This window comes from Cupriavidus sp. 22TCCZM01-5 (assembly GCF_057798915.1).
This window is the reverse complement of sequence record NZ_JBYOJR010000031.1, coordinates 1-91235: the sequence shown is the minus strand read 5'-3', so window position 1 is coordinate 91235 and position 91235 is coordinate 1. Positions and strand designations below refer to the sequence as shown.

Annotated in this window: 102 protein-coding genes and 16 pseudogenes; 70 read left to right on the top strand and 48 right to left on the bottom strand. The window is 64.2% G+C overall.

The features are described 5' to 3' along the window. The 3 genes from AC3FNH_RS24785 to AC3FNH_RS24775 form a co-directional block, all read left to right on the top strand. Nucleotides 1-328, top strand: a 328-nt coding sequence (locus AC3FNH_RS24785) for a hypothetical protein (protein WP_488721929.1), incomplete at its 5' end; no start/stop codon positions are given. Nucleotides 329-649: 321 nt separating this feature from the next. After that, complete coding sequence (locus AC3FNH_RS24780) at nucleotides 650-1147, top strand: hypothetical protein (RefSeq protein WP_488721928.1); 498 nt, start codon at nucleotides 650-652, stop codon at nucleotides 1145-1147. A 19-nt stretch (nucleotides 1148-1166) separates the two neighbouring features. Continuing rightward, on the top strand, nucleotides 1167-1601 hold the full coding sequence (locus AC3FNH_RS24775) for a hypothetical protein (RefSeq protein WP_488721936.1): 435 nt from the start codon (nucleotides 1167-1169) through the stop codon (nucleotides 1599-1601). 159 nt (nucleotides 1602-1760) lie between these two features. Here the strand turns inward: AC3FNH_RS24775 and AC3FNH_RS24770 are convergent. Then, nucleotides 1761-1868 (bottom strand): annotated as a pseudogene (locus AC3FNH_RS24770) (IS6 family transposase); the annotation flags it as partial. Between the two features lie 420 nt (nucleotides 1869-2288). On the opposite strand from AC3FNH_RS24770, the gene AC3FNH_RS24765 reads away from it, so the two are divergent. Both AC3FNH_RS24765 and AC3FNH_RS24760 read left to right on the top strand, forming a co-directional pair. Further along, nucleotides 2289-2750, top strand: a complete 462-nt coding sequence (locus AC3FNH_RS24765; protein WP_488721927.1) for a tripartite tricarboxylate transporter TctB family protein — start codon at nucleotides 2289-2291, stop codon at nucleotides 2748-2750. Between the two features lie 12 nt (nucleotides 2751-2762). Continuing rightward, entirely contained in the window at nucleotides 2763-4265 is a 1503-nt protein-coding gene (locus AC3FNH_RS24760; protein WP_488721926.1) for a tripartite tricarboxylate transporter permease, read from the top strand. A 34-nt stretch (nucleotides 4266-4299) separates the two neighbouring features. Here AC3FNH_RS24760 and AC3FNH_RS24755 read toward each other — a convergent pair. The 5 genes and pseudogenes from AC3FNH_RS24755 to AC3FNH_RS24735 all read right to left on the bottom strand — a co-directional run. After that, a pseudogene (locus tag AC3FNH_RS24755) lies at nucleotides 4300-4565 on the bottom strand (DDE-type integrase/transposase/recombinase); the annotation flags it as partial. A 91-nt stretch (nucleotides 4566-4656) separates the two neighbouring features. After that, on the bottom strand, nucleotides 4657-4917 hold the full coding sequence (locus AC3FNH_RS24750) for a transcriptional regulator (protein WP_488721925.1): 261 nt from the start codon (nucleotides 4915-4917) through the stop codon (nucleotides 4657-4659). 122 nt (nucleotides 4918-5039) lie between these two features. Further along, nucleotides 5040-5420: an Hsp20/alpha crystallin family protein gene (locus tag AC3FNH_RS24745; protein ID WP_488721924.1), complete on the bottom strand. Its 381-nt coding sequence runs from the start codon at nucleotides 5418-5420 to the stop codon at nucleotides 5040-5042. Between the two features lie 17 nt (nucleotides 5421-5437). Continuing rightward, nucleotides 5438-5872: an Hsp20/alpha crystallin family protein gene (locus AC3FNH_RS24740; RefSeq protein ID WP_276104113.1), complete on the bottom strand. Its 435-nt coding sequence runs from the start codon at nucleotides 5870-5872 to the stop codon at nucleotides 5438-5440. Between the two features lie 211 nt (nucleotides 5873-6083). Next, nucleotides 6084-7289 (bottom strand): IS110 family RNA-guided transposase, encoded by a 1206-nt coding sequence (locus AC3FNH_RS24735; protein ID WP_488721923.1) that lies wholly within the window; start codon nucleotides 7287-7289, stop codon nucleotides 6084-6086. Between the two features lie 202 nt (nucleotides 7290-7491). Between AC3FNH_RS24735 and AC3FNH_RS24730 the strand changes: the two are divergent. The 7 genes and pseudogenes from AC3FNH_RS24730 (at nucleotide 7492) to rplI (ending at nucleotide 11859) form a co-directional block, all read left to right on the top strand. Then, a pseudogene (locus AC3FNH_RS24730) lies at nucleotides 7492-8436 on the top strand (DnaJ C-terminal domain-containing protein). 186 nt (nucleotides 8437-8622) lie between these two features. After that, nucleotides 8623-8862 (top strand): H-NS family nucleoid-associated regulatory protein, encoded by a 240-nt coding sequence (locus AC3FNH_RS24725; protein WP_488721922.1) that lies wholly within the window; start codon nucleotides 8623-8625, stop codon nucleotides 8860-8862. A 478-nt stretch (nucleotides 8863-9340) separates the two neighbouring features. Continuing rightward, on the top strand, nucleotides 9341-9589 hold the full coding sequence (locus AC3FNH_RS24720; protein ID WP_488721921.1) for a hypothetical protein: 249 nt from the start codon (nucleotides 9341-9343) through the stop codon (nucleotides 9587-9589). A 429-nt stretch (nucleotides 9590-10018) separates the two neighbouring features. Further along, nucleotides 10019-10213 carry an H-NS family nucleoid-associated regulatory protein gene (locus tag AC3FNH_RS24715; protein ID WP_488721920.1) on the top strand — a complete coding sequence of 65 codons (195 nt, stop codon included), beginning with the start codon at nucleotides 10019-10021 and terminating at the stop codon, nucleotides 10211-10213. 578 nt (nucleotides 10214-10791) lie between these two features. Beyond that, nucleotides 10792-10923: pseudogene (locus AC3FNH_RS24710) on the top strand (30S ribosomal protein S6); the annotation flags it as partial. A gap of 206 nt (nucleotides 10924-11129) precedes the next feature. Next, a complete protein-coding gene (rpsR, locus tag AC3FNH_RS24705) occupies nucleotides 11130-11408 on the top strand; it encodes a 30S ribosomal protein S18 (RefSeq protein WP_039015607.1) in 279 nt (92 codons plus the stop codon). 21 nt (nucleotides 11409-11429) lie between these two features. Further along, nucleotides 11430-11859: pseudogene (rplI, locus tag AC3FNH_RS24700) on the top strand (50S ribosomal protein L9). Nucleotides 11860-12171: 312 nt separating this feature from the next. Here the strand turns inward: rplI and AC3FNH_RS24695 are convergent. Beyond that, nucleotides 12172-12548: pseudogene (locus tag AC3FNH_RS24695) on the bottom strand (hypothetical protein); the annotation flags it as partial. A gap of 79 nt (nucleotides 12549-12627) precedes the next feature. Between AC3FNH_RS24695 and AC3FNH_RS24690 the strand changes: the two are divergent. Continuing rightward, nucleotides 12628-12753, top strand: a complete 126-nt coding sequence (locus AC3FNH_RS24690) for a hypothetical protein (protein ID WP_276104147.1) — start codon at nucleotides 12628-12630, stop codon at nucleotides 12751-12753. 78 nt (nucleotides 12754-12831) lie between these two features. Here AC3FNH_RS24690 and AC3FNH_RS24685 read toward each other — a convergent pair whose 3' ends face one another. The 4 genes and pseudogenes from AC3FNH_RS24685 to AC3FNH_RS24670 all read right to left on the bottom strand — a co-directional run. Continuing rightward, on the bottom strand, nucleotides 12832-13023 hold the full coding sequence (locus tag AC3FNH_RS24685) for a hypothetical protein (protein WP_276103614.1): 192 nt from the start codon (nucleotides 13021-13023) through the stop codon (nucleotides 12832-12834). Between the two features lie 88 nt (nucleotides 13024-13111). After that, nucleotides 13112-13243 (bottom strand): annotated as a pseudogene (locus AC3FNH_RS24680) (lysine transporter LysE); the annotation flags it as partial. 48 nt (nucleotides 13244-13291) lie between these two features. After that, nucleotides 13292-13384, bottom strand: a pseudogene (locus AC3FNH_RS24675) (hypothetical protein); the annotation flags it as partial. Nucleotides 13385-13434: 50 nt separating this feature from the next. Continuing rightward, nucleotides 13435-13974, bottom strand: a pseudogene (locus AC3FNH_RS24670) (Tn3 family transposase); the annotation flags it as partial. Nucleotides 13975-13977: 3 nt separating this feature from the next. Here AC3FNH_RS24670 and AC3FNH_RS24665 point away from each other — a divergent pair. Beyond that, a pseudogene (locus AC3FNH_RS24665) lies at nucleotides 13978-14114 on the top strand (IS6 family transposase); the annotation flags it as partial. Between the two features lie 149 nt (nucleotides 14115-14263). Here AC3FNH_RS24665 and AC3FNH_RS24660 read toward each other — a convergent pair. Next, nucleotides 14264-14695 (bottom strand): host attachment protein, encoded by a 432-nt coding sequence (locus AC3FNH_RS24660; RefSeq protein ID WP_488721919.1) that lies wholly within the window; start codon nucleotides 14693-14695, stop codon nucleotides 14264-14266. A 517-nt stretch (nucleotides 14696-15212) separates the two neighbouring features. Here AC3FNH_RS24660 and AC3FNH_RS24655 point away from each other — a divergent pair. Together AC3FNH_RS24655 and AC3FNH_RS24650 are read left to right on the top strand one after the other, a co-directional pair. Beyond that, the gene (locus AC3FNH_RS24655; protein WP_276103617.1) at nucleotides 15213-15449 is read left to right on the top strand and encodes a hypothetical protein; all 237 of its coding nucleotides are present in this window, start codon (nucleotides 15213-15215) and stop codon (nucleotides 15447-15449) included. Nucleotides 15450-15541: 92 nt separating this feature from the next. Next, a complete protein-coding gene (locus AC3FNH_RS24650) occupies nucleotides 15542-16096 on the top strand; it encodes a thioredoxin family protein (RefSeq protein WP_488721918.1) in 555 nt (184 codons plus the stop codon). A gap of 140 nt (nucleotides 16097-16236) precedes the next feature. On the opposite strand, the gene AC3FNH_RS24645 is transcribed toward AC3FNH_RS24650, so the two are convergent. The 3 genes and pseudogenes from AC3FNH_RS24645 to AC3FNH_RS24635 form a co-directional block, all read right to left on the bottom strand. Next, nucleotides 16237-16584, bottom strand: coding sequence for an MTH938/NDUFAF3 family protein (locus AC3FNH_RS24645; protein ID WP_488721917.1), 348 nt, complete (start codon nucleotides 16582-16584; stop codon nucleotides 16237-16239). A gap of 520 nt (nucleotides 16585-17104) precedes the next feature. Then, nucleotides 17105-17850, bottom strand: a pseudogene (locus tag AC3FNH_RS24640) (IS6 family transposase). 142 nt (nucleotides 17851-17992) lie between these two features. Next, a complete protein-coding gene (locus AC3FNH_RS24635) occupies nucleotides 17993-18205 on the bottom strand; it encodes a hypothetical protein (protein ID WP_276103622.1) in 213 nt (70 codons plus the stop codon). Between the two features lie 745 nt (nucleotides 18206-18950). On the opposite strand from AC3FNH_RS24635, the gene AC3FNH_RS24630 reads away from it, so the two are divergent. The 5 genes from AC3FNH_RS24630 to AC3FNH_RS24610 all read left to right on the top strand — a co-directional run bounded on the left by AC3FNH_RS24630 (nucleotide 18951) and on the right by AC3FNH_RS24610 (nucleotide 26588). Next, entirely contained in the window at nucleotides 18951-19334 is a 384-nt protein-coding gene (locus AC3FNH_RS24630; protein WP_488721916.1) for a nuclear transport factor 2 family protein, read from the top strand. Nucleotides 19335-19795: 461 nt separating this feature from the next. Continuing rightward, nucleotides 19796-20491, top strand: a complete 696-nt coding sequence (locus AC3FNH_RS24625) for an ABC transporter ATP-binding protein (protein ID WP_488721915.1) — start codon at nucleotides 19796-19798, stop codon at nucleotides 20489-20491. Between the two features lie 3 nt (nucleotides 20492-20494). Then, nucleotides 20495-23020: an FtsX-like permease family protein gene (locus AC3FNH_RS24620; RefSeq protein WP_488721914.1), complete on the top strand. Its 2526-nt coding sequence runs from the start codon at nucleotides 20495-20497 to the stop codon at nucleotides 23018-23020. Then, nucleotides 23017-24093 (top strand): lipocalin-like domain-containing protein, encoded by a 1077-nt coding sequence (locus AC3FNH_RS24615; protein ID WP_488721913.1) that lies wholly within the window; start codon nucleotides 23017-23019, stop codon nucleotides 24091-24093. Before AC3FNH_RS24620 ends, AC3FNH_RS24615 begins: the two co-directional genes overlap by 4 nt. A gap of 1118 nt (nucleotides 24094-25211) precedes the next feature. Continuing rightward, nucleotides 25212-26588, top strand: coding sequence for a Fic family protein (locus AC3FNH_RS24610; protein WP_488721912.1), 1377 nt, complete (start codon nucleotides 25212-25214; stop codon nucleotides 26586-26588). Between the two features lie 648 nt (nucleotides 26589-27236). Here AC3FNH_RS24610 and AC3FNH_RS24605 read toward each other — a convergent pair. Further along, nucleotides 27237-27500 carry a hypothetical protein gene (locus AC3FNH_RS24605; RefSeq protein WP_488721935.1) on the bottom strand — a complete coding sequence of 88 codons (264 nt, stop codon included), beginning with the start codon at nucleotides 27498-27500 and terminating at the stop codon, nucleotides 27237-27239. Nucleotides 27501-27882: 382 nt separating this feature from the next. On the opposite strand from AC3FNH_RS24605, the pseudogene AC3FNH_RS24600 reads away from it, so the two are divergent. Further along, nucleotides 27883-28534, top strand: a pseudogene (locus AC3FNH_RS24600) (IS1634 family transposase); the annotation flags it as partial. Nucleotides 28535-28629: 95 nt separating this feature from the next. On the opposite strand, the gene AC3FNH_RS24595 reads toward AC3FNH_RS24600, so the two are convergent. From AC3FNH_RS24595 to AC3FNH_RS24585, 3 genes and pseudogenes are all read right to left on the bottom strand, one after another. Continuing rightward, entirely contained in the window at nucleotides 28630-29400 is a 771-nt protein-coding gene (locus tag AC3FNH_RS24595) for an IclR family transcriptional regulator (RefSeq protein ID WP_488721911.1), read from the bottom strand. Nucleotides 29401-29455: 55 nt separating this feature from the next. Continuing rightward, nucleotides 29456-30232 (bottom strand): annotated as a pseudogene (locus AC3FNH_RS24590) (homocitrate synthase/isopropylmalate synthase family protein); the annotation flags it as partial. Nucleotides 30233-30565: 333 nt separating this feature from the next. Then, nucleotides 30566-30616 (bottom strand): annotated as a pseudogene (locus AC3FNH_RS24585) (hypothetical protein); the annotation flags it as partial. A gap of 19 nt (nucleotides 30617-30635) precedes the next feature. Here AC3FNH_RS24585 and AC3FNH_RS24580 point away from each other — a divergent pair. Both AC3FNH_RS24580 and clpP read left to right on the top strand, forming a co-directional pair. Beyond that, a pseudogene (locus AC3FNH_RS24580) lies at nucleotides 30636-30881 on the top strand (trigger factor); the annotation flags it as partial. Between the two features lie 36 nt (nucleotides 30882-30917). Further along, the gene (clpP, locus tag AC3FNH_RS24575; protein WP_488721910.1) at nucleotides 30918-31571 is read left to right on the top strand and encodes an ATP-dependent Clp endopeptidase proteolytic subunit ClpP; all 654 of its coding nucleotides are present in this window, start codon (nucleotides 30918-30920) and stop codon (nucleotides 31569-31571) included. Nucleotides 31572-31875: 304 nt separating this feature from the next. On the opposite strand, the gene rpoD is transcribed toward clpP, so the two are convergent. From rpoD to AC3FNH_RS24480, 19 genes are all read right to left on the bottom strand, one after another. Further along, the gene (gene rpoD, locus AC3FNH_RS24570) at nucleotides 31876-33840 is read right to left on the bottom strand and encodes an RNA polymerase sigma factor RpoD (protein ID WP_488721909.1); all 1965 of its coding nucleotides are present in this window, start codon (nucleotides 33838-33840) and stop codon (nucleotides 31876-31878) included. A gap of 187 nt (nucleotides 33841-34027) precedes the next feature. Next, a complete protein-coding gene (locus AC3FNH_RS24565; protein WP_488721908.1) occupies nucleotides 34028-35485 on the bottom strand; it encodes a protein adenylyltransferase SelO in 1458 nt (485 codons plus the stop codon). Further along, nucleotides 35482-36882: a (Fe-S)-binding protein gene (locus AC3FNH_RS24560; protein ID WP_488721907.1), complete on the bottom strand. Its 1401-nt coding sequence runs from the start codon at nucleotides 36880-36882 to the stop codon at nucleotides 35482-35484. Before AC3FNH_RS24560 ends, AC3FNH_RS24565 begins: the two co-directional genes overlap by 4 nt. Before the next feature lie 21 nt (nucleotides 36883-36903). Then, complete coding sequence (locus tag AC3FNH_RS24555; protein WP_488721906.1) at nucleotides 36904-37401, bottom strand: hypothetical protein; 498 nt, start codon at nucleotides 37399-37401, stop codon at nucleotides 36904-36906. Further along, the gene (locus tag AC3FNH_RS24550; protein WP_488721905.1) at nucleotides 37398-37721 is read right to left on the bottom strand and encodes a (2Fe-2S) ferredoxin domain-containing protein; all 324 of its coding nucleotides are present in this window, start codon (nucleotides 37719-37721) and stop codon (nucleotides 37398-37400) included. The genes AC3FNH_RS24555 and AC3FNH_RS24550 overlap by 4 nt, the downstream gene beginning before the upstream one ends. Before the next feature lie 24 nt (nucleotides 37722-37745). After that, a complete protein-coding gene (locus AC3FNH_RS24545; RefSeq protein ID WP_488721904.1) occupies nucleotides 37746-38048 on the bottom strand; it encodes a ferredoxin family protein in 303 nt (100 codons plus the stop codon). Continuing rightward, nucleotides 38045-39355: an FAD-dependent monooxygenase gene (locus AC3FNH_RS24540; RefSeq protein ID WP_488721903.1), complete on the bottom strand. Its 1311-nt coding sequence runs from the start codon at nucleotides 39353-39355 to the stop codon at nucleotides 38045-38047. Before AC3FNH_RS24540 ends, AC3FNH_RS24545 begins: the two co-directional genes overlap by 4 nt. Before the next feature lie 11 nt (nucleotides 39356-39366). Continuing rightward, a complete protein-coding gene (locus tag AC3FNH_RS24535) occupies nucleotides 39367-40473 on the bottom strand; it encodes an electron transfer flavoprotein subunit alpha/FixB family protein (RefSeq protein WP_488721902.1) in 1107 nt (368 codons plus the stop codon). Next, a complete protein-coding gene (locus tag AC3FNH_RS24530; protein ID WP_488721901.1) occupies nucleotides 40470-41318 on the bottom strand; it encodes an electron transfer flavoprotein subunit beta/FixA family protein in 849 nt (282 codons plus the stop codon). The genes AC3FNH_RS24535 and AC3FNH_RS24530 overlap by 4 nt, the downstream gene beginning before the upstream one ends. 13 nt (nucleotides 41319-41331) lie before the next feature. Beyond that, nucleotides 41332-41670 carry a nitrogenase stabilizing/protective protein NifW gene (gene nifW / locus AC3FNH_RS24525; RefSeq protein WP_488721900.1) on the bottom strand — a complete coding sequence of 113 codons (339 nt, stop codon included), beginning with the start codon at nucleotides 41668-41670 and terminating at the stop codon, nucleotides 41332-41334. A 6-nt stretch (nucleotides 41671-41676) separates the two neighbouring features. Beyond that, nucleotides 41677-42474 carry a serine O-acetyltransferase gene (cysE, locus tag AC3FNH_RS24520; protein WP_488721899.1) on the bottom strand — a complete coding sequence of 266 codons (798 nt, stop codon included), beginning with the start codon at nucleotides 42472-42474 and terminating at the stop codon, nucleotides 41677-41679. Beyond that, complete coding sequence (gene nifV / locus AC3FNH_RS24515) at nucleotides 42471-43607, bottom strand: homocitrate synthase (RefSeq protein ID WP_488721898.1); 1137 nt, start codon at nucleotides 43605-43607, stop codon at nucleotides 42471-42473. Before nifV ends, cysE begins: the two co-directional genes overlap by 4 nt. A 449-nt stretch (nucleotides 43608-44056) precedes the next feature. Then, entirely contained in the window at nucleotides 44057-44311 is a 255-nt protein-coding gene (locus AC3FNH_RS24510; protein WP_488721897.1) for a hypothetical protein, read from the bottom strand. Then, nucleotides 44301-44636 carry a 2Fe-2S iron-sulfur cluster-binding protein gene (locus AC3FNH_RS24505; protein WP_488721896.1) on the bottom strand — a complete coding sequence of 112 codons (336 nt, stop codon included), beginning with the start codon at nucleotides 44634-44636 and terminating at the stop codon, nucleotides 44301-44303. The genes AC3FNH_RS24510 and AC3FNH_RS24505 overlap by 11 nt, the downstream gene beginning before the upstream one ends. Before the next feature lie 35 nt (nucleotides 44637-44671). Continuing rightward, nucleotides 44672-46546 carry a Fe-S protein assembly chaperone HscA gene (gene hscA / locus AC3FNH_RS24500; protein WP_488721895.1) on the bottom strand — a complete coding sequence of 625 codons (1875 nt, stop codon included), beginning with the start codon at nucleotides 46544-46546 and terminating at the stop codon, nucleotides 44672-44674. 46 nt (nucleotides 46547-46592) lie between these two features. Further along, nucleotides 46593-46916, bottom strand: coding sequence for an iron-sulfur cluster assembly protein IscA (iscA, locus tag AC3FNH_RS24495; RefSeq protein ID WP_488721894.1), 324 nt, complete (start codon nucleotides 46914-46916; stop codon nucleotides 46593-46595). Between the two features lie 7 nt (nucleotides 46917-46923). Beyond that, nucleotides 46924-47298: an iron-sulfur cluster insertion protein ErpA gene (gene erpA / locus AC3FNH_RS24490; RefSeq protein WP_488721893.1), complete on the bottom strand. Its 375-nt coding sequence runs from the start codon at nucleotides 47296-47298 to the stop codon at nucleotides 46924-46926. A gap of 64 nt (nucleotides 47299-47362) precedes the next feature. After that, complete coding sequence (gene iscU, locus AC3FNH_RS24485; RefSeq protein ID WP_488721892.1) at nucleotides 47363-47797, bottom strand: Fe-S cluster assembly scaffold IscU; 435 nt, start codon at nucleotides 47795-47797, stop codon at nucleotides 47363-47365. 40 nt (nucleotides 47798-47837) lie between these two features. Then, entirely contained in the window at nucleotides 47838-49067 is a 1230-nt protein-coding gene (locus AC3FNH_RS24480; protein ID WP_488721891.1) for an IscS subfamily cysteine desulfurase, read from the bottom strand. A 281-nt stretch (nucleotides 49068-49348) separates the two neighbouring features. Between AC3FNH_RS24480 and nifA the strand changes: the two genes are divergently transcribed. The 17 genes from nifA to AC3FNH_RS24395 all read left to right on the top strand — a co-directional run bounded on the left by nifA (nucleotide 49349) and on the right by AC3FNH_RS24395 (nucleotide 62154). Next, nucleotides 49349-51046, top strand: coding sequence for a nif-specific transcriptional activator NifA (gene nifA / locus AC3FNH_RS24475; RefSeq protein ID WP_488721890.1), 1698 nt, complete (start codon nucleotides 49349-49351; stop codon nucleotides 51044-51046). A gap of 284 nt (nucleotides 51047-51330) precedes the next feature. Beyond that, nucleotides 51331-52926, top strand: a complete 1596-nt coding sequence (gene nifB, locus AC3FNH_RS24470; protein WP_488721889.1) for a nitrogenase cofactor biosynthesis protein NifB — start codon at nucleotides 51331-51333, stop codon at nucleotides 52924-52926. Nucleotides 52927-53005: 79 nt separating this feature from the next. Then, nucleotides 53006-53200 (top strand): 4Fe-4S dicluster domain-containing protein, encoded by a 195-nt coding sequence (locus tag AC3FNH_RS24465; protein WP_488721888.1) that lies wholly within the window; start codon nucleotides 53006-53008, stop codon nucleotides 53198-53200. Nucleotides 53201-53267: 67 nt separating this feature from the next. Then, complete coding sequence (locus AC3FNH_RS24460) at nucleotides 53268-53672, top strand: HesB/IscA family protein (RefSeq protein ID WP_488721887.1); 405 nt, start codon at nucleotides 53268-53270, stop codon at nucleotides 53670-53672. Nucleotides 53673-53688: 16 nt separating this feature from the next. Then, nucleotides 53689-54270, top strand: a complete 582-nt coding sequence (locus tag AC3FNH_RS24455; protein ID WP_488721886.1) for a hypothetical protein — start codon at nucleotides 53689-53691, stop codon at nucleotides 54268-54270. Beyond that, nucleotides 54267-55091, top strand: a complete 825-nt coding sequence (locus AC3FNH_RS24450) for a 4Fe4S-binding leucine-rich repeat protein (RefSeq protein ID WP_488721885.1) — start codon at nucleotides 54267-54269, stop codon at nucleotides 55089-55091. Before AC3FNH_RS24455 ends, AC3FNH_RS24450 begins: the two co-directional genes overlap by 4 nt. Further along, nucleotides 55084-55464, top strand: coding sequence for a nitrogen fixation protein NifZ (locus tag AC3FNH_RS24445; protein ID WP_488721884.1), 381 nt, complete (start codon nucleotides 55084-55086; stop codon nucleotides 55462-55464). Before AC3FNH_RS24450 ends, AC3FNH_RS24445 begins: the two co-directional genes overlap by 8 nt. 5 nt (nucleotides 55465-55469) lie before the next feature. Further along, nucleotides 55470-55748, top strand: coding sequence for a nitrogen fixation protein NifZ (locus AC3FNH_RS24440; protein WP_488721934.1), 279 nt, complete (start codon nucleotides 55470-55472; stop codon nucleotides 55746-55748). Between the two features lie 53 nt (nucleotides 55749-55801). Then, nucleotides 55802-56098, top strand: coding sequence for a DUF3024 domain-containing protein (locus AC3FNH_RS24435; protein ID WP_488721933.1), 297 nt, complete (start codon nucleotides 55802-55804; stop codon nucleotides 56096-56098). A gap of 35 nt (nucleotides 56099-56133) precedes the next feature. After that, a complete protein-coding gene (locus tag AC3FNH_RS24430) occupies nucleotides 56134-57288 on the top strand; it encodes a cysteine desulfurase family protein (RefSeq protein WP_488721883.1) in 1155 nt (384 codons plus the stop codon). 24 nt (nucleotides 57289-57312) lie between these two features. Continuing rightward, nucleotides 57313-57531: a putative nitrogen fixation protein NifT gene (nifT, locus tag AC3FNH_RS24425; protein WP_488721882.1), complete on the top strand. Its 219-nt coding sequence runs from the start codon at nucleotides 57313-57315 to the stop codon at nucleotides 57529-57531. Between the two features lies 1 nt (nucleotide 57532). Next, entirely contained in the window at nucleotides 57533-57811 is a 279-nt protein-coding gene (locus AC3FNH_RS24420; protein ID WP_488721881.1) for a DUF6129 family protein, read from the top strand. Beyond that, complete coding sequence (locus AC3FNH_RS24415) at nucleotides 57801-58964, top strand: DegT/DnrJ/EryC1/StrS family aminotransferase (RefSeq protein WP_488721880.1); 1164 nt, start codon at nucleotides 57801-57803, stop codon at nucleotides 58962-58964. Before AC3FNH_RS24420 ends, AC3FNH_RS24415 begins: the two co-directional genes overlap by 11 nt. Nucleotides 58965-58975: 11 nt before the next feature. Next, entirely contained in the window at nucleotides 58976-59821 is an 846-nt protein-coding gene (locus AC3FNH_RS24410; protein ID WP_488721879.1) for an SIR2 family NAD-dependent protein deacylase, read from the top strand. 38 nt (nucleotides 59822-59859) lie between these two features. Beyond that, on the top strand, nucleotides 59860-60156 hold the full coding sequence (locus AC3FNH_RS24405; RefSeq protein ID WP_488721878.1) for a 2Fe-2S iron-sulfur cluster-binding protein: 297 nt from the start codon (nucleotides 59860-59862) through the stop codon (nucleotides 60154-60156). Between the two features lie 7 nt (nucleotides 60157-60163). Then, on the top strand, nucleotides 60164-61783 hold the full coding sequence (locus tag AC3FNH_RS24400; RefSeq protein WP_488721877.1) for a flavin monoamine oxidase family protein: 1620 nt from the start codon (nucleotides 60164-60166) through the stop codon (nucleotides 61781-61783). After that, nucleotides 61780-62154: a hypothetical protein gene (locus AC3FNH_RS24395; RefSeq protein ID WP_488721876.1), complete on the top strand. Its 375-nt coding sequence runs from the start codon at nucleotides 61780-61782 to the stop codon at nucleotides 62152-62154. Before AC3FNH_RS24400 ends, AC3FNH_RS24395 begins: the two co-directional genes overlap by 4 nt. A gap of 77 nt (nucleotides 62155-62231) precedes the next feature. On the opposite strand, the gene AC3FNH_RS24390 is transcribed toward AC3FNH_RS24395, so the two are convergent. From AC3FNH_RS24390 to AC3FNH_RS24350, 9 genes are read right to left on the bottom strand one after another with little or no spacing between them, the layout of a single operon-like run. Beyond that, on the bottom strand, nucleotides 62232-62483 hold the full coding sequence (locus AC3FNH_RS24390) for a hypothetical protein (protein ID WP_488721875.1): 252 nt from the start codon (nucleotides 62481-62483) through the stop codon (nucleotides 62232-62234). Further along, the gene (locus tag AC3FNH_RS24385) at nucleotides 62480-62917 is read right to left on the bottom strand and encodes an Ohr family peroxiredoxin (protein ID WP_488721874.1); all 438 of its coding nucleotides are present in this window, start codon (nucleotides 62915-62917) and stop codon (nucleotides 62480-62482) included. The genes AC3FNH_RS24390 and AC3FNH_RS24385 overlap by 4 nt, the downstream gene beginning before the upstream one ends. 18 nt (nucleotides 62918-62935) lie before the next feature. Next, nucleotides 62936-63172 (bottom strand): FmdB family zinc ribbon protein, encoded by a 237-nt coding sequence (locus tag AC3FNH_RS24380; RefSeq protein WP_488721873.1) that lies wholly within the window; start codon nucleotides 63170-63172, stop codon nucleotides 62936-62938. A 15-nt stretch (nucleotides 63173-63187) separates the two neighbouring features. After that, complete coding sequence (locus AC3FNH_RS24375; RefSeq protein ID WP_488721872.1) at nucleotides 63188-63619, bottom strand: ArsC/Spx/MgsR family protein; 432 nt, start codon at nucleotides 63617-63619, stop codon at nucleotides 63188-63190. Then, the gene (locus tag AC3FNH_RS24370; protein ID WP_488721871.1) at nucleotides 63616-64401 is read right to left on the bottom strand and encodes an ankyrin repeat domain-containing protein; all 786 of its coding nucleotides are present in this window, start codon (nucleotides 64399-64401) and stop codon (nucleotides 63616-63618) included. The genes AC3FNH_RS24375 and AC3FNH_RS24370 overlap by 4 nt, the downstream gene beginning before the upstream one ends. Then, nucleotides 64398-66092 (bottom strand): nitroreductase family protein, encoded by a 1695-nt coding sequence (locus tag AC3FNH_RS24365; RefSeq protein WP_488721870.1) that lies wholly within the window; start codon nucleotides 66090-66092, stop codon nucleotides 64398-64400. Before AC3FNH_RS24365 ends, AC3FNH_RS24370 begins: the two co-directional genes overlap by 4 nt. Next, nucleotides 66089-66709, bottom strand: a complete 621-nt coding sequence (locus tag AC3FNH_RS24360; protein ID WP_488721869.1) for an ankyrin repeat domain-containing protein — start codon at nucleotides 66707-66709, stop codon at nucleotides 66089-66091. Before AC3FNH_RS24360 ends, AC3FNH_RS24365 begins: the two co-directional genes overlap by 4 nt. A 45-nt stretch (nucleotides 66710-66754) precedes the next feature. Beyond that, nucleotides 66755-67363 carry a hypothetical protein gene (locus AC3FNH_RS24355; protein ID WP_488721868.1) on the bottom strand — a complete coding sequence of 203 codons (609 nt, stop codon included), beginning with the start codon at nucleotides 67361-67363 and terminating at the stop codon, nucleotides 66755-66757. A 48-nt stretch (nucleotides 67364-67411) separates the two neighbouring features. Then, complete coding sequence (locus AC3FNH_RS24350) at nucleotides 67412-67831, bottom strand: group II truncated hemoglobin (protein WP_488721867.1); 420 nt, start codon at nucleotides 67829-67831, stop codon at nucleotides 67412-67414. Between the two features lie 402 nt (nucleotides 67832-68233). Here AC3FNH_RS24350 and nifH point away from each other — a divergent pair, with 402 nt between their 5' ends. The 28 genes and pseudogenes from nifH to AC3FNH_RS24210 form a co-directional block, all read left to right on the top strand. After that, the gene (gene nifH / locus AC3FNH_RS24345; RefSeq protein WP_488721866.1) at nucleotides 68234-69115 is read left to right on the top strand and encodes a nitrogenase iron protein; all 882 of its coding nucleotides are present in this window, start codon (nucleotides 68234-68236) and stop codon (nucleotides 69113-69115) included. Nucleotides 69116-69200: 85 nt separating this feature from the next. Continuing rightward, entirely contained in the window at nucleotides 69201-70664 is a 1464-nt protein-coding gene (gene nifD / locus AC3FNH_RS24340; protein ID WP_488721865.1) for a nitrogenase molybdenum-iron protein alpha chain, read from the top strand. Nucleotides 70665-70748: 84 nt separating this feature from the next. Continuing rightward, entirely contained in the window at nucleotides 70749-72308 is a 1560-nt protein-coding gene (gene nifK, locus AC3FNH_RS24335; protein ID WP_488721864.1) for a nitrogenase molybdenum-iron protein subunit beta, read from the top strand. Between the two features lie 15 nt (nucleotides 72309-72323). Continuing rightward, the gene (locus tag AC3FNH_RS24330; protein WP_488721863.1) at nucleotides 72324-72644 is read left to right on the top strand and encodes a hypothetical protein; all 321 of its coding nucleotides are present in this window, start codon (nucleotides 72324-72326) and stop codon (nucleotides 72642-72644) included. A gap of 207 nt (nucleotides 72645-72851) precedes the next feature. Continuing rightward, nucleotides 72852-73091, top strand: coding sequence for a hypothetical protein (locus AC3FNH_RS24325; protein ID WP_488721862.1), 240 nt, complete (start codon nucleotides 72852-72854; stop codon nucleotides 73089-73091). Between the two features lie 44 nt (nucleotides 73092-73135). After that, a complete protein-coding gene (locus AC3FNH_RS24320) occupies nucleotides 73136-73615 on the top strand; it encodes a hypothetical protein (protein WP_488721861.1) in 480 nt (159 codons plus the stop codon). A 37-nt stretch (nucleotides 73616-73652) separates the two neighbouring features. Beyond that, entirely contained in the window at nucleotides 73653-73970 is a 318-nt protein-coding gene (locus AC3FNH_RS24315) for a hypothetical protein (RefSeq protein ID WP_488721860.1), read from the top strand. 6 nt (nucleotides 73971-73976) lie between these two features. Further along, a complete protein-coding gene (locus tag AC3FNH_RS24310; protein ID WP_488721859.1) occupies nucleotides 73977-74336 on the top strand; it encodes a hypothetical protein in 360 nt (119 codons plus the stop codon). Between the two features lie 23 nt (nucleotides 74337-74359). Next, complete coding sequence (locus tag AC3FNH_RS24305; protein WP_488721858.1) at nucleotides 74360-75271, top strand: LLM class flavin-dependent oxidoreductase; 912 nt, start codon at nucleotides 74360-74362, stop codon at nucleotides 75269-75271. A 33-nt stretch (nucleotides 75272-75304) separates the two neighbouring features. After that, nucleotides 75305-76114 (top strand): hypothetical protein, encoded by an 810-nt coding sequence (locus tag AC3FNH_RS24300; protein ID WP_488721857.1) that lies wholly within the window; start codon nucleotides 75305-75307, stop codon nucleotides 76112-76114. A gap of 244 nt (nucleotides 76115-76358) precedes the next feature. Further along, nucleotides 76359-77852 (top strand): nitrogenase iron-molybdenum cofactor biosynthesis protein NifE, encoded by a 1494-nt coding sequence (gene nifE, locus AC3FNH_RS24295; RefSeq protein ID WP_488721856.1) that lies wholly within the window; start codon nucleotides 76359-76361, stop codon nucleotides 77850-77852. 18 nt (nucleotides 77853-77870) lie between these two features. After that, a complete protein-coding gene (gene nifN / locus AC3FNH_RS24290; protein ID WP_488721855.1) occupies nucleotides 77871-79259 on the top strand; it encodes a nitrogenase iron-molybdenum cofactor biosynthesis protein NifN in 1389 nt (462 codons plus the stop codon). A 19-nt stretch (nucleotides 79260-79278) separates the two neighbouring features. After that, nucleotides 79279-79692 (top strand): nitrogen fixation protein NifX, encoded by a 414-nt coding sequence (gene nifX, locus AC3FNH_RS24285; protein WP_488721854.1) that lies wholly within the window; start codon nucleotides 79279-79281, stop codon nucleotides 79690-79692. Further along, entirely contained in the window at nucleotides 79685-80176 is a 492-nt protein-coding gene (locus AC3FNH_RS24280) for a NifX-associated nitrogen fixation protein (RefSeq protein ID WP_488721853.1), read from the top strand. Before nifX ends, AC3FNH_RS24280 begins: the two co-directional genes overlap by 8 nt. A 47-nt stretch (nucleotides 80177-80223) precedes the next feature. After that, nucleotides 80224-80421 (top strand): CCE_0567 family metalloprotein, encoded by a 198-nt coding sequence (locus tag AC3FNH_RS24275; RefSeq protein ID WP_488721852.1) that lies wholly within the window; start codon nucleotides 80224-80226, stop codon nucleotides 80419-80421. A 15-nt stretch (nucleotides 80422-80436) separates the two neighbouring features. Continuing rightward, nucleotides 80437-80745 (top strand): ferredoxin III, nif-specific, encoded by a 309-nt coding sequence (fdxB, locus tag AC3FNH_RS24270; RefSeq protein WP_488721851.1) that lies wholly within the window; start codon nucleotides 80437-80439, stop codon nucleotides 80743-80745. An 11-nt stretch (nucleotides 80746-80756) separates the two neighbouring features. Further along, complete coding sequence (locus AC3FNH_RS24265; protein ID WP_488721850.1) at nucleotides 80757-81332, top strand: nitrogen fixation protein NifQ; 576 nt, start codon at nucleotides 80757-80759, stop codon at nucleotides 81330-81332. 306 nt (nucleotides 81333-81638) lie between these two features. Further along, entirely contained in the window at nucleotides 81639-82070 is a 432-nt protein-coding gene (locus AC3FNH_RS24260) for a globin family protein (RefSeq protein ID WP_488721849.1), read from the top strand. A gap of 17 nt (nucleotides 82071-82087) precedes the next feature. Further along, nucleotides 82088-82627, top strand: coding sequence for a hypothetical protein (locus tag AC3FNH_RS24255; protein WP_488721848.1), 540 nt, complete (start codon nucleotides 82088-82090; stop codon nucleotides 82625-82627). A gap of 49 nt (nucleotides 82628-82676) precedes the next feature. Continuing rightward, a complete protein-coding gene (locus tag AC3FNH_RS24250; protein ID WP_488721847.1) occupies nucleotides 82677-83669 on the top strand; it encodes an LLM class flavin-dependent oxidoreductase in 993 nt (330 codons plus the stop codon). Between the two features lie 76 nt (nucleotides 83670-83745). Beyond that, complete coding sequence (gene modB / locus AC3FNH_RS24245; RefSeq protein ID WP_488721846.1) at nucleotides 83746-84429, top strand: molybdate ABC transporter permease subunit; 684 nt, start codon at nucleotides 83746-83748, stop codon at nucleotides 84427-84429. Between the two features lie 20 nt (nucleotides 84430-84449). Beyond that, nucleotides 84450-85202, top strand: coding sequence for a molybdate ABC transporter substrate-binding protein (gene modA, locus AC3FNH_RS24240; RefSeq protein ID WP_488721845.1), 753 nt, complete (start codon nucleotides 84450-84452; stop codon nucleotides 85200-85202). Between the two features lie 34 nt (nucleotides 85203-85236). Beyond that, complete coding sequence (locus AC3FNH_RS24235) at nucleotides 85237-86016, top strand: ABC transporter ATP-binding protein (RefSeq protein ID WP_488721932.1); 780 nt, start codon at nucleotides 85237-85239, stop codon at nucleotides 86014-86016. 26 nt (nucleotides 86017-86042) lie between these two features. Then, nucleotides 86043-86849, top strand: coding sequence for a TOBE domain-containing protein (locus AC3FNH_RS24230; protein ID WP_488721931.1), 807 nt, complete (start codon nucleotides 86043-86045; stop codon nucleotides 86847-86849). Between the two features lie 92 nt (nucleotides 86850-86941). After that, the gene (cysM, locus tag AC3FNH_RS24225; protein ID WP_488721844.1) at nucleotides 86942-87829 is read left to right on the top strand and encodes a cysteine synthase CysM; all 888 of its coding nucleotides are present in this window, start codon (nucleotides 86942-86944) and stop codon (nucleotides 87827-87829) included. Between the two features lie 284 nt (nucleotides 87830-88113). Further along, nucleotides 88114-88515: a diguanylate cyclase domain-containing protein gene (locus tag AC3FNH_RS24220; RefSeq protein ID WP_488721930.1), complete on the top strand. Its 402-nt coding sequence runs from the start codon at nucleotides 88114-88116 to the stop codon at nucleotides 88513-88515. 714 nt (nucleotides 88516-89229) lie between these two features. Continuing rightward, nucleotides 89230-89661, top strand: a complete 432-nt coding sequence (locus AC3FNH_RS24215; protein WP_488721843.1) for a host attachment protein — start codon at nucleotides 89230-89232, stop codon at nucleotides 89659-89661. A 456-nt stretch (nucleotides 89662-90117) separates the two neighbouring features. Continuing rightward, nucleotides 90118-90276 (top strand): annotated as a pseudogene (locus AC3FNH_RS24210) (IS630 family transposase); the annotation flags it as partial. Nucleotides 90277-90289: 13 nt separating this feature from the next. On the opposite strand, the gene AC3FNH_RS24205 reads toward AC3FNH_RS24210, so the two are convergent. Next, a complete protein-coding gene (locus tag AC3FNH_RS24205) occupies nucleotides 90290-90574 on the bottom strand; it encodes an HPP family protein (RefSeq protein ID WP_488721842.1) in 285 nt (94 codons plus the stop codon). A 4-nt stretch (nucleotides 90575-90578) separates the two neighbouring features. On the opposite strand from AC3FNH_RS24205, the gene AC3FNH_RS24200 reads away from it, so the two are divergent. Then, nucleotides 90579-91022 (top strand): fumarate hydratase, encoded by a 444-nt coding sequence (locus AC3FNH_RS24200; protein WP_488721841.1) that lies wholly within the window; start codon nucleotides 90579-90581, stop codon nucleotides 91020-91022. Nucleotides 91023-91235: the final 213 nt, after the last annotated feature.

The window sequence follows — 91235 nt, the reverse complement described above, 5'->3', positions numbered from 1 at the left end:
CATGCAAGATGCCGCGCGGCGACCGCCGTTCGCCCAGTCCCCCAGTAGTCAAGTCAGTCAGTCTTTCGCCGGGATCGATGCAACCGATCTCTGGCGAGGGAGACGCTTCTCCGCAAGACCGGTTGCAAAGCTGGCCTCCACCTTTGCTGCTGCTCTTCCGCGTTTCAGGCTGGCGGAGCCATGCTTTCATCGTGATGACGATGCCGTAACGATTTCCAGCAATGCGATATGGGTGGAAATGATTACCCGTTGGCAATGGAATATCGGTGCCCACAACGGTGACAATTTTTCAACACTGCCGTCGCTAAGCCAGTCTGGCAAGCAATGAAGGAAGATATCGTGCCGAAAGAATATGCAGAGACCACTTACCGGGCCATACATGTCACACGCCTTGTACGCGACCGCCAGGTGGGCAGGCCGCCGAAGGGAAACACCCAGCGATTCGAAGTCATGCGATTGGCAGCGTCCCGGTGGCATCAGTCAATTACGCTGCTGATTGACTGGGATCGTGCTGTCAACGAAGGCTGGCCAGACCTGCGGTCACCGTCCTGCACCCGCACCAGGGCCATCAGGAGCATCGGCCGCAGTCATCAAGCAAGCATCCGCCGGCTCGCCGGAAATTGAAACTGAGATTGCGTGAGGCAACTTCATGCGCACGCTGCTGTATTTCAGTCTGAGAGACACGGCCACCGCGCGACTGGGCGATCTGGCCGGTACCCCGGCACTCGTCGCAGGGCCGTGGTTTGTCCAGCGCGACAATCAGCCCGTCGAGGGATTGCCGACGATTGACGTCGGTCAGACTACGTACCGCGAAGAGGCGGCGATCACAGGAATTTTCATCGGCGCGATCGTCGGCGCGCTTGTCATCTTCAGATACGGCGTTTCCGCCGGTGCCACCGCCGTCGCGTATGTTGGTGCTGTCACGCTTGGCGCGATGATCGGATGGTGGGTCTGCGGATTGGTCGGCGGCAAGATCGGTCGCCTTGAACTGTGGCCGCAGAATGCGCAAATCGCACCGGGCCAATTGCTGATGATCGCCAGTTGCGATTCGCGATCGAAGGAAACTCTGAAGGAGATCATCCACGAACTGGGTGGCGTCGGGGTCGACGAGCATAGTGACCTGATGCCGAATTTCAGATGGCTATGACCGCCGCTTCGGATCGACCGTGCCGGTGCGCTTCCGGGAACGGACGTTACGCGGGCTGAACGAGAAGGGGAAGCCCGAACCGCCTCCAGGAAGTTTGACGGCTAAATCACAAAGTGCCCATGGTTGGATCCTGCTGCTCTGGACTCACATCAACTTCAATTCCTACTGGGTCGAGCATTACGTTGAAAAACTCACTGCTGGAAGATTGAAGACGGCTATGGATCGCGTGACGGCATATCGGGGGTTCGATATCCATGTCGATCTGCATATGGTATCCGGGGACATGTTCGACGTCTGGTTCCAGGTTGAGGGACCCATGAGTCCGCCAGGTGTCGCAGCGATTGGTAAGCGAATCAAAGTCTTTGGCGGGCCGTACTCCAGACGTTGGGCTTACCTCGTGGCAGAGCTGGCTGGGCGGGCCGCCGTAGACGTTATTCTTGGACCGGATGAATGAACGGAGGCCGAGAGCGGAGGTTAGATATGCAAAAGAGATATGGGCGCTGAACCACGTTCGGCGCCCATTCGGCCTTGAACAGGCAGTGACCGCCGGCGCCACGGCGTTGTCAACTTGCCGAACAGGGAACGAGCTGTCGGCAGCAGGCGCCATCGCTCCGAAAGCAGTTGACGAATTTTGGGCCACTTCAGTGAATTCATGCCAGGCAGCGAATCTCGCAGCGAGGTGTTTGCGATAGAGCGAGGCACGCAGCAAATTGACCCGTATGCAGTTCCCCAACGCGCCACGCGGGGAAGGCCACCATGCGCTGCAGAAATCTAACGGTGCGTTCAAGCGACTCGGGATCGGCACCCAAGAACCCCTTGGGCCGTACCGGCGAGCCCCGATGAACTGACTGACTTGGCGAGCTACTCGATCTCCGACAGGGGCGCGTACATCAACGGCGGAATGATTGTCATCGATGGTGGAGCGCATGTGTATCATGACCGGATGTCTTACCGTGGCATCTGCGCTTGGGGTCATATCGGGACATACCCCTAAGCCATGACCGTTGAAAGCCGGCTGAAAGATTGGCTTTCTAACGTTCGATCCATCCCTGCGGGTGTGCGCCTGCATGCCCGGAACACTCTGCGCCTGAGGCTGCGCGCAGTGCGGCGTCGCATTTCATGTTCTTTGAGGAGAATCGTTTTGCGCATACGCAGCCAAAAGGACTTTGCCTCCGGCCTGATGTTTATTCTGGTCGGTCTGGGCTTTTCCTGGGTCGCACGTGGCTATTCCATGGGAACCGCCGCCAAGATGGGCCCGGGGTATTTCCCCTTTCTGCTCGGGCTGGTACTCGCCGTCCTCGGTGCGCTGGTGCTGATCGGCTCGCTGTCGAGCAAGGGTGAGGAAGACCACCTGGCCCGCTGGGACCTGAAAACCCTGATGTGGATCCTGGGATCGGTGGTGCTGTTCGGCCTGCTGCTCAAGCCGCTCGGCATGGTGCTGTCGGTCTTCGTGCTGGTACTGGTCTCCTCGATGGCCAGCCACGAATTTAGCTGGAAGGGCGCGCTTCTCAACGGCGTGGTGCTGGTGCTGATCAGCATGGGCGCCTTCGTGTACGGCATAAATCTGCAGATGCCGGTGTGGCCGGCATTCATTACGGGTTAACGAGACGGCCAAATGGAACTATTTGAACACCTGGCCCTTGGATTCTCCACGGCGCTAACGCTGCAGAACCTTGCCTACTGCTTCCTCGGCTGCGTGCTCGGTACGCTGATCGGCGTGCTGCCTGGCATCGGGCCGCTCGCCACCATCGCGATGCTGCTGCCGGTTACCTACACGCTGCCGCCGGTGGCCGCGCTCATCATGCTGGCCGGCATCTACTACGGCGCACAGTACGGCGGCTCCACGACCGCCATCCTGGTCAACCTGCCGGGTGAATCGTCATCGGTGGTCACAACTATCGACGGCTATCAGATGGCGCGGCGAGGACGAGCGGGGGTGGCGCTGGCCACAGCAGGCCTGGGCTCCTTCTTCGCCGGTTGCGTGTCCACGCTGATCCTGGCCGCGTTCGCCACGCCGCTTTCGGAACTGGCGTTCAAGTTCGGTCCCGCCGAATACTTCTCGCTGATGTGCCTAGGCCTGATCGGCGCCGTGGTGCTGGCCTCGGGCTCACTGCCCAAGGCGGTCGCGATGATCGTGCTGGGGCTGCTGCTGGGGCTGGTCGGTACCGACGTGAACTCGGGGGCCGCGCGCTTCAACTTCGATGTGCCGGAGTTGACTGATGGCGTCGATTTCGTCGCGCTGGCCATGGGCATGTTCGGTTTCGCGGAAATCATCGCTAACCTTGAACAGAAAGAAGACCGCGAGACCTTCACCGATCACGTCACCAACCTGTGGCCCACCAAGGCGGACTTCAGGCGCATGGCGCCAGCAGTGCTGCGCGGTACCGCGCTAGGCTCCATTCTGGGCATCCTGCCCGGCGGTGGCGCGGCGCTCGCTTCGTTCGCAGCGTACTCGCTGGAAAAGAAGACCTCGAAGTACTCGCATGAGTTCGGCAAGGGCGCCATCGAAGGCGTGGCAGGCCCGGAATCGGCCAACAACGCCGCGGCGCAGACCTCTTTCATCCCGTTGCTGACGCTGGGCATCCCGCCCAACGCCGTGATGGCGCTGATGGTGGGCGCGATGACCATCCACAACATCCAGCCAGGCCCGCAGGTCATGACCAGCAACCCGGCGCTGTTCTGGGGCCTGATCGCCTCGATGTGGATCGGCAACCTGATGCTGATCATCCTGAACCTGCCGCTGATCGGGATCTGGGTCAAGCTGCTGCAGGTACCTTACCGCTTCCTGTACCCGGCCATCCTGGTGTTCTGCTGCATCGGCGTCTTCTCCGTCAACAACCAGACCTTCGACGTCTTTACCGCGGCTGGGTTCGGTGTGATCGGCTACCTGTTCATCAAGCTTAAGTGCGAGCCGGCACCGCTGCTGCTGGGCTTCGTGCTCGGACCGATGATGGAGGAGAACTTCCGCCGGGCGCTGTTGCTGTCGCGGGGCAGGTTCACCGTGTTCGTGACCCGTCCGCTGTCGCTCGGCCTGCTGATCGCCGCGGCTATGCTAGTGGCCGTGGTGGCGCTGCCGTCGATCAAGGCCAAGCGCGAGGAAGCGTTCCAGGAAGAGTAGTGCCCAAGCGCTAAGGACCTGCGCCGGCCTGTGGTTCGCGGGTAGGCTGGTGGCTGATCTCGGCGCGGTTGTTCACGCGCGCGCTGGCCTTGACGAACACGTGCTGGACGTTGGCCAGCTCTGGGGGATCGGCCATCGCGGCTGGGTAGCTGCGTACCTGGTCGGTGACAATCTTGCGCGGTGCCGGGCAAGATCGCAGCCCCGCTGGAAGAAGCGTTTGGCGGCGGCCTTGTCGCGCCGCTTCTGCAGCAGGATATCCAGTTCGACGCCATGCTCGTCGAACGCCCGCCACCGCAAGTAGAGGGTCGGCCGGGATATGCCTGCTTCCAGGTGAGTATCCAATCGGGCAGGTAGTCCTGTTTCACCCGCCGCCCCAATAGCACGCAGGATCTCATTCGGACTTATCGAAGATGCCAGCTTCGAGATCTTTCCTGAAATGCTGAACCCAATCGGTTTCATAGCCGATGGGGTATTCCCTTGTAACTTGTGTCGATCGTCTGGTTACCGTGACGTAGCCCTGTAAACCGAAGTTCTCGTCGCCTTTTGGGTCAGTCGTATCCGTTTCCAGGAGTTCGAAATCATCTGCTGCCAGACCATGACGCTGCAAGGTCGCAAGAAAGTCCTGTTGTTCATCCAATTCGATCAGTCGCATCGTCGGCCCCTCACTGGTCAAAGGGGCGAAAACCGAAACTCTCTTCCAACGATTCGAGTTTCATGTCAGCCCTCTTATGTGTGTGCAGCCATGGGTGATGCCTACGACCCGCTCGGCTTACATCACGCCACCTTGACCTCAATGCGGCTCGGTTGCGCGTATTCGGCTTTCGGGATGCGCAGCTTGAGCACGCCGTGGTTGAACTCGGCGACGACCTTTTCGGCATCTAGTTCCTTGGATAGCGTGAACACGCGCCCGTAACGGGGCAGGGAAACCTCCGCGTGACTGGCTTCCATGCCTGCCGGCAGATCCAGGACGACTTCGCCCTTGATGGTAAGGATATCGCCTTGCACCTGCACGACCAGCTTGTCCTTGGGCACACCCGGCAGATCGGCGTACAGGGTGATGCCTGCGGCGTCCTCGTACACATTCACTGGCGGCATCAGGGCCGCTTCAGTGCTGCCAGTGTCGGCTTGCTTGGTGACAGCAGTATTTTCGCTCATGGCCAGATCCTCCTCGCTCACTGGATGCTGATTTGGCGCGGCTGCGCGGCTTCGACGCGCTGGATGCTGATGTGCAGCACGCCGTCGCGGTACTTGGCCTCTACGGCATTGGGATTCACGTCGTTTGGTAGGCTCACCACACGGCGGAAGCGGCCGGCGAAGCGTTCATCGATATGCACGGAGGTTTGCTCGTCCTTGTCGGGGAGATCGGACTTGCGCTCGCCGACAATGGTCAGCACGTTCTTCACTAGCTGCACGTCCATGCTGGCCGGATCGACGCCAGGGGCAAAAGCGTAGATTTCCACCGAGTGGGGTGTGCCGCCTACATTCATGGCCGGAAAACTGACCCGACCGCGAATGCTGGGAGACAGCCCGAATGGCTGCTGCAACTCGCGCTGTAGGCGTTCCAGTTCTGAGAATACGTCACGGGGAAACAACGATCGATACAACATGTTTGCCTCCATTCGCTTTCGCGCGGGCGCCATAGTCTGACGCCCCCGGTTGCAATGGTAAGGCTTCGCCTGGGGATTTCAAGTTCTTGATTTGACTGATTTTCGACATCATTCTTCCGAGGTGAAGAGCAGCGCGAGACCGGAAAATTGGAACACGCATGGAGTTCCAGGACTACTACAAAACGCTGGGGGGGTGCCCCTATGTGTTTCGTCAAGCATTAGGGGCGGACTGCGGCTGATAGAAGGTGCCGTCGCGCAGCATGGCGAACAGCACATCACAGCGTCTTCTGGCAAGGGCGATGAGCGCCTGATTGTGGCGCTTGCTTTGCTGAACCTTGCGAGCGCAGTAGCCCCTTGAGACCGGATCTCGCAAGGCAGCAAAGGCTGAGAGGAACAGCGCTCGCTTGAGTACCTTGTTGCCCCGCCTGGACGGATGTTCGCCGCGGATGGACGAGCCTGAGCGGCGGGTGACCGGCGCGAGACCGGCGTAGGCGGCAAGGTGCGCGGCCGAAGCGAAGGCTTTGTGCGCGACCTCAGTGAGGAGCCTGGCGGCGGTCCTGACGCCGACTCCCGGCATGCTGGTCAGGACCGGCCAAAGAGGGTGTGCATGTACCAACCGTTCGACTTCGCTGGCGACCTCGTCGCGTTGTTTGCGTAAGGCGGCGAGCTGCTGGGCCAGGCGCGGCATGACGATAGTGGCTGCCTGCGTGCCGGGTACGACGACAGCCTGTTCACTGAGCGCCTGAACGATTTCGGCCGCAAGGCTTTTGCCCATACGTGGGGCGAGCTTGGTCAGGCGGTTGGCGAGTGTCTTCTCGCTAGTTGCAGCAAGCTCGGCGGGCGACGGGTAGCGCTCGAGCAGATCGAGCACGGCCGGGTGGTCCAAGCGAGGTCCCAGAACCCGTTCCAGCGCGGGATGGATCTGAGTGAGCAGGCCGCGAATGCGGTTACTGGTTTGGGTGATTTGGGCAGCCAGATCGTCGTCGAAGCCGCACAACATGGTGAGTTCGGCGAGTGGCTCGTCAGCGAGTCGCAGCGAGCGCAGCGTATGCGGCATCGATCGCGCGGCCTCGGCGATGATCGCGGCATCTCGGGCATCGGTTTTGGCTTCGCCCGCGTGCAGATCGGCGATGCGGCGCATGGCCAGACCCGGCAGATAGGCGACCAGGACCCCTTCGTCGCGGGCGACTGCGACCGGCAGCGCGCCAATGGTGGCGGGTTGATCAACGACGAACAGGAGTTGGCCGTGCGCCTTAAGGTCGGTGATGAGGGTACGCAGTTTGGCCTCATCGTTGGGCAGCGCCTTGTTGTACAGGCGTTTCCCGGTCCGATCGAGTGCTACAGCGTGATGCTGGCCTTTGCCTACATCAACGCCGATGAAGACATCGACAGAGTCGTGTTGTTGGTTTTCTTGCATCGAAGGTTATGCGGATTGAGCAGGTTGGCCTACAACAACGGTGGCAAGTCTCGGCATCCACGTTACGGACGGCCTCAAGAACACCTTGGCCGAGCCCCTATTAGCAATCACCAGCCACCCACCAGGCCCGGTGACAACACCCCCCGGATCATGGACGACTGGGGGCAGGAATCATGCCGGGCCTGGCTGGCCAAAGCCCCAATTGTCAGGGCGTGAAGATAGTAACGGGGCACGTGATGCCACGGCGGAGGACATCAAGAAGGCGTTCCGCAAGCTCGCGGGCAAGTTCCATCCGGACGTTTCCAAAGAGTCGGATGCAGAACAGTGCATGAGGTAGCTCAACGAGGCCTACGCCGTGCTCTCCGACCCCGAAAAGCGCGCCGCGTACGATCAACTGGAGCGAGGCTATCAGCCTGGCCAGGAGTTCCGTCCGCCGCCGGACTGGAACACCGGCTTCGAGTTCTCCAGTCGGGGCTTCTCGCCCCAGGAAGAGGCCGATTTCAGTGACTTCTTCGCCGAGCTGTTTGGCCATGTCAGGGGCAGACACCGCGGCTTCCATGCTCACGGCGGCAGCTTCCAGACACGCGGTGTTGATCACCACGCCAAGGTGCTGCTGGACCTGGAAGACGCCTTTACCGGCGCCACCCGTCAACTTTCGCTGCGGGTGCCAAGCATGGACGCCCAGGGCGTGGTGCAGCTCAGGAGTCGGACCCTCAGCGTGAAAATTCCCAAAGGCGTGCGCGAAGGTCAGCTCATCCGTCTGGCCGGACAGGGAGCGGCGGGGATCGGCGGTGCGCCGGCAGGGGATCTTTTTCTGGGCGTGCATTTCAAACAGCATGACCAACTGGAAGTGAAGGGGCGAAATCTACACCTCACTCTGCCGGTGGCGCCATGGGAGGCGGCGCTGGGGGCGGTGGTGCCCATCGATTTACCTGGGGGCGAACTGAAGGTGCGCATTCCCCCCGGCGCCCAGAGCGGCAGCGAGCTACGTGTGCGCGGCAAGGGCATTCCCGCTAATCCACCGGGCGATCTGCTGCTGGACATCCAGGTGGTGTTGCCGCCGGCAAACACCCCCAAAGCGCGGGAGCTTTATGAAACCATGGCGCGGGAATTGATTTTTAATCCGTGCCCGGAAAGGAGAGCCTGACCCATGTCTGATGATGACGTTCTGATCGGCTGCCTGATGGAAGATGCTTGGCTGACTCTGGAGCAAGTGGCGGTAGCCTAGCATGCTAGAACCGCTCAGGCGGCATGTAGATGAGGGCTTGTTCCCCCATGCCGTAAGTGTCGCTGGCGTCTGGCGGTTTTCCAACGCCGGCCTGCTACGGGCGCGATGGCTACTGAACACGCGCGGGCGGACGCGATCCGCTGGATCCAGGCCCAGATGGCCGAGTACGGGCTGACGATGGAAGAATTGGCGGCGGCGGGGTGCTTTGATCCGCCCCCGCCACCACCGCCGGTCTGCTACCGCAACGCCGAGGGACTCACCTGGGACGGGCAAGGCGAGATGCCCCCGTGGCTGCGGCGGGCGGTCAATGCGGGGCAGAGTGTGGAGTTTTACCGGATCGAATAGCCCAGCCGGTTATCCGGGGTACGTCCCCTCCCTGCGTCAGCGGGGTGTAGCCGCGCGCGCTGGCTTCGCTGGCACTCCAGGCGATAGAGGCGGCGGCTGATCCTCTGCTGGCTGTTGCGACATCCTAGGCGGCTCCGGCGCTGGCGGCAAGAGATGATGCGTTTGGCGCGTGGAACAACCTGCCAAGAGCAGCACGACAAGCACGGTCATCAAGGCTGGACCGTTACGCACTTTTTGTTGGGACATGTAGGCGTACCTCCAGAGGCATGCGCTTCATCAAGCCTAGACTACCTCGAATTGGGGTATTTTCCCCATGGTGGGTGATTCCTTTACCGCTAGCCGATGATTGGAAAGGCCCGTCAAACCCGGTGAGGAGGGTGGTGGGCGAATACCATCCGGGCGCATCGGGGTCGTCTCGTGCACGGAATGGGCGGTGGCGATGCGTAGTCTAACTGCTCAAAGGCGCCAGGAAGTGGCGATGAGCACATGTATCAGGAGCCTCACAATCGGTGCGGCCATGTTGCTGGCCGGGTGCGTGGTAGTGCCAGCTTATGATGGCTATGGCTATCCGGCCTACGGCACCTATTCCTACGAGCCTTACTATCCCGCTTACCCCTACGGGCCGTACTACAACTACGGCTGGTGGCCTGGCTTCTATGGAGGCGCAGTCTTCTTCGGTGGCGGTGGCCATGGCGGGACACACCACGGCGGGGGGCACGGTCACTGAGTCGTGTCGCCTCGCTACTTGAGCGCCGCAATCACCCGTTCATTCAGTCCCAACCGGTAGAGTGTCGCGCCCACTTGAGTCAACAAGGCCCATTCCTTCCCCGCGATCGCCGGATCGGCCAACAGCACCGCCAAGCCGGAGCGTCGTCGACCTCCTATTCCGTCGCTTCGTCCAGCGCCAGGCGCTCGAAATCTCGTATCACGTCACCTGGGTCCATCGTGGTTCCATGTGGCTTCCAGCGCCAGTCCAGCCGACGAGGCGGTCGTCAGGCATGATACTGTGCATCCATACAGTATCAATCTGGCCGCACCATACTTCCCGAACCCGCTAAGAACCGGGCGTGTCAGCGGCGCCCCTCAGCCCTGGATGGCAGCAATGATGGCAACGAAAAATGAGCGGGCGGACGCGATCCGCTAGATCCAGGCCCGGATGGCCGAGTATGGGCTGACGATAGAGGAACTGGCGGCGGCGGGGTGCTTTGATCCGCGGCCGCCTCCGCCACCGCCGGCGGTCTGCTACCGCAATGCCGAGGGGCTCACCAGGGACGGGCACGGCGAGATGCCCGCCTGGCTGCAGCGCGCGGTCAATGCGGGGCAGGGCGTGGAGTTTTTCCGGATTGGATAGCTTCGACAGCGGATTGGCCTGGGGCGGTCGTCTGGTGATAGTGGATTTAGCATGGGCCCGAGGCCCACGCCAGGTAGGCGAGGGCGGTGACCAGCAGGCAGGAGCGGCCAGTATCCCGTAGTACCGCGCTCTGTGGCATGGCTGCTCCGGGTGCCCCGGTAGGTGAAACAGCCAGTTCGCGTGGCGGTCAGCGCGTGCACATTCCATACTGGAAGTGATCGCCCCCGCCGGAATGCAGCGATGCTGGTGGGGACGAGTTTTCGTCTCCGCATTCCGAAAGGAGGTATCCCATGTGCTACCGGATTCGTGATCTGGATCGCCCGCGAGAGAAAACGGCCCAGCAGCGGCATACCCCGACGAGCTTGTCGCCTCGCTCTCGCCTCAACGAGCGCTGGGCGGCGTTGATGGCGTGGCTGCGTCCGTCTCCAAAAACAACCAGCCCGGTGACGGCCACATCCTTGGAGCAGGCCGAGCCGGCTGAGGCCGCGGCGAAGCCGGTCCCTCGGCCCATTGACCAGGCTTGCACCGTCGCCAGCACCGCCCGCGAGCGGGAGGCCGAGACGGCGTAGCCCGTCACTGTGTTGCGTCACCCCATCGTCCAGACCAAGAAGGCCAAAACCGCGCCGTCGCCGATGATGAAGGAAGTGCAGCGCGAAAAATCCCACAAGACCGCACTCCAGTCGCCCGCCGAAACCCCAGTAGCGGCCTGAGCATCAAGTAGTGTTGTGGCGCAGGCTTTCATGGCGGCCACGATCGGGCACAATGAGAGTCGTATTACTGTAGTTGGCCTGGGCTTCCCCGCACTGCGCTCACGCTTCGCACCTGGCCTGACCGCCGCGGGCTCGCAGGCGCCGCAACTGCAAGGCTCTCATCTTCCATATCGCTGATATGTAAGGCATCGGTAAGGGATCGAATCATGGCATTCATCAAACGTAGCGATAAAAAGAAGAAGCCTTTCAAAAAGGAAAGCTCGCTGTTCAAGCGCAAGCGCTATTGCCGCTTCACCGTGGCTGGCGTGGAACAGATCGACTACAAGGATCTGGACACCCTGAAGGACTTCATCGGCGACAATGCCAAGATCACGCCCGCTCGCCTGACTGGCACCAAGGCGCACTATCAGCGTCAGCTCGATACGGCCATCAAGCGCGCGCGCTTCCTCGCGCTGCTGCCCTACACGGACCTGCACAAGCACTGACTGCCCAGGCCGTTAAGGAAAATACGATGCAAGGAAAAAATTATCAGGCTGGGCTGCTTGGGTGACATCGTTCGCGTGAAAGACGGCTACGCCCGTAACTTCTGATCCCGAACAAGAAGGCCCGCCGCGCTACGCAAACCGCCATCAGCGAGTTTGAAGTCAAGCGTGTCGAACTGGAAAAGGCTGCCGCCCAGAAGCTGGCCGCCCGTGCAGGCCGAAGGCGAGAAGCTGAACGGCCTGACCGGAAGTCCGGTGTGGGCGTCTACCAGTTCGATTCGGTCACCAACGCAGGCATCGCCGAAGCCCTGGGCACCCAAGGCTCATGGTCAAGAAGGCCGAGGTGCGCCTGCCCAACGGCCCGCTGAAGCTGGTGGGCAACCAGGTCAGCGTTGCGCTGCATACTGACGTGGCGGTCGACGTGACCGCGTCCGTCCTGGGCGAACACGTCTAAGCATTGGCATTGCCGCCGGCAAGGGCTCTCATTCCGGGTTGGTGGAGGGTGTCAGCGAGAGAAGGCAGAAGCGTTCGCTTCTGCCTTTTCTTTGGGTGCGCCCGGCAGGGCACGCCCATGCCTGCGGCCGGGTTGGGGGCACTTGGCAGCGCGACTTCGCGGGATCGGGTGTGCATGACAGCAGCGACGCTCGTGCTTGAGCCGATTTTGCAACTCAATACACCGAGGACGCCAGTAGGGAAGGGAGGGTGACTGCATCGATCGCCCGTGACACACGATGGCGTCCGAAGCGGGCGACTGAGGCCTCGTCCGCTACCGGCTCCTGCGACAGGCTTTCATCGGTAGCTTGTGTGAAACGTAAGGATACCTCTCATGGCAGGTGATTGCCGCGCCCTCAGGCTGCCATCTAGCGGCGTTTATCGTCGGTCCGTCCAGGGTCATGCGGGAATGGTCGTTATGGAACTTGTTGATGATGGGCCGGAGCTCTTCCTTGACATACTCACTGTAGCGATAAAAGAGAGGACCGAACCGACCTCTGCGCAGGTCGCTGTTGCCCAGCAACCAGTCGGTGACGGGAAAGGTGAGGTTCATGTACTTCATCCGGGCATGTTGCGCACGAATCAATTGTCGTGGACGTGACAGCAATAGTGGAAGGTCTCATAGACCAGGTACCGGGCCACCATTGTCAGAGGAGATGCTGGACGGCCCGCCGGGCGAGCCGAGCGCCGAGGTCCGCGTGCTGGCCGCGCCCGAACGGCAACTGGCGCGGTGGGCAAACTCAACGCGGGGCGCGAGATCGACGGCCACTGGCCGGTGGCCGTGGCGTCCGAAGCGGAGGCGCTGCTGTGCGGGGCCATGACAAAGCTGGGTTGGTCCGCCCGTTCGTACTTTTGAGTGCTAAAGATATCGCCCGCATCATTGCGGATCTCGACCGCGCCGCGATCCTGCAGGCCGCCAACGTGGCCGAAGCGATCAATACCGGCGCGCGCTGCGCTCCTCGTAGGATGGCGGCGGTACCGCCACTGGCGGTTCCGCCGGTGGTGGTGGATGCTCGATCGGCGGCAAGTCCGGCGGAATGCCCGGGGGCGGCGGCTCCTCGATCGGCGGCACTGTATGGGCCGGCCGGTGGCGGGACTGGGCAAGCGGCGTCAGGAAGGTGCGCATGGGATGTCTCCGCGATGGCGATCTGCCTTCATTGAAGCAAACCCGCCACCCGAGTGCCACCAGCACGCTCATGCCCCCGCATATAAACTCAGGCGGACTGCCTGCGCACGAAGAAGAGCGCGGCGCCTACCGGCACCAGCACGTTGCCGAAGACGCGGTTCTGCCGGCGCACCGCGCGCGCATTGCGGAATTGCCTCTGCATGCGCGAGGCCAGCACGGCGAGATTGCACGGTGTTCGCACTATGCTTATGCGGCGCGCATAGATGTGCTGGTGTTCGAAGTCCCCGTCGATATCGGGCGGCTCGGCTCGCCGAGTTTCTTTTGAGATGAAGCGCTCGAACAGTAGTGCTTTCCGAGTCGGTCATGGCTTTCGACGCCGCGACGGCCGATGAGCCGGTCAATCCGCGCCAGGCCCGTCATCAGCCACTGGGCGAAGTCATTGAACTGCTCGCTCTTGTTCGTCGGCGCGTGAATCGTGCGACGCAGCTCCGACTCGTTCAGGTACTTCAGCAGGAACAGCGTGCGGACGACGCGGCCGAGTTCGCGGAATGCAAAGTACAGCTTGTTCTTGGCACTCGCTGAGCCCAGCCGCCGCAGGATGGTCGACGGGGTCATTGTTCCGGCTTTGATCGAGACCGCCACCCGCAGCATGTCGGGATAGCGGCGCTGAATCAGATTCCAGTCGATGGGCTGGCGGCAAAGGGACTCGATGTGAGCGCTTTTCCGGCGCTGGTCCGCCTTGAACAGCACCAGTCCCTTGATATTGCGCATGCGCGGCATCAGGTTGATGCCCAGCAGGTAAGACAGACCAAACACCGGCCCGCTTTGCGCCTGGGTGTCGCCATGAATGGTTACGGGTTGGATGTCGGAGCCATGGTGGATCAGCCCGTCCAGGATGTACACGGCCTCATGCACACCGCATGGAATGAAGTTGCTGAAGAGCGCGATGTACATAGCTTCGGTTCGATCCGGCAACACTTCGCGTTGAAACGGCACCTGCTGCGTGCTTTGCTCGCAAGCACCTCGCTGCGAGATTCGCTGCCTGGCACGAATTCACTGAAGTGGCCCAAAATCCATCCACTGCTTTCTGAGCAGTGGTCCGGCCGGCCACAGCCTTGCCTCGCTATCGGCAAGTTGACAACGCCGATGGCCTTGCAGACGTATGCGGGAAGTAGACTAAGCGCCATGCCGGCAGGCCGTCATGGCGCGGTTTGGCAGGCGGGGAGGGCGCCGGCTGGGCTCAGCGGCAGGCGAGGCGGCTCTGCACTTCGCGCGCGCCCAGCCTGGACATATCCTCGTTGATTTCCTCGAACACCACCTTTTGCACTTCCTTGCCAAGGTGCTCGCGCAGCATGCCGAGGAATTTCGGCGAGGCGGCGAGGCGCAGCTTGTCATAGCGCAGCTCCGTGCGTGCCTGTTCAAGATACTGGGTCAGCATGCGGGCGAACTCTTCACGCCCCTTCTCGGCCTGATCGACCCGCGTCGCCATCGAGTGCATGGGCTCACCCTTGCCGGCAAAGCGCCCCTGCGCATCGTCGCGCAGTTCGCTGTCCTTGGCCCGGCCAAGCGGATTGACAAAGTCCTGGATCTCTTCCATATCCCTTTCCATCCCATGCGCCTGGAAGATCCGCGCATGGCTGCCATCTGCGGCTAGCGTCCAGATTGTCGTCATCACTCGCTCCTTTCGTGGCGGCAGTAGCGATGTAACAAGGATAGGTTCGGGCCGGGCGATCGTCCCGGCGGCTTCGCAACGCCAAGGGGGATGGACGGTATCCCGTGCGGCCCCCCCGATGCCGCTATCCGCCGAGGATCGTGCGGGCCGCATTTCGCAGCGCCTGGTCTGAGCCGAGGGGCGCCGCTGGCTCAGTAGTTGTCCATCAGACACGCCCGATGGACAACGAGGGCATCCGTCCATGCCAGCGAAAAAATTCCTCGGTTTGCCACTTAGCCCTCACTTAGCCCCCGGTTTGGCGCGGTCTCCTGCCTGCTCCCTGTCTGGACGGCTTTCTGAGTGGCGTGGATGGCAGGGGGATGACATCGGGGGGAGGGGCGCGTTCATTCCATCTTTCTGAAAGGTAACCAGTTCAGAAGCGCACAATTGATGTCCTTGCGGGGCTTGGCTGACACGCGCACCATAGCGCCAAGAGAAGGGGATGGGGCGTTCTTTGGCCATGCTATGAGGCGAGAAGATGGATCTCCAAGGCTTCACGTACTACAGAGACCACTGGTATGAAGCGTCCGCAACATCTCCAGATGAGTCCGGACCATGGCAAGGCGAGGTGACGATCTGCACGAAAGCGACAGATGGAAAGCCGCTGAAAATCTTCGATCGCTATCCTGTCCCTGGCAGTTTCTTCAGCGAAGGGGAGGCGTGGCGGCACGCTACCGATTGGGCCAGGAAGCTGATTGACGAGCGCTGTGGCTAGCGCGCGCACTTCCGAGAGCTCGCAATGGAATACCGATACAGCGGCCGTGATATGAAAGACACAGCTTTCCTGGCCGCCCGAGGAACACGCAAATGGGTACCGAATCCCCCGCAGGCGATCTGGGCACCGCAGCGCCCAGTTTCTCGCTGCCCGCCACCGACGGCAGGACGCTTACGCTCGACGACGTGCGCGGCGAGCGTGGCGTCGTCGTGGTGTTCATGTGCAACCACTGCCCCTACGTAAAGAGCGCGCTGGCACGGCTGATCCGCGACGCGCGCGATCTCGCGCCGCTCGGCATCGGCATGGTGGGCATCAACGCGAACGACGCGCGCATCTATCCTGAGGACTCGTTCGACCGGATGGTCGCGTTCGCGGCAGACGCCGGCTTGCCGTTTCCCTATCTCTATGATGAGACGCAACAGGCGGCCCGCGCATATGGTGCGGTCTGCACGCCCGAGTGCTTTGGCTTCGATGCGAACCTACGGCTGTGTTACCGGGGTCGCGTGGACGCGTCGCGCAAAGACCCGCTGGCCGGTGCGCCGCGCGACCTCTTCGAAGCGATGCGGCAGGTCGCGCAGACCGGCGAGGGTCCCGCGCAGCAACACCCGGCCTTTGGCTGTTCGATCAAGTGGAAGCTGGAAACCTGACGCCGCAGAAAGTCCAGGTGCGATACGGTCTGGCCGCTCGCGGCATTGGTGGACCGCCCGCGCAACGCATCGGTGCGGCGACGCGCGCATTCGACCTCGTGGCCGCTAAAGCGATGCGATGAACTCATTCCATGGAGTCCCTAGCAGGTGAGGTGCAGGATCGCGTTCGTGCCGCCGGGGTGCTTCTCGAGCGTCGCAATGGCCTTGGCGGTGGGCGCAATAACCAGTTTCACCTGGCGATTCTTGGCCTCCTGCTTCACCTCATCCATGACCGGCAATGCCCCGCTGCCTGTGCCAATCACTAGCCGGCTGCAGTTCCAGGGAATGTCTTCCCTGACCGACAGCGGCGTATGCCCGAAGGCCTCGCGGAATGGCTTGGATGGCCCCTTCTTGCGCTTGCGGACCTTGCCTTGGTCGATGACTACATCATGCTCGTACGTTATGCCATCAATGCAGATGGAGCCGAAGGAGAATGCCTCAAAGCGCATACGCACCTCCACACTGGCCATGCCGCGCGACGGACCGGCACGATGCACGATTATTGTAGGTCGCCAGAACCCGCCGGACTCCGCCACTCTGCCAGATGCCGCCAGCCTGATTTGCACCTGGCATGATCGTCGCCAAGAATCATTAATGTCAGCGTCCCGTTTGCGCTAGGTTTTCGCTTGTTCTGACACTGACAGGATGGGCTGCAGCTCTATATTCGTACATGGACTCCCGCCTATGAGCAAGGGTGGTTTGCACTTTGAAGGTCACTACTGCGTCCGTACATTCGGCTTCTGACGTGTCGCGTGTGGACACGAGCCATCATGGAAATGTGCGCGCTTGTTCCTCATCGGCCTTCTGGCTTCGAAATGCAGCCGTCGGATATATCAGGATCTGCAAGCGCCGGTCCGACCCGTTCGCCATGCTTGCCACGTCTTGCAGAAGTGAAGCGTACTAACAACTAACAATGGCGCTGTCAACTTGGCGGTAGTGAGACAAGGCAGTGCCACGCGGGACCACTGATCAGAAAGGAGTGGATGGATTTTGGGCCACTTCAGTGAAGTCATGCCAGGCAGCGAATCTCGCAGCGAGGTGTTTGCGATAGAGCGAAGCGCGCAGCAGATGGCCGCTTGACGGCGAAGTGCTGGCGGATCGGACCGAAGCTCGAGAGGAAAGCCTGCGTACAATCAGCCAGCCGGAAACCGCGGATGCGCCGTTCGCGTTCGCGTGTTGGCTGGTGACTGTTCTCGGCGCGGTTATTCACGCGAGCGCTGGCTTTGACGAACACATGTTTAACGTTCGCCAGTTCGGGAATCTCGGCTTTGGCTGCTGAGTAGCTGCGCAACTGGTCGGTGACAATCTTGCTCGGTGTCTCGGAACAAGCTGCCAGCACACGCTTGAAGAACCGTTTCGCACCAGCCTTGTCCCGGCGTTTCTGCAGCAAGATGTCGAGTTCGGCGCCATGCTGATCGACGGCACGCCACAGCAGGTAGGGTGCCGCGCAGCGTCACGAACACCTCGTCGAGATGCCAGGTTGAGCCCGGCTTGCGGCGTGCGGATCTGACGCGATGCGCAAAGCCCGCGCCGAATTTGTCACACCAACGCCGGATCGTTTCATAGCTGACGACAACGCCACGCTCAAACAGCAATTCTTCGATATCGCGCAGGCTCAGTTGAAAGCGAAAGTACCAGCGCACCGCTTGGCTGATGACCGCCGCCGGAAATCGATGGCCGTAATAGAGAGAGCGACTTTGTCTGCATCGCTGGATCTTACGCTATGCACTGGCCAACGTGACAAAGCCATTGCAGCCGCAGCCCTTGCTCCGGGGGAGGCAACACGCATTCAGCGTGGCGTGCGCGACAACGTCAAACTCCGTCGGCAGTTGTGGCCGGCGACCTCCGTGCGGCCGGCTATATGGGCAGTGACACCACTGCAGGTGCAATAGCAGTCATTACGCGAGCGGATCTGGTCCACTTCTTGTCGAGCACGGCGACGACCATCAGCCCAAGCGACGGGCTCAGAATCAACGAGAAGATAAACCATACGGCGCCGGAGCGTCCCAGTGCGTTGGCAAAAAGGCCAACCGCGAAGGAGCAGGTGATCCAAGCAACAATTGCAAACATGGCGGTCCATGAGTCAAAGTGATCGCCACGCGAAACGGCGAGCCACCAGTATGGGCACTACTGCAATCAGTAGCACTTGGGGAAAGGCATTAAGGGAAAGCGCTAAATGGAGATTGCGCCAAAGCAGGGGCAGACGACCGGGCTGCTATCGAGAGGCCAATAAGGCACCTAAAAGGACGATGGGCAGGCATTGAACAATCCTCGAGGGAGGAAACCGCGGGTGCAGACTATTCGCTGGAAGCCGTAGCAAGTCGCCAGCCGACACCCAGAGCTGCGAACGAGCCGAAGCTACCGCGCTTCCTCGGTGTCAGTACTTGTCTGTCCTGCGTAACCAAATCGCTTGATGACAGATTTGCACCCGACTTGGGCCGTTAGAACGACTCCATCTAGTGCCCTCCGCTTGGGCCGGCACGCGACTGGCCATTTTCAAGAGCCGAACACCCGTGACCGACCTTGAGCCATATAAATGCGCAGTGCCGAAGGGCTGAGTCGCCGAGATGCGGTCATCCGCTTTGTAAGTGTCGATGGCCGTATTCTGGCGATAAAAAGGGCCGACAGCGCAGACACTTCGCCCCAGGAAGGCGAAAAGAGCCACTTTGCCGCCCGTCAAACCGGGGAGTTACTGCGCAGTCAAATCCCGACGTCAAGCCCGGCACCACGGCCCTTGCATGGGACACCATTGCGCTCTAAGTTGGAGACATCCGCCCTGTGATGGCAGGGCCGCAGTGTGCAACCGGAGACAATAATGACAACCCCGATTTCTGTCGTAAAAACAGCCTATGAAGCGTATGGCCGCGGCGACGTCAATGCCATCCTCGATCTGGTGGCCGACCAGGTCGACTGGAAGATGGTAGGGCCGCCTCAGATTCCCTACACGGGGCAGCGCAACAACAAAGCCGAAGTCGCCAGCTTCTTCGCGCAACTCGCACAGGCGGATGACACGGAAATCTTCGAACCACGCGAGTTTATCGAGTCAGGTGAGCATGTGGTTGTACTCGGCTTCCTACGGGGGACCACACGTCCTGAAGGTAAGCTGGTTGAAACCGAATGGCTGCACATCTTCACGGTCGTCGACGGCAAGATTCGGCGCTGGAAGGGTTTTGCCGATACGTCGCTCCGCTTTTTATAAGGTATGACTGGCAATCTTCCGCCACTCGGCTGCCTACCTGAGATCGCATTTTGCTTTGCCATTTTCCTAGCTTCCGAGGACCCGCAACGAGAAATCGCATGCGGGCTTTCGTGTCTTTCCTCCGAACACACCGGCCGATTCGTTGCGATGTATTTATGTCGCGAAATATGGCGCCAGGTGGTCGTCCGTTTGTCCTCGAAAGTCCGTTAGCTTGGCGGGAGTCGACATTCGAACGCCCGAGTGATCGCGGGACCAACGACCCTTCATGGCCGTAAGGGGTTTTTCTCGGTCGAAGTGAGTCCGGCCGGCCTCATTGGCTCCAAAGCGAACCCATGACAAAGTAAGATGTTTCCCACCCATGATGCTGCGGCCATGCACTTCAATGATGGCAGAATGGCGTGTGTCCGCTCTCCCGGTCACTGGTTTGCCGCGAAGGCACGCCTCGCGAGGTTAATGACATTGTGCTGACCCTTACAGACGTCTCCAAGACATACAACGGTACTCGGCCACGCACCGTTCTCCGTGGAGTCAGTCTTGCGCTGGACGCCGGCGAATATGTCGCCGTCATGGGCGAATCGGGCGTCGGCAAGTCAACGCTGCTACACCTGATTGCCGGCCTGGATCGGCCCGACAGTGGCCACATCCAGTTCGACGGGCATGATCTGGGCACGCTGGGCGACGATGCAGCGACCTTGCTGAGGCGGCAAAAGATGGGATTTGTGTTCCAAGCCTTTCACGTGCTGCCGAATTTGAGCGCTGCGCAAAACGTGGCTCTGCCGCTGTTATTGAATGGAATCGAGCGGGAAAAGGCGGCGGCGCGCGTTGCCGAGATGCTCGCTGCGGTTGGGCTCGAGGGGCGCGAGGACAGTTTGCCGCGCGAGCTTTCCGGTGGGGAACTGCAGCGGGTTGCGATTGCGCGTGCCCTGGTACACCGGCCGATGCTGCTACTGGCAGATGAGCCGACTGGCAATCTTGATCACGATACGGCTGCGCGGGCCCTAAGCCTGCTGCGCGAACTGGTCAACGCAAACGGCACGGCCGCGATTATCGTCACGCACTCGGCACTGGCTGCGGCGACCGCAGATCGCGTCTTGCAATTGACGCCAGGCGGATTGATGCCGCTGGGGGCACAGCCGCCCACGAACGCGGTCGCCTGAGCCATGCGAACGCCGCGCTCACTCGGCCTTGCACTGCTCCTCGGCGAATTGCGCGCCCATCCCGGACGTGCCATCGTAGGCATCCTCGCCGTGGCCATCGGTGTGGCAATGGGCTATGGCGTGCATCTGGTCAACCACGCTGCGCTGGCGGAGTTTTCCCAGGCGGTGCGCTCCTTGATGGGGAATGCTGATCTGGAGATCCGCGGGCCGCGCACGGGCTTCGACGAATCGCTCTATCCGCGTATCGCGCGCCTGCCGGAGGTGGCGGCGGCCAGCCCGGTGGTGGAGGTCGATGCGGGGGTGCCAGGGCGCACCGGTGCGCTAAAGCTGTTTGGCATTGATGTGTTCCGGGCGGCGCCCCTGGCACCCAATCTGATCGGGCGGCCGGTAGAAGAACGCGCGGGCAAACTCGACGTTCTCGATCCCGACACCGTGTTCCTTTCGCCGGCGGCGCTGAGGTGGCTCGATCTTAAGCCCGGGGACCCGCTCAACGTGCAAGTGGGGCTCACCCTGCTTACGCTGCGTATTGCTGGCACGCTGCCGGCGGCGGGCGAGGGCCTGCGACTGGGCGTGATGGATATCGGTGCGGCGCAGTGGCGCCTCAACCGGCTCGGCCTGCTGCAGCGGATCGACGTCAAGCTAAGGCCGGGAGTGGACACCGACAACTTTGCGCAAGCGCTGGCCGCGCTGCTGCCGCCAGGCGTGGTGGCGGGTTCGCCCCAGGACAACGTGCGCCGAACTTCCAGCCTGTCGCGCGCCTATCGGGTGAACCTGAACGTGCTTGCTCTGGTGGCATTGTTCACTGGCGCCTTCCTGGTGTTTACGATGCAGGCCGTATCAATGCTGCGGCGGCGCTCTCAGTTGGCACTGCTGCGCGCCTTGGGGGTGACGCGCGCTGGTCTCCTGCGGCTGCTGCTGGCGGAAAGCGCGGCTCAAGGCGTATTCGGCGCGATACTCGGCCTGGCGCTTGGCTTCGCCCTGGCCGCTGCGGTGCTCGCTTATGCAGGCGGCGATCTGGGCGGTGGCTACTTTGAAGGTGTACGGCCCAAGGTCCGCTTCGATGCGCTGCCAGCACTGATCTTTTTCGTGCTCGGCCTGTCGGCGGCGGTACTCGGCAGTCTCGCGCCGGCATGGGAGGCCGCCCGCGCGCGGCCGGCGCAGGCGCTCAAGGCAGGCGATGAGGAGACACCGCTCAAGCGGCTGCGCTCGCCGTGGGCCGGGCTTGCTGCGATGGCAGCCGGTTTTGCGTTGACCCCACTGCGGCCGGTGGCGGATCTGCCGGTCTTCGGTTATGCCGCGATCGCCCTGCTATTGGTGGGCGCCATCCTGCTGATGCCACGGCTGGCGCATCTCATGTTCGGCTTGCTGCCTTCTTCGCAACGGGCTGTACCGCAGCTTGCCCTGACCCAACTTGCCGGAGCACCGGGTCGCGCGTCGATCGCCCTGGCCGGCATTGTCACCAGTTTTAGCCTGATGGCCTCGATGGCGATGATGGTGACAAGCTTCCGCATCTCGGTGGACGATTGGCTTCAGAATGTCCTTCCGGCCGATCTCTATGTGCGTGCTTCGTCAGGCGGCGATAGCGCGTATTTCTCGCTTGACGACCAAGCGGCCATCGCCAGCGTTCGTGGCGTTGCGCGTGCCGAGTTTCTCCGTTCGAGCCAGATCCTGCTTGATCCCCAGCGTCCCCCCATAACGGTCATCGCCAGGCCAATCGATCCGCGCAATCCGGGCGCCCGGTTGCCGCTGACGGCCGCGCCCGTCGCGGGGCAGCCGGGTGATCCGCCTGCGGTATGGGTCAGCGAGGCGATGGTCGATCTCTATGGCTTTCGCCCGGGGCAACGTATCACGCTGCCGCTGCAGGGGCGGTCCGTCGCCTTCCTCGTAGGTGGCGTGTGGCGCGATTATGCACGCCAGTATGGTACGGTGGTGATCAGCCAGGATGTTTATCGGCTGCTCACGGACGATCGGCGTGTCACTGACGTTGCCTTGTGGCTGGAGCCGGGCACCGGCCCGGCACAGGTCAAGGAGAGGCTGCGCCAGCGCGTCGCCGGCGGTGAACACATTGTCTTCGCCGAGCCCGGCGAGATTCGCACTATCACTCTGAAAATCTTCGACCGCAGTTTTGCGGTGACCTACTTGCTGGAGGCCATCGCGGTTGTGATAGGCCTGTTCGGCATCGGCGCCAGCTTCAGCGCGCAGGGCTTGGCGCGCGCGCGCGAATTTGGCATGCTGCGTCATCTCGGCTTCATGCGTTGGCAGATCGGCGCGATGCTGGCGTTGGAGGGCGCGTTATTGGCTCTGCTTGGCGTGGCCGCCGGTCTTGCGTTGGGATGGGTCATCGCCTTGATCCTGGTTCACGTTGTCAACCCGCAGTCGTTCCACTGGACTATGAACTTGCATGTGCCTTGGGCATTTCTGGGCCAGGTGGCGAGCGCGGTGGTGGTGGTGGCCTCGCTGGCCGCGCTGGCGAGCGGACGGCAGGCGATGTCGCGGAGCGCCGTGCGCGCGGTGCGGGAGGATTGGTGAAGCGGCGCTCATTCCTGCTGCTATTGCCAGGTTTCGGTGTGGCGGGTGTGGCGCCAGGCGCAGCGCCCGCTTATCCGCCCGTCGACGCAGGTCGAACCTTGGCCTTCCCGCGCGATCACGGCGCGCACCCCGACTATCGTACCGAATGGTGGTATGCGACCGGCTGGCTGCAGACGCAGGCAGGAGCGCCGCTCGGCTTCCAGATTACGTTTTTCCGCACACGCCCGCAGTTCGACCAGGCCAACCCAAGCCGCTTCGCACCTAAGCAACTGCTGTTCGCCAATGTCGCACTGAGCGATCCCATAGTCGGCAAGCTCCAACACGACCAACGCGCGGTGCGCAGCGGCTTTGGCCTTGCGCTTGCCGATACATCCGACACCGACGTGTACATCGACGACTGGTCGCTGCGCCGCGATATGGCGGGGCGCTACCGAGCCAGATTTCCCGCGCGGGACTTTGCGCTCGAGCTGTCAATGGAGCCAACCCAGCAGTTGCTGCTACAGGGCGACCAGGGTTACAGCCGCAAGGGCCCTCTGGCGCGCCAGGCGAGCTACTACTACAGCCAGCCGGGACTCAAGGTGAGCGGCAGCTTGAAACAGGGCAGCCGGCAGGAAGCCGTGCGCGGTACTGCCTGGCTGGATCACGAATGGTCGTCGACCTTGCTGGCCGGTGAGGCTGTCGGCTGGGACTGGCTCGGCCTCAACCTGGATGATGGCGGCGCGTTGATGGCCTTTCAGATCCGGGACAAGGCGGGGCGCAAGTTCTGGGGAGGCGGCACGCTGCGCGGCGGTGACGGCCGCGTGCAGGTACTCGCTCCTGAAAAAGTCAACTTCATGCCGGTGCGCCGTTGGCGCTCGCCGCGTACAGGCACCAGCTATCCAGTGGCCATGCGTTTGAAAGCAGGCGATCTCACGCTCGAACTGATACCGCTGATGGATGATCAGGAACTCGATAGCCGCGCCAGCACCGGCGCGGTTTATTGGGAGGGCGCGGTGACTGCGTTGCGGACGGGCAAGGCGGTGGGACGGGGCTATCTCGAATTGACCGGGTATTTCCAGCGCATCAATCTTTGACTTGAGGCACGTCCCCGGGCAAATTGAGCAGCCGGTTGGAGCACCCGCCGGCGGCACCGCCTGCAGTAAACCAGATGGCTCTGACCGACTGAGGCCGTGTGGAAACGTCTCTCGAGCCGCACAACGCGCGTCCCTTTCCTGGCTCTGCTGATCAAGCAAATACTTCGATCGCCATAGTCCAGCACGCCGCATCGGATCACCCCGCGGTTTCCTCCCTCACAGCGTCGGGCCGAGCGCGCTGAAGCCGAAGCGGCATTGGTGTGCTAGTTGCTGGCAGAGTTGCGGGTGGCGTCGCCTGAGCGAGACGGTGGTGCGGGGCGGCGCAAGGCCGGGCCCCGATCGGACATACGCTTGATGTACGAGATCACCTCGTCAGCTGACGAGAGGATTGCGGCAGCCGACATCGCGAAGATTGTCCGGATGCGGTCCTTCCTCGATATCGCCCACGCAGGACGGTACGAGAACCCCATTGGAAGCTGTCGATCGTCGACGCACGGATACAGCCGCTGGTATTGCAACCGGTGATGATTACGGTCTCGACGCCCTCACGGATGAAGTAAGGCACGACCGGCGACTGTTAAAAAAAGGTTGACGGGCCAGACTTGCAGACGACGATGTCTTAGTTCTTGTCGTAGCTTCTCGGACCCAGCTCCGAGCTGGGATGGTCCAGCCGGAATTGCTCTCGCACTGCCGAAATCTTCCAGTGAGGCATGTCGCGCTCGGACTTGTACGCGGTGAAGCAACTGGCGACAGGCATGTTGTGCTGGCGTGCGACGTCGAGCAGCCGTGCCGTGTTCTGCAGGCCCCGCCTAGTTCCGATCCTCGCGGAACACGGGCGTTTCACGGACTCGGGGCTATTGAAACGCCTGGACGACAAGTTGTTCTGGGGCATCGCCGCGGGCGCGAGCGAGCATCGCGACGATTCCTACGCCAAAGCCCTATGGATGTTTTGCGGAGATGGCCGATGACGATGGCTTCCCGGTGGGCGCTATCGGTCCATCAACTCATTTATGATGTTGTAGTCACAAAAGGAAAATATCGCGCCATTTCCGTGGCGCGATTTAGATGATCGCGCCATAATCGCGCCACCCATACCGATAAATCGCGCCACGCAAGATATGCCCGTCCCGGTAGACATAGTCGCCAGCATCCGCACTGCTAAAAGTGGTCTTAGCATCACAGAAATTTTGACGCGACATCCAGAGCTTTCCCGCCGAACGGCGCAGCGCTGGCTCAACGAGATGGTGGCGGATGGCCGAATTATCGCTAATGGCGCTGGACGGGCGCGTCGCTATGTAGCCCCGTCGCTTGGGGCTGCTCCCACGGTCGCCAGCGAGGACGCATTTCCTCGTCATATTCCGCTTTCTGCAGATAGTCGTGACATCCTCGACTATGTCGAGCGACCTTTGGAGGCGCGTAAGCCAGTGGGATATCAGCGTGATTTCTTGGAATCCTACCAGCCGAACCGAACTTGGTATCTACCGGAGCCGTTACGGCGCCAGTTACGCAAGATGGGGGATACCGGGCAGACACAATTGCCGGCTGGAACTTACGGCCGGGCAATTTTGAACCGCCTGTTGATCGATCTGTCCTGGGCCTCCAGCCATCTCGAGGGAAATACCTATAGCCGACTCGATACGAGGGAGCTGATCGAGCATGGCCGGGTTGCCCAAGGCAAGGCCGCTATCGAGACGCAGATGATCTTGAACCACAAGGCAGCTATTGAACTCCTGGTCGACAACGCCGATACAGCCGGGTTCAACCGGTACACGCTGCTCAACCTGCACAGTGCATTGGCCGAAAACCTGTTGCCAAACCCTGCTGACGAAGGTCGCTTGCGTTTGCACGGGGTCGAGATTGGCAAGAGCATCTACCGTCCGCTGGCTGTCCCGACGCAGATCGCTGAAATACTGGATCTGATGCTGGATAAGGTGAACGGCATTGAGGACCCGTTTGAGCAATCGTTCTTTGTCATGGTGCACTTGCCATATCTGCAACCTTTCGCCGACATCAATAAACGGACTTCCCGGCTTGCGGCCAACCTGCCGCTGATTCGCGCCAATCTCTGCCCACTGACCTTTCTTGACGTGCCGGAGCCGGCTTACAGCCGTGCGGTACTTGGTGTTTACGAACTCACACGCATCGAACTGATGCGTGATCTATATATGTGGGCCTACGAACGGTCGACGCAGGAGTACCTGGCAATCAAGCAGGACCTGGCCGAGCCCGACCCGCTGCGTCTGGCTTGGCGCGAGATCATTAAACAAGCAGTTCGGGAAGTGGTGCGACAACCCGAACGCGATCCAGTCGAGGTGATCAGGAGCTGTTTGCCACCAGACCAGCTAGGTCCAGATCGTGACAATGTCGAGGCGCTTGTAATCGAGGAGCTTCGGCGGCTACATGAAGGCGTACTAGCACGGTACGGCCTGCGCCCGTCCGAATTCATTGAATGGCAAGCGCGCCAGCGGCCAGAGTGGGTAGGCAAGCTTCAGTAACTCTACGACGCGTGCATCGAGTGCGATGAAATCTTCTGTCTTTGAGCCACCTTTCGAGATCCGCGCTTCCTATGCTGAAACGGCGGTAGCCATTGAATGCCCGAGGCCGGGCATCGAGTCCGGCATGCAACGCACCATGCGGGACATAGGGATGCCTCATCTCTGATTTCACGATCGCGAAGCTAAGGGCCATACGGCAACGCGTCCTGCTTCCCGAGCATCTACGCCCCGCGCGAGCAGCAGGCTGCTTGCAGTTGACATAACAACCGGACACCGTTTTTTGTTTGTCAGCCCTGTCGTTATGTCAGATGCCGACGGTAACCCAAACGCCGCTCGACACCGAGCGCGCCTCAGCCGTCCGCCGACGTGCCCTCGCTAGGAAGGGGCGCAAATTCGAAATGGGCGCTGCTGCTCGCCCAGACTTCTTCTCCGTTCTTATAGAAGGTGACGCATGTACCGTCGCCAAAGCAGTGGTCGCCCCGGGACATTTCGTCATGGCTGTTCGGATCGGCCAGTGGGAAGGGCGCGTGGGGCGTGGCCCAGTAGTGGCGGGGGAAGTTCGGAAAATAGTTCAAACGGAAGAGCGTCCGTCGTCCGCTCTCTCCGTCGTTGGTTTGCGTAGATCTGTTCCCGAAATGGAGCAACCCTTCAATACTTGATTTCCCGCTTGTCCTGGCGCCCCTCTTGCTTCGTGTTGCGCTTGTCCTGCCTGCACTCTGCGTTGCTCTTCTGGTTTGCAGTCCTGCAGTCGATCTTGCCGGAGCGCGCCTCCTGTTTGGCAGCCTGGTTTGCATCCCGGCCTTGTTGCCGCTGCTGCGATTGTTCGGTGGCGAGGCAAGCGCCGGCCAGCACCAGCAGCCCCATTCCGGCCAGCAACCTGCCTGTCCAACTCCAACGTCCAGATTTGACCATCTTCACGCTCCCTTGCTTGGTGGAAACTGTTTTCAGCTAACGCCCCATTCGCGCGTCCCTGCCAAGTTGCGATATGCCCGCCAGCACAGTGACACTTGGCGAGGCCGGTCGCCGTCACCTCTCCGTCGTCACGACATGGCCAAGGCGGCGGCCCTCCCGAATTGTTCTACATCTACGTAGATCACCGAGGTCTGGTGCGTCGAGGCTGGCAAGCGCCTAAAGTTTGTTGCTGGCGTCGCCGGGGCGAGCAGCATAATGAAGCATCACCAGGCAAACCAAATGGCGACCTGACCCGCTTGGGTGATGCTACTCGAGGGTCGACCGCTATTCGTAAAAAATCCGCCACATCTCCGCTAAGCGGCTGATTTTAAAAGAAAATCTATCGCTGACAGCGCAGATTAGCAAGCTCAAGGAGCGCTTTGGCCTGTCTCAGGTGGTGTGGGTGGGCGATCGCGGCATGATTACCGCCGCTCGAATCGAGCAGGTGCTGCGCCCGGCCGGCATGAGCTGGATCACCGCGCTGCGCTCGCCGCAGATCGCCGGTTAATCGAGGAGCGCGGCCCCTGGCAGCCCTCGCTGTTCAACGAGCGCGGCCTGATCGCATTGGACAGCGCGCGCTATCCGAGCGAGCGGCTGCTGGTCTGCCGCAACCCGGCGTTGGCCGAGGAGCGCGCCAGTAAGCGCGCCGAGCTGCTGGCGGCCACCAAAGTGGAGCTGGCCGCGATCGCGCAGGCCACCGAGCGCACTCGCAATCCCCTGCGCGGCCAGGACAAGATTGGCTTGCGCGTGGGTCGCGTGATCGTATGCGCTATCGGATGGCCAAGCACTTTGAGCTGGTCATCACCGAGACGGGCTTTACGTTCACCCGCAAGCAAGAGCAGATCGATGCCGAGACCGCTCTCGATGGACTCTACGTACTGCGGACCAACGTGCAGAGTGATCGGCTATCCGACACCCAGACGGTCCTCGCCTACAAGAGCGTAGCGCAGGTCGAGCGCGCCTTTCGCGCGATGGAGACGGTCGATCTGCTGGTGGGTGCGAGCCGCGGAATCCCGCTTGCGCAACGCGGCCGAGCGGCTGATATGTACCTGAAAGGGTAGAGACTGGGCCGCCTCCCGGAAGGGCGCGCTTACGGCAATTGGGAGGGAGATTGGGAGCGCGCCTCGTTACCCCTCGGCGCCGGGAACACGCCGCCAAGCCGGTCAGTGAGTGTCCGTGCCGCTTCCTTTACCACTTCTGCCCAGGCGGGCCTTAGCCGATCACACGGCATCGTCAGGGCAATGGCTCCGGCCAGCCGGTTGGTCATGCCGAAGACAGGGGCGGCGATGCCCGCCAACTGTGGCTCGCGGTCGCCCGACAGCAATATGACTTGCCGGTGTCGGATCTGCCGGCCCAGCGCCTCATCCCCCGCATTGCTGTATGCCTGCAGTATGCGCCCGCCAGCACCGCGGTCGAGGGGCAGCAGGTCGCCTGCCTGGATGCCGTCCCTGATGGGCTGGGGGGAGTGGACGTGGTAGAGGCAAAGCCGGCAGTTGCCCTGGAGCACGTGGAAGCCTGCGCTTTCGCCGGTTACGGCTACCAGTTGGCGCAGGATCGGCATGACCAGGGCTTCCTGGGAGAACGACTGCATATAGGCCGAATGCAGCCTTGCCACGCCAGGGCCCAGGACATAAAGGCCGTCGGCTTGGCGCAAGACAAGTTGCGCGTGTTCTAGCGAGGCAAGCAGGCGCAGCACGGTGCTCTTGTAGAGGCGCGCGTGCCGGGCCAGCGCTGTCAGCGTCAGGGCGGGCGCGCCGTCGCTGAAGGCAGCCAGGAGGCACAGCGCGCGGTCGACTGCGGCCACCCCGCCGGGCGCGGCACGCTCGTCGGCCAGCGAGGCAAGGACCGGGCGTCTGGGCATGTGGCCTCGTCTTGCGTCAGGGCGACTGGTGCAGCAGCGCCTCGACAACCCCGGCGCCAAGGTTGTCCGCCGGATCGCGCTCGTAGGTGGCCCCGTGCTTGGCGAGCCCGTCGGTGTGGATGCCTGACTCGTGCGTGAACACTGCGCCGCCGACGATGCTCTTGTTGTCCGCCACCCGTCGGCCCGGGGCCAGCGCGACCAGTTGAGAGTTGCTCATCAACTCGGTGGCGTCCACGCCCGTCTCGCGTCCGTGCAGATGACGCACGCCCATCACGATTTCTTCCAACGCTGCATTGCCGGCGCGCTCGCCCAGGCCGTTGACGGTGGTGTAGGCGTGCGTGGCGCCGGCGCGCAGCGCGGCGAGCGTGTTGGCGGTGGCCAGGCCGAGGTCGTTGTGGGCGTGGATTTCGATCTCCATGTCGACCGCGTCACGCAGCCGGGCAATGGCCTCGTAGGTGCTGAACGGGTCGAGCACGCCCAGTGTGTCGGCAAAGCGCACGCGCCGCGCGCCGCACTGCTGGGCCCGCTTCGCCACGTCGGCCAGAAAGGCGGGATCGGCGCGCGAGGCATCTTCGGCCCCGAGCGAAATCTTGCGGCCGCTCTTGACCGCGACCCCGATTACTCGGGTCACCTGCGACATCACCCGGCTGCGCGGCCGGCGCAGCTTGTGCTGCAAGTGGACGTCGGACACCGGAATCGAGAGGTGCACGATGTCGGCATCGCAGCGCAGCGCGGCGGCCAGATCGCATTCCGTCAACCCCACCGTGAAGGCGACGCCGGCGGTCTGCTCGCCGTCGCGCAGCGTAGTGTCGTTGATGATCGAGTTTGACATGGCAAGCGTCGTGGTTGGCCGTTTGCCATGTTGTTGCAAGGGGTGTGCCATGTCTGCCAACGCACGAAATACGGAGCTGCGCGGCTTTCCGTGAAGTCTTTGGCGCATTCCCGGTGGCAAGGCGGCTGTCGGGATTGTCCTGTTTCGTGCAGATATGGGCGGCATCGATGCGGCGTGCGCACAGGAAAACGAAAAGGCTCCTGCGGAGCCCTTTCGATGACCGTCGCGCGAACCGGCCTGTTCAATGCTCGCGCGCGTGGTTGGGCGTATGACGTAGTCCCCGAGCCGATTGATGTGGTCACGCCGGTATGGTGAGAGCACCTTGAGCACCTCGGCATCGACAGGATGGCCAGCCGCTTGCAGGTCTTTGAGCTTGCGCGACATCCACTGCACGTTGTACAGGATGAAGGCCAACAGCCTGGAAGCCAAGCCGGAGCAGATCAAGGTCGAGATAGAAGAGTTCGCCAAGAGCTACGAAGATCCGAAGGAGGTCATCCGCTGGTACTACGGCGACCAGCAACGCCTAGCCGAAATGGAAGCCTACGTGCTCGAGAACAACGTGGTAAATTTTGTGTGCGACAAGGCCAAGGTGTTTGAGAGGGCCGTGTCGTTCGAAGAGCTGACCGCCGCTTCTGCCGCGCATGGCTGATCCGACAGACCGATTTGACGCACCGGAGAGATCCGCATGATCCGCAATGAACTGATCGACCTACTCGCCCGCACTCAGGCGTCCGCGCTCGAAACGCAGGGGCTCGGCCTGGTGCCGATGGTGGTCGAGCAGTCGGGCCGCGGCGAACGCGCCTCCGATATTTACTCGCGCCTGTTGAAGGAGCGGGTGATCTTCATGGTGGGCGAGGTCAACGACCAGACTGCCAACCTCGTGGTGGCCCAGCTGCTGTTCTTGGAAAGCGAGAATCCCGACAAGAACATCTCGCTGTACATCAACTCGCCGGGTGGTTCGGTGTCGGCTGGCCTGGCGATGTACGACACAATGCAGTTCGTCAAGCCAGATGTCACCACCCTGTGCATGGGCATGGCGGCCAGCATGGGCGCCTTCCTGCTAGCAGCCGGTGCGAAGGGCAAACGATTTGCGCTGCCGAACTCGCGCATCATGATCCACCAGCCGCTGGGCGGTGCGCGCGGCCAAGCGTCGGACATCGAGATCCAGGCGCGCGAGATCCTGTACCTGCGCGAGCGGCTGAACACGGTCCTGTCGGAAGTGACGGGCCAGCCTGTCGACAAGATCGCCCGTGATACGGACCGCGACAACTTCATGAGCGGCGACCAGGCCAAGGAATACGGCCTGATCGACAACGTGCTGACCAAGCGCGGCGCCTGAGGGCACGGCGGGCCGGTGCGCTTGTCGGCACACCGGCTCGGCGCTACCGGGGGAGAGACAGGCGCTAACCGGACAGGCCCAAAACATCGGGTCGGCAGGAACGGGAACGTGGTAAGCCCGATTCCTCGTCACTGATTCAGAGTATCGAGTCGGCGGCAGGCGACCCGCGAGGGAAGCTTTTGGGGACGCGGGTAAAAGAACGCGGAGAAAGCGAGTGGCATGGTGTAAGGATGCGTCCGTGACGTCTAAGTCGGTTGGCTGTTCCATTGCTCCTCGAACCCCGAAACCAAGCATCAAATAACCCTCAGTCGGAAGCAAGAAATTCCCTGAGTCTGTCGGCTTCCTCGGGGGCCTGTAGCTTGCTGATTGCACGGCTTTCGATCTGGCGCATCCGCTCCCGTGACAGCTTGAAGAGCTTGCCGAGGTCTTCGAGCGTACATCCTGACCCGGTATCGATGCCGTATCGTATCCGCAATATCTTGGCCTCCCGGGCCGGCAGTCTGTCGAGCGCCTCGGCAACCGCCGTACGCATGCGGGCGTGGATCGTGACATCGAGCGGAGAGTCTGTATGGATGTCTTCCAGAAAGTCGATCATCGCGTCGTCGGAATCGCCCGTGCCGACTGACGATTCCAGCGAAAGGATGTGGCTGTCGATCTTCAGCAGCGCCTGGACTTTAGCCTCCGTCAGGCCCATGCGGCTTGCAAGGGCATGTGTGGTGGGTTCCCGCCCGGTCTGTTGCCGGAGTTCCCGCTGGATCTGGCGCAGCCTGCGGATGGAATCGATGACATGCACCGGGAGCCGGATCGCATGCGCATATTCGGCAAGCGCCCGCATGACGCCCTGCTGTATCCACCAGGTCGCGTAGGTGGAGAATTTCCAGCCGCGCTGGAATTCGAACTTTTCAACCGCTCTGAGCAAGCCCATATTGCCTTCCTGGACCAGATCAAGGAACGGCAGCCCACGATTGACGTACCGCTTGGCGATCGAGACAACGAGCCTGAGGTTGGCCTCGGTCAGTTCCTGCTTCGCGCGCTGGATGCCGGATTCCGCCGCGCGAACGCGCTGGTGGATGTCTTTCAGCTGCGTCAGCCGCAAGCCCAAATGCGTTTCGATGCTGGCCAGTTCCTGCTGTCCGGCACGGATCCGGGGCAGGTGCAAGCTGACATCGGCCTTACGCATTCGAGGAATCCCTGCAGTCCGGATGGCCCACTCCGGATCGGTTTCGTGGCCGCGGAATGATTGTGCAAATGCGTTCGGCGTCATGCCGCATTGTTCGAGCGCGATTGTGCGGATGGCACGTTCGATGCCCTGGACCCGGGCGGCCCATTCCTGTACCGTGTTGCGCAGGCGGTCGATCGTCTGCCTGCCGAAGCGCATGCGTGCGAGTTCGGCCTGGATCGCCAGGCGGATATCGCCTGACGCAAACTGGCCGGCGCCGTGTTCGGCCGCCAGTTGTTCCGACAGCGTTCGCACGCGTGCAAACAGCGGGAGACAGGCATGGGTTAAGTCCAGCAGGTGCGCGTCGTTGCCGTCCGCCTTTACCGGATCGCGTTCGAATGCGGCGTCCTCTCCATCGATCTCATCATCCGGCTCTGCCTCCATGGGAACGCGCGCGGCCGGTATTCCATGCGGCCCTTCGTCGCCTGACAGGCCGTCGATCAGTGCGTCGATGCGTATCTCTCCGGCCCGGACGCGTTCAGCGTCCTCGAGCAGCATCCGGACCACTACAGGACAGAGGGAGACTGCGTGGACGATTTCGCTGTAGCCATGCTCGATGCGCTTCGCAATCCCGACCTCCTGTTCACGGGTCAATAGCCCGGTAGCCATCATTTCGCGCATGTACATCCGGACAGGGTCGGTCGTGCGGCCGAATTCGGCATCGATCGTCGATAGCGTGTCCTGCGTCTCTTCGATCATTTGTTCGTCGGGCGCCGCTCCGTGCAGCGCACCATTGAGCAGCAGCGTTTCCGCATCGGGTATGTGCTCGTACACGGCGATGCCCATGTCCTGGAACGCGTCAACCACAACATTCAACGCGGGCGATTGCGCGAAATAACCCGGAAAACAATCGTCGAGCTGCGCATGAGTCAAAAACCCTTGCGCCCGGCCAAGCTCGATCAGTGCCTGCATGTGCTGCGGTTCCGAGCGTTCGGCTGCGGCAGGAGAGACGCGTTGCGGCAAAGGTTGACCGCCTTGGTGCCGCGTATGCGACGGGCTGCCGGCGTACCTCTCTTCTGCAAGATTTTCTGGCTCGTAATCGACCAACATTCAGCTCTCCTGAGGGGCGTCCGTCTTCACCACGCGGTGTTCCGTATCGATGCCGCTTTCAAACAATTCGACGATCCGGCGCAATGCCTGCGCCTCTGGGCGGCTCTAGGCGTTGATGGCAGGCCCTAAGCCGCGGCCCGAAACAGCGGCGCCTCAATCCGCCGGGCTGCCTTCGCCCATGCCGGCTTCAGGCAGAGCACCCGACTTCCAATGCCTGTCCATCGGCGCAAGGCGCCGCGTACCGCGCGGCGTCCGGCTGCTCGTCGAAGGGCCGTGCCAGCACGTTCAACAGCCGCTGGAGTTCGGCGGCCGATCCGCGCTGCGCGTCTTCGATCGCGGCTTGCGCCAGGTGATTGCGCAGCACGTAGCGCGGGCTCACCCGCCGCATGGCTGCCGCATGGGCCGCCGTATCGCCGCCCTCGCTGGCGATGCGGGCACGCCAGTCGCGCAGCCACGCCGCACGTTCTGCGTCCGGCTCGCAGCAGTCCGCTTGTAGTGCGTCGGCAAGATCCCGGAATGCGCACGTGAAATCGGCGCGCCGGCGTTGCAGCAGCGTCAGCCAGCGGTTCACCAGCGCAGCATCGCCCTCCCGCGCGTCCCACAGGCCGAGCTTGGCGCACCAGAGGCGCATCACCTTGCGGGCGTACACCTCGTCATAGCTGGCCAGGAGCGCTCGGGCCACTTCGCCAGCCCCCTCGGGATGCTCGTTGAAAAGGCCCGCGCACGCGTCGATCAGACGCGCGCAATTCCAGCGCCCGATGGCGGGCTGGGCCGTGTACGCATAGCGGCCTTCGTGATCGGACGCTTTGCATACGTGGTGGACGCGAAAGCGTTCCATGAATCCATAAGGGCCGAGGTCCAGCGTGAGGCCAAGCACCGACAGATTGTCGGTGTTCAGCACACCGTGGCAGAACCCCAGGCTCTGCCAGTGCGCAAAGAGCGACGCCGTGCGCTCGACCACCTCGGCGAGCCATGCGATGTAGCGATCCGCCCGACCGGACAGATGCGGGAAGTGATGCACGATCACGTGCTCGGCGAGCATGACGAGCTGTGCTCGCGTCCCATGGTGCGCGTGGTACTCGAAGTGGCCGAAGCGCACGAAGCATGGCGCGACGCGGCACAGCACGGCGGCGGTCTCGCGCTCCTCGCGCTGCACCGGAAAGCTGGAGCCGATCAGCGTAAGCACGCGGGCCGTCGGTACGCCGAGCGCATGCAGTGCCTCGCAGGCGAGCAGTTCGCGGATGGATGATCGCAGCACCGCACGCCCGTCGCCCCCACGCGAAAAAGGCGTCGGCCCGGCTCCCTTCAGTTGCAGCTCCACCGAAATACCGGCTTCCGTGCGCCACTCGGCCAGCGTCAGGACACGCCCGTCTCCGAGGTGCGGCACCCATCTGCCGAACTGGTGTCCCGCATAAGCGGATGCATGGGCCGTCTGCCCCGGCCAGCCGCCATTGCCGGCAAACACTTGCCGCGCGGCCGGACTCTTGAACCAGTCGCGCGCCAGACCGATCTCATCGGCCAGTGCGGGATTCGAGTGCAACACCCGTGAGTCCGGCAGCGGCTGCGCGCTGACTGGCTCCACGTACGGCGCGCCAAGCGCTGCGAAACGCGGCGCGGCCGATACCGGCGCGGTGATGCCTGTCACGGCCCTCGCTCCTCGAGTGCGGCACGAAGCAGATGCACGAAGTGCCGCGCCTGCCGCCCGGCGCCGTCTGCGATCTGATGACGGCAGCTTGTGCCGTTGGCTAGCAGCCAAGTCTCTTCTCCCGCGGCCCGCATGGCCGGGAGGAGGCCCAGTTCCGCCATGCGTTGCGAAACGGCGTGGTGCTCGGCCTCGAAACCGAAGCTGCCGGCCATGCCGCAGCAGCCGGCATCGACGAACTCGACCTCGAGCTGTGGCACGAGCTTCAACGCGCGGCGCATCGCCTTCATCGCGCCCACGGCCTTCTGGTGGCAGTGGCCATGCACGAGCGCCCGGGCCGGCATGGGCGCGAGCAGGAGCGTGAGCCGGTGCGCATCGTGCTCGCGCGCCAGGAACTCTTCGAGCAGCAGCGCCGAAGCCGCCAGTGCCCGGGCCGGCTCGGGCGGCAGTCCGAGGCTCAGGTATTCGTCGCGGAACATCAGCAGGCACGAAGGCTCAAGCCCGATCACAGGGCGCCCCGCTGCCAGATGCGGCGCGAGTGCATCGAGCACGCGCATGGCCTCGTCACGCGCCGCCTTGACAAAGCCGCCCGACCAGGCGGTACGGCCGCAGCATAGCGCGCGCGTCCCGGGCGCTGCCCGCGCGACGTGAACGACATAGCCGGCAGCCTCCAGCACTGCCAGGGCCGCTTGCGCATTGTCCGGCTCAAAATGGTTGGTGAACGTGTCGATCCACAGCACCACCTCGGCCCGCCCGGTGCCCTCCGGAACGCGGGCGGCACGCCACCGATCGATGAAGCTGCGCGGGGCCGGCAACGGCAGCGAACGCCCTGCGGCAATCCCCAGCCAGCGTTCCCCCAGCCGCGCCAGCAACCGCGAGCGATTGCGCCAGCGCGCCAAGAGCGCCAGGGCGCGCAGCCAGGCAACCCATCGGGGCAGGCTGGCGAAGAGCCGCGTGCGCAATGCGGGGCGTTGATGACGCCATCGTTGTGCGAGTGTTTCGGTGCGCAGCGCCGCCATGTCGACGCCGTTAGGACATTCGCGCTTGCAGCCCTTGCAGCCGACGCACAAGTCCATGGCCGCGGCCAGCTCGGGCCCGGCGAACGCATCGGCGCCCAGATCGCCGTCCAGCGCCGCGCGCAAGACCGCGGCCCGCTCGCGTGTGCTGTGCGCCGTGTTGCCCGTCGCCCGGTAGCTGGGACACATCACGCTCGCACGGCCCTCGCCATTCACGCGCTGGCACAGGCGGTTGCCGATGCAGAGCGCCGCCGCTTTGCCGAAGCTGCCGCCGTGCGCGGGTACGGCGGCGTAAGCATCGCCCTCGCCGTAGGCGTCGTAGGTGGACCAGTCCAGCAGCGGCGTGACCCATACCGCGCCGGGCGCACCGTGCCGATCATGCATGGCGAGACAGGACGATCACAATCACGATGCAGCCTTCCCGGTGGCCGCCTGCGCGAGCAGCGCCTCCACGACGCCAAATCCGAGGCGGTCGGCCGGATCCAGCGTGCGCAATTTTTCGACCAGCGCCCGCGCAGCATCGTGCTCGCCGCGCCGCACGCTGATGAACGCCAGCGCTTTCAGCGTAAACAGCCAGAAGCGGGCAGGGCTGGGGATCGAGAAATCGGCATCGCCGGCGCGCACCATCCGCCAGTCGCGCGCGAGCGAGGCCTGCTCGGCGGCGACTGTGAGCGCCGTGGTGGCGACCTCATGGGCCTGCACAAGCTCGCCGCCACTCGCATGAAACTTGTAGAGCATGTAATACGCGGGCAGGGCGCGCGGAGCACTCAGCACGGCCGTCCAGAGGGACGCGCCGATTTCGGCGCGCGTTGCCCCGCGCGCCAAGTCGATCAGATGCCGGATCGACTCGGGCACGTCGCCGCCGAACAGTTCGGCGGACTCGTCCCCCGTCATCAGGTTCACCAGATCTCCTTCGGGGCGAGCAGGCGTACGACCGGCTCGCCTTGTTCCAGATGGCTGGTGAAGATCTCCTCCACGTCGGCCGCCGTGACGCCGCTGTAGAGCACGGCGTCCGGATAGACGAGGACGTTGGCGCCGCTATCGCAAGGCCCAAGGCAACCGGAGTAGGTAATCGCAACCGTGTCGGCCTGGCGTTTCTGCTGCTCGGCCCAGAAAGCCTGCAGCAGCGCGGTCGAACCCTTGCCGCCCGCGCAGGAGCCGCGCGGATGCTGCGGCGGGCGGGTCTGCGTGCAGACAAATACGTGTCGGACAGGACGTGGCATCGCGGTATCCCTCCCTCAACCGGATCAACCGAACTTGAACAGGATCCCGTGGCCGCCCCGCGGGTACTCCCATTCGATGTTTTGATGGTCGCTGCACAGAATCCGGCAGCTGCCACATTCGAGGCAGCCGTCGGTGATGAGCGTCACCGAGCCGTTGCCCTCGGCCTTGTAGCACGACGCCGGACAGACGAACGTGCAACTCTTCTGCCCGCATTCGTTCAGGCAGACGTTCGCGTCCTTGATGCGGATGTGAGGCCGGCCCGCGTCGACGCGGTAGCGGTTCTGGAACAGCTTCTCCTCGACATTGACTGTCGTCACGGTGCTCATCGGAATGCCCTCCAAAGTCTGTACGCGTCGCCCACCAGCCCAGTGAACGAACGGCTCTTGCGGAAGCTCGACATGATCGAGCGCTCCTTGCTCTTCTTGTCGACGCCGTCGACAGTGATCATGGTGCGCGCGGCGCTGGCGACCAGATCCGGATAGGTGGTGAAGAACTGCGGATTGCGATGCAGCGTGCTCGGCATGTCGCGGTACTTGTGTAGATCCTTCATCACGAAGCTGTCGTCGAGGGCGGCCTTGTAAGCCTTTAGCTCGCTGGCGCGATAGCCGCGGCCGGCTTCCTTCGCAGCAATGACCGTCTCGGCGGCGAGGCGCCCGGTCGTCATTGCGAGATTCGAGCCTTCGCGGTGCACGGCATTGACGAAGCCGCCTGAGTCGCCGACGATCATCCAGCCGTTGCCATACACCTGCGGTATCGCGTGGAAGCCGCCTTCGGGGATCAGGTGCGCGCAGTATTCCTTCATCTCGCCGCCGGCGATCAGTGGTGCGATCGACGGATGCTGCTTCATCTTCTCGATCAGCACGTATGGGCTGGTGCGGTTGGCGTTCTGCTTGAAATCGGACAGCATGCAGCCCACGCCGATCGTCAGCGATTCCTTGTTGGTGTATAGGAAGCCCGTGCCCATCATGCCGTCGGTGATCCGGCCCACCATTTCGATCACGACGCCTTCGTCTTCACCGATGTTGAAGCGCTGACGAATCGTTTCTTCCGGTATGAACAGGATTTCCTTGACTGCCAGCGCGACGTTGCCCGCTTCGATCTCGCCGTGAAAGCCGGCCTTGCGCGCAAGCGTCGAGTTCACGCCGTCGGCGAGAATCACGACGTCCGCATACACGTCGCCATGTTCGCGGTCGCACTGCACGCCGACCACCTGGTCGCCGTCAAGGATCAGGTGATTGACGGTCGTCTCGCAGATGAGGAGCGCGCCCGCTTCGCGCACCTTCGACGAGAACCACTTGTCGAACTGCGCGCGGATGATCGTGTAGCGGTTGTACGGCGGCTTGTTGTAGTCGTCGCTGCGCACGTGGGTGCCGACGAACGACGTGTCGTCGAGCATCCATAGACGCTGCTCGATGATGTGGCGTTCGAGCGGCGCATCATCGCGGAAGTCGGGGATAATCTCCTCGAGCGCCTTCGCATACAGGATCGCGCCCTGCACGTTCTTGCTGCCCGGATATTCTCCGCGCTCGATCTGAAGCACTTTCAGGCCGGCCTTGGCCATCGTGTAGGCCGCAGCGTTTCCCGATGGCCCCGCGCCCACGATGATCGCATCGAATTGCGACGGCTTTTTCATTTCGTTCCTCCTTACGCGACCTGCTTGCTGCGTGCCGACAGGTGTTCGGCGAATGCCTGCGTAAGCGCAGGCAGCACCTGCATCGCGTTGCCGACGATGCCGACATGCGCGAAGTCAAAGATCGGCGCATTGGGGTCGGTGTTGATCGCAACGATCACATCTGAACTCTCCATCCCGACCCGGTGCTGGATCGCCCCCGAGATGCCCGCCGCGATGTACAGCTTCGGCCGCACCGTCTTGCCAGTCTGGCCGACCTGCCGGTCCGCCTCGACCCAGCCGGCCTGCACGCACGGACGCGTCGCGCCAACCTCGCCGCCGAGCACGCGCGCGAGCTCGAAAACCAGCCGGAAGTTGTCCGGGTTCTTCAGGCCCTTGCCGCCGCTGACGATCACGTCCGCATAAGGCAGGTTGATCTTGTTGCTGTTCGCGTCGGCGACGAAGTCGAGCAGCTTGGTGACGATCTCGGTCTCGATCATGCCGAGCGCTTCCTGCACGATCGCGCCGCTGCGGCCGGCCTCGGCGCGCGGCATCGCCATCACGCGCGGCCGCACGGTCGCCATCTGCGGCCGGTACGCGAGCGTCATGATCGTGCAAAGCAGCGAGCCGCCGAAGGTCGGCCGTGTCGCCGCGAGCGCGCGCGAGGTCGGATCGATGTTGAGCTCGGTGCAGTCGGCGGTGAGACCGGTCAGCAGCGTGGTCGCAACCGAGCCGGCGAGATCGCGACCCATCGACGTCGCGCCGAGCAGCAGGATTTCGGGCTGGTACTTGTTGACCAGATCGGTCAGCGCCTTCGTGAAGGGCTCGTTGCGGTAGCCGAGCAGCACCGGGGCGTGAATCACGTAGGCTTTGTCGGCGCCGTAGGTGAACGCCTCGGCGGCGAACGTTTCAAGCGGCTCATCGGGGCCACCGAGTACGGCGACTGACACGTCGCTGCCGAGCTTGTCGGCAAGCTTGCGCGCCTCGCCGATCAGTTCCCACGACACGCTGTGCACGTGTCCGCGGTCGTGTTCGAGGAAGACCCAGACGCCCTTGTACGCCTTGAGGTGCTCTGGCAGATCCAGAATGCGGCCGCCGGCCTTCTTCACCGGTGCGGCGGGCTTGTGGTCGGCGGTCGTCATGTCGGTTCCTTCATCAGCAGGTCGGTTTCGAGCGTCGAATGACGCGTGAAGATCTTCTGCAACACGTTCAGTGACACGTCGCGCAGCGTCGATGTCTCGACATCGAGCATCTCAGCCTTCTCGGTGCGCGGCGTCGGGCCGAAGACCTTGCTGACGACGGTCGGCGACCCCTTCAGGCCGATCTTGCTCAGATCCTCGATGCCGGCCTGCTCCTTGTTCCATTGACGGACCGGAAAGCCGGCCGCGTGGATCATGGCGGGCAGCGTCGCAAAGCGCAGTTCGTTGGTGTTCTCGAGCATCGTGATGAGGCATGGCAGCTTGGTCTTCAGCACCTGCACGCCGCCTTCCGCGCGGCGCTCGACCACGATCGTGCGTGCGGCCGGTTCGATCTCGACGATGCGCGAAACATAGGTCAACAACTGGAGCCCAAGACGCTTCGCAATGCCGGGGCCGACCTGCGCAGTGTCGCCGTCGATCGTCTGCTTGCCGGTGAACACGATGTCGACCGCCTGTTCGCGCGCGATCTGCCGGATGCCGGCCGCAAGCGCGTAAGACGTCGCTAGCGTGTCGGCGCCCGCAAACGCGCGATCCGTGACGAGAACCGCATCGTCGGCGCCATAGCTCACGCATTTGCGCAGCGCGTCTTCTGCCTGCGGCGGGCCCATGCAGAGCGCGGTGACCTTGCCGCCGAACATGTCCTTCAGCCGCAGCGCCTCTTCGAGCGAGAACAGGTCGTAGGGGTTGGGGATTGCGGGCACGCCCTGGCGCATGATCGTGTTGGTGACCGGATGGACCCGGATCTGGGCCGAATCCGGAACCTGCTTGATGCAGACAACGATGTGCATGGTCAACCCTCCGTCATGCGGCTCCGCGCGCCGGCAGCGACGCGCGGAGGTTGTCGACGGACACGTGCTGCCGGCCATCGACATCCTGGAACACCTTGAAGACCTTTTCCTCGGCGGGCGTCGATTCGACGAAATCGGCGTATGCCCGGGCGAGCAGATCCCTATAGGCGGTGAACAGCGCCACTTCGTCATCACGCGGAAGCGACGCCTCCTGGCGGATGTACTGGAAGAAGCGCTTGAGAATGTGCAGGCGGCACACGTCGACCACCTTCTGGTCGTATGAGACGCCAAGGAACTGCATGAAGTCCTCAGCGGAGGACAGGCTTTTCATTCGTTCGGCAAGGTGCGTCATGACGAATCACTCCGGACGGCAGGAATTGGACAGGGGGCCGGCGGCGGCCATGCAGCCATCGCCGCAGCATGGGTCGCCGGATGCGCCGGCGCGCGGCGGCATTGGGCCACTGTAGATCGTGTGCTCAAGTTGGGCGACACGATCGAGCAGGCATGCCAGCGCCTTGCCGACCGGGTCGGGAATGAGGTGGTGGTTCAGGTCGTAGCCGTGCGCGGTGCGCCGCGCGCGCGGCGCAACGACCCGCCCCGGAATGCCGACGACCGTCGCGCCCTCTGGCACCGGGTCGATGACGACCGAATTTGCCGCGATGCGGGCGCTATGGCCGACGGTGATCGGCCCTAGGATCGTCGCGCCCGCTCCGACGACAACGTCGTCGCCAAGCGTGGGGTGGCGCTTACCGGGATGCCAGGTCGTGCCGCCAAGCGTGACGCCGTGGTACAGCGTAACGTCATTACCGATTTCCGCCGTCTCGCCGATCACGACGCCCGCGCCATGATCGATGAAGAACCGCGCGCCAATCGTGGCGCCCGGATGGATGTCGATGTTCGTGAAGATCCGCGCCCAGAATGACAGGAAACGTGGCAGATAGCGCCAGCCGCGCCCCCATAGCGCGTGCGCAACGCGAAAGGCGGCGACTGCATGCACGCCCGGATAGATGGTCCAGACCTCAATCCGGCTGCGGGCGGCGGGATCGCGCTCAAGCACGCAGCGCGCATCGCCTCGCAGCAGCGTCCACCATGACTGATCGGCAGCGGGACGATCGGCCGGCGCCGAAGCGGATGCCGCCTCCGCAACGGTGCTCATGACAACTCCTCCAGCAGTTCGCGTACCTCGATCAGGAAGCGGTACAGATCGCTCGCCTTCGGCGCTTGCTTGTGTTGAGTCGCATGCTGGCGGATACGCGCGAGCAGCAGGGGCACGAGCCGGTCGTTGACGGGGATCCCGAGCGCGTCATACGCGTGGCGCACGCCTTGCGAACCGGAATGTTTGCCCAGCACCAGCGAGCGCGCTCGACCAAGTTCGGCGGGATCGAAGCCTTCGTAAGTGGCTGGATGCTTGGCGAGCCCATCCGTATGAATACCGGATTCGTGTGTGAAAACGCCGCGCCCGACGATGCTCTTGTTAGCCGGCACCGCACGGCCCGAGGCCCGCTCGACCAGCCGCGAGATATCGACCAGCGCGGTAGTGTCGATGCCGGCGTCGGAGCCGAGCAGATGGCGCGAGCACATCACGACCTCTTCGAGAGGGGCGTTGCCCGCGCGCTCGCCGAGGCCGTTGACGGTGGTGTTCGCGTGGGTTGCGCCGGCGCGCAGCGCGGCGAGCGTGTTCGCCGTGGCAAGCCCGAGATCGTCGTGCGCGTGGACCTCGATCTCGATATCGACGGCGTCGCGCAGGCGCGCAATTGCTTCGTAGGTCGAGAACGGATCGAGCACGCCGAGCGTGTCGGCGAAGCGGATCCGCTGCACGCCGCACTGCTGCGCCAGTTGTGCGACTTCGGCAAGAAACGCAGGGTCGGCGCGCGACGCGTCTTCCATGCCGAGCGAGAGCTTGAGGCCACTGCTGACCGCTTCGCCGATCACCCGCCGGATTTGCGCGAACACCCAGGTGCGCGGCTGCCGCAGCTTGTACTGCAAATGGATGTCGGACACCGGCACCGACAGATGGACGATGTCCGGGTTGCAGCGCAACGCCACGGCAAGGTCGCCCGGCGTCAAGCGGCCCCACACCATCAGCTCGGCGTCCAGATTTAGATCGACGATGGCCTCGATGTCGGCGATCTCTTCCTCACCCATCGACGGGATGCCGATTTCGAGTTCGGGCACGCCGGCGCGCGTGAGCGCTGTTGCGATCGCACATTTCTCTTCGCACGTGAAGGCCACGCCCGCCGTCTGCTCGCCATCGCGCAAGGTCGTGTCGTTGATGATCGGATGAGCCATGAGTGGGGTTCCAGGAGCGTTGCAACATGCGATTGCAATTGCCGTGCCAATTCGAATTGCACGGCTGCACGCGGCCAGCGCCCTGTACGCGCTTCGTATCCGGTGTCCGGATGACGACGCGTTGTCGTGAATGTCCTGTTTCGGACAGCGATGGGCGCGCTCAGATCGCAGCCCCGGTAGCGGGGCTGGATGTCACTTTTCATAGTGCTCCTAACAGGAGGCGGCGAGTCCGGGGGCCTGTGCCGGTGTTTCAGGCCGGAAGGCGAAGCGCAAATGGCCAAGGGTGGCGCTCGCAGCGCGGAAATCGAATGTCTGAGCGCGGAGCCTGCGCCTCACACTGCGGTATTCGGGGATCGGAACGCGACGCGTCGGGTCAGGGACTCGGTGTTTGGCATCAGAACTTGCCGCATGCGGTTCTGAGCGCGGCAAGCTTGAGATGGGATTGCCGATCAATGACGATCAGCGTCTTTACGCGTGTCTGTGCCATCCCATATGGTCAGCGCCTTGAATGCATCCTCGGCAAAGTCCCGGCACGCCCACAGGTATTCGACGTGCCGGGCTTCATCCAGCCCGCGAAAGTGTTCGAGGCCGTTGGAGTGGAAGATGCCCAGAAACGCGCCCGCGCACGTCGCCTGTGGCCCTCTCGGGGCGTCCAGCACGTGGCACACCCAAAGCCGATGCTCAGAATGGTATTCAGCGCTCACGCGCCAGGTTGCGCGTATGCAGGGGGAGCTCGACCGTCAGATCCGCGTCGCGCAGTTTCACGCAGCAGGCCAGCCGTGAGTCGGCGTCGAGTCCCCATGCGTTGTCAAGCTGGTCGCTCTCTTCGTCGTCGGGCAGTGCCAGCGACGCACCGCCTTGACGGACATGAACGTGACACGTCGCGCAGGCGGCAACCATCTCGCAGGCGTGTTCAAGCTCAATGCCGTTGGCCAGCAGGCTTTCACACAGCGACGCACCGCACTTCGCGTCGAATGCGAAGCCATCGGGGCAGAGGGCGGGGTGGGGCAGGATGTGGACGCGCGGCATGCTCGCTCTTCGGGGTCTATTGTGCTGTCAGGCGATCAGGCGAGGCTGTCCACCGCACGGCCGGCCAATGCGCGCCGGATTGATGCGTCCATCCGACGTGCGGCAAAGCCTTCGGTCGCGCGGGACAGCACGTCAGCGGCTTCGCGCACCTGGTCAGTTGACGCGCCGGTGCCGAGCGCATCGGCAACGCGGAAGATCGACAGCCGGACAGCCGACAGTTCGGCGGCCGACAGCAGCGATGCGTCCTCCGACAACGCGGCTTCGGTCGCGTCGAGCAGCCTGCGCGCATCGACCTGCGCTTCGCGCAGCGAGCGCAACTGCATGTCGTCCACCGACATGTCGATCGCTTCGCGCAGCATCGACGCAATCTGGCCGTCGCTCAGCCCGTAAGACGGTTTGACCTCGACATGGGCCTCGACGCCGGTGCGCTGCTCGCGCGCGGTGACGGCGAGCAGTCCGTCCGCGTCGACCTGGAACGTGACGCGAATGCGCGCGGCGCCGGCCACCGCAGGCGGGATTCCGCGCAGATCGAAGCGTGCGAGCGAACGGCAGTCGGAGACGGATTCACGCTCGCCCTGCACGACGTGGATCGACATCACGGTCTGACCGTCCTTGAACGTCGTGAATTCCTGCGCGCGTGCGACCGGAATCGTCGAGTTGCGCGGGATGATTTTCTCGACCAGGCCGCCCATCGTTTCAATGCCGAGCGACAACGGGCACACGTCGAGCAGCAGCCAGCCGTCGCCGCCTGCGTTGCCGGCGAGGATGTCGGCCTGCTTCGCAGCGCCGAGTGCGACGACCTGGTCGGGATCGATATCGGCGAGCGGCTCCCGGCCGAACATTTCGCCCACGGCCTCACGCACGACCGGCATCCGCGTCGAGCCACCGACGAGGATTACGCCGTCGACGTCGCTGATCGCCAGTTGCGCGTCGCGCAATGCGCGCTTGGTCGCCGACAGCGTGCGCGCGAGGAGCGCTTCCGCGAGGTCAGCGAACGCTGCGCGCGACAGCGTCTGGCGCAACGCTGTACCGCTCGACAGCCGGATCGATAAGTCGGCGGTCGGCGCGTGCGACAGCGCTTCCTTCGCGGCGCGCGCGGCGGTCAGCGCGGCACGCTGTTCACCCGGCGCGAGCGCCGCGAGTCCGGCGACGCCGTGCGCACGGCACAGCCATTCGGCGATCGCGTGATCGAAATCATCGCCGCCGAGCGCCGAGTCGCCGCCGGTCGAGAGCACTTCAAACACGCCGTTCGACAGCTTCAGAACCGACACGTCGAAGGTGCCGCCGCCGAGATCGTAGACCACGAACGAACCCTGCGCGCCGCGGTCGAGGCCATACGCGACGGCGGCGGCGGTTGGCTCATTCAGCAGGCGCAGCACGGTGAGGCCGGCAAGCCGCGCGGCGTCTTTCGTAGCCTGCCGCTGCGCGTCGTCGAAATACGCGGGCACGGTGATGACGACGCCGGCCAGCTCGCCGCCGAGTGACGCTTCGGCGCGGACCCGCAGCGTGCGCAGGATTTCGGCAGACACCTCGACGGGCGAACGCTCGCCTGCGGCGGTGTCGAGCGCAACCATGCCGGGCCGGTCGATGAACCGGTACGGCAGCGCGTCGGCACCGGCCACATCCGAGAGGCTGCGGCCCATCAGCCGCTTCACCGAGACGATGGTGTTGCAGGGATCGTCAACCTGATGTGTGCGCGCGTCGCGGCCGACGTCGGTGTCACCGGACGGATGGTAGCGCACGATCGAAGGCAGCAGTGCTTCGCCATCCGCATCCGGCAGCACGCGCGCGAGCGCGCTCTGTACGGTGGCGACGAGAGAGTTCGTCGTGCCAAGATCGATGCCGGCGGCGAGCCGGTGCTGATGCGGCGCAGCGGCCAGGCCGGGTTCGGCGATCTGCAAGAGTGCCATGTCGGTTTCCGGTTCGATCGATTCTGAATCTCGCGCGCGGCCCGGCTCAGACGGCGAAGCTCTCGCCGCAGCCGCAGTTCGCGGTCGCGTTCGGGTTGTGGAACTTGAAGCCTTCGTTCAACCCCTCACGGACGAAGTCGAGCTCGGTGCCATCCAGCATCGGCAGGCTGCGCGGATCGACTACGACCTTGACGCCATGCGCATCGAAGCAATGATCTTCGTCATTCGGCGCATCGACGAATTCGAGCGCATACGCAAAGCCCGAACAGCCGCTCGTCTTGACCGCGAGGCGCAGCCCGATGCCGCTGCCGCGTTTTTTCAGTGCGTTCTCGACATGGCGCGCCGCCGCCAAGGTCAGGGAGATTGCCATCGCGCCCTCACATCGAAAAGGAACTGCCGCAGCCACAGGTGCTCTGCGCGTTCGGGTTCTGGATCACGAAGCGCGAGCCTTCGAACCCGTCCTCGTAATCGACGCGGGCGCCCGCGAGATATTGCTGGCTCATCGAATCGATCACCAGCGTGACGCCATCGGTGACGATCTGCAGATCATCTTCGGCAACCTGATCGTCAAATGCGAAGCCGTACTGGAAGCCGGAGCATCCGCCGCCGGACACGTACAGACGCAGCTTCAGCGCAGGGTTGCCTTCGGATTCGATCAGCGACGCGACCTTCGCCGCCGCGTCCGGGGTGAAATCGACAAACGACGGCGGCAGGGCCGGTGCATCGGCGGGGGCGGATTGCAGGGTTTCCATTGTGCTGTCCTCATAGGGGAAAGAAGATGGACGTCAATTCAAATCAAATTCAGCTTGCGCCGGATTAGGCGGCAGGCTGTGTGACGGTGCGGGGATCGGCGCCGGCCGTTCCATCCACCTCCGAGTGACGCGCACGGAAATCGGCAACGGCCGCCTTGATCGCGTCCTCGGCGAGAATCGAGCAGTGGATCTTCACTGGCGGCAGCGCGAGTTCTTCCGCGATGTCGGTGTTCTTGATCGCCAGCGCTTCATCGAGCGTGCGGCCGCGCACCCATTCCGTAACGAGCGAACTCGACGCAATCGCAGAGCCGCAGCCGTAGGTCTTGAACTTGGCGTCCTCGATCACGCCGGCTTCATTGACGCGGATCTGGAGCTTCATCACGTCGCCGCAGGCGGGTGCGCCGACCATCCCCGTGCCGACACCTTCCATGTCTGCGTCGAACGAGCCGACGTTGCGGGGATTTTCGTAGTGGTCGAGGACCTTGTCACTGTATGCCATTGCATGCTCCGCGTGGTGCGTGGTTTGTGGGGAAGGGCGCTCAGTGCGCGGCCCACTGGATTGCTGCCAGATCAATGCCATCGCGCGCGAGATCCCAGAGTGGGCTCATCGCGCGCAGGCGGGCGACGACGTCGGTGAGCCGCGCGACTGCAAGATCGATTTCGGCTTCAGTCGTGAAGCGGCCGAGCGAGAAGCGGATTGAGCTGTGCGCGAGTTCATCCGGGCGGCCCATCGCGCGCAGCACGTAACTGGGTTCGAGGCTCGCCGACGTGCATGCGGAGCCTGATGACACGGCGATGCCCTTGATGCCCATCAGCAGCGATTCGCCTTCAACGTAATGGAAGCTGACGTTCAGATATTGCGGCGCGCTGTGTTCGAGGTCGGTGTTCAGTTCGACTGCATCGAGCTTCGACAAGCCGGCCCACAGCCGTTCGCGCAGTGCGTGGATACGCTCGTTGTCGAGCAATATGCTTTCGCGCGCGAGCCAGAACGCATGGCCCATGCCGACGATCTGATGGGTCGGCAGCGTGCCCGAGCGCATGCCGCGCTCGTGGCCGCCGCCGTGCATCTGGCTTGCGATCCGCACGCGCGGCTTGCGGCGGACGTAGAGCGCGCCAATCCCTTTCGGGCCATACACCTTGTGAGCGGAGAACGACATCAGATCGACGGGTAGCGTGTCGAGGTCGATCGGCACCTTGCCGGCTGCCTGGGCAGCGTCAACGTGCAGCAGCACGCCGCGCGCACGGCATATCGCGCCGAGCATCGCGACATCCTGTACCACGCCGGTCTCGTTGTTCACGTACATCACCGACGCGAGCACGGTACCGGGCGTCAGTGCGGCCTCGAACTCAGCGGGATCGACCAGGCCGTTTTCGCGGACCGGTAGCACGACGGCCTCGTAGCCCTGACGTTCGAGCTCGCGCACCGTGTCGAGCACCGCCTTGTGCTCGGTCGCCACCGTCACGATGCGCCGCCCACGCACCTGGTTGAACTGCACGGCGCCCTTGATGGCAAGGTTGTTCGATTCCGTTGCGCCGGACGTCCAGACGATTTCGCGCGGATCGGCGTTGACGAGGCTTGCGACCTGCTCGCGCGCCAGTTCGACCGCTTCCTCCGCCGCCCAGCCATACGCGTGCGAGCGGCTCGCGGGGTTGCCGTAGATCTGCGTCATGTACGGCAACATGCGATGCGCGACCCGCGGATCGACCGGCGTGGTGGCCGCGTAGTCCAGATAAACGGGCTGCTCCCGATGGGGGCGGGCGTCCGGCATGATGAACTCCTCGACAGCGATCTTGACGAGGGGCCATCCGCAAACTCCATGCCATGGTTTTTTTGCCTGAGAACGCTGTATTGACGTATATGTGTGTGTCGCGGGGTGTTGTCTTTGTCGGAAGCGGGTGTGTGAGGATCGGGTGGTCTTGTCGGATTTGTCGGCTTTGTCGAAACCCATAGACTGTGTATGTCCGATTTTGTAAGTTACGGGCAAGTTATGGGCGCGAATATTGCTTGCATTGTCGGAAAATGCGGTCAGCCATCGCGGAGCGAAAGCCCATGCCGAATACCCATAGAAGTGAGCGCCATCGTGATCTCGACGTCGTTTATGAAGTTGGCAAGACACTGATCTCTTCGCTGGATGTCAGCCGGACCTTCGACACGACGCTGCGTTATCTTGCCTATGCACTCAACTGGCGTTCCGCATTCATCGTCGTGACCGTCCCGGACGGCAGTCTGAGCGGCCTGTGCAGCATCGGGCTGTCGGCCGACTGGCGGCAGCGCGTGCGGTTCCTCCCCGGCGAAGGCATCGTCGGGCGCATCTTCACAAGCGGGTCGCCGGTGATCGTGCCGGAAGTACGCAACGAGCCGCTGTTCCTCGATCGCACTGGCGGCGCCGGGACGCCGGAAGAAGGGGCGGTCGCGCTGCTCGGCATGCCGATCCGGCACGAACAGCGCACGCTCGGCGTGCTCGTCGCGTTCTGCAAGAATGTGGACGGCAGCCGCGTGTTCGCAAACGACCTGCATCTGCTGAAAATCGTCGCGACGCTGATGGGGCAGGCGCTGCTGCTTCATCGTAGCGTCAGCTCTGCGCACGACCGGCTTCAGAGCGAGGTGCGGCGGATGCAGAAGGCGATCCGGCCCGTGCAACAGCTCGATCAGGTGGTCGGCGTGTCGGCGCCGATGCAGGAGGTATTCTCGCAGGTCCACCAGGTTGCGCCGGCGCGCACGACGGTGCTGTTGCGCGGCGAGAGCGGCACCGGCAAGGAAGTGATCGCACGTGCGATTCACCGGCTGTCGCAGCGCAGGGACGAGGTGTTCATCTCCGTGAACTGCGCGGCACTGACCGAGACCCTGCTCGAAAGCGAACTGTTCGGCCATGAGAAGGGCGCCTTCACCGGTGCACAAGGTTTACGCAAGGGGCGCTTCGAAATGGCGCACGGCGGCACGCTGTTCCTCGACGAGGTCGGCGACATCTCGCCGTCGTTCCAGGCGAAGCTGCTGCGCGTGCTGCAGGAGCGCGAGTTCGAGCGGGTCGGCGGCACGATGCCAGTGAAGGTTAACGTGAGATTGATTCTCGCTACCAATCGCAATCTCGAACGCATGGTGAAGGATGGCGAGTTCCGCGCCGATCTCTATTACCGGATCAATGTCGTCAGCATTCAGCTGCCCCCGCTGCGCGAGCGGCGCGATGACATTCCGGCGATGGCGCAGCATTTTCTCGAGCGATTCAACCGCGACAACAACCGGTCGCTGCGCTTCAGCGAAGAGGCGATGCGCGTGCTGACGAGCTGCTATTGGCCGGGCAACGTGCGGGAGCTGGAGAATTGCGTGGAGCGCACCGCGACGATGACGCACCACGACATGATCGACCGCCTCGCATTCCTCTGCCAGGAGGACCGCTGCCTGACGAAGGTGCTGCATCACATCGAGCGGGAGGACGCGGTGCGTCCTTCGCGGCTCGCGGATATTCCAGTCTACGAAGCGCCGACGCCCCATTCCGGCGGCGCCTGCGCGGACGTGCCGCACGAGCACAAGGTGGATGGGCTGCATGCCGACGACCCGCACGATCCTTATGAATCGTATGGCGGCGTCAGTGGTGATGAGGGTAAGCCGGAAGGCGAGCGCGACCGGCTGATCTGGGCGATGGAACGCTGCGGCTGGGTACAAGCAAAGGCCGCGCGGCTCCTGAATATCACGCCGCGGCAGATCGGCTACGCGCTGCATAAGTACGGGATCGAAGTCCGGCGCTTCTGAGCGACAAAGGAAACGTTGCCATCGCACGCGCGCGCAGCAATGCGCGCGCGTGTTGCGTTTACCGGTTCCAGTTAATTCCGGTTACCCGTGTCTCGCGCGCATTGTGCGCTTTGTCGCAACCTCGACAGGTAACGCCGATGTTGTCGCCTCCACACCCCTGACGTCTGCGACAATTCGCACATGCATTTCCTCCAGAACCCGCCGCTGGCGCGGGTCCGAGCGCGTGGCACGGATCTGGCTTTGCAGGACGCACGCACCCCCGTCGCCTGTTCTGGAGAGAACCGATGCAAAGTCTTGAGAACGCCAGTACCCCCCCATCGTCGGCCTACATCGGCATTGGCCAGATCAAGTCTCTCGGCGAGCCGCTAGACGTGCCGGCCACCGGCGGCGGTTGCGGAACGCACGGCGGCGACGGCAAGGCGAGCTGCGGCTCGTCGGGCGGCCCCGACGACATGCCAGCCGAGATCTGGGACAAGGTCAAGAACCACCCGTGCTACTCGGAAGAAGCGCATCACCACTACGCGCGGATGCACGTCGCGGTCGCGCCGGCCTGTAACATCCAGTGCAACTACTGCAACCGCAAATACGACTGCTCGAACGAATCGCGTCCCGGCGTGGTGTCGCAGAAGCTGACGCCCGAGCAGGCAGTGAAGAAGGTCGTCGCGGTTGCCAGCGAGATTCCGCAGATGACGGTGCTCGGCGTTGCCGGCCCCGGCGATTCGCTCGCCAACCCCAAGAAGACCTTCGACACGTTCCGGATGCTGCAAGAGCAGGCGCCCGACATCAAGCTGTGCCTGTCCACCAACGGGCTCGCGCTGCCGGAGCTGGTCGATGAAATCTGCAAGTACAACATCGACCACGTGACGATCACGATCAATATGGTCGATCCGGCGGTCGGCGAGAAGATCTATCCGTGGATTTTCTGGGATCACAAGCGTGTGACAGGCTATGAGGCCGCGAAGATCCTGCACGAGCAGCAGATGAAGGGTCTTGAGATGCTGACCGCGCGCGGCGTGCTGACCAAGATCAACTCGGTGCTGATCCCGGGCATCAACGACGAGCACCTGATCGAGGTGAACCGCGAGGTGAAGAAGCGCGGCGCGTTCCTGCACAACATCATGCCGCTGATCTCCGAAGCCGAGCACGGCACCTACTTCGGCTTGAACGGCCAGCGCGGCCCGACCGCGCAGGAACTGAAGGCGGTGCAGGACGCATGCATGGGCGGCGCGAACCTGATGCGTCACTGCCGCCAGTGCCGCGCGGACGCGGTCGGCCTGCTCGGTGAGGACCGCAGCGAGGAATTCACGCTCGACAAGATCGAACAGATGGAAGTCGTGTATGACCTCGATCGACGCCGTGAATACCAGAACCGCGTCGAGGAAGAGCGCAACGCGCAGCATGCGGCGAAGCAGGAAGCGCTGGCCGCGTCGAAGGCGATCGACGTCGCGGAGGACCTGAAGGTGCTGGTGGCCGTCGCGACCAAGGGCCGCGGCCGCGTGAACGAGCATTTCGGCCACGTGACCGAGTTCCAGATCTTCGAGGTGTCGGCGGCCGAAGCGCTGTTCGTCGGCCATCGCCGCGTCGATCTGTACTGCCAGGGCGGCTTCGGTGACGACGAGCAGTTGCCGTCGGTGGTGCGCGCGATCAATGACTGCCATGCGGTACTGGTCGCCAAGATCGGTGCGTGCCCGCGCGATGAACTGGCACAGGCCGGCATCGAGCCGGTGGACCAGTTCGCCGGCGAGTTCATCGAGAAGGCGGCGTTGGCCTGGTTCAACGATTACCGCGGCCGCATCGCATCCGGCGCGATCGTGCACGCCGACCGCGGCGACGCGGCGATCCGCCAAGGCGCATTTACCAGCGGTGTGGCAGCGGCCTGAGCATTGCCCGATGGCGCCGCTCCTGAAGGTGAAAGGGGCGGTGCCAATCAGATATCACCCCCACGAGAGGAGCATCAAGATGGCCCTGAAGATTATCGGTTCGACCTGCACCGGCTGTTCCGCGTGCGAGCCGGAGTGTCCGAACGTTGCGATCAGCGAGAAGGGCGGCGTGTTCGTCATCGACCCGAAGAAGTGCACGGAATGCGAAGGGCATTTCGACGCCCCGCAATGCGTGGCGGTATGCCCGGTCGATGGCTGCATCGTACAGGCCTGACGCATCGCATTCACCGCACGACGCAATCGCAATCGTGCGTTTCAACCATAAGGAGTGAATAGGGATCATGCTGCCCAATGTGACCATCACCAGCGCGGCCGACAAGTTCATGCGCCGCATCGTCCGCTTCTCGGGGCTGCCCGCCGGCGCGGGTCTGCGTCTCGCTGTCAGCCCGGGCGGCTGCTCGGGCTACAACTCCGAGTTCAGCGCCGAGGCCGAGCCGGGGCCTGGGGAGCAGGTGCTGGAGATCGACGGCCTGCGCCTGTTCCTGGCGGCGGAGAGCCGCATGCTCCTCGACGGCGTGACGATCGATTTCATCGATACGCCGACGCAGTCGGGCCTCAAGTTCACCAACCCCAGCCAGGCGCCATGCGCGTGCAGCAGTGCCGAGCCGGCCGCCCCCGGCCTTGCCAAGATCGGCATCGATGCGATCGGGCGCGGGCGGCCGCCCGGGCTGTCGCGTCCGTCCTGAGCGACAGGAGCTGGCCATGTTCGCCGAATCCAGCGCACTCGACGACGTCCTGGCCGATTTCGGCAGTTCGGCGCTCGGCGCCGGCTTGCCGGACCACCTTGTCGCATGGATCGACGAGGCTGGCCGGTTGCGGGATCGCCCGGACGACGCACGTGCGCTGCTTGAGCGCGCGCGATCAGCGGCGCCCACGCACCCGGCACCGCTGATCGCGCTGTACCGCTTTCATTTCTACGGCCACCAGCTTGCGCAGGCGCGCACGGTCGGCGAGGCCGCGCTGGCGATTGCGCGCGCAGCGCTTGGGCCCCGCTTCGGCGACGTGCCCCCTGACGGCGAAGCGGTGCGTTATGACGCGGCAGTGCGCTTCTATCTGTTCGTGCTGAAGGGGCTCGCGTATCTGAACCTGCGGCTCGGCGACGCGGATGCGGCGCGCACACAGTTGAACGAACTTCGGCATCTGGATCCAGACGACCGGGTCGGCGGCGCGGTGCTGATGCAAGTGCTGGTGCGCCACGAGCGCAGTGAATTCGCCGACGATGACGAAGCGCTGCGCGCGCATCCGGCGCGCGGCTGGGCGGAGCGGACGGAGGTAGGGCGATGAGCCGGCCCGGCGCGGCCCGTTCTCCTGCGGGCGACATTCCATCGCTGCACTGGCAAGGCGGCCCGGTCGATTGCGCGAGCTGCCCGTATGAGCACCTGCGTGCGAGGCCGGAGCGTGACGGCTGCGAGCCCGGCCACGCGTGCATACAGGACGCATACGCGCGCCGCATCGACCGTTTCTTCCGCTGGCACCCGGCGCTCAGCAACGCGCAGCTCACGCACCCGTATTTCGAGGTGCGCGCGATTTCGGCACGCTATGCGGATGTGTTCCGGCTGCCGGCGCTGATCGACGATCCGGATGAGACCGTGCGTCTGCAAATCGCGCTGCGTTTGCCGCATGCGTATCTGTCACGGCTCATCGGCGATCCGCATCGGGAGGTGCGGATCCGGGTCGCGCAGCGCCTGGAACCAGCCGCGCTGGTTCGCATGCGGGGGGACCCCGACTACGGCGTGCGCGAATGGGTCGCGCGGCGTCTACCGGTGCCGCTGCTGCCGACGATGACGCAGGATGCCGACCGCTGCGTGCGTATGCGCGTCGCCGAACGGATCGACATGCCCGCGCTGCTGCGCATGGTTGGCGACGCTGACGCCGAGGTGCGCCAACTGGTTGCCGAGCGGCTGCCGGCACCGCTGCTCAGCCGCATGCTGGGCGACACGGATTGGCGCGTGCGTTGGGAAATCGCGCGGCGCGCGCCGCCGGGCATCATCGTTCTGCTGCTTGACGACGTTGACGAAGAAGTGCACACGCTCGCCAGACGGCGGCTGCATTCGGACGATCCGTCACAACCGCTGGAACTCGATACAGGAGCCGATCATGGGTGACATTAACCGCGACGACGACGTGATCGAGGTCGCCTTTCCGCCGCGCTTTTCCTTTGGCGAACGGGTGATCGCACGCTCGGTGATCCGCAACGACGGGACGTACAACGGCAAGGACATCGGCGAAGTGCTTGTCAACAAGGGCGACATCGGCTACGTGATGAGCATCAACCAGTTCCTGCAGCAGTTCTACATCTACGCGGTCGATTTCGTGGAAACCGGCCATCGGGTCGGGATGCGAGCGAAGGAACTTTGCACGCTCGACAACCTGCCCGACGACGTGCTCGAGAAGCTCGGCGAGCGTGCGGGCCGGCTCGGCGGGCTCGGCCGCGGCGCAGAGCAGGGCGCAAGCGGCGAACAGGAGACAGCATCGTGAGCATGATGGAACCGATGCGGGAGCCCGAATATGCGTGGGGCATGCGCGTGATCGCGCTGGACGATCTGTTCAACGACGGCACCTATCCGGAGCGCCTGCCTGGCGAACGCCTGGTCGAAGCCGGCGCGCTCGGCGAGATCGTCAACGTCGGGCAGGTCGTCGAGACGGGCGAGCCGGTCTATCTGGTCGAGTTCGGCCGGCAGGTGATCGGCTGCACCGAGGACGAGATCGCACCGGCGCCGGCCGGGCTGCTGCCGGAACACGATGAGGAGGCCGCGTCGTGATCGCCTGCGAGCCGCCGGTCGGGCGCGCGGCCGGCGCGGTGGTCGTCGATCTGATGCTGCACCGCATCGAGCGCGCGTTGCGTGAGCGCGTGCGATACCGCTACGTCAGCCCGCGCGTGCTGCAGGACGGCGACGGCTTCCGCATCGAAAGCCCGTGCTGCTCGCGCAACGTTGATCCGGAAGGCGGTGTGATCGACATCGCACGGATCGCGCCGGGCCCATCCGGGCTCTGGCAACTGTACATGCGCGACCACTGTGCTGCCCGATGGAGCTGGTGGCAGGAGAGCGCCGATCTCGACGCGTTGCTCGACATGCTGTGCGTCGATGCCGATCGCGTGTTCTGGCAATGACGCACGTCTGACCTTGCATGGAAACTGAGCCGACGATGATCTATCTCGACCACAACGCAACGACCCCGCCCGCGCAGGCAGCGATCAATGCGATGCTTGCCGCGCTGACCGACGTGTGGGCGAACGCGTCATCGCAGCATCGGCGTGGCCAGCAGGCGAAACGCGCGCTGGCTGCCGCGCGCGCGACGATCGCGGGCGCGCTCGGCTGCAAGGCGAAGGAACTGATCTTCACCAGCGGCGCGACCGAGGCGAACCATCTCGCTGTGCTCGGCCTGTCCGCGCCGGCGGCGGAGCGGCCACGCCTCGTGTTCGGTGCGCTCGAGCATGCGGCGCATCTGAAACTCGCGCGCACGCTCGCCGCGCAAGGCCATCCGGTCGATTTCATTGGGGCGCGCGCGGATGGCACGCTCGATCTCGACGACGCGGCGCGCGTGATCGGCCCGGACGTCGCAGTCGTGTCGGTGATGGCGGCCAACAACGAGACCGGCGTGCTGATGCCCGTTGCCGAACTGTGCGCGCTTGCGCATGCTGCGGGCGCGCGGTTGCACGTCGATGCGACGCAGTTCGTCGGCAAGCAGCCGTTTGATTTCGCAGCGTTTGGCGCTGACGCGGTGTCGCTGTCCGCGCACAAGCTGCATGGCCCGAAGGGGATCGGCGCGCTGGTGGTGCGCGACGGCGTACCGCTCGCGCCGCTGTTTCTCGGTAGCCAGGAACGGCATCGCCGCGGCGGCACCGAGAACCTGCCTGCAATTGTCGGCTTTGCCGCCGCACTCGAACAGCTGCCCGACGTTGCGGCCGAGGCCGAGCGTCTCGCCGCGCTGCGCGATGCGCTCGAAGATGGTCTGCGCCGTGCGCTGCCCGGCATACGCGTGTACGGCGCGGCCGCGCCGCGCCTGCCGGGCACGAGCTACCTGCGCATCGGCCTGCTGGAAGCCGAAACCGTATTGCAGCGCTGTGAGCAGATTGGCGTTTCCGCGTCGTCCGGCTCGGCGTGCTCGTCCGGCGGCAGCGAGCCGTCGCACGTGCTGACCTCGATGGGCGTGGCGCGCGACGAGGCGTTGTGCGCGGTGCGCTTCTCGCTCGGCGTCGAAACGACGGTGCGCGACATTGAAACCATCGTCGCAGCGCTGCCACCGCTGCTGCTGCCGCTGCTGGCGGAGTCGGCCGCCTCAGCTGCACAAACGATCTGAACCTGGAACTATCGGAGCCAAACCGTGAAAGTCATGATTCGCAAAGACAGCAAGGGAACGCTGAGCGCCTACGTGCCGAAGAAGGATCTGGAGGAGCCGATCGTGTCGATGGCGCGGCCGGAGATGTGGGGCGGGCTGGTCACGCTCGGCAACGGCTGGCAGCTTGAACTGCCCGAGATGGATGCCGCCACGACGTTGCCCGTGACGGTCGAGGCGCGGCGCATCGCTGGCGCGGAGGATTGACATGGCACTTACCGCCGAACAGGTCCAGGCCGCTGCTGACGTGATCGGCTCGGCGGCAACCTTGCGCGACGCGGCGAGCCGGTGGCGCGAGCGCTATCCGGATGTGCGGACGATGCAGTACGACCCGGCCGACATGCGCGGCGAGACACCAGCGCTGCGCGTCGGCGCTCGCGCCATCTACTTTGTGCGGATCGCCGGCATGTGTCTGTCGATCACGTCTGAGGCGGACGAAGCGAACGCACTGATCCTGACCGACGATGGAGGCGGGGATGGAACTTGACGAGATTGCGCTCGCCGAGCCCGCGTGCGGTGAACGAGAAGTCGCGCTGGTGACCGCGGTGCTGGAATCGTCGCGCTGGACCGACGGCCCGATGCGCGAAGCGTTCGAGCGCGCGTTCGCGGGCTGGGCGGGCCGTGCGCATGCGGTCGCGGTTGCCAGCGGTACGCTCGGCGCGTGGATCGCGTTGCGCGCGCTCGGCATCGCCGCCGGCGACGAGGTGGTCTGTGCATCGCACACGTGGCATCAGGTCGCGCACGCCATCACGCTTGCGGGCGCGATGCCGGTGTTCGCAGACATCGACTACTGGAGCGGATGCCTGAGCGTCGACAAGGCTGTGCCGAAGATCGGCCCCCGCACGCGGGCGATACTTGCCGGCAACACCAACGGCCATCCGGCCGCTTGGGGGCCGTTGCGCGAACTGGCCAACGCGCACGGGCTCGCGCTGATCGAGGACAGCACCGAGGCGCTGGGTTCCCGTTATCGCGGCCGCAGCGTCGGCTCGTTCGGCGATGTGTCGGTCTTCGATTTCTCCGGGCCGTCCGCGCTATGCGCAGGCGAAGGGGGAATGCTCGTCACCGACGACGACATGCTCGCACACGAGCTGCGCTATCTGCGCCAGCGGCGTGTCGCGGATCGCGGCTCGGTGTCCGTCGGCTCGCGCGTGCCGCTACAGGCCGGCATGAGCGAGCTGACGGCTGCGCTCGGTCTCGCGCAGCTCGCCAGCCTCGACGAGCGCCTGGAGCGGCGCAAGCTGGTCGAGTCCTGGTATCACGAGCAGATGCAGACGTTTGAAGGCATCAAACCGCCGTACGTCGCCGAGGATGTCGACGAGGTGCACTGGATGCTGTATGTCGTGCATCTCGGCAAGCGCTTCACGCAAAGCGCGCGCGCGCAGATGATCGACGACATGAAGTCGTGCGGGATCGAGACTGCCGCGTACAGCCATCCGCTGCACGAGCAGTTCCACTACATGCAGGCGGGCGAATCAATCGGCCGCAAGCGGGGCGTGCTGAAAGACACCGAGCGCATCGGCGACCGCGCGCTCGCGCTGCCGCTTCACACGCAGCTCGACGCCGACCACGTGAAGTTTATCGTCAAGAACCTGAAGGACACCGCGACCAACGTCGGCGCGGGGGCCGCGATCTATCTGTGAGGACCATGTTCATGAGCACTGCGACCGAAGTCGAATCCATCGCTCGCCAGATCGAGGCGGGCAGCGTGATCCCGTATCTCGGCCCGGGCGTGCTCGCGCTGTGCGCCGAGGTGCGCGTGCCGCAGACGCCGCTGGCGCTCGCAGAGATCATGACTGCGAAGGTTAGTGTGCCGCACAAGATCCGCCACCGGCTCACCCAGGCCGCGCAGTTCATCGAGAACTTCAAGCATCGGAAGTCGGTCGTCAGCCTGATGAATGACGCATTTGCGACATCGCCGGCGCCGTCTGCGCTGCATCTGGCGCTCGCCGAGAGCGGCGCGGGCCTGTATGTCGACACGTGGTACGACGACACCTTCGCGGCTGCACTCGAGAAGGTGCGGCCGAACGGCTGGGCGCAGGTGCAGGGGCTGTCGCAGTCGGAGCATTTTGGCCAGTGGACAGGCGGCTACGATGCGCACGGCGCGCCGCTGCCCGAAGTGCCGGCTGCCGGCACGCTGCTCTACAAGCCGATCGGATCACACGCGCCCGCCGCGAACTACCTGGTGTCCGACAGCGACTACGTGGAAGTGCTGACCGAAATCGACATTCAGACGCCGATCCCGGCCGCAGTGCAGGCGTGGCGCAGCGGGCGCAGCTTCCTGTTCGTCGGCTGCCGGTTCGACGACCAGCTCACCCGCAGCTTCGCGCGCCAGATCATGAAGCGTTCGTCCGACACGCACTGGGCGGTGCTGCCCGACGAGCCGACGCGCATGGAGGCACGCTTCCTGGAAGAGCAGCGCATCGAGCGGATCGCCATGCCACTCGACGCCTTCGAGGCGGCGCTGGTGAGCACGCTGCGTGCTGCGCTGGCCGCCTGATTTCTTTTTGTCCGCCAAAGCCCACTGAGTATCCAATCATGACCCAATTGACCGTTCTTCCTTCCGGCAAAACCTACGACGTCGCCGCTGGTGCCACGCTGTTGCAGGCGCTGCTCGGCACCGGCGAAACCATCGCGCACAAGTGCGAAGGCAAGGCCCAATGCGGCTCCTGCCACCTGTTTGTCCAGGAAGGCCGCAAGAGCCTGTCGAAAGTCCAGCGCGTCGAAAATGAAAAGCTCGACACCATCGTCGGTGTCGGCTCCAAGTCGCGCCTCGCCTGCCAGGCGGTGCTCGGCGAGGAAGCCGTCACCGTCGAGTTGCTGAGCTTCGTGTGAGGCCATCATGACGCCGCTCAGGGATGCGGTCGTCGATGTTGCGATCGTCGGCGCGGGGCTGTGCGGTCTCGCACTGGCCCGTGCTCTGATAGCGCGCGATATCCCGTTCGTGCTGGCCGATGCGCGCGACCGGCTTGGCGGGCGGTTGCTGAGCCGGCGTTGCGAGACGAGCGGGCAGATCCTCGATCTCGGACCGACATGGTTCTGGCCGGAGATGGAACCGCATATCGCCGCGCTTGTCGCCGAACTGGGATTGCAGAGCTTCGCGCAGCATGATCCGGGCGACGCGCTGTGGCTGACTGACCCGAACCGCGAGCCCGAGCGGCGCGACGAGCCGAGCGGTGTGCATGCGGGCGCGCGGCGCATTGCGGGCGGCGTCACGCGTCTCGTTGATGCGCTGGCGGCACAATTGCCCGCCGATTGCATGATGCTGGGCAGCGCGCTGCGTGTCGTCCGCGATCGCGGCGCGTGGATCGAGTTGCGCTTTGATGCGCCGGCCGGCCCGCGCGTACTGCGCGCGCGCAAGGTCGTGCTTGCGCTGCCGCCACGCCTCGTGCGCGAACGGCTCGTGTTCGATCCACCGCTGCCCGAAGGGCTGGCCGACTCGCTCGCGGCCACACCAACCTGGATGGCCGCCGAAGCGAAGGCGCTGACCACGTACCTGACGCCGTTCTGGCGTGCGGCGGGGCACTCTGGCAACGCGTTCGTCCGGCATCTTCAGGCCACGCTCGGCGAAGTGTTCGACGCGAGCGACCCAACGACCAGCGCAGGTACGCTCGGCGGGTTCGTCGCGCTTGACGCTGCACAGCGCTTGCAGTTCGAGAAAGGGATGAGGCTGCTCATCGAGAGCCAGCTTGCCCAGCTCTATGGTGTGGACGCGCAGGATGGCACGCTGCATCTGTGCGACTGGGCAGCCGAGCCGTGGACATGCAGCGACGCCGACCGGGCCGAGCGGGCCGCACCACCGCAGGCCGATCCAGCGCTGCGGCGAGCCTGGTGGGGGGGGCGGCTCCATTTTGGCGGCAGCGAAACGGCGGCACACGGCGCCGGCCACATGGAAGGTGCGCTGGAGACAGCGGCGCGCATCGCCCGCGCACTGGTGCCACCGTTGCAGGACAGTAGAATCGCAGGCGACCAACCTGTGACACGGGACGAGGCACTGGCCCGCTTTGGCAAGATTGTCGCGGTGTGCCGGGCCGATGCGCCTGAGCATTACCGGCGGCACGTAGCGCGCCTGCTTTCTGGCCAGCGTGTCGAACAGTTGACGCAGCACGCGCTGCTGGCGACCGTCGAGCAGGTCTACAGCCACGTGCTCGCGGCGCTCGACGCACTGCTTCCGTCGCTGAGCGCCGTGGACCCGGGCGTTCCCGAGGCCGGTCGCCATCTGCTGACGCCCGCCTTGCTCGCGGCGTTCCACGGCTGGAATCGCATGCTGATCGACGCGGCGCTGGCGTTCAACGGCACCTCGTGCGCGCTATCGAATTTTCCGGATGAGCATCGCCCCGACGAGGCGTTGCAGCGTGCAATCGCAGCCGATCTTGCAGCCGCCTGGCGCGAGTTCGCGCTCGAACTCAATGCGCGCCTGCTGGCATTCGACGCGCATGCGCCGTATGGAGCGACTGCATGACGAACGGCGTGAAGATCGAAACCAGCGCACGACTTGCGATCATCGAAAGCGCGGGGCTTGCAGTGGCCACCATCGTCGAGGGGGTGGAGCGTGATGAACTGCTGCGCTCGCGGCTCACGCGCGCCGAGGTCACGCGTCAGCTACAGCGGATCGCCCATGCAGCGGCCGGCCTCGCACCGGCGATGCACGACGCGATGCGCGAAATCGACTGGGACGGCTGGCGGCTGATGGGCGAGCGGATTGCGCTCGCGCCGTGCGATGCACTGGACGAGGCGCTCTGGTTCGGCTGCGAATCGCTGCTGCCGGCCACGCTGTTGTGGTTGCGCGTGCACCGGCAAAACCACGGTGCGTTGTTCAAGATGACGGATTGAAGCTGTTGGCCGCGCGGCTTTTTTATGGTCCATCTGGACCGTCCCCCCGACCGCCACAGAGAATGGCGGCCGACAGCCTAGAAATCGCCGCGCTCGCCCCACGGATGGCTGCCGGCGACGACCGTCGCGCGGATACCTGCGCGTGCCAGCGCGTCGAGATCCCGATACAAGGTGGCTTCGTGCACCAGCGTGCCCGATTGCGTCATCACGCCGACGTAGCGGGCGGGCCGATCGATCTCGCAGCGGTAGCCGCCGCCCGGATCGTCAGTGCGGCGCGCGTTGCCGCTCCAGTCGATGAAATAGCCGTGTGCGTCGTCGTTCTTCGTCATGCCGATTGGGGGTTGTCGAGTACCGCTTTCAGGTTGAGAGACAGGTTGTTCTTGGTCGCATCCACATACGGACAGATGCCTTTCGCGCGCTCCAGCAGACTGTCTGCGGTGGTCTGGTCGAGCGCGCCGGCCATGAACGCGGTCAGGTTGAGCGCCATTCGGTACGCGCCTTCGAAGTTCACGTACATCGACAGCGCTGCTTCGACGTAGCAGCCGCGCAGCGGCAGCTTGTCGCTTCTGGCGATGTGCCGCAGCGAATGCTCGAAGCACGCGCCGAACGCCGCGGCAAACAGTTGCTCCGGGTTCGGCCCGTCACCAGTGCCGCCCATCGCCTTCGGCATGGCGAGCTTCAACTTGAAGCTGCCGTCGTCGCTCTGCACCAGCGCGTTGCGGCCGCCCTGGGTGAGCACCGTGGCCTGATAGACGAGATCCATGTTGTTCCCCGTTTTTTTTTACCGCAGCAGCTTCCTGCGTTCGGCCGCGGAAAAGTTGCTCATGTGCCCTTCCTTCACCGCCGCACGGCGGGCGGACGCGATGATCGCCTTGCTTTGTCCCGGCGGCACGGGGGCGCTGACCTGCTTGTCGAGCGCGGTGCTGCCGCAGTGCGGACAGACAACGAACGCGCCCGAGCGCACGAGTGTTTCAAAAGTCTGCCTGCAGTTGCGACAGACGAAGTCGTAGAGCGGCATCGTCGGGATCTCCGTTCAGGCAGGGGAGGCGGTGCACGCTTCCATCGCGGCCGCGCAACCTTCCATCGGACCGGGGGCGTTGGCCACGGCCCGCGGACTGAGTCCGATCCACGCATGCACCCGATCGACGTCGAAGCCGACCATCCGCTCGCCGTCGGCCTCCATCAGCGGGCGGCGGATCAGCAGCGGCTCGGCAAGCAAGCGCGTAAGCGCATCCTCGGCGTCGAGCCGTTCGGGAACGATGCGTCCCGACTTGACGTCCGGCGCCGCGCGGTTGAACCAGTCGGGCACCGGCAGCGGCCCGAGGAAGGCGAGCAGCGTCTTCGGCGTCCACGCCCAGCGAAGCAGGTTGCGTACCTCGAGCGTGTGGCCGGCCGCGGTGAGCAGCGCTTTCTGCTTCGCGTTGCCGCCGCAGCCGGGTTTCTCGTAGAACGTGACGTGGGTCATTTGGCAGTCTCCTCTGTGCATTGGCGCAGCTGCTGAAGGCACTCCGCCGTCGCGCACATGTCGAACGCGGTGAAATCGTCCTGGGAGCGGATCGACGGGGCTGCGCCGAGTGCGAGCAGCGTGCGCACGACGTCGGCCTTGCCCGACGATGCGGCATACATCAGGCACGTCGCCCCCGTGAAATTCAGATGGTCAAGCGGCACCCCGGCGCGCGCGAGCCGTTCGATGCCAGACGGCTCTCCGTGCACGCAGGCGAGCCACAGCGCGTTGTTGCCGTCCGCATTCGCCGCATCGAGTGGCACACCATGCGCAAGCAGCGCCTCAACGATGTCGTGCCTTCCGCGCCAGGCGGCAACCATCAGCGGCGTGTTGTCGTGCGCGCCGCGCGCATTCGGGCCGGCGAAGCCTTCGCTAGCAAGCCACGCGGCAAGGGCAGGCTCGACCGGCTGGCCAGACGGGTTCGCATCGGCCATGCTGGCGGCCCACGCGGCATAGCCGCCGATCAGATCGCAGACCTCGGTGAAGCCGAAGTCGGCGAACATGCGTGCCCAGGTCTGGCTCGCGTTGCCGTGATAGCAGTAGATGAGGATCGGACGGCTGCGCGGCGTGCGCAGCAGCAGCGCGTCCTGGCTGTCCTGCGACAGCAGCACGGCGTCCGGCCAGCCGTTGCGCGCACGGCTGGCGGCGTCGCGCGCGTCAAGCACGAGCGCGTCCGGGTGGCGGAGCCGCCAGGCGCCGAGTTCGTTTACGGTGACGCGGCGGAAGACGCGCGAACCTTTCATTGCAGAAGCTCCTCGCGGGCCGGGCTATCAAGATAGGGCGGCTCGCTGATGATGCGCGGATCGGCGAGTGGCAAGCCGACGCTGAAGTGATAGAGGACCTGCCAGCCGGGCGACGCGGACGCATCGAGCCCGAGCAGCGCGTGCACCGGATCGTCGAAGTAGCAGCCGATGCCGGTGCCGCGCAGGCCCGCCGCCTCAGCCTCCAGGTAGAGCGTCTGGCCGATCTGTCCGGCTTCGCGCAGCAGCGCGCGGTACTGGTACGGCTCATGATCGACGTGCGGCCGGACCGCTCCGAGGAGCGCAACCACGAACATCGCATCGGCGCCGATCGCCTGGTGGCAGCTCAGCGTGCGCAACGTACCCGCGAGCGCAGGGTTGAGCGCAAGGCGGTAGAGCGGCAAGTCCGGCGGCGCCGCGTGCACTGGTTCGAGCGGAAGCAGCGCGAATGCCGTTTGCAGCGCCGCGTAGGCACCGGGATCGCGCAACAGCAGGTACGCGCCGCCGTCGAGGCCGTCAACGCGATGCGCGAATAGCACCAGATGCACCCGCGCGGGCGATGCCGCGATGTCCCACGGCACCGGCGCGCAGCCGGCTTCGGCGCCGGGCAGCAGTGCGTCGAGGATCGGCCACAGGCGTCCCGCGTCGAGGTGCGCGCGGCGATCAAAATGCTGCGCGCTGCGGCGCGCGCGGATCAGCGTCGAGGCGCGCGCCTCGGTGCCGGGCACGCGGCGCCGCACACCCGCGGCGGGCAGCGTCGCCACGGCTGCGGCGGTATCCCTTGCACTGCGGCGCGATGCGTGCGCGACCTCGTCAATCACGGGCCAGTGGTACATCGGATGCGCGTCGAGCCGGTTCGCGCGGCCGTGCCACGTGGTGTCCGGCAGCCATGGGAACGGATCGTCGTCGGCCGGTGTGTCGTCGTGTAGCAATTCGAACAGAGCTTCCGGCTCCTCGCGCTCCGCGTCGCCGAAATCGCCGCTGCGGTCGAGACCGAGGCAAGCGGCGATCATGTCATGACCGGACGCGATTTCGCGCAGGCGCCAGCCGAGCACGGCAGCCGCGTAGCGCAGCGCTCCAATTGCATGCCCGAGGTCGAGCTGGCAGTAGCGGAACGCGCGCTCGCCGTATTTCCATGCTTCGCGCCAGTGGATCGAGCTGAAACCGACGATCAGGACCGTGCGCCCCGTGGCCGCGTCCGCGCCGAAGACGGACGGCGTCGCACGCCGCTCCAGCGCGTGCACTTGCGGCGCGTAATGATAGAGACCATTGTCCAGACCGGCCACGCCGCGCGCAAGCAGATACACCTCGGTCGGATGCAGATTGCCGCTCGACGGATTGCAGCGCACCGCCCAGCGATCGGGGCCGGACCGTTTCCATGCCGACAGCGCGAACGACAGCTCGAACAGCAGGCCGACGCTGTCGAGACAGGCGGACCGCGGGGCGACGGCGCCCGGTGTAAACAGGCTGACCCAGCGGATCGTGTCGGCGTCGGCGGGAAACGGCAGCGGCGTGACCGGCGCGCCGGCAAAGCGCCGGAACGGCGCGGGCGGCCCGTCCCAGTCCAGCGTCTCCGGGCCGGCAGCATAGCGCTCGAACCGATGCTTGGTCCGTTCGTGGTATGCGCGCACCGTCGAAGCGGCAGATGCGGCGTCGGGATCGGCACAAGCCGCCGGGCCGGAGAAATTGCTCATGTGCGTTCGTCCCGAAGGCGCGCGGCGGCCTCGTCGACAACAGCGCGGCCCACCGCCCTGCCTGGCGCCGAACCGGCTCCGCGCCAGCCAAGACGGCGCGCCGCGCGCAGCAATTGCAGCCCGCGGTCGGCGGCCATGTCGAGCGCGCTGCGGCCGTCCGGCGCGACCAGCGTGTCACTTGCGCCCTGCGCCAGCAGCAGTTGCATCACTTCCATCCGCCCACTTGCCGCAGCCTGCATCAGGCACGTGATGTCATCGTCGTTGGCGCGATCGATGTCGATACCGGCGTCGATCAGGCGCAGGATCGGCGCCGGTGCGCCGCCGATGCACGCATACCAGAGCGCGTGGTTGCCCTCGTCGTCGCATGCGTCGAGCCGGGCACCAGCGGCCAGCAGCGCGCCGACTACGCCGTCCTCGCCCTGTAGGGCGGCCAGCATCAGCGGCGTCAGCGCCCCCTCGGCGCGCGCATGCAGATCAGGAAAGTCGTGCCATGCAAGCCACGTGGCGAGCGCGGCCGGCATCGTGTCTGACCGCACGTCATCGTGTTTCGCTGCACGGCGGACGCCACCGTCGCGCGCGCCCGACATGGCGGACGCGGAGGGAATGGGCAGGGACATGTTCATGCTCCGGATCTGGCAAACAGGCGGGGGCGGGAAGGAGGGTCAGACCGGACGGTTCTCGTTCGGGTTGCGCACCGGCCCCATCAGTTCGAGCCCTTCCGCGTAGGTGATCGTGTCGAACGTGACGTCGAACTTGATCGCGGCGTCGGCAACCGCGTCGAGCTTGCCCGCTGTGTCCTTCTTCTTCAGTTCGTTCTTCTCGAGATAGAGCAGCTCAAGCATCTCGTTGTAGACCGTGTTCTCGAGAATCGGCAGAACGTAGAACATCGCGCCCTTGTACGGCACCTGGTAGCGCTTGCTCAGGTCCATGTTGTCGCAGAACAGGAAGTACTTGCCGCCCGCGCTCAGTGCGTCGCCCAACACCTCGGCAACATCCTTCAGATACTCGAAGCTCAGCAGCCAGCCCGCAAAGAACGGCAGGTGCGGCTCGCCGTAGGTCGCAACGGCCATCACCTGATCGCAGGTCAGCTCGGGCGGGCGCGCTTCGTCGGCGAGCTTCGCCGCAAAGCGCAATGCGAGTTCGCCACGGAAGCCGACCCGCCCGAACACATTCGTGATTCCCTTGAGCACGGGGTTGAGCAGACGGCCTTCGGCTTCGAGCCGGGCGAACGCGGTGTCGTCGAGCGTCTTGCGGGTGAGCGTTTCGGTCATGATGAAAAGATCCTTGGTGTCGTCAAAGGTGAGGGCGGGCACTGAATATCAGTGCCCGTTATTACGCAACCAGTCGGCCAGCTTGAAAAAGGCCTGCATCAACTCGCCGTGCAGCGCCGGCTCGACGCCGGTTTCGCCGAGCGCCGCATCCATGCACGCGAGCCATGCATCACGCTCGGCAGCACCGATCGGGAACGCGACGTGCCGCATCCGCAAACGCGGATGCCCGCGCTCGGCCGAATAGTCCCGCGGGCCGCCGAGCCATTCGCACAGATACTTGACCAGCACCGTCTTGACCGGGCCGAGATCCGGGCCGTGCATCGCACGGATGCCGGCCGCATCGGGCCGCGTGTCCATCTGACGGTAGAACGCGTCAACGAGGCGCGCGATCGCGGCTTCGCCGCCGATGCGTTCAAACGGCACGATCGGCGGCTGGATGGCTTCGGTGGATTGGGCGGGCGTCTTCATTGCCAGTGCTTTCGCAACAACCGTACCAGCCGCACCACGTGGCGACGCAGCGCAGGAAATCCCGACATCCCCGACAAAGCCCCCACTTCGCGCCCGCTTGCCACGTGCCGTTTCCGACGATTTGCGACGAAGCGCGCAGCGTTTGTCGGGAACATGACACGACGATGCGGGCGGGCACGCAACGTGCCGGCAAGCCCCAAAACCCTTACCGACGCGGGGTTTCGCGCTAATCGAACAGGCTGGCACGAAAGCTGCACTGAAGCCGCTGCGCGGACACTCTCCGGCCTATGCGTGCAGCGACAGAAGAAGACCAAAGGCAAAACGGACACGGCAGGCTGACATGGTCGCGGCTTCGCAACTTCGCAACCCTGGTTTCAACCTTTTTCCTCACTGGAGAACGCAATGTCTCAACTTCGGCAAATCGCCTTCTATGGCAAGGGCGGCATCGGCAAATCGACGACGTCCCAAAACACGCTCGCAGCGCTCACCGAACTCGGTCAGAAAATCCTGATCGTCGGCTGCGATCCGAAGGCCGACTCGACCCGCTTGATCTTGCACTCGAAGGCACAGGACACCATCCTGTCGCTGGCGGCAGAAGCCGGCTCGGTCGAGGACCTCGAGCTCGAAGACGTGATGAAGATCGGCTACAAGGACATCCGCTGCGTCGAGTCGGGCGGCCCGGAACCGGGCGTCGGCTGCGCAGGCCGCGGCGTGATCACGTCGATCAACTTCCTCGAAGAGAACGGCGCGTATGACGGCGTCGACTACGTGTCGTACGACGTGCTCGGCGACGTGGTGTGCGGCGGCTTCGCGATGCCCATCCGTGAAAACAAGGCGCAGGAGATCTACATCGTGATGTCGGGCGAGATGATGGCCATGTATGCGGCCAACAACATTTCGAAGGGCATTCTGAAGTACGCCAACAGCGGCGGCGTGCGCCTGGGCGGCCTGGTGTGCAACGAGCGCCAGACCGACAAGGAGCTCGAACTGGCTGAAGCGCTGGCCGGCATGCTGGGCACCAAGCTGATCCACTTCGTGCCGCGCGACAACATCGTGCAGCACGCCGAGCTGCGCCGCATGACCGTGATCGAGTTTGCCCCGGATTCGAACCAGGCGAACGAGTACCGTCAGCTTGCGACCAAGATTCACAACAACGCAGGCAACGGCACGATCCCGACCCCGATCACGATGGACCAACTCGAAGACCTGCTGATGGAGCACGGCATCATGAAGGCCGTTGACGAATCGCAAGTCGGCAAGACCGCGGCTGAAATGTCCGCGTAACAGAGCGCCGCGCGACATGCCCCGCCGCGCAATGCGTGCGGCGGGGCTGGCGCAGTGAAGACATATCTCACATATGGAGCAACTCATGACCGCCACGGTTGAAGAGCGCAAGGCCGCGAACAAGGCCTTGATCGACGAAGTACTTAAGGCTTATCCCGAGAAGATGGCCAAGCGGCGCGCCAAGCATTTGGGCACTTTCGAGGATGGCAAGCCAGACTGTGGCGTGAAATCCAACATCAAGTCGCTGCCGGGTGTTATGACGATCCGCGGCTGCGCATACGCTGGCTCGAAGGGCGTGGTCTGGGGCCCGATCAAGGACATGATCCACATCAGCCACGGCCCGGTCGGCTGCGGCCAGTACTCGTGGGCCGCGCGCCGCAACTACTACATTGGCACCACCGGCATCGACACCTTCGTCACGATGCAGTTCACGTCGGACTTCCAGGAAAAGGACATCGTGTTCGGCGGTGACAAGAAGCTCGACAAGATCATCGACGAGATCCAGGAACTGTTCCCGCTCAACAAGGGCATCTCGATCCAGAGCGAATGCCCGATCGGCCTGATCGGCGACGACATCGAGGCGGTGTCGAAGAAGAAGAGCAAGGAATATGAAGGGCATACGATCGTTCCGGTGCGCTGCGAAGGCTTCCGCGGCGTGTCGCAATCGCTCGGCCACCACCTTGCAAACGACGCGATTCGCGACTGGGTGTTCGACAAGGTCGATCCGAACAAGCGTCCGGAATTCGTGTCCACGCCGTATGACGTTGCGATCATCGGCGACTACAACATCGGTGGCGACGCGTGGTCGAGCCGCATCCTGCTCGAAGAGATCGGCCTGCGCGTGATCGCACAGTGGTCGGGCGACGGTTCGATCGCCGAGCTGGAGAACACGCCGAAGGCGAAGCTCAATGTCCTGCACTGCTATCGCTCGATGAACTACATCAGCCGGCACATGGAAGAGAAGTACGGCATTCCCTGGGTCGAGTACAACTTCTTCGGCCCAGCGATGATCGAGAAGAGCCTGCGCGAGATCGCCAGCCACTTCGACGACACGATCAAGGCGAACGCCGAGAAGGTGATTGCGAAATACCGTCCGCTGATGGACGCAGTGATCGCCAAGTTCAAGCCGCGCCTGCAAGGCAAGAAGGTGATGCTGTTCGTCGGCGGCCTGCGTCCGCGTCACGTGATCGGCGCATACGAGGACCTCGGCATGGACGTGGTCGGCACCGGCTACGAGTTCGGCCACAACGACGACTACCAGCGCACCACGCACTACGTGAAGGACGGCACGCTGATCTATGACGACGTGACCGGCTACGAGTTCGAGAAGTTCGTGGAGCAGGTGCAGCCCGATCTGGTCGGCTCCGGCATCAAGGAAAAATACGTGTTCCAGAAGATGGGCGTGCCGTTCCGCCAGATGCACAGTTGGGACTACTCCGGCCCGTACCACGGCTACGACGGCTTTGCAATCTTCGCGCGCGACATGGACATGGCGATTTCGAGCCCGGTCTGGAGTCTTGCGAAGGCGCCGTGGAAGAAGGCTGCCTAAGCTCTTTGGCTGATGGTCGGCGGTCGCAGACCGCCGGCACAGCGCCCGCCGACCTATTTGATTACTGAGAATCAGGAGTACGTGATGCCACAATCCGCCGACAAGATCCTCGATCACGAGTTGCTGTTCCGCGAACCCGAGTATCAGGAGATTTTCCGCACGAAGAAGGAAAACTTCGAGTTCAACCACCCGGACGAAACGATCAAGCAGATCGTCGAATGGACCAAGACCGAAGACTACAAACAGAAGAACTTCGCCCGCGATTCGCTGACTGTGAACCCGGCCAAGGCGTGTCAGCCGCTCGGTGCCGTGTACGTCGCCAACGGCTTTCACAAGACGCTCAGCTTCGTGCACGGCTCGCAGGGCTGCGTCGCGTACTACCGCTCGCACTTCTCGCGCCACTTCAAGGAGCCGACCTCGTGCGTCAGCTCGTCGATGACCGAGGACGCCGCGGTGTTCGGCGGCATGAACAACATGATCGACGGCCTGGCCAACGCGTACAACCTGTACAAGCCCGAGATGATCGCGGTATCGACCACCTGCATGGCGGAAGTGATTGGCGATGACCTCGACGCGTTCATCAAGAACAGCAAGCAGAAAGGCAGCGTGCCGGAAGAGTACGACGTGCCGTTCGCACACACGCCCGCGTTCGTCGGCAGCCACATCACCGGCTATGACAACGCACTGCTCGGCATCCTGAAGCACTTTTGGGACGGCAAGGCCGGCACGACCGAGCCGGTGACCCGTGTGCCGAACGACAGCGTGAACTTCATCGGCGGTTTTGATGGTTTCGTGGTCGGCAACATGGCCGAAATCCGCCGGATCTTCGATCTTTTCGGCGTGAAGGTCAACATCATCTGCGATCCGTCGGAGACGTGGAACACGCCGACCGACGGCGAGTTCCGGATGTACGAAGGCGGCACGACCAAGGAAGAGGTGGTGGCCGCGCTGCATGCGAAGGCAACCTTCGTGTTCCAGGAATACTGCTGCGAAAAGACGAGCAGGTTCATCGCCGAGCACGGCCAGGAAGTCGTGGTGCTGAACTCGCCGACCGGCGTGGCTGGCACCGACGAGTTCCTGATGGCCATCTCGCGCGTGACCGGCAAGCCGATTCCGGCCGAGCTGGAGAAGGAGCGCGGTCAACTGGTCGACGCGATGGCCGACAGCCAGGCACACCTGCACGGCAAGCGCTACGCGATATACGGCGATCCGGATCAGCTGCTCGGCTACACGCAGTTCCTGCTCGAGCTCGGCGCCGAGCCGGCGCACGTGCTGGCGACCAATGGCAATGACCACTGGGCGGCCAAGGTGCAGGCGCTCTTTGACGCATCGCCGTATGGCGCGGGCTGCAAGGTCTATCCAAAGCGCGACCTGTGGCACATGCGCTCGCTGCTGTTCACGGAGCCGGTGGACTTCCTGATCGGCAACACCTATGGCAAGTACCTGGAGCGCGACACCAAGACGCCGCTGATCCGCCTGGTGTTCCCGATCTTCGATCGTCACCACTACCACCGCTATCCGACCTGGGGCTACGCCGGCGCGCTGCGGCTGCTGGTGATGCTGCTCGACGAGTTCTTCGAGACGCTCGATGCCAACACCATCGTGGCGGCGAAGACCGACTACAGCTACGACATCATCCGGTAAGACGGGGAGGCGGCAATGACGGATCGGGTGCTCGTCAAGACGACGGAAGACGGCCGCAAGGTCGAAGTGATCGACGGCTGGGTCTGCCTGGCCGGCGCGCGCGAGGCGGATCATCTCGTGCCCTTGCTCGAGCACCCGAACCGTCAGGCCATCGTGCATTTGGTGCCGGGCGCAACGCATGTTGCGGGGCGCCTGCCGCTCACGCACGAGGAGACCGCGATCGCACAGGGCGCGATGACGGCCTCACAGCGCGAATTCGACGCTAGCCCGGCCGCGATCGAACAGCGCATCCGGCTCGCGGTCTGGGCCAAGACTGCGGCCGACGGCGTGGAATGACGCTGGGCTCCGTTGGCGTGGGTCGCCTGGCCGACGACGAGGGAATCGCCGCGCGAGGCTGGCAGGGCATTCTGGCCACGCGAGTTGTTACGGCCGCCGGTCCGGGGCGGTTTTCTTCAGACACTGGAGCGAACGGGCCACGTGACGGAAATTGGATGGAAGGGCGCTGCGTGAGGCACGTGCCCGCTTCGATGGGGAGATCGGATCATGATTCGCTGTGATGGAACGCGCAACGGCTATAGCCTGCTCTGCAATGGCAGTCTGTACCGCTGCGCCTGCGGCAACGTCGGTTGCCGCCAGAGCAAGGATGCGATGTGCAGCAAGCAAGGGTTTACTGTGCTGGGCCGCTGCGTCAAGTGCGGCGAGTTCGGCAGGGCCGAGCTGGTCGCGCCGGAAGCGGTCGGCTTTCGCAGCACGCTGATGCAGGATCCTCAGGAAGCTCTTTGATGGTTTGACGATTTGACAGTGCGCGCGGCGCGGGGAGCGGCTTCGTGATTTACGTGATCGAATTGCCGGAAGGCACCAGCCCACAGGCTTGGTTTGCATACGACGAAGCCGACTTCATGCGCAAGGTCGCGGCGTCGGACCCGCTGTCTGCCGAGGAAATCCACGACACGCTGACCGCGCGCGAACTGATCGAATTCGACGGCGCAGAACCGGATGCCGGCACGCGCGCGCAATTTCCGGCGTTGTGCGCACTCGGCGACGCGCACGGCTGGGACACCACGCTGTATCGCGCCGATTACCTGCTCGGCCGCGGCATGTGCGGGCCCGAGCCAGTTGCGCCGCGCGACGCAGCCGCCGCGGCACTCGCCGCACGGGGCGAATGCATCGTGTACTTCAGCGACGAGGCGGCCCTCGCGGCATTCGAGGGTGCGGATGCGCGCCTTGCTGGCGAAGCGAACTGGCACCGGCGCCGCGCGCTGTACGAGCAGCTCGTCGCGCTTGAAGTGCTCGCCGACGACAACTGACAACATCGGCAATGCTGACAACGGAAGGACCGGTACGATGAAGCTGCGTATCGACAGGGCCCAGGTCCACGCGCTTGCGGGCGAGTTTCCCGTGCTCGCGGCATGCGTCGATCAACTGCGCTTCGGCGCGCACGCAGAAGTGTCGCTGCATCAGGTCGAGCCGGCGGCGTTGGAGCGGCTCGCGCAATTGCACGATGAAGACGGCAGCGCGCGCGGCCGGCGGCGCGCGTCGCAATTGCGCGCGCTGCGGCATCGTTTCGCAGACGGTGCGTTTCACAAACAGGCCGAGCCAACGCGCGACGTGTTCCTGCGCTGCGCGATGTTCCACGGCCTCGACCCCGCCCTCACGGCATAGGAGGCGATGATGCTGGCATCGATGCAGATGGGCATCGTCGAAAGCAGCGCGCTGGCGATCAATGCGTTGCTCGCCGAAATGCAGGGCGAACATGAACTGTTTGCCAGCCGCAACACGCTCGCGCGCATCGAGCGCCTGCTGCTGGTGATCGCGCAGACGCTCGAGCATCTGCCGCCAGCGGTGCGCACGCGGCTCGCTAAGATCGATTGGCAAGGCTGGCATGCGGTACGCGAAGCGCTCGAACAGGGCCGCACGCCGCGCCGCGAAGAGGTGTGGTACGGGCTGAGTGCACTGCTGCCGGCCACGCTGATGTTGTTCGGAGAACTACGCCGGCGCGAGCCGGTCTGGTTCAAGTTCGGTTATTGAGACGGCGACGCAGGAGCACTCCGATGAAGCTGCGCATTGGCACCCTTTGCCTGTTCGACAACCCGACCGACGAAGACGGCCGCGCGCTGATCCGGCAGTTCGTGCTGGTGCGCGAAGCAGATCGGATGGGCTACGACGACATCTGGGTGATCGAGCGCCACGGCGACCGGCTGCGCCCAACGGGCGCCGTGACGGCCTTGCTCGGACACCTGGCGGGCGTCACGTCGAAGGCACGGATCGGCGCGGTGCTGCAACCGGAAGAGCGCGACGCGGCCCAGCTCGCCGAGGATCTTTCCACGGTCGAACTGCTGAGCCGGGGGCGTCTGGCGAGCGCCGTGGATGCCGTGCTGCACGACCCGGGCATGGCAGCGCCGCATGCCGCAGAGCGCGGTATCGTGTCAGCAGTCGATACGTTCGCCGCGTTGCGCGCGCGCATTGCGGCCGCGCCCGTCGATCTCGCACCGCGGCCGTCCGGCGCGAATCCGCCGGCCTGGGCAATGACCGACGACATGGACGCCGCGTGCCACGCAGCGGCCCGCGGGCTTGGCCTGTGGCTGCCGCCGTCGCTGCCGCTCGATGCGGTGGAGCCGCTCGTGGCGCACTACTCGGCGGCGGCATCGCAAAGCGGGCAGGCCCGCGATACACAGACGTTGCTGACCTGCTACGCATGTCCTGCCGCGACACGCGACGAAGCATTGGCGATCGCGCGCCCCTATCTGGAGGCGCGCATAGGCGCGGATGGCAGCGCAATCGACGCGCTGATCGAACGGTCGCTGATCGGCAGCTACGCAGACGTGGCCGCCCAGATGCGCAGCGTGGCCACGCGGTTCGGCCTGCATGGCATCGTAATTGTGCCGACCAGCGCGAATTTCGATGCAGCAAAGCACATTCTCGCGGACGTCATGGACGAAGTGCTGCCGCTACTGGATGACTGAGATGCGCAGCCAGGCATCGCAAGGCGGCGCGCGATGACGATGCCGTCTCAGGAACTGGTGCGCGGCGCGCTTGCGGCGGCACAGACCGAGGCGGCCTTGCTCAACGCGGCCGCGCTCGCGCAGATGGTCTGCGCGGTACAGCGCGAGGCAATCGAGCGCCTGACGCCCGCGCAACGCGCTCAGGTGCTGGCCCGCGCGCTGATGGCGCCTTATCCGGTCGGATTCTTTCGCACGCTGCGCGACTGCGGCGGGCTGCGTCGCTTGCTGCCCGAGGTGGATGCGCTGTTCGGCGTACCGCTGATCTCGAATGGCGCGGAGCCGGTGGATGTCGGCGAGCACCAGATGCGCGTGCTTGCCGAGGCGGCGCGCCGCCGTGCGCCACTCGAGGTGCGGATCGCCGCGCTGCTCCACAAGATCGGTATGGGCGGCACGCGCGCCGAGTGCTGGCCGAGCCATCCGGGGCACGAGAGGCGCGGACAGGTGCTGCTCGATGCGATTGTTGAACGCATTGCGTTGTCAGCGCCGGTGGCCGATCTCGCAGCGCTCGCCATCGCCGAGGTCGATCGCGTGCATCGCGCGACTGACATGCACGCGGGCGCAGTCGCGGCGCTGCTGGAACGCGTGCATGCCGAATCGCACGCACAGCGATTCGAGCTGTTGCTGCTCGTCTGCGCGTGCGATTTCGCCGCATATCCCGGGCATGACCGCGCCGACTACCCGAAGGCCGGCCTGTTGCGCCGCGCGCTCGCGGCTTACCTGGCCGTGCCAGCGTCCGGCGATCTGCTCGGCACGCGCGCCGAGGCAATCGCGCGCGCCGCCGGACTCGGGCGCAAGCGCGCTTGAAGCGGCGCATGCCCGTGGGTGGCCTGAGTCTGCTGTGGGTCGCCGGACCTGTCCGGATTGTCTGCATTGGTACGCTCAACCGCATGCCGCCCATTGTCGCGTTCCGTTCAAATCGGCCAAGGGGCGTCTCGATGCCGACATCGCCTGCCCTCCGGCAAATCGCCCGACGCTGTGTTCATGCGGCTTTGGCGCGTGGTACGGAACTTGCGGCTAGGCCCATACCCGATCCCATGAGGAGCCCGCCATGTCCGCGTCGCTGAAAGCCAAGATTGCCGAAGTGTTCGACGAACCGGGTTGCGACAAGAACCAGGGCAAGAGCGAGAAGGAACGCAAGAAGGGCTGCACGAAGCAGCTGTCGCCCGGCGCGGCTGCCGGCGGCTGCGCATTCGACGGTGCGAAGATCGCGCTGCAGCCGATCGTCGACGTCGCGCATCTGGTGCACGGCCCAATCGCGTGCGAAGGCAATTCGTGGGACAACCGGCACTCGGCGTCGTCCGGCTCGCACCTGTACCGCACCGGCTTCACGACCGACATCAACGAGCTCGACGTCGTGTACGGCGGCGAGAAGCGGCTGTTCAAGAGCGTGCGCGAGATCATCGAGAAATACGATCCGCCCGCCGTGTTCGTCTACCAAACCTGCGTGACCGCGCTGATCGGCGATGACATCGAGGCGGTCTGCAAGCGTGCGTCCGAGAAGTTCGGCAAGCCGGTGATCCCGGTCAACTCGCCCGGCTTCGCGGGGCCGAAGAACCTCGGCAACAAGCTCGGCGGCGAGGCGATCCTCGACTATGTGATCGGCACGCGCGAGCCCGAGTACACGACACCGTACGACATCAACATCATCGGCGAGTACAACCTGTCCGGCGAGCTGTGGCAGATCAAGCCGCTGCTCGATGCGCTCGGCGTGCGGATCCTATCGTGCATCTCCGGCGACGGCCGCTACAACGAGGTCGCGAGTTCCCATTGCGCGAAGGTCAACATGATGGTGTGCTCGAAGTCGATGATCAACATCGCGACGCGGATGCAGCAGCGCTATGGGATCCCGTACTTCGAAGGCTCGTTCTACGGGATCGGCGACACGAGCGACACGCTGCGCCAGATCGCGAAGTTGCTGGTGCAGCAGGGCGCGCCCGGCGACCTGATCGGCCGCACCGAGGCGCTGATCGAGGTCGAGGAGGCGCGCGCGTGGCAGCGCATCGCGCGCTACAAGGAACGTCTGACCGGCAAGCGCGTGCTCCTGATCACCGGCGGTGTGAAGTCGTGGTCGGTGGTCGCGGCGCTGCAGGAAGCAGGGATGGAGATCGTCGGCACCAGCACCAAGAAGAGCACGAAGGAAGACAAGGAGCGCATAAAGGAACTGATGGGCGAAGACGCGCACATGATCGACGACATGACGCCGCGCGAGATGTACAACCTGCTGCGCGACGCGAAGGCGGACATCATGCTGTCGGGCGGCCGCTCGCAGTTCGTTGCGCTGAAGGCGCGGATGCCGTGGCTCGACATCAACCAGGAGCGCCACCATCCGTACGCCGGCTACGAGGGGATGGTCGAGCTGGTGCACGAGATCGACCGCGCGATCTACAACCCGGTGTGGCAGCAGGTGCGGATTCCGGCGCCGTGGGGCGACGACGGCGACACGCTCGGCGCGGTGCAGGCCGCGGCCGCCGCGGCGCCCGCGCCGATGCCGACCGTCGTGCATGCGTGGGCGATGGGTCTCGAACCGGCCGTGGTGGCCTGATCCGTCACGGAGAGCACGATGGCTGACGTCGTCGATTCGAAAAAGGCCTGCACGGTCAATCCGCTCAAGATGAGCGCGCCGCTCGGTGCGAGCTACGCGTTCATGGGGCTCGACGCATGCATGCCGGTGATGCACGGCTCGCAGGGCTGCACGTCGTTCGGCCTGGTGCTGCTGGTGCGGCACTTCAAGGAAGCGATCCCGCTGCAGACCACCGCGATGAACGAGGTCACGACGATCCTCGGCGGTTACGAGAACATCGAGACGGCGCTGCTGAACATCCGCAAGCGCGCGGCGCCAAAGCTGATCGCGATCTGCTCGACCGGGCTGACCGAAACCAAGGGGGACGACGTCGACGGCTATCTGCAGATGGTGCGCAAGCGCAAGCCAGAACTCGACGACACCGAGATCGTCTACGTCTCGACGCCCGATTACGTCGGCGGCTTCGAGGACGGCTACCGGCTCGCGGTCGCGGGAATCGTCCGCGCGCTGGTGAAGCCGCTGCCCGCGAATCCGCGGCAGATCACACTACTGCCGGGCAGCCATCTGTCGCCGGCCGACATCGAGGAGCTGCGCGACATGATTGCCGCGTTCGGTCTCGATGTGGTGGTGTTGCCCGATCTGTCCGGCTCGCTCGACGGCCATATCGCACCGGACTGGCGCGGCACCACGCTCGGCGGCACCACGCTCGAACAGATCCGCGCGGCCGGTGCGTCGGCGTTCACGATTGGCGTCGGCATGCAGAGCCGGACCGCGGCCGAGGCGCTGCAGGAGATCAGCGGCGCGCCGTTCGAGTTGTTCGAGCGGCTCACCGGCATCGAGCCGAACGACCGCCTGCTGACGCGGCTCGCGGCGCTCAGCGGCCGGCCGGTGCCGGACCGCTACCGGCGGCAGCGCAGCCAGTTGCTCGACGCGATGCTCGACGGCCATTTCTACACCGGCGGCGTCCGCGTCGCGCTCGGCGCGGAGCCGGACCTGCTGCTCGCGATCGGCGGACTGCTGCACGAGATGGGCGCGGAACTGACCTGCTGCGTCAGCCCCACCGCATCGCCCGCGCACGCGCTGCTGCCCGCGCAACAGGTGACGCTCGGCGATCTGGAGGACATGGAGCTGGGCGCCGCGGACTGCGATCTGCTGATCACGCATTCGCACGGCCGGCAGATGGCGGAGCGGCTGAGCAAGCCGCTGCTGCGGATCGGCTTTCCTGTGTTCGACCGGATCGGCAATGCACACCGCTGCCAGGTCGGCTATCGCGGCACGATGAACCTGATCTTCGAGATAGCGAACCTGATGATCGAGCAGATTCCGCATCACCATTCCAGCGACTGGCCGCTGCCTCCGGAGGCGATCGATCTGGCGGCACGGGACCCCGCGCGCACGCTTGACATTCCGATCGTCGCTCAACCTTAATCAAACAGGAGCTCACGACATGAAAGTCGCGTTTGCGACCCAGGACAAGCAGCACGTCGATGCGCACTTCGGCTGGGCGAAGAGCATCGTCACCTACGACGTGACAGCCGACGGGTACAACTTCGTCGAGGCATTCGAGTTCGGCGGCAAGCTCGAAGAAGACGGCGACGAAGACAAGCTCGCGCCGAAGCTGGAGGCGGTCAAGGACTGCGCGATCCTGTACGTCGCCGCCATCGGCGGCTCGGGTGCGGCGCGCGTGGTCGCGCTGAAGATCCATCCGATCAAGGTGCCGCAGCCGGAAGCCATCGACGGGATCCTGGCGAAGCTGCAAGAGGTCCTCAAAGGAACGCCGCCGCCATGGCTGCGCAAGGCGCTCGCCAAAGACAGCGAGCGGTCATACGATTTTGAAGACGACGAGGTATCTCATGGCTGACGCCATCATTGAAACCACCCAGGACGAAGCCAGCGACGAAGCGCTGCTCGCAACGCCGTTCGTTCAGCAGTTGATCAAGCAACTGCGCGCGCAGGACACCCACGGCACCTGGGAGAAGAAAAGCGACCTGCAACTGCTGAAGCCCTACATCCTGACGCCCGAGGAGCGTCGCGCGATTCCGATCATGGGCGACCCGGACCCCGAGACACTGTGGCGGCTCGAACTGTTCTACGCCGCGATCGCGGTTGCGATCGAGCGCGAGACCAAGCAGATGGTGTCGCCGATGATGAAGATGAGCCACGAGGGTTTCGGGCGCATGGTGTTGATAGCGGGGCGTCTCGTCGTGGTCAACAAGCAGCTGCGCGACGTGCACCGCTTCGGCTTCCCGTCGCTCGCCAAGCTTGCGGAAGCGGGCGGCAAATTTCTCAGCGAGGCGATCGAGATGATCCGCGCGTATCCGGCCGTCGCGCAGTATGGCGCCTGAACAGATCACGGATAGCGGATGCCTGACACGAGACGAGGAATACAACGATGACGACCGACGCCGAGGAACTGAAAGCGCGCCTGAAAAAACTCAACGCGCAGGCAACGCAGGCCAAGATGGATCTGCACGACCTGTCCGAGGAACTGCCGACCAACTGGGAGCAGATCCTGTTCGTCGCGCAGCGCTGCCACGAGGCGCATGCTGCACTGATGGAGGCCCGCAAGGCGGCTGCGGCCGCGGCCTGATCAGGGAGATGCACGATGAGCAATACCTTCAACGTAAAACTTCCGAGCGGAGAAACCTGGACCCCGACGTTCGTGTCCACGCTCGACGAAGAGAAGTGCATCGGCTGCGGCCGCTGCTTCCGGGTGTGCCCGCGCGGCGTGCTTGAGCTGGTCGGCCTCGACGAGGATGGCGAGCACATCGCGCTCACAGGTGATGACGATGAAGATGACGAGTATGAGAAGAAGGTCATGACGATCGCACACCAGGAAATGTGCATCGGCTGCACCGCCTGCGCAAAGATCTGCCCGAAGAAGTGCTACACGCACGCAGCGGCGCAGGTCTGACGGAGATGGCCGTGGACGCGCGCTCGGTCCTGATGCGTTGCGCTGTGGATGCGCGGGATCCGACCGTGCTCGCGTTCGCGTGCGCGTTCTCGGCAGCCTTCGAGCGTGATGGCGTGCACGCGCAGCCGATCGACGGCCTCGACGTGCGCGATACGCGCCGCGTGCTGGACCGCTGGTTCCCCGGCGCAGCGCTCGCGCTGGCGGCAGACGCCTCGTCCCTCGTGCCAGGGCCTTGTTCGCGGCACCGCGACGGGTACGACGAGTTCGACGATCTCGTCACGCTCTTCGTCGAACACGCCGACCCGCGCGCAGGCACGCCGGACGAGACGCGCTGCGTCGCACGTCTGCTGGCCAGCGCCTGCTTCGGCAAGAACCACTTGTGGCAAGACTTGGCGCTGCCGTCCCGACGCGAACTCTCCGCGCTGATCGCGCACTGGTTTCCACGGCTCGCCGCGAAGAACGTGAACGACATGAAGTGGAAGAAGTTCTTCTACAAGCAGCTATGCGAGCGCGAAGGATTGTATGTCTGCAAGGCGCCCAGTTGCGGCGCCTGCTCGGATTACGCGCTTTGCTTCGGAGCCGAATAGCGCAATGAGGAAGAGGGTGCGGGCACTTCCAGCGCGTGGCGCGGATTGGGTCCTTTTGCTTGAACCGTTATGTAGGCAAGTACACAGCCTGTTGATCAGAATCACGAATAGAACACGATCATGGACTCGACTTCAAAGACTCCGCATCGCGCACGCTGGACGCCGTGCACCCGCGCTTGCTACCGGACGCTGCAATGGCCCGTGGCGCCTTTCCCGCACGAGCGGGGCGACACACTCGGCGCAAGGGTCTGCCCGCCACTGCCCGCGCCGCCTCACCGCCTGCTCGCGGTCTGCACAGAAGCCGGCTTGCGCGAACTGGTCAGACATCACATGCAGCGCCTGAAGACGACGCCGCTGTTTGCGCGCGCGGGCGACTGCTTCAATTGCATCGTCGAGCGGGTAGAAGATTTTATCGTCGAATCGTGCGGCGGCCCGCTCTATTTCAGCCAGCGTCATTCCCATTTGCAGGCGGGCGCGGGCTTGCCGCTGCTGCTCGACGAGGAAGGACGGGAGCTTTGGCTTGTGCAACTGTGGCACGCGTTCGACGATGTCGACTTGCCGAACACGCTGCGTGCCGATTTCTGGGGGTGGGCGGAGCCGCTGTCCGTGCAGTTACTCGCGCCGCATGCGCGCCATGGCCACCTGACCCGCTATTCGTATGACACCGTGCGAAGCTGGTTTGCGACGTGGCCCAGGCAGCCCGATACGCCGGGCAATCGCCGCCCCGGCGCGCGCTGACCGTGCAGGGGCCGACCATGCGCGACGTCTCGCGCGTCATAGCGGGCGCCGTGCCGGGCGAACCGGCATCGATCCGGCCGGCGGACGAGCTTGACGGGCGTCTTGAGCACGTTCGCGCGCACGCGGCAAGCCTTGCACACGAGTTGCAGGCGGTCGAGCGGGTGCTGCTCGATGGCGACCTGCTGATGGCGGCGCTGATCGGCCGCCGCGTCGTCTACGTCGGCGGACGGCCGAGTAGCAATGCGGCGTTGCGCGCGTGGCTGCGCGCGGCGGGCGGCGAGTTCGTCCATCACGTCGCGCTGATCGACGACGATGGCGGCGCGCGGTCGAAGCAATTCGCATCGCTACTGCGGCGGGCCGACGCCGTGCTGGTACCGCTCGACACGATCGATCCCGAGTCGCTCGCCGCGCTGCGCGCGCACTGTGCGCGTCAGCGCGTGCGGTGGCTCGCGTTGCGCACGTCGAGCGTCGCCAGTTTCGTCACCGGTGTGTTGAGAGCGCTGCGCGCGACGCGGTGCGCTGCGCTCCCGTCGCGCCGGTGCCTGCATCACGGCTGACTGCGCGGCGCGCCGTTCCGTTCTTCCTTCCACACTCTGTGAACCCGACATGACGACCTCATTCCCTCGCCTCGGCGTCTTCCTCAACGTCGAAAACCCGCACGGCGACGAGCGCGCCGCGCTCGAACAGACGATCGAACTGGGCGTCCTTGCCGAAGCGCTCGGGTTTCAGGACGTCTGGCTCGCCGAGCATCACTACAGCCACTTCGCCATCGGCAGCGCGCCGACCGTGCTGCTCGCTCAGATCGCCGCGCGCACGTCGCGCATCCGGCTCGGCACAGGGGCGTCGCTGCTCGCGCTGAATGACCCGGTGCGGGTCGCGGAAGACGTTGCAACGCTCGATCTGCTGAGCGGCGGGCGCATCGAATTTGGCGTCGCGCGCGGCGGCCCGTTTCCGGTCCAGTACCGGCTTACCGGCATTGCGTCTGCAGACGCCGCACGCGAGCGGACCTTCGAGGCGCTGGAACTGGTGCGCCGGTTGTGGAACGAACCGTCCACACGGTTCGACGGCAGCTTCTTCCGGTATGACGACATTGCGATCCATCCGCGCCCGCTGCAACAGCCCGTGCCCGTCTGGCTCGCAAGCCTGAGCGACGAAGCGTGGCGGCTGGCGGCTGCGCAGGGATTCGGCTTGATGGCAACGCCCGCTGCGCCGCTAGAAATGGTCGCCAGACAGGTGAGCGCCGAACGCGCGCACCGCCCCGATCTGCCGTTCGCCATCATCCGCTTCTTTCATTGCGAGGATGACGATCGCCGCGCGGTCGCCACGGGTGTCGCAGGCGCACGCGAATATCCGCACCTCATGCAGGCGCAGTTTCCGCCTGGCAAGCTGCCGCCGATGTTCGAGCCCGATGCAAGCGACGTCAAGATCGCCGCCAACGCGGTGTTCGGCGACCCGACAAGCTGCGCGGCGCAGCTCCGCCGGCTTGCCACGCTGCTCGGGCCGCACCGGCTGCTGCTCAAGCCTGCCGCGCACGATTTCGAACATGCGCGCAGGGCGCTCACACGGCTCGCAGCGCATCTCGGCCTGACCGCTGGATAACCGTCATTACTGCTGGATGGCCTGCATCTTGCTCAGCCCATGATGTAGCCCAATTCATAACGAATGTTTGTCTGGAATGTCGAATTTATCTGATTTCATACAAGGTTTCGACTGGCCGCCGCTGGTGCTGTCGCTGAAAGTCGCCGGCATTGCGACTGTGCTGGCATCGATCGCCGGCATCGCGCTCGGCTGGCTGTTCGCGCGCCGCCGCTTTCCGGGGCACACCATTGTCGAGGCGGCCTGCATGCTGCCGCTGGTGCTGCCACCGACGGTGATCGGCTACGGGATTCTCATCGTGGCGGGCCGGCGCAGCGTGCTCGGCAACTGGATATATGCGCATTTCGGCTACACGTTCGTATTCAACTGGCACGGCGCGGTGTTCGCGTCCACCATCGTCGCGCTGCCGCTGGTGCTGAAGTCCGCGAGCGCCGCGTTCGCCGGCGTCGATGGCTCGCTTGAGGCGGCTGCGCGCACGCTGCGGCAGTCGCCGTTCTCGACCTTCGTGCGCGTCACGCTGCCGCTGGCCTGGCCGGCGATCCTGGCCGGCTCGCTGCTCGCGTTCGCGCGGGCGATGGGCGAATTCGGCGCGACGCTGATGATCGCGGGCGACATCCCGCGCCAGACGCAGACGCTGTCGCTCGCCATTTACGACGCGATGCAGGACGGCCGCGACAGTACCGCCTTCTTCCTCGCCTGCGTCACTTCCGCACTGTCGATAGCAGTGCTCGTGCTGTCCAGGCGTTCTTTCACACTACGCTGATTCTTCCGGAGGACTGCTTCGTGAAATCCATAGTTCGATTCTCTGCCGGCCTGCTGTGCGTGCTCGCGCCAGTGCTTGCACTCGCGCAGCAACTGACCGTGTCCTCCGCCGCCAGCTTGAGCGATGCGTTCAAGGAGATCGGCACGCGCTTCGAGGCGGCGCATCCGGGTGCGAGCGTGCGCCTGAACTTCGGCGCATCCGGCACGCTGTTGCAGCAGATCCGCATGGGCGCGCCGGTTGACGTGTTCATCAGCGCCGACGAGGCGACCGTCGCGCGCGGCATCGAGGCGGGCATCTTCGATCCGGCAACCAAACGGACGCTTGCGGCCAACACGCTGGTGCTCGTGGTGCCGGCTGGTCAGGCGTCGCCCGTGAAGACACTCGCCACGCTCGCAGACCCGGCGGTGCGGCGGATCGCTATCGGCAAGGTCTCGACCGTACCTTGTGGCCGTTACACGCAGCAGGCGCTCGAGCGCGCGAAACTGTGGGGCGCGCTCGGGCCGAAGATCGTGGAATCAGACACCGTGCGGCAGGTGCTCGACTACGTTGCGCGCGCCGAGGCAGAGGCGGGCTTCGTCTACCGCACCGACGCGATGCTGATGCCGAACCGGGTAACCATCGTGCAGACCGTGGACGACCACGATCCCGTGACCTATCCGGTCGTCGCCGTCCGTGGGAGCAGCGAGCCGGCGCTCGCAAAAGCGTTCATCGCGTATCTGTTTGGCACGGACGCGCAGGCGATCCTGAAGCGATATGGCTTTGCACATGCATGACGCAATGCATGGCCGAACCCGCGATGGCACACCGGTGATCGACGTCGATTTCGATGCGGCGGTGTCGGATGGCGCACGGCATTTTTCGCTCGCCATGCGCTTTGCGTCGGATGCGCGTGTGGTTGCGCTCTACGGACCGTCCGGCGCAGGTAAGTCGCTGACGCTGCGGACCATCGCAGGACTGCTGACGCCGCGCCAAGGCCACGTGCGCGTCAATGGCCGCACGCTGTGCGACACTGCGCGCGGGATCGACGTGCCGCCCGAGCAACGCGGCATCGGTTGTGTGTTCCAGCATTACGCGCTGTTCCCACATCTTTCGGTGCACGAGAACGTCGCGTTTGGGCTCACGCGCTGGTATCGGCGCCGCCTGTCGAACGATGCGCGGCTGCGCGTCGAAGAGCTGCTGGAGCGCTTCGGTCTCGCCGCGCTCGCGCGCAGCCGGCCGGACGGGCTGTCTGGCGGGCAGCGCCAGCGCGTCGCGCTGGCGCGCTCGCTCGCATGCCGGCCCGATCTGCTCCTGCTCGACGAGCCGTTCTCGGCGCTGGACCCGTCGTTGCGCGACGATTTGCGCCGCTACCTCGATGAGGTGCTCCGCGAATGGAACATCCCCGCCGTGATGATCACGCACGATGTCGCCGATGTGACGGCACTTGCCGACATTGCATTCATGGTCGAGCAGGGCCAGGCCGTGCGCAAGATCGATGTGCGGCGCGGCGTTGCGACCGACCTCGATTGTGGGCGCCGGGATGTGCCGCAGCCAACGCCGCACGAACAGCGCGTCCGCGCATGGCTGCGCGTGTCGGCAGCCGACTGACGGAAGACGGAGGCCGGATGCGGGAGATGGGCGCAAGGCACGACGATGCGACACTGCTCAGTGGCGATCTCAGGCTCGCGGGGCGCCTCGACGAACGGTTCTTTGCGCTGCTCGAAGCGATCGACAACACGGGTTCGATCAATCGCGCAGCACGCGTGGCCGGGTATAGCTACAAGGGTGCATGGCTGCTGCTGGAGAGCGCCGCGAATCTTGCAAACCAGCCGCTGTTCACAAGCGAGACGGGAGGCAAGGGCGGTGGCGGCACGCGCCTCACACCCGCCACGCGGGAACTGCTATCCGCATGGCGGGAAATGCAGGCTCGCACGCGGAGTTTCCTGCGCGAGCAGGAAGCCTGGCTTGTTCAATTGCCGGCACTGTCCGGCCTTCTCAGGAGAATTGCGCTGAAAACCACAGCTCGCAACCAGTTTGCCGGAACCGTCGCGGCGATCCACGACGGACCGGTCACGACCCAGGTGTCGGTGAAGATACCGGGCGACGAGGAAATCACCGCCTCAATGACGTCGGCCGCCGCACAACGGCTCAAGCTCAGGGAGGGCCAGGAGGCGATCGTACTGATCAAGTCGTCGGCCGTCACGCTGGTGGTTGATTTTGCCGGGTATATGCTGTCTGCGCGCAACCAGTTCAGCGGGACGATCTCCCGGATCGAGCGTGGCACAACGACGTCGCTCGTCGTCGTGACGCTCGCAGGTGGCGTGAACCTGACGTCGAGTGTCACGAATGATGCAGTCGATGCCCTGTCGCTCGCCGTTGGTCTGCCGGCAACGGCAGTGTTCAAAGCGTATTCGGTGATGCTGGCAGTCGCCGCGTCGTGACGGAGCGGGGCGCCACGTTGTCTCGTTTGTCTGCGGCTCCCGTTGGCATACCGTTTGCTCTGAATGCCGACTGACACCAACTGGAGCGCAGCGTGTACAAGACCCTCGACGATTTCATCGGCAACACGCCGCTCGTGCAACTACAGCGCCTGTCGGTCGGTACGGGCAACATGGTGCTGGCGAAGCTGGAAGGCAACAATCCAGCGGGCTCTGTGAAGGACCGTGCCGCGCTGTCGATGATCGCGCGTGCTGAAGCGGCAGCGCGCATCCGGCCCGGTGACACGCTGATCGAGGCGACCTCGGGCAATACCGGCATCGCGCTGGCAATGGCTGCGGCGATCCGCGGCTACCGGATGATTCTGGTGATGCCGGAGAACCAGTCCGTGGAACGCCTGCAAACGATGCGCGCATTCGGCGCGCACATCATATCGACGCCGGCCTCTGGCGGCATGGAGGCAGCGCGAGATCGCACTGTGGCAATGTGTGCAGCCGGCGAGGGCGTGATGCTTGACCAGTTCGCCAATCCCGACAATCCTCTCGCACACTACGAAGGCACCGGGCCCGAGATCTGGCGCGATACGCAGGGCCGCGTGACGCACGTCGTCTCTAGCATGGGGACGACCGGAACCATCATGGGCATGTCGCGCTACCTGAAGGAAAAGAACCCGGGCATCTCGATCATCGGATGCCAGCCCGAGCCGGGGGCGCAGATCCCCGGGATCAGGAAGTGGCCCGACGAATATCTGCCGAAGTTCTATGAAGCCGAACGGATCGACAGGATCGAAACCGTGGGTCAGGCCGAAGCGGAATTGATGACGCGCCGGTTGGCGGCGGAAGAGGGCATCTTTGCAGGCATTTCGTCGGGGGGCGCAATTGCGGTCGCGTTACGGCTCGCTTGCGGACTCCGCGACGCCGTCATCGTCGCGATTGTCTGCGACCGGGGTGATCGCTATTTGTCCACCGGCGTGTTCCCCGCCTAGAAGCTGCCTGGAATCCGCAACGGATCGCGGCAGAAAAACACGGGGAGGGCGGAGCGCTGTTTGAATGCAGCACGCGCCCCCCCTCGCCGCCGATCAGAGGCTCACCTTCAACCGCGGGCTGACACTCCGCTCCGGCAGGAGCGGCTCAAGGATGGCCGAGCGTGCTTCTGCATAGGCACGCCGGTTGAAGGGGATTGCATGCCATGCCCGCTTGAGGTGATGAGCGTTATGGATGCGTCTCGGGTGGATGCCATACCGATAAGCCATCTTAGCGATATAGTCACATTCCGCGGCTCGCGAGGCTCACAGGATCGCACAACGAGGTCGAGCCCTACCCCCACCCGACCAGACTACCGATTCCCGGCATGTTGCCATTCGAGGACATTGCTTTTCAACTGGTCGACCTCCCGCCCGTTTCAGTCGAATTTCTGCAGCCTGAGCTCACCAGCCTGTTGCGGTCGACAGACGGCGCACTACTTGTGGTCGACCTGAGCGCGCCAGACTGCACGGAACAGTTGGAGCGGATTCTGCGGCAGCTAGCCGCGGGAAAAATCGCCTGCACGGTAAGCATGGGGTTGGCCGGCATCGAGGCCGGGGAAGCGACCCTTGATGAGTTACTGGCGCGGGCCGATTCGGCGCTGTATCGCGCCAAGGCTGATGGGCGCAACCGTGTTGAGGCAGGCTGAGCCAAGTTCACAGCAGTGAATATCACCGTCTATTTGTGGCTCCACTGCGGTCTATCCGGATTGCCATAGCCAATGCCCGAGCCTTGCTGAGTTCGCGCCCGGAATTCTCCGCCACGCGCGCGTCTACCTGATTGGGCTTGCGCTTGGTTGCGCAACCGGCGTCGAATTCTGGGCGTCGGCAATGATGGGGGTGGCTGGCACTCACATCCGCGGAGGCGGCATGCGTCTCCGGAGGACTTTCACTGGGCCTCGACTTCCTACGCGGCTGCTGCAGTGGTCGCTCGTCTCCATGGGCTTGGGCTCGATTACTGCTTACCTGCGCAGTAGACAGTTCGATCCAGCCAAGGCATGTTCGACAGACATGACCGACGTGGGTACCTCGAGTTCAAGTTTCCAGCGTTGATGTCCTATCGTTTGACCGTCAACGTGCTGCTGGAGGTTCTGCCGCTTGACCTGATTCCCGTCCAACTGCAATGCACCGCCCCCCAAGCCCGCTTCATCCTTCGCGTTCGGACACGTCCGCGCCCGATGGACAACTACGGAGCAGCGGGTTGCCGGGAGAGGTGGCGTCCGAGATGCACCGCCGTCACTGACAGCAGCATGGGTCCATCATGCCGCTCGACCCGATGCCGGCGTTACAAAGCTGCCGGCACAATCGCGCGGCCCGGGCCTATCCTTGTTACATCGCTGCTGTGATCACAAAAGGAGCGAGTTATGACGACAATCTGGACGCTAGCCGCAGATAGCAGCCATGCGCGGATCTTCCAGGCACATGGGATGGAAGGGGATATGGAAGAGATCCGGGACTTTGTCAATCCGCTAGGTCGGGCCAAGGATGGGGAGTTGCGCGACGATGCGCAGGGGCGCTTTGCCGGCAAGGGCGAGCCCATGCATTCTATGGCGACGCGAGTCGATCAGGCCGAAAAGGAGCGAGACGAGTTCGCCCGCATGCTGACCCAGTATCTCGAGCAGGCGCGGACCGAGCAGCGCTATGACAAGCTGCAGCTGGCCGCCTCCCCGAAGTTCCTTGGCATGCTGCGCGAGCACTTGGGCAAGGAAGTGCAGAAGGTGGTGTTCGAGGAGATCAACGAGGACATGTCCAGGTTGGGCGCGCGCGAAGTGCAGAGCCGCCTGGCCATCCGCTGAGCCCAGTCCCTCTGCCACGCCGCGCCATGCCGACTCACCGGGATGGCGCGCCGCCGACTTTCCACGTATTTCCCAAGGGCATCCACGGGCGCGCCGGCCATCCCGCGTCGGGAAAAGGTTGCCGCAATAGAAAGAGGCGGACCGTCTGGCCTGGGTTGGGTCTACTCGACGGCGCTCATATTCGCACTTCGCTCGATGGTGTACTCCACATCGACAATACGCCGGGAATGGGCCGAGGCTACAGACCACGCAAGGCGGTCCGGCCGGCCGAGTGGCGCCCGATCATAGCCTTGCCAGGTCGAGACCGAGGTAACGTCGGACACGTCACGTCACACAAATGAGGGGCCGATCCGAAAGCGAACCAATCCCCTCTGCCAAGTGTTGTCTAATTGGATTCTGGCCCATTATGTCTCAGCTTGAATACCGTTACCGCCTCGACCAATTTGGTCGCCTGCCGACGTGATCAGCCGCGGCGTCTTCACTTCGGTCAAAGACCTCGATAAGAAGCTCATGCGCTATATCCGTCAGTACAACAAGGATCCCAAGCCATTGAAGTGGATCTACCCCGATCCGACACGACGTATCACCGCCAATTCTTCTGATTCGACGTACTAGCCAGTGAAAAAAATCATAGTCCGCTCAGAGATGACAGGGCATGGCCACTGAGCAAGTTGCGCGTTCGGGAAAATGGCGCATTTGGAAAGACAAAGAACAGGACACTGGATGCGCCGAAAGACCCGAGCACCCACGCCTGTCCGGTATATGCTCCCATCGCACCAACAGCGCTCAGTGCGACGATCGCGCCCAGGCCGGCGAGAAGAATGGTGCCAAGACTGAGACCGCTGCTACATTTGCCATTCGCGCGGTTATACTCGGCGCTTTCGAACGAAAAATCACCCAAAAAAGGACTCAATCACATGACTCGGCTCAAAGCAGTTGCCACGAACAAGCCTGCGGCAAAGAAGGTTGCCGTGCCGACGAAGAAGGCCAGCGTGCTCGCGCGCGAGGCGCAGGCCGCTAAGAAGCGTCTGCTGAAGCTGCGCGCCGACACGAAGAAGGCGATCGAAGCAGCAAAGCGTGAGATCGCCAAGGCGGCGGAAGCCGCAAAGGCTGCAGCTCGTTTTGAAAAGCAGGCCGCCAAGGACAAGGCGGCTGCAAAGAAGGCTAAGGCCACCGGCGCAAAGAAGGCAACGGCTGGCAAGGTGGCTGCGAAGAAGCCCGCTGAAAAAAAGGTGGTGCCCGACAAAAAGGTCGCCGCGAAGAAGGCGGCTCCGGAAAAGGCAGTGAAAGCCGTCACGAAAAAGCGGGCTCCGGCAAAGAAGGCGGTTGCGCCGGTAGCCTCGCCTGAATCGGCGGCCTGATTTATTGCCTCGGCTGGCACGCGATGGTGCCACCCAGTTGATAGGCCGAAGATGCGGGCGCATTTCTCTACATTGCGCCCCGCATCGACTGGGAAAGTAAATGCTGCGCGTGGTGCCGACAGCGATTCCTCTTGTGGTTTTATTGGGCCTCTAGGGAACTGCTGATCAATGAGGTTTGCGCTTGATGTTGCACAAGCCAATGATTTCGGTTTT

What these genes read in the sequence shown, in the direction of transcription:
- AC3FNH_RS24405 (WP_488721878.1), top strand. Translation starts at nt 59,860, where the DNA reads ATGACCCAATTGACCGTTCTTCCTTCCGGCAAAACCTACGACGTCGCC.
- AC3FNH_RS24595 (WP_488721911.1), bottom strand. Translation starts at nt 29,400, where the DNA reads ATGCCCAGACGCCCGGTCCTTGCCTCGCTGGCCGACGAGCGTGCCGCG.
- AC3FNH_RS24380 (WP_488721873.1), bottom strand. Translation starts at nt 63,172, where the DNA reads ATGCCGCTCTACGACTTCGTCTGTCGCAACTGCAGGCAGACTTTTGAA.
- cysE (WP_488721899.1), bottom strand. Translation starts at nt 42,474, where the DNA reads ATGAGCACCGTTGCGGAGGCGGCATCCGCTTCGGCGCCGGCCGATCGT.
- AC3FNH_RS24635 (WP_276103622.1), bottom strand. Translation starts at nt 18,205, where the DNA reads ATGTTTGCAATTGTTGCTTGGATCACCTGCTCCTTCGCGGTTGGCCTT.
- AC3FNH_RS24715 (WP_488721920.1), top strand. Translation starts at nt 10,019, where the DNA reads ATGGCCGAGTATGGGCTGACGATAGAGGAACTGGCGGCGGCGGGGTGC.
- nifA (WP_488721890.1), top strand. Translation starts at nt 49,349, where the DNA reads ATGCCGAATACCCATAGAAGTGAGCGCCATCGTGATCTCGACGTCGTT.
- AC3FNH_RS24420 (WP_488721881.1), top strand. Translation starts at nt 57,533, where the DNA reads ATGGCACTTACCGCCGAACAGGTCCAGGCCGCTGCTGACGTGATCGGC.
- AC3FNH_RS24560 (WP_488721907.1), bottom strand. Translation starts at nt 36,882, where the DNA reads ATGCATGATCGGCACGGTGCGCCCGGCGCGGTATGGGTCACGCCGCTG.
- AC3FNH_RS24735 (WP_488721923.1), bottom strand. Translation starts at nt 7,289, where the DNA reads ATGCAAGAAAACCAACAACACGACTCTGTCGATGTCTTCATCGGCGTT.
- AC3FNH_RS24660 (WP_488721919.1), bottom strand. Translation starts at nt 14,695, where the DNA reads ATGACGACAATCTGGACGCTAGCCGCAGATGGCAGCCATGCGCGGATC.
- AC3FNH_RS24305 (WP_488721858.1), top strand. Translation starts at nt 74,360, where the DNA reads ATGAAGCTGCGCATTGGCACCCTTTGCCTGTTCGACAACCCGACCGAC.
- nifW (WP_488721900.1), bottom strand. Translation starts at nt 41,670, where the DNA reads ATGACGCACCTTGCCGAACGAATGAAAAGCCTGTCCTCCGCTGAGGAC.
- hscA (WP_488721895.1), bottom strand. Translation starts at nt 46,546, where the DNA reads ATGGCACTCTTGCAGATCGCCGAACCCGGCCTGGCCGCTGCGCCGCAT.
- AC3FNH_RS24365 (WP_488721870.1), bottom strand. Translation starts at nt 66,092, where the DNA reads ATGAGCAATTTCTCCGGCCCGGCGGCTTGTGCCGATCCCGACGCCGCA.
- AC3FNH_RS24255 (WP_488721848.1), top strand. Translation starts at nt 82,088, where the DNA reads ATGCGCGACGTCTCGCGCGTCATAGCGGGCGCCGTGCCGGGCGAACCG.
- nifD (WP_488721865.1), top strand. Translation starts at nt 69,201, where the DNA reads ATGACCGCCACGGTTGAAGAGCGCAAGGCCGCGAACAAGGCCTTGATC.
- AC3FNH_RS24630 (WP_488721916.1), top strand. Translation starts at nt 18,951, where the DNA reads ATGACAACCCCGATTTCTGTCGTAAAAACAGCCTATGAAGCGTATGGC.
- AC3FNH_RS24655 (WP_276103617.1), top strand. Translation starts at nt 15,213, where the DNA reads ATGGATCTCCAAGGCTTCACGTACTACAGAGACCACTGGTATGAAGCG.
- rpoD (WP_488721909.1), bottom strand. Translation starts at nt 33,840, where the DNA reads ATGTTGGTCGATTACGAGCCAGAAAATCTTGCAGAAGAGAGGTACGCC.
- AC3FNH_RS24215 (WP_488721843.1), top strand. Translation starts at nt 89,230, where the DNA reads ATGACGACAATCTGGACGCTAGCCGCAGATAGCAGCCATGCGCGGATC.
- AC3FNH_RS24745 (WP_488721924.1), bottom strand. Translation starts at nt 5,420, where the DNA reads ATGAGCGAAAATACTGCTGTCACCAAGCAAGCCGACACTGGCAGCACT.
- AC3FNH_RS24620 (WP_488721914.1), top strand. Translation starts at nt 20,495, where the DNA reads ATGCGAACGCCGCGCTCACTCGGCCTTGCACTGCTCCTCGGCGAATTG.
- AC3FNH_RS24535 (WP_488721902.1), bottom strand. Translation starts at nt 40,473, where the DNA reads ATGACGACCGCCGACCACAAGCCCGCCGCACCGGTGAAGAAGGCCGGC.
- AC3FNH_RS24460 (WP_488721887.1), top strand. Translation starts at nt 53,268, where the DNA reads ATGCTGCCCAATGTGACCATCACCAGCGCGGCCGACAAGTTCATGCGC.
- clpP (WP_488721910.1), top strand. Translation starts at nt 30,918, where the DNA reads ATGATCCGCAATGAACTGATCGACCTACTCGCCCGCACTCAGGCGTCC.
- AC3FNH_RS24410 (WP_488721879.1), top strand. Translation starts at nt 58,976, where the DNA reads ATGAGCACTGCGACCGAAGTCGAATCCATCGCTCGCCAGATCGAGGCG.
- AC3FNH_RS24540 (WP_488721903.1), bottom strand. Translation starts at nt 39,355, where the DNA reads ATGAAAAAGCCGTCGCAATTCGATGCGATCATCGTGGGCGCGGGGCCA.
- AC3FNH_RS24465 (WP_488721888.1), top strand. Translation starts at nt 53,006, where the DNA reads ATGGCCCTGAAGATTATCGGTTCGACCTGCACCGGCTGTTCCGCGTGC.
- AC3FNH_RS24530 (WP_488721901.1), bottom strand. Translation starts at nt 41,318, where the DNA reads ATGCACATCGTTGTCTGCATCAAGCAGGTTCCGGATTCGGCCCAGATC.
- AC3FNH_RS24455 (WP_488721886.1), top strand. Translation starts at nt 53,689, where the DNA reads ATGTTCGCCGAATCCAGCGCACTCGACGACGTCCTGGCCGATTTCGGC.
- AC3FNH_RS24300 (WP_488721857.1), top strand. Translation starts at nt 75,305, where the DNA reads ATGACGATGCCGTCTCAGGAACTGGTGCGCGGCGCGCTTGCGGCGGCA.
- AC3FNH_RS24605 (WP_488721935.1), bottom strand. Translation starts at nt 27,500, where the DNA reads ATGGTCAAATCTGGACGTTGGAGTTGGACAGGCAGGTTGCTGGCCGGA.
- AC3FNH_RS24505 (WP_488721896.1), bottom strand. Translation starts at nt 44,636, where the DNA reads ATGCCGCGCGTCCACATCCTGCCCCACCCCGCCCTCTGCCCCGATGGC.
- AC3FNH_RS24385 (WP_488721874.1), bottom strand. Translation starts at nt 62,917, where the DNA reads ATGGATCTCGTCTATCAGGCCACGGTGCTCACCCAGGGCGGCCGCAAC.
- iscU (WP_488721892.1), bottom strand. Translation starts at nt 47,797, where the DNA reads ATGGCATACAGTGACAAGGTCCTCGACCACTACGAAAATCCCCGCAAC.
- AC3FNH_RS24610 (WP_488721912.1), top strand. Translation starts at nt 25,212, where the DNA reads ATGCCCGTCCCGGTAGACATAGTCGCCAGCATCCGCACTGCTAAAAGT.
- AC3FNH_RS24430 (WP_488721883.1), top strand. Translation starts at nt 56,134, where the DNA reads ATGATCTATCTCGACCACAACGCAACGACCCCGCCCGCGCAGGCAGCG.
- AC3FNH_RS24395 (WP_488721876.1), top strand. Translation starts at nt 61,780, where the DNA reads ATGACGAACGGCGTGAAGATCGAAACCAGCGCACGACTTGCGATCATC.
- AC3FNH_RS24550 (WP_488721905.1), bottom strand. Translation starts at nt 37,721, where the DNA reads ATGCCACGTCCTGTCCGACACGTATTTGTCTGCACGCAGACCCGCCCG.
- nifN (WP_488721855.1), top strand. Translation starts at nt 77,871, where the DNA reads ATGGCTGACGTCGTCGATTCGAAAAAGGCCTGCACGGTCAATCCGCTC.
- AC3FNH_RS24280 (WP_488721853.1), top strand. Translation starts at nt 79,685, where the DNA reads ATGGCTGACGCCATCATTGAAACCACCCAGGACGAAGCCAGCGACGAA.
- AC3FNH_RS24440 (WP_488721934.1), top strand. Translation starts at nt 55,470, where the DNA reads ATGGAACCGATGCGGGAGCCCGAATATGCGTGGGGCATGCGCGTGATC.
- AC3FNH_RS24370 (WP_488721871.1), bottom strand. Translation starts at nt 64,401, where the DNA reads ATGAAAGGTTCGCGCGTCTTCCGCCGCGTCACCGTAAACGAACTCGGC.
- AC3FNH_RS24230 (WP_488721931.1), top strand. Translation starts at nt 86,043, where the DNA reads ATGGGCGCAAGGCACGACGATGCGACACTGCTCAGTGGCGATCTCAGG.
- AC3FNH_RS24740 (WP_276104113.1), bottom strand. Translation starts at nt 5,872, where the DNA reads ATGTTGTATCGATCGTTGTTTCCCCGTGACGTATTCTCAGAACTGGAA.
- AC3FNH_RS24310 (WP_488721859.1), top strand. Translation starts at nt 73,977, where the DNA reads ATGATGCTGGCATCGATGCAGATGGGCATCGTCGAAAGCAGCGCGCTG.
- AC3FNH_RS24325 (WP_488721862.1), top strand. Translation starts at nt 72,852, where the DNA reads ATGATTCGCTGTGATGGAACGCGCAACGGCTATAGCCTGCTCTGCAAT.
- erpA (WP_488721893.1), bottom strand. Translation starts at nt 47,298, where the DNA reads ATGGAAACCCTGCAATCCGCCCCCGCCGATGCACCGGCCCTGCCGCCG.
- AC3FNH_RS24435 (WP_488721933.1), top strand. Translation starts at nt 55,802, where the DNA reads ATGCTGCACCGCATCGAGCGCGCGTTGCGTGAGCGCGTGCGATACCGC.
- AC3FNH_RS24415 (WP_488721880.1), top strand. Translation starts at nt 57,801, where the DNA reads ATGGAACTTGACGAGATTGCGCTCGCCGAGCCCGCGTGCGGTGAACGA.
- nifH (WP_488721866.1), top strand. Translation starts at nt 68,234, where the DNA reads ATGTCTCAACTTCGGCAAATCGCCTTCTATGGCAAGGGCGGCATCGGC.
- iscA (WP_488721894.1), bottom strand. Translation starts at nt 46,916, where the DNA reads ATGGCAATCTCCCTGACCTTGGCGGCGGCGCGCCATGTCGAGAACGCA.
- rpsR (WP_039015607.1), top strand. Translation starts at nt 11,130, where the DNA reads ATGGCATTCATCAAACGTAGCGATAAAAAGAAGAAGCCTTTCAAAAAG.
- AC3FNH_RS24275 (WP_488721852.1), top strand. Translation starts at nt 80,224, where the DNA reads ATGACGACCGACGCCGAGGAACTGAAAGCGCGCCTGAAAAAACTCAAC.
- nifE (WP_488721856.1), top strand. Translation starts at nt 76,359, where the DNA reads ATGTCCGCGTCGCTGAAAGCCAAGATTGCCGAAGTGTTCGACGAACCG.
- nifV (WP_488721898.1), bottom strand. Translation starts at nt 43,607, where the DNA reads ATGGCTCATCCGATCATCAACGACACGACCTTGCGCGATGGCGAGCAG.
- AC3FNH_RS24760 (WP_488721926.1), top strand. Translation starts at nt 2,763, where the DNA reads ATGGAACTATTTGAACACCTGGCCCTTGGATTCTCCACGGCGCTAACG.
- AC3FNH_RS24545 (WP_488721904.1), bottom strand. Translation starts at nt 38,048, where the DNA reads ATGAGCACCGTGACGACAGTCAATGTCGAGGAGAAGCTGTTCCAGAAC.
- AC3FNH_RS24450 (WP_488721885.1), top strand. Translation starts at nt 54,267, where the DNA reads ATGAGCCGGCCCGGCGCGGCCCGTTCTCCTGCGGGCGACATTCCATCG.
- nifB (WP_488721889.1), top strand. Translation starts at nt 51,331, where the DNA reads ATGCAAAGTCTTGAGAACGCCAGTACCCCCCCATCGTCGGCCTACATC.
- AC3FNH_RS24750 (WP_488721925.1), bottom strand. Translation starts at nt 4,917, where the DNA reads ATGCGACTGATCGAATTGGATGAACAACAGGACTTTCTTGCGACCTTG.
- AC3FNH_RS24375 (WP_488721872.1), bottom strand. Translation starts at nt 63,619, where the DNA reads ATGACCCACGTCACGTTCTACGAGAAACCCGGCTGCGGCGGCAACGCG.
- AC3FNH_RS24400 (WP_488721877.1), top strand. Translation starts at nt 60,164, where the DNA reads ATGACGCCGCTCAGGGATGCGGTCGTCGATGTTGCGATCGTCGGCGCG.
- AC3FNH_RS24315 (WP_488721860.1), top strand. Translation starts at nt 73,653, where the DNA reads ATGAAGCTGCGTATCGACAGGGCCCAGGTCCACGCGCTTGCGGGCGAG.
- AC3FNH_RS24250 (WP_488721847.1), top strand. Translation starts at nt 82,677, where the DNA reads ATGACGACCTCATTCCCTCGCCTCGGCGTCTTCCTCAACGTCGAAAAC.
- AC3FNH_RS24780 (WP_488721928.1), top strand. Translation starts at nt 650, where the DNA reads ATGCGCACGCTGCTGTATTTCAGTCTGAGAGACACGGCCACCGCGCGA.
- AC3FNH_RS24355 (WP_488721868.1), bottom strand. Translation starts at nt 67,363, where the DNA reads ATGACCGAAACGCTCACCCGCAAGACGCTCGACGACACCGCGTTCGCC.
- AC3FNH_RS24725 (WP_488721922.1), top strand. Translation starts at nt 8,623, where the DNA reads ATGGCTACTGAACACGCGCGGGCGGACGCGATCCGCTGGATCCAGGCC.
- AC3FNH_RS24650 (WP_488721918.1), top strand. Translation starts at nt 15,542, where the DNA reads ATGGGTACCGAATCCCCCGCAGGCGATCTGGGCACCGCAGCGCCCAGT.
- modB (WP_488721846.1), top strand. Translation starts at nt 83,746, where the DNA reads ATGTCGAATTTATCTGATTTCATACAAGGTTTCGACTGGCCGCCGCTG.
- AC3FNH_RS24350 (WP_488721867.1), bottom strand. Translation starts at nt 67,831, where the DNA reads ATGAAGACGCCCGCCCAATCCACCGAAGCCATCCAGCCGCCGATCGTG.
- AC3FNH_RS24645 (WP_488721917.1), bottom strand. Translation starts at nt 16,584, where the DNA reads ATGCGCTTTGAGGCATTCTCCTTCGGCTCCATCTGCATTGATGGCATA.
- AC3FNH_RS24390 (WP_488721875.1), bottom strand. Translation starts at nt 62,483, where the DNA reads ATGACGAAGAACGACGACGCACACGGCTATTTCATCGACTGGAGCGGC.
- nifX (WP_488721854.1), top strand. Translation starts at nt 79,279, where the DNA reads ATGAAAGTCGCGTTTGCGACCCAGGACAAGCAGCACGTCGATGCGCAC.
- AC3FNH_RS24720 (WP_488721921.1), top strand. Translation starts at nt 9,341, where the DNA reads ATGAGCACATGTATCAGGAGCCTCACAATCGGTGCGGCCATGTTGCTG.
- AC3FNH_RS24200 (WP_488721841.1), top strand. Translation starts at nt 90,579, where the DNA reads ATGACTCGGCTCAAAGCAGTTGCCACGAACAAGCCTGCGGCAAAGAAG.
- AC3FNH_RS24480 (WP_488721891.1), bottom strand. Translation starts at nt 49,067, where the DNA reads ATGCCGGACGCCCGCCCCCATCGGGAGCAGCCCGTTTATCTGGACTAC.
- nifK (WP_488721864.1), top strand. Translation starts at nt 70,749, where the DNA reads ATGCCACAATCCGCCGACAAGATCCTCGATCACGAGTTGCTGTTCCGC.
- fdxB (WP_488721851.1), top strand. Translation starts at nt 80,437, where the DNA reads ATGAGCAATACCTTCAACGTAAAACTTCCGAGCGGAGAAACCTGGACC.
- AC3FNH_RS24360 (WP_488721869.1), bottom strand. Translation starts at nt 66,709, where the DNA reads ATGTCCCTGCCCATTCCCTCCGCGTCCGCCATGTCGGGCGCGCGCGAC.
- AC3FNH_RS24330 (WP_488721863.1), top strand. Translation starts at nt 72,324, where the DNA reads ATGACGGATCGGGTGCTCGTCAAGACGACGGAAGACGGCCGCAAGGTC.
- AC3FNH_RS24445 (WP_488721884.1), top strand. Translation starts at nt 55,084, where the DNA reads ATGGGTGACATTAACCGCGACGACGACGTGATCGAGGTCGCCTTTCCG.
- AC3FNH_RS24685 (WP_276103614.1), bottom strand. Translation starts at nt 13,023, where the DNA reads ATGCGCACCTTCCTGACGCCGCTTGCCCAGTCCCGCCACCGGCCGGCC.